Source organism: Streptomyces sp. NPDC002788 (genome assembly GCF_053592115.1).
The window spans coordinates 55,515-163,784 of the sequence record NZ_JBSFVB010000010.1 but is presented as its reverse complement, the minus strand read 5'-3'; the positions used below and the strand labels follow the sequence as shown (position 1 = coordinate 163,784).

General features: G+C 70.5%; 117 protein-coding genes, 2 tRNA genes, 5 pseudogenes and 1 riboswitch (1 of these 125 cut by a window edge). Of the genes and pseudogenes, 64 read left to right on the top strand and 60 right to left on the bottom strand.

What is annotated here, in order from left to right; genetic code table 11:
- Positions 1-1,722: the 3' portion of a HelD family protein gene (locus tag ACWD1U_RS20295; protein ID WP_451109245.1), read on the top strand. It extends 321 nt beyond the left edge of the window; only the last 1,722 of its 2,043 coding nucleotides appear in the window; its start codon lies off the left edge, out of view; its stop codon occupies positions 1,720-1,722.
- A gap of 144 nt (positions 1,723-1,866) precedes the next feature.
- Here ACWD1U_RS20295 and ACWD1U_RS20290 read toward each other — a convergent pair whose 3' ends face one another.
- Complete coding sequence (locus ACWD1U_RS20290) at positions 1,867-2,559, bottom strand: copper homeostasis protein CutC (protein WP_451109243.1); 693 nt, start codon at positions 2,557-2,559, stop codon at positions 1,867-1,869.
- Positions 2,560-2,658: 99 nt separating this feature from the next.
- Positions 2,659-3,339: a maleylpyruvate isomerase family mycothiol-dependent enzyme gene (locus ACWD1U_RS20285; protein WP_451109241.1), complete on the bottom strand. Its 681-nt coding sequence runs from the start codon at positions 3,337-3,339 to the stop codon at positions 2,659-2,661.
- 45 nt (positions 3,340-3,384) lie between these two features.
- Between ACWD1U_RS20285 and ACWD1U_RS20280 the strand changes: the two genes are divergently transcribed.
- Both ACWD1U_RS20280 and ACWD1U_RS20275 read left to right on the top strand, forming a co-directional pair.
- Positions 3,385-4,047 carry an HD domain-containing protein gene (locus ACWD1U_RS20280; protein WP_451109240.1) on the top strand — a complete coding sequence of 221 codons (663 nt, stop codon included), beginning with the start codon at positions 3,385-3,387 and terminating at the stop codon, positions 4,045-4,047.
- A gap of 34 nt (positions 4,048-4,081) precedes the next feature.
- Positions 4,082-5,137, top strand: a complete 1,056-nt coding sequence (locus ACWD1U_RS20275) for a GNAT family N-acetyltransferase (RefSeq protein WP_451109422.1) — start codon at positions 4,082-4,084, stop codon at positions 5,135-5,137.
- Here the strand turns inward: ACWD1U_RS20275 and ACWD1U_RS20270 are convergent.
- Complete coding sequence (locus tag ACWD1U_RS20270; protein WP_451109238.1) at positions 5,107-5,394, bottom strand: DUF4031 domain-containing protein; 288 nt, start codon at positions 5,392-5,394, stop codon at positions 5,107-5,109. The two genes, ACWD1U_RS20275 and ACWD1U_RS20270, sit on opposite strands and share 31 nt — an antisense overlap.
- A gap of 7 nt (positions 5,395-5,401) precedes the next feature.
- The gene (locus ACWD1U_RS20265; RefSeq protein WP_451109237.1) at positions 5,402-5,785 is read right to left on the bottom strand and encodes a hypothetical protein; all 384 of its coding nucleotides are present in this window, start codon (positions 5,783-5,785) and stop codon (positions 5,402-5,404) included.
- A 55-nt stretch (positions 5,786-5,840) separates the two neighbouring features.
- On the opposite strand from ACWD1U_RS20265, the gene ACWD1U_RS20260 reads away from it, so the two are divergent.
- Both ACWD1U_RS20260 and murQ read left to right on the top strand, forming a co-directional pair.
- Positions 5,841-6,776, top strand: coding sequence for a MurR/RpiR family transcriptional regulator (locus ACWD1U_RS20260; RefSeq protein ID WP_451109235.1), 936 nt, complete (start codon positions 5,841-5,843; stop codon positions 6,774-6,776).
- 46 nt (positions 6,777-6,822) lie between these two features.
- Positions 6,823-7,758, top strand: coding sequence for an N-acetylmuramic acid 6-phosphate etherase (gene murQ, locus ACWD1U_RS20255; RefSeq protein ID WP_451109233.1), 936 nt, complete (start codon positions 6,823-6,825; stop codon positions 7,756-7,758).
- Between the two features lie 40 nt (positions 7,759-7,798).
- On the opposite strand, the gene ACWD1U_RS20250 is transcribed toward murQ, so the two are convergent.
- Positions 7,799-8,047, bottom strand: coding sequence for a hypothetical protein (locus tag ACWD1U_RS20250; RefSeq protein ID WP_451109434.1), 249 nt, complete (start codon positions 8,045-8,047; stop codon positions 7,799-7,801).
- Between the two features lie 114 nt (positions 8,048-8,161).
- Between ACWD1U_RS20250 and ACWD1U_RS20245 the strand changes: the two genes are divergently transcribed.
- From ACWD1U_RS20245 to ACWD1U_RS20225, 5 genes are all read left to right on the top strand, one after another.
- Entirely contained in the window at positions 8,162-9,001 is an 840-nt protein-coding gene (locus ACWD1U_RS20245) for a helix-turn-helix domain-containing protein (protein WP_451109232.1), read from the top strand.
- Complete coding sequence (locus tag ACWD1U_RS20240) at positions 8,985-9,197, top strand: DUF397 domain-containing protein (RefSeq protein WP_451109231.1); 213 nt, start codon at positions 8,985-8,987, stop codon at positions 9,195-9,197. Before ACWD1U_RS20245 ends, ACWD1U_RS20240 begins: the two co-directional genes overlap by 17 nt.
- Positions 9,198-9,406: 209 nt before the next feature.
- The gene (locus ACWD1U_RS20235; protein ID WP_451109229.1) at positions 9,407-10,258 is read left to right on the top strand and encodes a hypothetical protein; all 852 of its coding nucleotides are present in this window, start codon (positions 9,407-9,409) and stop codon (positions 10,256-10,258) included.
- Between the two features lie 60 nt (positions 10,259-10,318).
- Positions 10,319-10,492 (top strand): hypothetical protein, encoded by a 174-nt coding sequence (locus tag ACWD1U_RS20230; RefSeq protein WP_451109228.1) that lies wholly within the window; start codon positions 10,319-10,321, stop codon positions 10,490-10,492.
- A 14-nt stretch (positions 10,493-10,506) separates the two neighbouring features.
- Entirely contained in the window at positions 10,507-11,079 is a 573-nt protein-coding gene (locus ACWD1U_RS20225; protein ID WP_451109227.1) for a hypothetical protein, read from the top strand.
- A 10-nt stretch (positions 11,080-11,089) separates the two neighbouring features.
- Here ACWD1U_RS20225 and ACWD1U_RS20220 read toward each other — a convergent pair whose 3' ends face one another.
- The 6 genes from ACWD1U_RS20220 to thrC form a co-directional block, all read right to left on the bottom strand.
- A complete protein-coding gene (locus ACWD1U_RS20220) occupies positions 11,090-12,643 on the bottom strand; it encodes a carboxylesterase/lipase family protein (RefSeq protein ID WP_451109226.1) in 1,554 nt (517 codons plus the stop codon).
- 88 nt (positions 12,644-12,731) lie between these two features.
- Positions 12,732-13,859 carry an NADH:flavin oxidoreductase gene (locus tag ACWD1U_RS20215; RefSeq protein WP_451109224.1) on the bottom strand — a complete coding sequence of 376 codons (1,128 nt, stop codon included), beginning with the start codon at positions 13,857-13,859 and terminating at the stop codon, positions 12,732-12,734.
- 179 nt (positions 13,860-14,038) lie between these two features.
- A complete protein-coding gene (groL, locus tag ACWD1U_RS20210) occupies positions 14,039-15,661 on the bottom strand; it encodes a chaperonin GroEL (protein ID WP_451109223.1) in 1,623 nt (540 codons plus the stop codon).
- A gap of 393 nt (positions 15,662-16,054) precedes the next feature.
- The gene (locus tag ACWD1U_RS20205) at positions 16,055-16,258 is read right to left on the bottom strand and encodes a cold-shock protein (RefSeq protein ID WP_010035953.1); all 204 of its coding nucleotides are present in this window, start codon (positions 16,256-16,258) and stop codon (positions 16,055-16,057) included.
- Between the two features lie 445 nt (positions 16,259-16,703).
- Complete coding sequence (locus ACWD1U_RS20200; protein ID WP_037670105.1) at positions 16,704-16,979, bottom strand: ubiquitin-like small modifier protein 1; 276 nt, start codon at positions 16,977-16,979, stop codon at positions 16,704-16,706.
- A gap of 127 nt (positions 16,980-17,106) precedes the next feature.
- On the bottom strand, positions 17,107-18,393 hold the full coding sequence (gene thrC / locus ACWD1U_RS20195) for a threonine synthase (protein ID WP_451109220.1): 1,287 nt from the start codon (positions 18,391-18,393) through the stop codon (positions 17,107-17,109).
- Between the two features lie 18 nt (positions 18,394-18,411).
- Positions 18,412-18,567, bottom strand: a riboswitch (SAM riboswitch).
- A gap of 155 nt (positions 18,568-18,722) precedes the next feature.
- On the opposite strand from thrC, the gene ACWD1U_RS20190 reads away from it, so the two are divergent.
- The 3 genes from ACWD1U_RS20190 to otsB all read left to right on the top strand — a co-directional run bounded on the left by ACWD1U_RS20190 (position 18,723) and on the right by otsB (position 21,976).
- The gene (locus ACWD1U_RS20190) at positions 18,723-19,667 is read left to right on the top strand and encodes a glucosyl-3-phosphoglycerate synthase (RefSeq protein WP_451109218.1); all 945 of its coding nucleotides are present in this window, start codon (positions 18,723-18,725) and stop codon (positions 19,665-19,667) included.
- Between the two features lie 73 nt (positions 19,668-19,740).
- Complete coding sequence (locus tag ACWD1U_RS20185; protein WP_451109216.1) at positions 19,741-21,129, top strand: alpha,alpha-trehalose-phosphate synthase (UDP-forming); 1,389 nt, start codon at positions 19,741-19,743, stop codon at positions 21,127-21,129.
- Positions 21,130-21,136: 7 nt separating this feature from the next.
- Positions 21,137-21,976 (top strand): trehalose-phosphatase, encoded by an 840-nt coding sequence (gene otsB, locus ACWD1U_RS20180; RefSeq protein ID WP_451109215.1) that lies wholly within the window; start codon positions 21,137-21,139, stop codon positions 21,974-21,976.
- A 55-nt stretch (positions 21,977-22,031) separates the two neighbouring features.
- Here otsB and ACWD1U_RS20175 read toward each other — a convergent pair whose 3' ends face one another.
- Both ACWD1U_RS20175 and ACWD1U_RS20170 read right to left on the bottom strand, forming a co-directional pair.
- A complete protein-coding gene (locus ACWD1U_RS20175) occupies positions 22,032-22,277 on the bottom strand; it encodes a DUF3263 domain-containing protein (protein ID WP_451109213.1) in 246 nt (81 codons plus the stop codon).
- A 35-nt stretch (positions 22,278-22,312) separates the two neighbouring features.
- A complete protein-coding gene (locus ACWD1U_RS20170) occupies positions 22,313-23,566 on the bottom strand; it encodes an ABC transporter substrate-binding protein (RefSeq protein WP_451109211.1) in 1,254 nt (417 codons plus the stop codon).
- Between the two features lie 132 nt (positions 23,567-23,698).
- Here ACWD1U_RS20170 and ACWD1U_RS20165 point away from each other — a divergent pair, with 132 nt between their 5' ends.
- The 3 genes from ACWD1U_RS20165 to ACWD1U_RS20155 all read left to right on the top strand — a co-directional run bounded on the left by ACWD1U_RS20165 (position 23,699) and on the right by ACWD1U_RS20155 (position 26,898).
- Positions 23,699-24,640: an ROK family protein gene (locus ACWD1U_RS20165; protein ID WP_451109210.1), complete on the top strand. Its 942-nt coding sequence runs from the start codon at positions 23,699-23,701 to the stop codon at positions 24,638-24,640.
- Complete coding sequence (gene nagA / locus ACWD1U_RS20160) at positions 24,640-25,845, top strand: N-acetylglucosamine-6-phosphate deacetylase (protein ID WP_451109208.1); 1,206 nt, start codon at positions 24,640-24,642, stop codon at positions 25,843-25,845. The genes ACWD1U_RS20165 and nagA overlap by 1 nt, the downstream gene beginning before the upstream one ends.
- 123 nt (positions 25,846-25,968) lie before the next feature.
- A complete protein-coding gene (locus ACWD1U_RS20155) occupies positions 25,969-26,898 on the top strand; it encodes a 1-phosphofructokinase family hexose kinase (RefSeq protein ID WP_451109206.1) in 930 nt (309 codons plus the stop codon).
- Between the two features lie 10 nt (positions 26,899-26,908).
- Here ACWD1U_RS20155 and ACWD1U_RS20150 read toward each other — a convergent pair whose 3' ends face one another.
- Together ACWD1U_RS20150 and cdgB are read right to left on the bottom strand one after the other, a co-directional pair.
- Positions 26,909-27,859 (bottom strand): carbohydrate-binding protein, encoded by a 951-nt coding sequence (locus ACWD1U_RS20150; RefSeq protein WP_451109205.1) that lies wholly within the window; start codon positions 27,857-27,859, stop codon positions 26,909-26,911.
- A gap of 117 nt (positions 27,860-27,976) precedes the next feature.
- Positions 27,977-29,638, bottom strand: coding sequence for a diguanylate cyclase CdgB (cdgB, locus tag ACWD1U_RS20145; RefSeq protein WP_451109203.1), 1,662 nt, complete (start codon positions 29,636-29,638; stop codon positions 27,977-27,979).
- A gap of 352 nt (positions 29,639-29,990) precedes the next feature.
- Between cdgB and ACWD1U_RS20140 the strand changes: the two genes are divergently transcribed.
- Together ACWD1U_RS20140 and ACWD1U_RS20135 are read left to right on the top strand one after the other, a co-directional pair.
- Positions 29,991-30,575, top strand: a complete 585-nt coding sequence (locus ACWD1U_RS20140; RefSeq protein WP_451109202.1) for a flavin reductase family protein — start codon at positions 29,991-29,993, stop codon at positions 30,573-30,575.
- Between the two features lie 48 nt (positions 30,576-30,623).
- Positions 30,624-31,091: a GNAT family N-acetyltransferase gene (locus ACWD1U_RS20135; RefSeq protein ID WP_451109200.1), complete on the top strand. Its 468-nt coding sequence runs from the start codon at positions 30,624-30,626 to the stop codon at positions 31,089-31,091.
- Here the strand turns inward: ACWD1U_RS20135 and arfB are convergent.
- Entirely contained in the window at positions 31,088-31,525 is a 438-nt protein-coding gene (gene arfB / locus ACWD1U_RS20130; RefSeq protein ID WP_451109198.1) for an alternative ribosome rescue aminoacyl-tRNA hydrolase ArfB, read from the bottom strand. The genes ACWD1U_RS20135 and arfB overlap by 4 nt on opposite strands.
- 145 nt (positions 31,526-31,670) lie before the next feature.
- Here arfB and ACWD1U_RS20125 point away from each other — a divergent pair, with 145 nt between their 5' ends.
- Positions 31,671-32,246, top strand: coding sequence for a TerD family protein (locus ACWD1U_RS20125; RefSeq protein WP_451109196.1), 576 nt, complete (start codon positions 31,671-31,673; stop codon positions 32,244-32,246).
- A 147-nt stretch (positions 32,247-32,393) separates the two neighbouring features.
- Positions 32,394-32,918 (top strand): GNAT family N-acetyltransferase, encoded by a 525-nt coding sequence (locus tag ACWD1U_RS20120; protein WP_451109194.1) that lies wholly within the window; start codon positions 32,394-32,396, stop codon positions 32,916-32,918.
- A 183-nt stretch (positions 32,919-33,101) separates the two neighbouring features.
- Here the strand turns inward: ACWD1U_RS20120 and ACWD1U_RS20115 are convergent, their stop codons facing one another.
- Positions 33,102-34,553 (bottom strand): M1 family metallopeptidase, encoded by a 1,452-nt coding sequence (locus ACWD1U_RS20115; protein ID WP_451109193.1) that lies wholly within the window; start codon positions 34,551-34,553, stop codon positions 33,102-33,104.
- Between ACWD1U_RS20115 and ACWD1U_RS20110 the strand changes: the two genes are divergently transcribed.
- Both ACWD1U_RS20110 and ACWD1U_RS20105 read left to right on the top strand, forming a co-directional pair.
- Entirely contained in the window at positions 34,543-35,043 is a 501-nt protein-coding gene (locus ACWD1U_RS20110; RefSeq protein WP_451109191.1) for a hypothetical protein, read from the top strand. The two genes, ACWD1U_RS20115 and ACWD1U_RS20110, sit on opposite strands and share 11 nt — an antisense overlap.
- 249 nt (positions 35,044-35,292) lie before the next feature.
- Positions 35,293-35,418 (top strand): hypothetical protein, encoded by a 126-nt coding sequence (locus ACWD1U_RS20105; protein ID WP_451109190.1) that lies wholly within the window; start codon positions 35,293-35,295, stop codon positions 35,416-35,418.
- A gap of 12 nt (positions 35,419-35,430) precedes the next feature.
- On the opposite strand, the gene ACWD1U_RS20100 is transcribed toward ACWD1U_RS20105, so the two are convergent.
- On the bottom strand, positions 35,431-36,108 hold the full coding sequence (locus ACWD1U_RS20100) for a pentapeptide repeat-containing protein (protein ID WP_451109188.1): 678 nt from the start codon (positions 36,106-36,108) through the stop codon (positions 35,431-35,433).
- Positions 36,109-36,179: 71 nt separating this feature from the next.
- On the opposite strand from ACWD1U_RS20100, the pseudogene ACWD1U_RS20095 reads away from it, so the two are divergent.
- The 3 genes and pseudogenes from ACWD1U_RS20095 to ACWD1U_RS20085 form a co-directional block, all read left to right on the top strand.
- Positions 36,180-36,426: pseudogene (locus ACWD1U_RS20095) on the top strand (FAD-dependent oxidoreductase); the annotation flags it as partial.
- 45 nt (positions 36,427-36,471) lie between these two features.
- Positions 36,472-37,455: a zinc-binding dehydrogenase gene (locus ACWD1U_RS20090; protein WP_451109186.1), complete on the top strand. Its 984-nt coding sequence runs from the start codon at positions 36,472-36,474 to the stop codon at positions 37,453-37,455.
- Positions 37,456-37,507: 52 nt separating this feature from the next.
- A complete protein-coding gene (locus ACWD1U_RS20085; protein ID WP_451109185.1) occupies positions 37,508-38,431 on the top strand; it encodes an aminoglycoside phosphotransferase family protein in 924 nt (307 codons plus the stop codon).
- Between the two features lie 60 nt (positions 38,432-38,491).
- On the opposite strand, the gene ACWD1U_RS20080 is transcribed toward ACWD1U_RS20085, so the two are convergent.
- Together ACWD1U_RS20080 and ACWD1U_RS20075 are read right to left on the bottom strand one after the other, a co-directional pair.
- The gene (locus ACWD1U_RS20080; protein WP_451109183.1) at positions 38,492-39,022 is read right to left on the bottom strand and encodes a hypothetical protein; all 531 of its coding nucleotides are present in this window, start codon (positions 39,020-39,022) and stop codon (positions 38,492-38,494) included.
- 53 nt (positions 39,023-39,075) lie between these two features.
- On the bottom strand, positions 39,076-39,210 hold the full coding sequence (locus ACWD1U_RS20075; RefSeq protein WP_451109181.1) for a hypothetical protein: 135 nt from the start codon (positions 39,208-39,210) through the stop codon (positions 39,076-39,078).
- 658 nt (positions 39,211-39,868) lie between these two features.
- Here ACWD1U_RS20075 and ACWD1U_RS20070 point away from each other — a divergent pair.
- Positions 39,869-40,045, top strand: a pseudogene (locus ACWD1U_RS20070) (tyrosine-type recombinase/integrase); the annotation flags it as partial.
- A 96-nt stretch (positions 40,046-40,141) separates the two neighbouring features.
- Here ACWD1U_RS20070 and ACWD1U_RS20065 read toward each other — a convergent pair.
- Positions 40,142-40,209: transfer RNA gene (locus ACWD1U_RS20065), tRNA-Thr, on the bottom strand.
- Between the two features lie 634 nt (positions 40,210-40,843).
- On the opposite strand from ACWD1U_RS20065, the gene ACWD1U_RS20060 reads away from it, so the two are divergent.
- From ACWD1U_RS20060 to ACWD1U_RS20045, 4 genes are all read left to right on the top strand, one after another.
- Entirely contained in the window at positions 40,844-41,863 is a 1,020-nt protein-coding gene (locus tag ACWD1U_RS20060) for an LPO_1073/Vpar_1526 family protein (RefSeq protein ID WP_451109179.1), read from the top strand.
- A gap of 47 nt (positions 41,864-41,910) precedes the next feature.
- On the top strand, positions 41,911-42,993 hold the full coding sequence (locus ACWD1U_RS20055) for an LPO_1073/Vpar_1526 family protein (protein WP_451109178.1): 1,083 nt from the start codon (positions 41,911-41,913) through the stop codon (positions 42,991-42,993).
- A gap of 249 nt (positions 42,994-43,242) precedes the next feature.
- A complete protein-coding gene (locus ACWD1U_RS20050; RefSeq protein WP_451109176.1) occupies positions 43,243-43,704 on the top strand; it encodes a GntR family transcriptional regulator in 462 nt (153 codons plus the stop codon).
- A gap of 1 nt (position 43,705) precedes the next feature.
- On the top strand, positions 43,706-44,272 hold the full coding sequence (locus ACWD1U_RS20045) for an HD domain-containing protein (protein WP_451109174.1): 567 nt from the start codon (positions 43,706-43,708) through the stop codon (positions 44,270-44,272).
- Here ACWD1U_RS20045 and ACWD1U_RS20040 read toward each other — a convergent pair.
- Both ACWD1U_RS20040 and ACWD1U_RS20035 read right to left on the bottom strand, forming a co-directional pair.
- A complete protein-coding gene (locus ACWD1U_RS20040; RefSeq protein WP_451109172.1) occupies positions 44,260-44,733 on the bottom strand; it encodes an NUDIX domain-containing protein in 474 nt (157 codons plus the stop codon). The genes ACWD1U_RS20045 and ACWD1U_RS20040 overlap by 13 nt on opposite strands.
- A gap of 2 nt (positions 44,734-44,735) precedes the next feature.
- Complete coding sequence (locus tag ACWD1U_RS20035; protein WP_451109170.1) at positions 44,736-45,494, bottom strand: XRE family transcriptional regulator; 759 nt, start codon at positions 45,492-45,494, stop codon at positions 44,736-44,738.
- A gap of 706 nt (positions 45,495-46,200) precedes the next feature.
- On the opposite strand from ACWD1U_RS20035, the gene ACWD1U_RS20030 reads away from it, so the two are divergent.
- The 13 genes from ACWD1U_RS20030 to ACWD1U_RS19970 all read left to right on the top strand — a co-directional run bounded on the left by ACWD1U_RS20030 (position 46,201) and on the right by ACWD1U_RS19970 (position 56,482).
- A complete protein-coding gene (locus tag ACWD1U_RS20030) occupies positions 46,201-46,470 on the top strand; it encodes a DUF6284 family protein (RefSeq protein WP_451109168.1) in 270 nt (89 codons plus the stop codon).
- A gap of 5 nt (positions 46,471-46,475) precedes the next feature.
- A complete protein-coding gene (locus ACWD1U_RS20025; RefSeq protein ID WP_451109420.1) occupies positions 46,476-46,913 on the top strand; it encodes a Pycsar system effector family protein in 438 nt (145 codons plus the stop codon).
- Positions 46,910-47,188, top strand: a complete 279-nt coding sequence (locus ACWD1U_RS20020) for a DUF6303 family protein (RefSeq protein ID WP_451109166.1) — start codon at positions 46,910-46,912, stop codon at positions 47,186-47,188. Before ACWD1U_RS20025 ends, ACWD1U_RS20020 begins: the two co-directional genes overlap by 4 nt.
- On the top strand, positions 47,185-48,045 hold the full coding sequence (locus ACWD1U_RS20015) for a protein spdB (protein WP_451109165.1): 861 nt from the start codon (positions 47,185-47,187) through the stop codon (positions 48,043-48,045). Before ACWD1U_RS20020 ends, ACWD1U_RS20015 begins: the two co-directional genes overlap by 4 nt.
- Complete coding sequence (locus ACWD1U_RS20010; RefSeq protein WP_451109163.1) at positions 48,045-48,392, top strand: RRQRL motif-containing zinc-binding protein; 348 nt, start codon at positions 48,045-48,047, stop codon at positions 48,390-48,392. The genes ACWD1U_RS20015 and ACWD1U_RS20010 overlap by 1 nt, the downstream gene beginning before the upstream one ends.
- Before the next feature lie 2 nt (positions 48,393-48,394).
- The gene (locus ACWD1U_RS20005; protein WP_398797804.1) at positions 48,395-48,712 is read left to right on the top strand and encodes a hypothetical protein; all 318 of its coding nucleotides are present in this window, start codon (positions 48,395-48,397) and stop codon (positions 48,710-48,712) included.
- A gap of 101 nt (positions 48,713-48,813) precedes the next feature.
- Positions 48,814-50,931 (top strand): FtsK/SpoIIIE domain-containing protein, encoded by a 2,118-nt coding sequence (locus tag ACWD1U_RS20000; RefSeq protein WP_451109160.1) that lies wholly within the window; start codon positions 48,814-48,816, stop codon positions 50,929-50,931.
- Between the two features lie 204 nt (positions 50,932-51,135).
- Positions 51,136-51,600 carry a hypothetical protein gene (locus ACWD1U_RS19995; protein ID WP_451109159.1) on the top strand — a complete coding sequence of 155 codons (465 nt, stop codon included), beginning with the start codon at positions 51,136-51,138 and terminating at the stop codon, positions 51,598-51,600.
- A 17-nt stretch (positions 51,601-51,617) separates the two neighbouring features.
- Positions 51,618-51,908: a hypothetical protein gene (locus tag ACWD1U_RS19990; protein WP_451109157.1), complete on the top strand. Its 291-nt coding sequence runs from the start codon at positions 51,618-51,620 to the stop codon at positions 51,906-51,908.
- A gap of 85 nt (positions 51,909-51,993) precedes the next feature.
- Positions 51,994-52,878, top strand: coding sequence for a bifunctional DNA primase/polymerase (locus ACWD1U_RS19985; RefSeq protein ID WP_451109155.1), 885 nt, complete (start codon positions 51,994-51,996; stop codon positions 52,876-52,878).
- Between the two features lie 2 nt (positions 52,879-52,880).
- Complete coding sequence (locus ACWD1U_RS19980) at positions 52,881-54,359, top strand: ATP-binding protein (protein WP_451109419.1); 1,479 nt, start codon at positions 52,881-52,883, stop codon at positions 54,357-54,359.
- Positions 54,360-54,815: 456 nt separating this feature from the next.
- Positions 54,816-55,019, top strand: a complete 204-nt coding sequence (locus ACWD1U_RS19975; RefSeq protein ID WP_451109154.1) for a helix-turn-helix domain-containing protein — start codon at positions 54,816-54,818, stop codon at positions 55,017-55,019.
- Positions 55,020-55,084: 65 nt separating this feature from the next.
- Positions 55,085-56,482, top strand: coding sequence for a tyrosine-type recombinase/integrase (locus tag ACWD1U_RS19970; protein ID WP_451109152.1), 1,398 nt, complete (start codon positions 55,085-55,087; stop codon positions 56,480-56,482).
- A gap of 43 nt (positions 56,483-56,525) precedes the next feature.
- On the opposite strand, the gene ACWD1U_RS19965 is transcribed toward ACWD1U_RS19970, so the two are convergent.
- Positions 56,526-56,602 (bottom strand) — tRNA-Thr (locus ACWD1U_RS19965).
- An 87-nt stretch (positions 56,603-56,689) separates the two neighbouring features.
- Positions 56,690-57,109 carry a DUF3224 domain-containing protein gene (locus ACWD1U_RS19960; protein ID WP_451109150.1) on the bottom strand — a complete coding sequence of 140 codons (420 nt, stop codon included), beginning with the start codon at positions 57,107-57,109 and terminating at the stop codon, positions 56,690-56,692.
- Positions 57,110-57,230: 121 nt separating this feature from the next.
- Between ACWD1U_RS19960 and ACWD1U_RS19955 the strand changes: the two genes are divergently transcribed.
- From ACWD1U_RS19955 to ACWD1U_RS19940, 4 genes are all read left to right on the top strand, one after another.
- Positions 57,231-58,199, top strand: coding sequence for a helix-turn-helix transcriptional regulator (locus ACWD1U_RS19955; protein ID WP_451109148.1), 969 nt, complete (start codon positions 57,231-57,233; stop codon positions 58,197-58,199).
- A 229-nt stretch (positions 58,200-58,428) separates the two neighbouring features.
- Positions 58,429-59,517 carry an ABC transporter ATP-binding protein gene (locus ACWD1U_RS19950; RefSeq protein ID WP_451109147.1) on the top strand — a complete coding sequence of 363 codons (1,089 nt, stop codon included), beginning with the start codon at positions 58,429-58,431 and terminating at the stop codon, positions 59,515-59,517.
- A gap of 218 nt (positions 59,518-59,735) precedes the next feature.
- A complete protein-coding gene (locus ACWD1U_RS19945) occupies positions 59,736-60,185 on the top strand; it encodes a hypothetical protein (RefSeq protein WP_451109146.1) in 450 nt (149 codons plus the stop codon).
- A 67-nt stretch (positions 60,186-60,252) separates the two neighbouring features.
- Positions 60,253-60,984, top strand: coding sequence for a nucleotidyltransferase family protein (locus tag ACWD1U_RS19940; RefSeq protein ID WP_451109144.1), 732 nt, complete (start codon positions 60,253-60,255; stop codon positions 60,982-60,984).
- A 161-nt stretch (positions 60,985-61,145) separates the two neighbouring features.
- Here ACWD1U_RS19940 and ACWD1U_RS19935 read toward each other — a convergent pair whose 3' ends face one another.
- The 6 genes from ACWD1U_RS19935 to ACWD1U_RS19910 form a co-directional block, all read right to left on the bottom strand.
- Positions 61,146-62,852: a DoxX family protein gene (locus ACWD1U_RS19935; RefSeq protein ID WP_451109143.1), complete on the bottom strand. Its 1,707-nt coding sequence runs from the start codon at positions 62,850-62,852 to the stop codon at positions 61,146-61,148.
- Between the two features lie 128 nt (positions 62,853-62,980).
- The gene (gene rlmB, locus ACWD1U_RS19930; RefSeq protein ID WP_451109141.1) at positions 62,981-63,919 is read right to left on the bottom strand and encodes a 23S rRNA (guanosine(2251)-2'-O)-methyltransferase RlmB; all 939 of its coding nucleotides are present in this window, start codon (positions 63,917-63,919) and stop codon (positions 62,981-62,983) included.
- Between the two features lie 115 nt (positions 63,920-64,034).
- Positions 64,035-65,432 carry a cysteine--tRNA ligase gene (gene cysS / locus ACWD1U_RS19925; protein WP_451109139.1) on the bottom strand — a complete coding sequence of 466 codons (1,398 nt, stop codon included), beginning with the start codon at positions 65,430-65,432 and terminating at the stop codon, positions 64,035-64,037.
- An 86-nt stretch (positions 65,433-65,518) separates the two neighbouring features.
- The gene (gene ispF, locus ACWD1U_RS19920; protein ID WP_451109137.1) at positions 65,519-66,040 is read right to left on the bottom strand and encodes a 2-C-methyl-D-erythritol 2,4-cyclodiphosphate synthase; all 522 of its coding nucleotides are present in this window, start codon (positions 66,038-66,040) and stop codon (positions 65,519-65,521) included.
- Entirely contained in the window at positions 66,030-66,794 is a 765-nt protein-coding gene (gene ispD, locus ACWD1U_RS19915) for a 2-C-methyl-D-erythritol 4-phosphate cytidylyltransferase (RefSeq protein ID WP_451109136.1), read from the bottom strand. The genes ispF and ispD overlap by 11 nt, the downstream gene beginning before the upstream one ends.
- Positions 66,795-67,079: 285 nt before the next feature.
- On the bottom strand, positions 67,080-67,562 hold the full coding sequence (locus tag ACWD1U_RS19910) for a CarD family transcriptional regulator (protein ID WP_003953493.1): 483 nt from the start codon (positions 67,560-67,562) through the stop codon (positions 67,080-67,082).
- Between the two features lie 600 nt (positions 67,563-68,162).
- On the opposite strand from ACWD1U_RS19910, the gene ACWD1U_RS19905 reads away from it, so the two are divergent.
- Entirely contained in the window at positions 68,163-68,813 is a 651-nt protein-coding gene (locus tag ACWD1U_RS19905; protein ID WP_451109134.1) for a DUF461 domain-containing protein, read from the top strand.
- A gap of 74 nt (positions 68,814-68,887) precedes the next feature.
- Here ACWD1U_RS19905 and ACWD1U_RS19900 read toward each other — a convergent pair whose 3' ends face one another.
- Together ACWD1U_RS19900 and ACWD1U_RS19895 are read right to left on the bottom strand one after the other, a co-directional pair.
- Complete coding sequence (locus ACWD1U_RS19900) at positions 68,888-69,568, bottom strand: response regulator transcription factor (RefSeq protein ID WP_030243122.1); 681 nt, start codon at positions 69,566-69,568, stop codon at positions 68,888-68,890.
- Positions 69,565-70,857, bottom strand: a complete 1,293-nt coding sequence (locus tag ACWD1U_RS19895; RefSeq protein WP_451109133.1) for a sensor histidine kinase — start codon at positions 70,855-70,857, stop codon at positions 69,565-69,567. Before ACWD1U_RS19895 ends, ACWD1U_RS19900 begins: the two co-directional genes overlap by 4 nt.
- 245 nt (positions 70,858-71,102) lie before the next feature.
- Here ACWD1U_RS19895 and phoU point away from each other — a divergent pair, with 245 nt between their 5' ends.
- The 3 genes from phoU (at position 71,103) to ACWD1U_RS19880 (ending at position 72,517) form a co-directional block, all read left to right on the top strand.
- On the top strand, positions 71,103-71,804 hold the full coding sequence (phoU, locus tag ACWD1U_RS19890; protein ID WP_451109131.1) for a phosphate signaling complex protein PhoU: 702 nt from the start codon (positions 71,103-71,105) through the stop codon (positions 71,802-71,804).
- Between the two features lie 162 nt (positions 71,805-71,966).
- Complete coding sequence (locus tag ACWD1U_RS19885) at positions 71,967-72,122, top strand: hypothetical protein (RefSeq protein ID WP_451109129.1); 156 nt, start codon at positions 71,967-71,969, stop codon at positions 72,120-72,122.
- Positions 72,123-72,268: 146 nt separating this feature from the next.
- Positions 72,269-72,517 (top strand): SCO4226 family nickel-binding protein, encoded by a 249-nt coding sequence (locus tag ACWD1U_RS19880; RefSeq protein ID WP_451109127.1) that lies wholly within the window; start codon positions 72,269-72,271, stop codon positions 72,515-72,517.
- Between the two features lie 365 nt (positions 72,518-72,882).
- Here ACWD1U_RS19880 and ACWD1U_RS19875 read toward each other — a convergent pair whose 3' ends face one another.
- From ACWD1U_RS19875 to ACWD1U_RS19865, 3 genes are all read right to left on the bottom strand, one after another.
- The gene (locus ACWD1U_RS19875) at positions 72,883-73,317 is read right to left on the bottom strand and encodes a hypothetical protein (RefSeq protein ID WP_451109125.1); all 435 of its coding nucleotides are present in this window, start codon (positions 73,315-73,317) and stop codon (positions 72,883-72,885) included.
- 739 nt (positions 73,318-74,056) lie between these two features.
- Positions 74,057-75,247, bottom strand: a complete 1,191-nt coding sequence (locus ACWD1U_RS19870; RefSeq protein WP_451109123.1) for a serine hydrolase domain-containing protein — start codon at positions 75,245-75,247, stop codon at positions 74,057-74,059.
- A 283-nt stretch (positions 75,248-75,530) separates the two neighbouring features.
- The gene (locus tag ACWD1U_RS19865) at positions 75,531-76,292 is read right to left on the bottom strand and encodes a phosphoglyceromutase (protein WP_451109122.1); all 762 of its coding nucleotides are present in this window, start codon (positions 76,290-76,292) and stop codon (positions 75,531-75,533) included.
- Between the two features lie 148 nt (positions 76,293-76,440).
- Between ACWD1U_RS19865 and ACWD1U_RS19860 the strand changes: the two genes are divergently transcribed.
- On the top strand, positions 76,441-77,718 hold the full coding sequence (locus ACWD1U_RS19860) for an MDR family MFS transporter (protein WP_451109120.1): 1,278 nt from the start codon (positions 76,441-76,443) through the stop codon (positions 77,716-77,718).
- Positions 77,719-77,764: 46 nt separating this feature from the next.
- On the opposite strand, the gene ACWD1U_RS19855 is transcribed toward ACWD1U_RS19860, so the two are convergent.
- Positions 77,765-77,974 carry a hypothetical protein gene (locus tag ACWD1U_RS19855; protein WP_451109118.1) on the bottom strand — a complete coding sequence of 70 codons (210 nt, stop codon included), beginning with the start codon at positions 77,972-77,974 and terminating at the stop codon, positions 77,765-77,767.
- A 115-nt stretch (positions 77,975-78,089) separates the two neighbouring features.
- Here ACWD1U_RS19855 and ACWD1U_RS19850 point away from each other — a divergent pair, with 115 nt between their 5' ends.
- On the top strand, positions 78,090-78,509 hold the full coding sequence (locus ACWD1U_RS19850) for a nuclear transport factor 2 family protein (RefSeq protein ID WP_451109116.1): 420 nt from the start codon (positions 78,090-78,092) through the stop codon (positions 78,507-78,509).
- Positions 78,510-78,590: 81 nt separating this feature from the next.
- Here ACWD1U_RS19850 and ACWD1U_RS19845 read toward each other — a convergent pair whose 3' ends face one another.
- Together ACWD1U_RS19845 and ACWD1U_RS19840 are read right to left on the bottom strand one after the other, a co-directional pair.
- The gene (locus tag ACWD1U_RS19845) at positions 78,591-79,307 is read right to left on the bottom strand and encodes a YqeB family protein (protein ID WP_451109115.1); all 717 of its coding nucleotides are present in this window, start codon (positions 79,305-79,307) and stop codon (positions 78,591-78,593) included.
- 92 nt (positions 79,308-79,399) lie between these two features.
- Positions 79,400-79,837 (bottom strand): DUF2000 family protein, encoded by a 438-nt coding sequence (locus ACWD1U_RS19840; RefSeq protein ID WP_451109113.1) that lies wholly within the window; start codon positions 79,835-79,837, stop codon positions 79,400-79,402.
- Positions 79,838-79,886: 49 nt separating this feature from the next.
- Here ACWD1U_RS19840 and ACWD1U_RS19835 point away from each other — a divergent pair, with 49 nt between their 5' ends.
- Positions 79,887-80,732, top strand: a complete 846-nt coding sequence (locus tag ACWD1U_RS19835; RefSeq protein WP_451109112.1) for an AraC family transcriptional regulator — start codon at positions 79,887-79,889, stop codon at positions 80,730-80,732.
- A gap of 1 nt (position 80,733) precedes the next feature.
- Here the strand turns inward: ACWD1U_RS19835 and ACWD1U_RS19830 are convergent, their stop codons facing one another.
- Both ACWD1U_RS19830 and mshA read right to left on the bottom strand, forming a co-directional pair.
- Positions 80,734-81,243 carry a YbjN domain-containing protein gene (locus ACWD1U_RS19830; RefSeq protein WP_451109110.1) on the bottom strand — a complete coding sequence of 170 codons (510 nt, stop codon included), beginning with the start codon at positions 81,241-81,243 and terminating at the stop codon, positions 80,734-80,736.
- Positions 81,236-82,573, bottom strand: a complete 1,338-nt coding sequence (mshA, locus tag ACWD1U_RS19825) for a D-inositol-3-phosphate glycosyltransferase (RefSeq protein WP_451109108.1) — start codon at positions 82,571-82,573, stop codon at positions 81,236-81,238. Before mshA ends, ACWD1U_RS19830 begins: the two co-directional genes overlap by 8 nt.
- Positions 82,574-82,939: 366 nt before the next feature.
- Between mshA and ACWD1U_RS19820 the strand changes: the two genes are divergently transcribed.
- The 3 genes from ACWD1U_RS19820 (at position 82,940) to ACWD1U_RS19810 (ending at position 86,675) form a co-directional block, all read left to right on the top strand.
- Positions 82,940-83,731 carry a class I SAM-dependent methyltransferase gene (locus ACWD1U_RS19820; protein ID WP_451109418.1) on the top strand — a complete coding sequence of 264 codons (792 nt, stop codon included), beginning with the start codon at positions 82,940-82,942 and terminating at the stop codon, positions 83,729-83,731.
- Positions 83,732-83,959: 228 nt separating this feature from the next.
- Complete coding sequence (locus tag ACWD1U_RS19815) at positions 83,960-85,042, top strand: NlpC/P60 family protein (protein ID WP_451109106.1); 1,083 nt, start codon at positions 83,960-83,962, stop codon at positions 85,040-85,042.
- 289 nt (positions 85,043-85,331) lie between these two features.
- Positions 85,332-86,675 (top strand): SpoIIE family protein phosphatase, encoded by a 1,344-nt coding sequence (locus tag ACWD1U_RS19810; protein WP_451109104.1) that lies wholly within the window; start codon positions 85,332-85,334, stop codon positions 86,673-86,675.
- 19 nt (positions 86,676-86,694) lie between these two features.
- Here ACWD1U_RS19810 and ACWD1U_RS19805 read toward each other — a convergent pair whose 3' ends face one another.
- The 3 genes from ACWD1U_RS19805 to ACWD1U_RS19795 form a co-directional block, all read right to left on the bottom strand.
- Positions 86,695-87,027: a DUF2516 family protein gene (locus tag ACWD1U_RS19805; protein ID WP_451109416.1), complete on the bottom strand. Its 333-nt coding sequence runs from the start codon at positions 87,025-87,027 to the stop codon at positions 86,695-86,697.
- A gap of 106 nt (positions 87,028-87,133) precedes the next feature.
- Complete coding sequence (locus ACWD1U_RS19800; RefSeq protein ID WP_451109103.1) at positions 87,134-87,754, bottom strand: hypothetical protein; 621 nt, start codon at positions 87,752-87,754, stop codon at positions 87,134-87,136.
- Positions 87,755-87,843: 89 nt separating this feature from the next.
- The gene (locus tag ACWD1U_RS19795) at positions 87,844-88,509 is read right to left on the bottom strand and encodes a helix-turn-helix domain-containing protein (RefSeq protein WP_451109101.1); all 666 of its coding nucleotides are present in this window, start codon (positions 88,507-88,509) and stop codon (positions 87,844-87,846) included.
- Between the two features lie 138 nt (positions 88,510-88,647).
- Between ACWD1U_RS19795 and ACWD1U_RS19790 the strand changes: the two are divergent.
- A pseudogene (locus ACWD1U_RS19790) lies at positions 88,648-89,543 on the top strand (aminoglycoside phosphotransferase family protein).
- Positions 89,544-89,994: 451 nt separating this feature from the next.
- Here the strand turns inward: ACWD1U_RS19790 and ACWD1U_RS19785 are convergent.
- Positions 89,995-90,300, bottom strand: a pseudogene (locus tag ACWD1U_RS19785) (SAM-dependent methyltransferase); the annotation flags it as partial.
- A gap of 2 nt (positions 90,301-90,302) precedes the next feature.
- Between ACWD1U_RS19785 and ACWD1U_RS19780 the strand changes: the two are divergent.
- The 3 genes and pseudogenes from ACWD1U_RS19780 to ACWD1U_RS19770 form a co-directional block, all read left to right on the top strand.
- Positions 90,303-90,451 (top strand): annotated as a pseudogene (locus ACWD1U_RS19780) (DUF2269 domain-containing protein); the annotation flags it as partial.
- A 120-nt stretch (positions 90,452-90,571) separates the two neighbouring features.
- Positions 90,572-91,159, top strand: coding sequence for a TetR/AcrR family transcriptional regulator (locus tag ACWD1U_RS19775; protein ID WP_451109099.1), 588 nt, complete (start codon positions 90,572-90,574; stop codon positions 91,157-91,159).
- A 4-nt stretch (positions 91,160-91,163) separates the two neighbouring features.
- On the top strand, positions 91,164-92,351 hold the full coding sequence (locus ACWD1U_RS19770; protein ID WP_451109097.1) for a GDSL-type esterase/lipase family protein: 1,188 nt from the start codon (positions 91,164-91,166) through the stop codon (positions 92,349-92,351).
- Positions 92,352-92,493: 142 nt separating this feature from the next.
- On the opposite strand, the gene ACWD1U_RS19765 is transcribed toward ACWD1U_RS19770, so the two are convergent.
- The 5 genes from ACWD1U_RS19765 to ACWD1U_RS19745 all read right to left on the bottom strand — a co-directional run bounded on the left by ACWD1U_RS19765 (position 92,494) and on the right by ACWD1U_RS19745 (position 99,386).
- The gene (locus ACWD1U_RS19765) at positions 92,494-94,509 is read right to left on the bottom strand and encodes a HelD family protein (protein ID WP_451109096.1); all 2,016 of its coding nucleotides are present in this window, start codon (positions 94,507-94,509) and stop codon (positions 92,494-92,496) included.
- 41 nt (positions 94,510-94,550) lie between these two features.
- The gene (locus ACWD1U_RS19760; RefSeq protein WP_451109095.1) at positions 94,551-95,201 is read right to left on the bottom strand and encodes a TetR family transcriptional regulator; all 651 of its coding nucleotides are present in this window, start codon (positions 95,199-95,201) and stop codon (positions 94,551-94,553) included.
- A 9-nt stretch (positions 95,202-95,210) separates the two neighbouring features.
- A complete protein-coding gene (locus tag ACWD1U_RS19755) occupies positions 95,211-97,436 on the bottom strand; it encodes a phosphotransferase (RefSeq protein ID WP_451109094.1) in 2,226 nt (741 codons plus the stop codon).
- A gap of 325 nt (positions 97,437-97,761) precedes the next feature.
- Positions 97,762-98,505 carry an HAD family hydrolase gene (locus ACWD1U_RS19750; RefSeq protein WP_451109092.1) on the bottom strand — a complete coding sequence of 248 codons (744 nt, stop codon included), beginning with the start codon at positions 98,503-98,505 and terminating at the stop codon, positions 97,762-97,764.
- The gene (locus ACWD1U_RS19745) at positions 98,505-99,386 is read right to left on the bottom strand and encodes a winged helix-turn-helix domain-containing protein (RefSeq protein ID WP_451109091.1); all 882 of its coding nucleotides are present in this window, start codon (positions 99,384-99,386) and stop codon (positions 98,505-98,507) included. The genes ACWD1U_RS19750 and ACWD1U_RS19745 overlap by 1 nt, the downstream gene beginning before the upstream one ends.
- 174 nt (positions 99,387-99,560) lie before the next feature.
- Between ACWD1U_RS19745 and ACWD1U_RS19740 the strand changes: the two genes are divergently transcribed.
- Entirely contained in the window at positions 99,561-99,749 is a 189-nt protein-coding gene (locus tag ACWD1U_RS19740) for a hypothetical protein (protein WP_451109089.1), read from the top strand.
- A gap of 38 nt (positions 99,750-99,787) precedes the next feature.
- Here the strand turns inward: ACWD1U_RS19740 and ACWD1U_RS19735 are convergent, their stop codons facing one another.
- The 3 genes from ACWD1U_RS19735 to ACWD1U_RS19725 all read right to left on the bottom strand — a co-directional run bounded on the left by ACWD1U_RS19735 (position 99,788) and on the right by ACWD1U_RS19725 (position 102,936).
- Positions 99,788-100,690: a FadR/GntR family transcriptional regulator gene (locus ACWD1U_RS19735; protein WP_451109087.1), complete on the bottom strand. Its 903-nt coding sequence runs from the start codon at positions 100,688-100,690 to the stop codon at positions 99,788-99,790.
- A gap of 273 nt (positions 100,691-100,963) precedes the next feature.
- Complete coding sequence (locus ACWD1U_RS19730; protein WP_451109085.1) at positions 100,964-102,226, bottom strand: GNAT family N-acetyltransferase; 1,263 nt, start codon at positions 102,224-102,226, stop codon at positions 100,964-100,966.
- Positions 102,227-102,303: 77 nt separating this feature from the next.
- Positions 102,304-102,936, bottom strand: coding sequence for an RsiG family protein (locus tag ACWD1U_RS19725; protein ID WP_451109083.1), 633 nt, complete (start codon positions 102,934-102,936; stop codon positions 102,304-102,306).
- A gap of 211 nt (positions 102,937-103,147) precedes the next feature.
- On the opposite strand from ACWD1U_RS19725, the gene dtd reads away from it, so the two are divergent.
- A complete protein-coding gene (dtd, locus tag ACWD1U_RS19720; protein ID WP_388059990.1) occupies positions 103,148-103,573 on the top strand; it encodes a D-aminoacyl-tRNA deacylase in 426 nt (141 codons plus the stop codon).
- Between the two features lie 19 nt (positions 103,574-103,592).
- Here dtd and ygfZ read toward each other — a convergent pair whose 3' ends face one another.
- Genes ygfZ through ACWD1U_RS19705 form a run of 3 tightly spaced genes read right to left on the bottom strand, consistent with a single transcriptional unit; the run spans position 103,593 to position 105,633 of the window.
- Entirely contained in the window at positions 103,593-104,558 is a 966-nt protein-coding gene (gene ygfZ, locus ACWD1U_RS19715) for a CAF17-like 4Fe-4S cluster assembly/insertion protein YgfZ (RefSeq protein ID WP_451109082.1), read from the bottom strand.
- A gap of 10 nt (positions 104,559-104,568) precedes the next feature.
- Positions 104,569-105,006 (bottom strand): Fur family transcriptional regulator, encoded by a 438-nt coding sequence (locus ACWD1U_RS19710; RefSeq protein ID WP_010036186.1) that lies wholly within the window; start codon positions 105,004-105,006, stop codon positions 104,569-104,571.
- A gap of 51 nt (positions 105,007-105,057) precedes the next feature.
- Positions 105,058-105,633, bottom strand: coding sequence for an FABP family protein (locus ACWD1U_RS19705; RefSeq protein ID WP_451109080.1), 576 nt, complete (start codon positions 105,631-105,633; stop codon positions 105,058-105,060).
- 203 nt (positions 105,634-105,836) lie between these two features.
- Between ACWD1U_RS19705 and ACWD1U_RS19700 the strand changes: the two genes are divergently transcribed.
- On the top strand, positions 105,837-106,199 hold the full coding sequence (locus tag ACWD1U_RS19700; RefSeq protein WP_451109078.1) for a DsrE family protein: 363 nt from the start codon (positions 105,837-105,839) through the stop codon (positions 106,197-106,199).
- On the opposite strand, the gene ACWD1U_RS19695 is transcribed toward ACWD1U_RS19700, so the two are convergent.
- From ACWD1U_RS19695 to ACWD1U_RS19680, 4 genes are all read right to left on the bottom strand, one after another.
- Positions 106,193-106,570, bottom strand: a complete 378-nt coding sequence (locus tag ACWD1U_RS19695) for a VOC family protein (protein ID WP_451109076.1) — start codon at positions 106,568-106,570, stop codon at positions 106,193-106,195. The genes ACWD1U_RS19700 and ACWD1U_RS19695 overlap by 7 nt on opposite strands.
- A gap of 37 nt (positions 106,571-106,607) precedes the next feature.
- On the bottom strand, positions 106,608-106,868 hold the full coding sequence (locus ACWD1U_RS19690) for a DUF3099 domain-containing protein (protein ID WP_451109074.1): 261 nt from the start codon (positions 106,866-106,868) through the stop codon (positions 106,608-106,610).
- Between the two features lie 87 nt (positions 106,869-106,955).
- Positions 106,956-107,243, bottom strand: coding sequence for a DUF1416 domain-containing protein (locus tag ACWD1U_RS19685; RefSeq protein ID WP_358640276.1), 288 nt, complete (start codon positions 107,241-107,243; stop codon positions 106,956-106,958).
- A 42-nt stretch (positions 107,244-107,285) separates the two neighbouring features.
- A complete protein-coding gene (locus ACWD1U_RS19680) occupies positions 107,286-108,131 on the bottom strand; it encodes a sulfurtransferase (RefSeq protein WP_451109072.1) in 846 nt (281 codons plus the stop codon).
- Between the last annotated feature and the right edge of the window lie 139 nt (positions 108,132-108,270).

Below are 108,270 nucleotides of genomic sequence, written 5' to 3'. Positions count from 1 at the left end.
ATCGACTGGCGGGCACCGGTCTCGCAGCCGTTCTACCGGGCGTCCAAGAAGACACCGATGGACATCGCGCTGCGCCGCCGCTTCGGCTACACCGGCGGGGACCTCACCGCGTACGAGGACGAGCACCTGTCGGACCCGGCCGAGGCGGCGCGGACCAGCAAACTCCTCCAGCAGGAGATCGAGCGGCCGCGTGTCGGCCCGATGCGCGACATCGTCGCGACGATCCAGCCCGAGCAGGACGAGATCGTGCGGTCCGGCCTCTCCGGCACCGTGTGCGTGCAGGGCGGCCCGGGCACCGGGAAGACCGCCGTCGGCCTGCACCGGGTCGCCTACCTCCTCTACGCCCACCGCGAGCGCCTCGCCCGCACCGGCACGCTGGTCATCGGGCCGAACCGGTCCTTCCTGCACTACATCGAGCAAGTGCTGCCCGCCCTCGGCGAGCTGACGGTCCAGCAGGCCACCGTCGAGGACCTGGTCGCGCACGTCGAGATCAACGGCGCGGACGAGGCGACGGCCGCGGTCGTCAAGGGCGACGCCCGCATGGCGCAGGTGCTGCGCCGAGCCCTCTACTCCCACGTCACGACGCCCACCGAACCGGTCGTGGTCGTGCGCGGCTCCCGCCGCTGGCGCGTCCCGGCGTACGAACTCGAGGACATCGTGCGCGAGTTGCTCGACCGGGACATCCGCTACGGCGCCGCCCGCGAGGCCCTGCCGCAGCGCATCGCGCACGCCGTGCTGGTGCAGATGGAGCGGTCGGGGGAGGCGCCGGACGACAGGGTGCAGGACGCGGTGGCCCGCAACAGCGCGGTGAAGGCGGCGGTGAAGGTGATCTGGCCGGCCGTCGACCCGGCGAAACTGGTGCTGCGGCTGCTGTCGGACGCGGAGTTCCTCGCCGAGCACGCGGAGGGGATCCTCGAGGAGGACGAGCGGAAGGCGATCCTCTGGGCGAAGCCGGCGCGCAGCATCAAGTCGGCCAAGTGGTCGGCCGCCGACGCCGTCCTGATCGACGAGGCCACCGACCTGATCCAGCGTACGCACTCCCTCGGCCACGTCGTCCTCGACGAGGCGCAGGACCTCTCCCCGATGCAGTACCGGGCGGTCGGCCGCCGCTGCACCACCGGCAGTGCGACGGTCCTCGGCGACCTGGCGCAGGGCACCACGCCGTGGGCGACCCGCAGCTGGCAGGAGGCGCTGACCCACCTGGGCAAGCGGGACGCGGTGATCGAGGAGCTCACGGCCGGTTTCCGCGTGCCGACGGACGTCATCACGTACGCCTCCCGGCTGCTCCCGCACATCGCCCCCGGCCTCACCCCGGTCGTGTCGATCCGCGAGAACCCGGGCCACTTCGAGGTCCGGCCGGTCTCCGGGGCGATGGACGTGGTCGACGCCTGCCGCGAGTCCCTGCGCCACGAGGGCTCGACGGGCCTGATCGCGGCGGACGCCCGCGTCCCGGAACTGGCCAAGGCCCTGACGGAGGCCGGGATCCCGTACCTCGGCCCCGGCGAGGAGACCACCCAGGAGACCCGCCTGACCCTGGTCCCGGCGTCCCTGGCGAAGGGCCTGGAGTACGACTACGTCGTCCTGGACGAGCCCCGGGCGGTGGTCGACGGCGAACCCGACGAACGGACCGGGTTGCGGCGCCTGTACGTGGCGCTGACGCGAGCGGTGTCGGGGTTGACGGTGACGCACGCGGCACCGCTGCCGCCGCAGCTGGGCTCCTAGTAGTTCCTCGGCAGGCAACGTTTGCCCATTGAGGAGAAGGCGTCGGGCGATCGTGCCGCTGAGGGCGGCACGGGTGGGCGCACCGGCACCTCGTCGCGCCGAGCTGCGCCCTCACCCGGCCTCAGCGACGACGCAGCGCACCGATCAGGAACCGTCCACCGCGGCCCGCCACTCCGAAACCGCCTCCGCCGACACCGGCTCGGCCCATCCCCCGGGCCGAGCCGCCCCACCGATGTGGAAACCGTCGACCCCGGCCGTCACCAACGCCGGCACATGCTCCAGCCGCAACCCGCCCCCCACCAGCAGCCGCTGCTCGTACCCCGGCTCGCCCGACCGCCCCGCCTCGGCGAGCAGCACGGGCAGCCCCTCGGCGACGCCGCCTGCCGACCCGGCCGTCAGGTACGTGTCCAGCCCCGGCATCCCGTCCAGCCGCTTGCGCAGGGCGTACCGGTCGGCGGCCCGGTCGATCGCGCGGTGGAACGTCCAGGGGCAGCCGTCCAGCACCCCCACGACTCGTTCGACCGCCGCCAGGTCCACCTCACCGTCCGCGGTGAGGAAGCCGAGCACGAACTCCTCGGCCCCTGCCGCCCGCAGCGCCGCCGCCGCCCGCACCAGCCGGTCCACGTCCCCGGCCGCGAAACCGTCCGCCAACCGGAGCATGACCCGCAGCGAGATGTCGACCGCACGGCGGATCCCGGCGAAGGTCGCGGCCGACGGGGTGAGCCCGTCGGCCGCCATGTCGGTGACCAGCTCCAGGCGGTCCGCGCCTCCCGCCTGGGCGGCTACCGCGTCCTCGGCCCCGAGGGCGATCACCTCGAGGACTGCACGCTTGCTCATGGGGCCCCTTCATCGGCACGGCGTCGGCGTTGGACGACAGGTCTAGTCCAATCAAGACTACGCTGCCTTTCGCGCCGAATCCGAAGCCCCCCGGTGGGCTCAGCCGAAGATGTTCAGCTCCTTCGCCTCCACCCCGGCCAGCTCGAACGCCGGCGCCTCGTCGACCGGCCGCCCCGTGTACAGCCGTACGAGGGTCGGCCCGTCCCCGATGAACCGGCCCGGGGGCCGCTCCCCGCCGCTCTCCCCCAGCCGCAGCGGCTCGTCCAGGTCGTCGAGGTCGGCGTGCAGCGGCACGTGCCCCCGCTCGCGGGTGAGGCGGGCGAGCAGCGCGAGCGCGTCCGCCAGCCCGGCCCCGCCGTACGCCCCCGGCTCCCCGAAGGCCTCGCGCACGTCTCCGGCGTGCACCCACTCCCCCAGGGCGAGACCGTCCAGCTTCCCGCCCGCCCCGGCGATCACCGGCCCGGCCTCGGTCATGCCGCGCTCCAGTTCGTCCACGACCTGCGCGTCGCTCCAGCCGGCCCGTTCGGCGATGTCCCGGTCGTTCGACCCGGGCGAGAACACGCCCGGCTCGAACCTGCCCTCCGCCACCCGGGTCAGCGCGGCCGAGCAGTGCGCCAGCACATCCCGCACCGTCCAGCCCGGACACGCGGCGACGGGCCGCGCGAAGTCCTCCCCGGTCCTGCCCCGCAGCAGCGGAATCAGCGCGTCACGCTCGATCGTGAGCAGCCGCCCGGGCTGTTCGGGGTCCCGTACATCGTGCACATCAGCAGGAGTCGTCATGCCCCCACGCTAGGTGCCGCACCCGCCGAGCGGGAGAATGCCCCCATGGCCGATCTCGACACCCTGCGCACCCGCTTCGTCCACACCGTGGAAGCGGCCCGGGGCCCGGCCGGCGGCCCGGACCCGGTGCCGTACGCCGACAACCTGCTCACCCGCTGGCAGGAGCCCCAGCGCCGGTACCACACGGTCGAGCACCTCACGGCGGTCCTCGACCGCGTCGACGAACTGGAGCGGTACGCGCACGGCCCGGACGTGGTGCGGCTGGCCGCCTGGTTCCACGACGCGGTGTACCTCCCCGACCGCTCCGAGAACGAGGAACGCTCCGCCCGACTGGCCGAACGCGCCCTCCCGGAAGCCGGCCTTCCGGACGCCACGACGGCCGAAGTGGCCCGCCTGGTCCGCCTCACCGTCACCCACGACCCCGCCGACGACGACCCCGACGGTCAGGTCCTGTGCGATGCCGACCTGGCGGTCCTCGCCTCTCCGCCGTCGGCGTACGCCGCGTACACCGCCGCGGTCCGCGAGGAGTACCACTTCGTCCCGAACGACGCCTTCCGCACGGGCCGCGCCACGGTCCTGCGTCAACTCCTCGCCCTCCCCCGGCTGTTCAGGACGCCGCACGGAGCAGAACGGTGGGAGGCCACGGCCCGCTACAACCTCACCGCCGAGCTGGAAATGCTGTCGCTCCCGCCCCACGATCCCTCGTAGCCTGCCCACCATGTGGACAACGGGTGCGGAACAGGTGGAGCAGGCCGTCGCCGAGTGCGTGGGCCTGCTGGGGGCGGTCACCGACAGGGACTGGGAAAGCGTGCGGGCCGGGCGGCTGGAGTGGAGCTGCCGGGAGACGGCCGTGCACATCGCCGAGGATCTGATCGCGTACGCGGGGCAGTTGGCGGGGCGGGAGCAGGAGGCGTACACGCCGTTCGAGATCTCGCTGGAGGAGGGGACCGACAACGCGGGTGCGCTGCGGGTGATCAGCACGGCGGGTGCGCTGTTCGCCGCCGCGATCCGTACGACGCCGCGCGAGGTGCGGGCCTTCCATCCGTATCCGTTCCGCAGCGCGAACCGCGAGGGCTTCGCCGCGATGGGTGTGGCCGAGGTGCTGCTGCACACCCACGACATCGCCGAGGGGCTGGGGACGGCCTACGAACCTGCCCCCGAGCTGTGCGACTTCGTGCTGACCCGGCTCTTCCCGCACGTCCAGCCCGGCCCGACACCCCGGCAGACCCTGCTGTGGGCCACCGGACGCGGTGAGCTGCCCGGCCGGGCTCCCGTCACCGAGTGGCGCTGGAGCAACAACCTCGTCCTCGGGACCGAGCGGCTCACCCTCCAGGGCGTCACCCCCGCGGCGGCCACCGACCTGTCCGCGGTCGGCGACGGCGGCTTCGAGTGGATCGAGGGCGGGCCGATGGAGGGCACCCGGGTGGGCGCCGGGCTGGTGTACAAGCAGTACGAGGACGGGGTCCACCGGCCGGAGTGGGGCATGTACGCGCTCGTCCGGCGCGAGGACGGCCGCACGCTCGGCGCCATGGGGTTCCACGGCGTCCCGGACGAGGCCGGGCGGGTGGAGATCGGCTACGACCTGGTCGAGGGGGCCCGCGGGCAGGGGTACGCCACCGAGGCGCTGCGCGCGCTGTCGGCGTGGGCGCTGGGCCGGGAGGACGTGCGGACCGTGGTCGCGATCGTCGAGCGGGACAACGTGCCGTCGCAGAACGTGCTCACGCGGGCCGGGTTCACCCAGGTCGCCGAGGACCCCGAGCACCTGACCTACGAACTGCGCGAACCCGGCGACGGGTGACGCCCCTTGGGCCGCCGCAGCCCCGCCCCGTGCAGCAGCCGCACCACCTCGCGGCTGCTGACCTCCACGGCACCGGCCTCCACCGCGTCCGCGTACCGCTGGGCGGGGATGTCGTAGTGGTCGCGCTCGAAGGCCCGGCGGGGCACGCCGAGACGTTCGGCGAAGGTGTGCAGTTCCTCGTAGGAGACATCGCTGACCAGGTGGGACCACAGGCGGCCGTGGCCCGGCCAGGTCGGCGGGTCGATGTAGATCGTCACCGGGGCCTCACGGGGACGCGGTCCCGCCGAGCGCCTCGCTCAGCGATCCCACCGCCGCCACCTTCACGCCCGCCTCGGTGCACACCCAGTGCGGGTCGGGCCCCAACTCCGGTTCCACGTCCAGCGCGTGCGGCTCGCCGGTGCCGCACACCGGGCACAGCGGCCAGCGGCCGTACCGATCCAGCAGGGCGTCCTGGACGTCCTGCGCGACCAGCCCGGCAACGTACCGCGCCCCCTCCGGCCACTGCTCGACCCACCACCGCCGCTGCACGACGGCCTGCTCGACCAGCGACACGACATCCGCCTCGGCGACGCGTCCCGCGACGAGGTCGGCCAGCACGAGGGCGCGTGCGGCGTGCAGCGCCTGCTCCAGGGGGCTGATGGGGTCCATGCCCCCATTGTGCGCACTCTTGACCGCGACGCCGAGCCGAAAATATCTTTCAGAGGTGACCCGTGACGTGAAGGAAATTTTCGCGAGCGACCGCGGCGGCCCGGGTGGCACGGGCGGCACCCCGCCCGCCCCCGCCGCCCTCGCGGCCAAGGTCCGCACGCTGGCCCCCTCGATGACGCGCTCCATGCAGCGCGTCGCCGAGGCCGTCGCGGGCGACCCGGCCGGCTGCGCGGCCCTCACGGTCACCGGCCTCGCGGAACTCACCGCCACCAGCGAGGCGACCGTCGTACGCACCGCCCGGCTGCTGGGCTATCCGGGTTACCGGGACCTGCGTCTGGCCCTCGCCGGGCTCGCCGCCCAGCAGCAGTCCGGCCGGGCCCCGGCCATCACGACCGACATCGCGGTGGACGACCCGATCGCCGACGTCGTCGCCAAGCTCGCCTACGACGAGCAGCAGACCCTCGCCGACACCGCCGCCGGGCTCGACACCGTCCAACTGGGCGCGGCCGTCACCGCGCTGGCCGGCGCGGCCCGTACCGACGTGTACGGCGTCGGCGCGTCCGGGCTGGTCGCCCAGGACCTCACGCAGAAGCTGCTGCGCATAGGGCTGATGGCCCACGCCCACAGCGACCCGCACCTCGCCGTCACCAACGCCGTGCAACTGCGCGCGGGCGATGTCGCGATCGCCATCACGCACTCCGGGTCGACGGGGGACGTCATCGAGCCGCTGCGGGTCGCCTTCGAACGCGGGGCGACGACCGTGGCGATCACCGGCCGCCCTTCCGGCCCGGTCACGCAGTACGCCGACCACGTCCTCACCACGTCCACCGCGCGGGAGAGCGAGCTGCGTCCCGCGGCGATGTCGTCCCGGACCGGACAGCTTCTCGTGGTGGACTGCCTGTTCGTGGGGGTGGCGCAGCGGACGTACGAGGCGGCGGCGCCGGCGCTCTCGGCGTCGTACGAGGCGCTGGCCCACCGGCATCGTTCCTGACGCAGCCGCCCCGCCCAGCACCGGATAGACACGGAAAGAGCCGTCCATGACCTCCACCTCCGACCCCCGTGATCTGAGAACCGAGTTGGAGTCCCTGACCACCGAGGCCTTCCGGCCGGAACTCGCCGAGATCGACCGGCTGCCCACGCGCGACATCGCGCGGCTGATGAACGGGGAGGACGCGACCGTGGCCGGGGCGGTCGCGGCCCGGCTGCCGGAGATCGCCGCCGCGATCGACGCCGTGGCGGAGCACATGGCCCGGGGCGGCCGCCTCGTCTACGCGGGCGCGGGCACGGCGGGCCGGCTGGGCGTCCTGGACGCCTCGGAGTGCCCGCCGACCTTCAACACCGACCCGTCCCGGGTCGTCGGCCTGATCGCGGGCGGCCCGCAGGCCGTGGTCACCTCGGTCGAAGGCGCGGAGGACTCGCGCGAACTGGCGCGGGCCGACCTGGAGCCGCTCGGCCTGACCCCCGACGACACGGTGGTCGGCATCTCGGCCTCCGGCCGCACCCCGTACGCCATCGGCGCGGTCGAACACGCCCGCGCCCGCCGCTCCCTCACCATCGGCCTCTCGTGCAACGCCGGCAGCCCCCTCGCGGCCGCCGCCGACCACGGCATCGAGATCGTCGTCGGCCCCGAACTCCTCACGGGCTCCACCCGCCTGAAGGCCGGCACGGCACAGAAGCTCGTCCTCAACATGCTCTCGACGATCACGATGATCCGCCTGGGCAAGACCTTCGGGAACCTGATGGTCGACGTCCGCGCCTCCAATGACAAACTCCGCGCCCGTTCCCACCGCATCGTCGCCCTCGCCACCGGCGCCGACGACGAGGACGTCGAGCGGGCCCTGACCGCCACGGACGGCGAGGTGAAGAACGCGATCCTCGCGATCCTGGCCGACGTGGACGGGCCGACGGCGGCGCGACTGCTGGAGCAGTCCGACGGGCACCTGCGGGCGGCCCTGGCAGCGGCGACCGGCTGACCCGTCAGGGCAGCGCGACCGCCACGACTCCGCGCGAAGCTCAGGGCCTGTCCCGCCCTTCCCGGTTCAACTGCCGCACCCGCGCCCGCAGCTCCTCCCGCACCGGCAGCGAGCGGAGCACGTCGGTCAGGTGCTCGGCCGTCCGTACGTTGCACCGCCCCAGATCGACCAGGGCGAGCGGCTCCTCGCTCGCGGCCGTGACCGGATCGACGCACAGGGACGGCAGCACGACACCGACTCCCCCGAGGGCTTCCCGCAGCGACTCCACGATCTCTTCGGTCGAGCGCACCTGTTCCTACCTCCACGCTGAGTTTGTGATTCAGCACACAGCGTGCCCGACACGCCTCTAGCCTGGCCAGATACGGCGGCCCAACAACCCGATCTGTACGACAGGGAGTTGCCCATGCCCGGATCCAGGGATCTCGACCCGTCCTCCTCCCCGCGGGCTCTCCTGGGTGCCGAACTCCGCCACGCCCGCGAGAAGGCCGGCCTCAGCCAGGAGGACCTGGGCCAGCGGCTGTTCGTGAGCGGGTCGTTCATCGGGCAGCTTGAGGCGGGCACGCGCAGGATGCAGCGGGAGTACGCGCGGTTGCTGGACGAGGTGCTGGGGACGGGGGATTTCTTTCAGAGGAACTGCGGGGCTGCGGCGAAGTCGAAGTACCCGGAGCATTTCGCGGAGGCAGTTGAGGCGGAGGCAGAGGCCACGGAGATCCGGCAGTACGCACCGCTCCTGATCCCCGGCCTGCTGCAAACGCCCGCGTACGCACGAGCCGTGTTCCGCGCGTACCGGCCTACGGCACCCGAGGAGGTGATCGAGGAGTTGGTGGCAGCCCGGATGGACAGGGCCCGCATCGTCGACGATCCAACAGGCCCGTTGTTGTGGGCGGTGCTTGACGAGGCCGCGCTGCGTCGGCAGACCGGTGGGCCCGATGCGATGGCAGAGGCGCTACGCCACATCGCCGCCCTGATGCGCCAGAACCGGGTCATCGTGCAGGTACTGCCCCTTGACGCGGGCGCCCACGCCTCGATGGAGGGCTCCATGAAACTGATGGACTTCCAGGACGCCCCTCCGCTGCTGTACCTGGAGGGAGTCGGCACGGGACGGCTGGAGGACGACCCCGCAACCGTCCGGTATCAGCGGCGCACGTTCCAGTTCCTTACAGCATGTGCCCTCTCCCCGGAGAAGTCCCTGGTCCTCCTTGAGGACATCGCGCAGGATTACGCCCATGAGGAGCATTCCTGAGTACGACCTGGACGCGGCGACCTGGCACAAGTCCAGCTACAGCGGTGGCAGCGGTGGCGACTGCCTTGAAATAGGCGCCGCCCACCTCACCTTGGTCCCAATCCGCGACTCCAAAAACCCCACCGGCCCGAAGCTCGTGTTCCGGACCACGGCCTGGGCCGCGTTCGTCGCGAACCTCAAGGACGGCACGGTCTGAGCTTCGGGATCCGGGCTTCGAGCCCTCTTTTCAAGGAACGGGTAGAGGGCCTCAACCCGCCCTCCCACCCCGCGTGTTGACTTGACGCGTTCGGCTTGCCACGGACGGTGACAGGCCTCTGACGTTCGTGCACAAGCAACAGCCCCCGCCAGGTGCTACCAACACCTGCGGGGGCTTGACCAACGAGATCGAAGGAACAGTTCGATCCCATGGCTGAAGCCAACTTTAGTGCGCCCGCGCTGCCCGCGCACCCGATGGCCAACCCCGGCTACGGAAAGCGCTCCGCCCCCGACCAACTTCCCCGCACCAACCACGACTTCGCACACCTTCCACCCCGCGAAGCCGCCATCGCCGCCTACCTCGACCGCCTCCCCGACGGCGCCGACATCTCGGTGAAGACGCTGGCCAAGCAACTGCCGTACGGACAGTGCGCCCTCGGCACCGCCCTCAACCGCATCCAGCAGGCGGGCCACCTGCGCCGGGGCCGGGAGTGCGTGACGGCCGGCGACGGCAGCTCCCGCTGGATCACCCGAACGTGGTTCACCCGTACCGCCCGGGATGACGACTGGTGGGCCGCCTTCACCCGCGGCGACGTACCGAAGCAGGCAGCGCGCCCCACCCGCTCCCGCGCCCACATCCTCCTGGCCGCCCTCGGCCGCACGGCGCCCGTCCTGTCCCTCTCCCAGGCCGACTGCGCGAGGCTCGCCCCGCTGGTCACGGAGTGGTTCGAGCGGGGCGCCTCTGAGGAGGACGTACTGCGCGCACTCACGGCCGGCCTGCCGATCCCCGTCCACCACGCCGCCGCCCTGGTCCGCAACCGCCTGACCAGCAAACTTCCGCCGCCACCCGCCCCGCGTCCGCCCCTGAGGGTCCTGGAATGCGCGAACTGCGGCGCTCCGGGGCGCCCGGAGGCCCTACCGGGTGGGCGATGCAGCGCGTGCCGGGGCGAACGCGCCCCCGCCCACCTCAGTGCGCCCCTCCCTGCCCCCACGGTCCACGCCCGTGCGGCCGAAGTCCGCGCCGCGATGTCCCCACGACGCCGAGAGAAGGCACGCACATGACGGCACCTACGGTCCGACGTCACCAGCCCGGGGCACGATGGAGGGTAAGGAGGCGACGCCATGACCCCAGAGACCGCTGACCGCCCGCAGATGGACGTCGAGGACTTCGACGAACTCGTTCGCAGGGCTCCGAGGGAGATCCGGAACAGGCTGGAGTTCCTGGGCGGGCGGCTGTGCATCCGGCACGTGAACATCACCCTGGACACAGAGAAGCTGAAGGACTACGCCGACTGAGGACAATGGGCACCATGAACCACGCCCAGCTCACCGCCCTAGGCCGTGCCCTCCGTCTCCTCGGTGAGCACGGGGAAGCCCTCACCTCCGACACCCCGGACGCCAAACTGCACGAGGTCAAGGCGGATCTGCGGCGGGCCCTGGACCTGCTGGAGGAGAGCGTCTCGAACGCCGCGCCCAGCACGCGCTGCCCCGAGCATCCGAACGGCCCCGTCGACAAGGCCGCCCCCGACCTGTGCCTCCTGTGCGAGACCCGGCGCAGGGCGGCCCGCCGGAACGAGTTCAACGGGCCCGCCCCGCAGCATCCGCAGACCACCGACCCCGTCCAGTCCCGCTACGGCGTACGCGGCGACCGTCCCCAGCCTCAGCAGCGCTGGCTGGCGGAGCTGTGGAACGGCCAGGCCTGGCAGCTGTGCGGCACCCCCCGCCGGGACCGCCGCGAGGCCGAGCTGTTCATCGCCGCCCAGCGCCGCGCCCCCCGGGCCGCCATGGCGTACCGGCTGGTGCACGAGTTCACCGACTACGAGGTGCTGCGCGTGTGGGGGACGCCGGTGAAGGTGGACATCGAGCCCATGGGCAACCTCTGACCGGCCCCGCTCACAGCAGCGGCAGCGGGCTGAAGTCGTACCCCTCCCACAGGCGCCGGGTCGTCTCCTCCGGGTAGGCCCTGACGGCCGGCTCCGCGTCCAGCACCTGCACCAGCCGCCGCTCCTCGTCGTACGCCGGCCAGCCCGGATCGCCCGTCCGCGCGAACGCCGTCCAGGAGGAGCGGAAGCGGGACGACAGGGCAAGGGCCTCGGCCGACGGTTCCGCGCCCGCGAACAGCAGGGCGCCCAGGTCGGCCCCGTACGTGCCGAAGAGCAGGGGGATGTCCAGGCCGTGGCAGGCGCCGAGCGCGCCGCCGTCGGCCGGGGCCGTCCAGGTCAGTTCGTAGACGTGGGCGCTGCCGCCGCCCGCGCGGTGGGCCCGCGCCAGGTGCAGGGAGGGCATGGCGAACAGCCAGTCCGTCTGGACGCGTTCGTAGAGCTCGCTCGGGGAGGCGTCGGGGAAGGCGGTGCGGTAGGCCTGTTCGCCGTCGGGGCCGGGGGCGAACATGCGGAGGGCCGAGGTCGCCCTCTCGTCGGTGATCTGCCCCAGTCGGCCGGCCATGGCGAGGAAGAGGCGGTACTCCTCGCGGTTGTGGCCGACGAGCAGGCCGATGTCCCGGGCCGCTCCGGACGCCAGCGCCCGCCAGGGGGACGTCGGCAGGATCTCGCCGTCGACCACCGGGGCGTAGGGCGTGACCGTGGGGGCCGCCTGGCCCCAGCGGTCGAGGTACTGGAGCATCTTGGTGCTCAGCGTCTCGCCCGCCGACGTCAGCCGGTGCGGGGACAGCGTCGCGAGGTCGGCGACCGTGGGGCGCAGGCCGACTTCAGCGGCGAGGGCGACGCCGATGTCCCGGGCGAGTGCGCCGGAGAAGAACGTGCCGGGCACGCTTTGTGCGATCGCCCGGTGGAAGAGGCCTGCCGCACGCGGCATGGCCAGCAGCGAGGCGATCGAACCCCCGCCCGCGGACTCACCGAAGACGGTGACCTGCCCGGGGTCGCCGCCGAACGCCGCGATGTTGTCCCGCACCCATTCCAGGGCCGCCACCTGGTCGAGCAGGCCGCGGTTGGCGGGTGCTCCCTCGATGGACGCGAACCCCTCCATGCCGACGCGGTAGTTGAGGGTGACGACCACGACATCCCCGTCGGCCGCGATGTGCCGGGCGTCGTAGCCGGGGCTGCCGGCGTGGCCGAGCTTGTAGGCGCCGCCGTAGATCCACACCATCACCGGGCGCCGGGCGGCCGGATCGGCCTCGGGGGTCCAGACGTTGACCGTGAGCCACTCGTCGCCCTCGGGCACGTCGATCAGGCCCGGACCGCCCATCAGGCCGAGGTCCTGCGGGGGCGGCGGGCCGAAGGCGTACGCCTCCCGTATGCCGTCCCAGGGGCGGGCTGGACGCGGGGCCATGAAGCGGGCCTCGCCGACCGGGGGTGCGGCGAAGGGGATACCGCGGAAGACAGCGAGCCCCTCCTCCCGCCGGCCCCGCACCGCGCCGGCGGTGGTGCGCACCACCGGCGCGGACCCGGACGGGCCGTCCGTGGGTGGGCGGGACTCGGTCGTCGTCATCTGGATCTCCTCGCGGATGCCGGTGAACGGGCGTTCAGGCCAGTGTCCTTGACTGCCGCAAGCAGTTCCAGAGCCTCGGGTTCCGGCCTCAGCTGAGCGACTTCAGCGCCGCCGGGTCGTACGGCGCCAGGTCCTCGAAGCGGCCGTCGAGCACCTTGCGGGCCCACTCCGGGTCCTGGAGCAGGGCGCGGCCCACGGCGACCATGTCGAACTCGTCGCGCTCGAGGCGGTCCAGGAGGTTGTCGAGGTCGCCGACCTCGGCGCCCTGACCCTGGAAGGACTTGAGGAAGTCGACGCCGTTCAGGCCGACCGAGCCGACGGTGATAGCGGGCTTGCCGGTGAGCTTCTTGGTCCAGCCGGCGAGGTTGAGGTCGGAGTCGTCGAACTCGGGCACCCAGTAGCGGCGGGTGGAGGCGTGGAAGGCGTCGGCGCCGGCCGCGGCGAGCGGGGTGAGGATGGCCTCCAGCTCCTCGGGCGTCTCGGCGAGGCGGGCGTCGTAGGCCTCCTGCTTCCACTGGGAGTAGCGGAAGATGACGGGGAAGTCTGGGGAGACGGTCTCGCGGACGGCCGCGACGATCTCCGCCGAGAGCTTGGTGCGGGCGACCCGGTCGCCGCCGTAGGCGTCGGTGCGGCGGTTGGTGCCCTCCCACAGGAACTGGTCGAGCAGGTAGCCGTGGGCTCCGTGGATCTCCACGCCGTCGAAGCCGATGCGCTCGGCGGCGGCGGCGGCCTCGGCGAACGCGCCGATGACGGCGTCGATGTCGGCCTGGGTCATGGCCTTGCCGGTGGGCTCGGTGGCGCCGATGCGCAGGCCGGAGGGGCCGACGGCCGGGGCGTCGGCGACCGGCGGCTCGCCCTGGTTGCGGACCATGCCGATGTGCCACAGCTGCGGCACGATCGTGCCGCCCGCGGCGTGCACCGCCTCGGCGACCTTCGCCCAGCCCGCGAGCTGCTCCTCGCCGTGGAACCGCGGCACGCGGTCGCTCTGCCCGGCCGACTCGTGCCCGACGTAGGTGCCCTCGGTGACGATGAGGCCGACCCCGGCGGCGGCGCGTCGCGCGTAGTACGAGACGACGTCCTCGCCGGGGACGCCGCCCGGGGAGAACATGCGGGTCATCGGCGCCATCGCGATCCGGTTCGGAACGGTCAGGCCGCCCAGCGATACGGGCCGGGAGAGGATTTCGGCGGCGCGGGAAGCGGCGGCGGCGACAGTCACGTGGGGCTCACTTTCGGATACCGGAAGGTATGTGCAAACGCATATGCCGTGCGTTTCAACCAACCGGCCCCGCCCCGGCCATCCCGTCCCCGCTGTGATCCCGCACACGCCCGAGGGCGGCACCCCCTGTCGGAACAGGAAGTGCCGCCCTCGGCAAGGACGTTGATCGACCAGGTCGATCAGAAGTCCATGTCACCGCCCGGCATGCCGCCACCGGCGGGCGCGGCGGCCTTCTCCGGCTTGTCGGCGATGACGGCCTCGGTGGTGAGGAACAGCGCGGCGATGGAGGCGGCGTTCTGCAGAGCGGAACGGGTCACCTTCGCCGGGTCGATGATGCCCTCGGCGATCATGTCGACGTACTCACCGGTCGCGGCGTTCAGGCCGTGGCCGACGGGCAGGTTGCGCACCTTCTCGACGATGACGCCGCCCTCGAGGCCACCGTTGACGGCGATCTGCTTGAGCGGGGCCTCCAGCGCGAGCTTCACGGCGTTGGCGCCGGTCGCCTCGTCACCCTCGAGGTCCAGCTTCTCGAAGACCGTGGAGGCCTGGAGCAGGGCCACGCCACCACCGGCGACGATGCCCTCCTCGACGGCAGCCTTGGCGTTGCGGACGGCGTCCTCGATGCGGTGCTTGCGCTCCTTGAGCTCCACCTCGGTGGCGGCACCGGCCTTGATGACGGCCACGCCGCCGGCCAGCTTCGCCAGACGCTCCTGGAGCTTCTCGCGGTCGTAGTCCGAGTCGCTGTTCTCGATCTCGGCGCGGATCTGGTTGACCCGGCCCTGGACCTGGTCGGCGGAGCCGGCACCGTCGACGATGGTGGTCTCGTCCTTGGTGATGACGACCTTGCGGGCCTTGCCCAGGAGGTCGATCGTGGCGTTCTCCAGCTTGAGGCCGACCTCCTCGGAGATCACCTCGCCGCCGGTGAGGATGCCGATGTCCTGGAGCATCGCCTTGCGACGGTCACCGAAGCCCGGGGCCTTGACGGCGACGGACTTGAAGGTGCCGCGGATCTTGTTGACGACCAGGGTCGACAGGGCCTCGCCCTCGACGTCCTCGGCGATGATCAGCAGCGGCTTGCCCGACTGCATGACCTTCTCCAGGAGCGGGAGCAGGTCCTTGACGTTGGAGATCTTGGAGTTCGCGATCAGGATGTACGGGTCGTCGAGGACGGCCTCCATACGCTCCATGTCGGTCGCGAAGTACGCCGAGATGTAGCCCTTGTCGAAGCGCATACCCTCGGTGAGCTCCAGCTCCAGACCGAAGGTCTGGGACTCCTCGACGGTGATGACGCCTTCCTTGCCGACCTTGTCCATCGCCTCGGCGATGAGCTCGCCGATCTGGGTGTCGGCGGCGGAGATGGAGGCCGTGGAGGCGATCTGCTCCTTGGTCTCGACGTCCTTCGCCTGCTCCAGCAGGGCGGCGGAGACGGCCTCGACGGCCTTCTCGATACCGCGCTTGAGGGCCATCGGGTTGGCGCCGGCGGCTACGTTGCGCAGGCCCTCCTTGACCAGGGCCTGGGCGAGAACGGTCGCCGTGGTCGTACCGTCACCGGCGACGTCGTCCGTCTTCTTGGCGACTTCCTTGACCAGCTCGGCGCCGATCTTCTCGTACGGGTCCTCGAGCTCGATCTCCTTGGCGATGGACACACCATCGTTGGTGATCGTGGGCGCGCCCCACTTCTTCTCGAGGACGACGTTGCGGCCCTTGGGGCCGAGCGTCACCTTGACGGCGTCCGCGAGCTGGTTCATGCCGCGCTCGAGGCCGCGCCGCGCCTCCTCGTCGAACGCGATGATCTTGGCCATGTGAAGTGGTCCCTCCAGGACTGGGGGTGATTACTTCGGACCGCGCCCGCGCCCGCGACGGACGGCCCCCGACCGGGGTGGTTCCTTGCCCCACCCGGCCCGTGGGCCTCACCGACCCGGTCCTTACGTTGTCACTCTCACCTTCAGAGTGCTAACGCAATGATTAGCACTCGACCCCACAGAGTGCAAGGCGCTCCGGCGCAGCGGGTGCTCATTGAGGGGTGGCGGTCGGGTGACGGGCGGGGGCGAGCGCCTCCGGGGGATCGGCCGGGGCGCTCAGCCACCCGCGAACACCGTCGACGGGGCCTTCGAACAGGCCGAAGGGCCCGCACCCCGGGGGGTACGGGCCCTTCTGAGAAGACCGGTCGCTTGAGCTTTGGTCGTGGTGCGCGTTCAGGCAGAGACGCGAACCATGTCGGCCTGCGGCCCCTTCTGGCCCTGCGAGATCTCGAACTCGACCCGCTGACCCTCTTCAAGGGTGCGGTAGCCGTCCATCTGGATCGCGCTGTAGTGGACGAAAACATCCGCACCACCGTCGACCGCGATGAAGCCGTACCCCTTCTCCGCGTTGAACCACTTGACGGTGCCCTGAGCCATGCCTAACTCCCCTATTACTGGCCCTTGCACAGATCCACACTTCGCGGATCCGGGTCAGACCTCACCCCCCACGGTTGGGGGCGTGCGCCGGAACGCGTCGACCGCGGCTGAATGTATCTGTCCAACTGCCGTCTGCAACAGGTCAATCGGACGAGAATTCTGGACGCGCAGGGTCCGGAATAAAGGGAGAATTCACCCGAATTCAGGGCAAGTCGGGCCACACAAAAAGAGCAAAAGCCGCGAAAGGTGCGCACACTTTGGCTACATCTTGTCGGGCTCGCGGCAGGAATTCAGGGTTCCGATCAAGGGATCGGGAACGCGTTCCCCAACTGTACCGCGCTCAATCACACAGAATTGCCCCCTCCGCTTCTCTCACGGAGGGGGCAATTCGATGAACTCTCAGTGACCGGCATTACTCAAGGTAACAACAAGCCGGTCGACCGGTTCAGCCGCCGGCGACGGCCGGGATGATCGACACGCCGGCGCCGTCCGGCGTCGCCGTCTCCAGTCCCTGTTCGAACCGCACGTCGTCGTCGTTGACGTACACGTTGACGAACCGGCGCAGCTTGCCCTGGTCGTCCAGCACGCGGGCGGCGATGCCGGTGTGGTTCTTCTCCAGATCGGCGATGACCTCGCCGAGGGTCGCCCCGTCGGCGGCGACCTCGGCCTGCCCGCCGGTGTAGGTGCGCAGGATGGTGGGGATGCGAACGGTGACACTCATCGGGGTACGACCTCCGGTTCGATTGCAGCTACGGCTGGGTGGCGCGCCTGAGGGGCGCGGGGTGGTGTCGATGTGCGGCTCCGCCGCGCGGGCGCGACCAGCCCCCACCGGCCGCGGCGAACAACGGTCAGGCGAGTCCGGCGTCCCGGAACGAGTCCAGGTTGGGTCGGATCGTCGCGGTGAGCCCGGTCCCCGCCACCGCGTCCAGCGTCTTGAGGCCGTCCCCGGTGTTCAGCACCACGGTCGTCGACGACGGGTCCAGTGCCCCGTTCTCGATGAGCTTCTTCGTCACGCCCACCGTCACACCACCGGCGGTCTCCGCGAAGATGCCCTCGGTCCGGGCGAGGATCTTGATCGCCTCGACGACCTGCTCGTCGTTCACGTCCTCCACCGCACCGCCCGTGCGCCGCGCGATGTCGAGCACGTACGGCCCGTCCGCCGGGTTGCCGATCGCCAGCGACTTGGCGATGGTGTCCGGCTTCTGGGGGCGCACGACGTCGTGGCCGGCCTTGTACGCCGCGGACACCGGCGAGCAGCCCTCGGCCTGCGCGCCGAAGATCTTGTACGGCTTGTCCTCGACCAGCCCGAGCTTGATCAGCTCCTGCAGGCCCTTGTCGATCTTGGTGAGCTGGGAGCCGGAGGCGATCGGCACCACGATCTGGTCCGGCAGCCGCCAGCCGAGCTGCTCGCAGATCTCGTACGCGAGGGTCTTGGAGCCCTCCGCGTAGTACGGCCGCAGGTTGACGTTGACGAAGCCCCAGCCCTCGCCGGCCGGGTCGCCGATCAGCTCGGAGCAGAAGCGGTTCACGTCGTCGTAGTTGCCCTCGATGCCGACGAGCTCGCCGCCGTAGACCGCGGCCATGACGACCTTGCCCTGCTCCAGGTCGTGCGGGATGAACACGCAGGAGCGGAAGCCGGCCCGGGCCGCGGCGGCGCCCACCGCGCCGGCGAGGTTGCCGGTGGAGGAGCAGGAGAGCGTCGTGAAGCCGAAGGCGCGGGCGGCCTCCAGGGCCTGGGCGACGACACGGTCCTTGAAGGAGTGCGTCGGGTTGCCGGAGTCGTCCTTGACGAAGAGCTTGCCGGCGTCGACACCCAGCTCGCGCGCGAGGTTGTCGGCCTTGACCAGCTTGGTCCAGCCCGGGTTGATGTTCGGCTTGTCCGCCACGTCGGCCGGGACCGGCAGCAGCGGGGCGTAGCGCCAGATGTTCGCGGGGCCCGCCTCGATCTTCTTCCGCAGCTCCTCGACGTCGTAGGCCGAGAAGTCGTAGGCGATCTCCAGCGGACCGAAACACTCCTCGCAGGCGAAGACCGGGCCGAGGGGCACGCGGTGACCGCACTCGCGGCAGCTCAGAGCGGCGGCCGGGCCGAGGTCTACGGTGGAGTTCGTGGTGCTTGCAACAGTCTGCACAGCCATGTGAGGCGAGGCCCTTTCTCCTCATCTTCCTCACGACGCATCTCGCCGTGAGACGGATTTGGCACCTTCCCTAGCCGGGAGCCTCGCGCTGTGGTCGCCAGTGACCTACGAGAACCGACTGGAGGGTTGCCGGGGCTTCATCGGGCCGTTTCCCTCTGCCCCTCTGGATGAGCTGTATGTGGTTGTAGGCGGCGGGCGACCCCGGACATGCGATGGTCATCCGCGTTGTTCAAGACTGTAACCGACGACCAGGACAGTTGAGGGAGTCGTCCGAACCGCGAGACGCGTCACATTCCGTCCCGCCGAGAGAACGCTAAGGAGCCGCCACGGTGCTGGAAGAAGTCGAGCGCTGGCTGAGCACCCGTTCCTGGTCCGCGAACGAACGCCCGCTCCACCGGATCCTGGCCGCCAAGCAGCGCACGGGCCGGACGGTGAGCGTGGTGCTGCCCGCCCTGAACGAGGAGGAGACGGTCGGCGACATCGCCTCCGTCATCCGGCACGACCTGATGCTGCAGGTCCCGCTCGTGGACGAACTCGTCGTCGTGGACTCGGGCTCCACCGACCGTACGTCCGAGGTGGCCGCCGCCGCGGGCGCGACGGTGGTGCACCGGGACGCGATACTCCCGCGCCTGCCCACCGTGCCCGGCAAGGGCGAGGTGCTGTGGCGCTCGCTGCTCGTCACACGCGGCGACATCGTCTGCTTCGTCGACGCGGACCTGCGGGACTTCTCGTCCGACTTCGTCTCCGGGATCGTCGGCCCGCTGCTGACCGACCCGGACGTGGCCCTGGTCAAGGGCATGTACGACCGTCCGCTGGGCGGCGCCGCCGGGCAGGGCGGCCGGGTCACCGAGCTGATGGCGCGCCCACTGCTCAACATGCACTGGCCGCAGCTGGCCGGGTTCGTGCAGCCGCTGGGCGGCGAGTACGCGGCCCGCCGCTCGCTGCTGGAGCGGCTGCCGTTCCCCGTCGGCTACGGCGTCGAGCTGGGCATGCTGGTGGACGCCCTGCACCTGGTGGGCCTGGACGCCCTCGCCCAGGTGGACGTCGGGGTGCGCAAGCACCGGCACCAGGACGGGCAGGCACTGGGCCGGATGGCCGCCGAGATCTACCGCACAGGCCAGCTGCGGCTGGCCCGGGGGCATCTGATCCGGCCGTCCCTGACCCAGTTCGAGCGCGGCGGGGAGGGCTTCGAAGCGCGCACCTACTCGGTGGACACCGAGGAGCGTCCGCCGATGGTGGAGATCGCCGAGTACCGGGCACGGCGGGCGGCCTGACCCTGGCTGTTTTCGGCCGGATGCGGCAGGTCCGTACGTTTGAGCGTTTACCGGCCGGGCTAGGTTGAGGCCTATGGGTTCGACGTACGGTGCTGCACAGGTACTGGTTGCCTCCAACCGCGGTCCGGTCTCCTACGCGGTGGGTGAGGACGGTTCGCTGAACGCCAAACGGGGCGGTGGCGGGCTGGTCTCGGGGCTGTCGGCGATCGGAGCGGACGCGGACGCGCTGTGGGTGTGCTCGGCGCTGTCCGACGGTGACCGGGAGGCGGTCCGGCGCGGAGTCGGCGAGGACGGCGTGCGGATGCTGGACATCCCCGCCGACGTACACGCGGACGCGTACAACGGCATCGCCAACTCGGTGCTGTGGTTCGTGCACCACATGCTGTACCAGACACCGCTGGAGCCGGTCTTCGACGCGGAGTTCCGGCGGCAGTGGGCGTCGTACGAGACGTACAACCGGGCGTTCGCCGAGGCGCTGGCCGAGGAGGCGGCGCAGGGCGCGGCGGTCGTGGTGCAGGACTACCACCTGACGCTGGTGCCGGGCATGCTGCGCGAACTGCGCCCCGACCTGCGCATCGGGCATTTCTCGCACACGCCGTGGGCGCCGCCGGAGTACTTTCGGATGCTGCCGGACGACGTGGCCGCACAGGTGCTGCGCGGCATGCTGGGCGCGGACCGGCTGGGCTTCCTCACTCAGCGATGGGCGGACGCGTTCGTCGCGTGCGCCGAGCGGTTCGCGGGCGGGCTCGGGGGCACGCGCATCGGCGTGCACGGACTGGGCGCCGACGCGGACTTCCTGCGCAAGCGGGCGCACGAGAGGGACGTCGAGGAGCGGATGGCCGCGCTGCGCGAGGAGATCGGCGAGGGCCGCCGCACCATCGTCCGGGTCGACCGCACGGAGCTGTCGAAGAACATCGTGCGCGGGCTGCTGGCGTACCGGCGGCTGCTGGAGACGCACGCCGAGTGGCGCGAGCGCGTGGTACACGTCGCCTTCGCCTACCCCTCGCGGCAGGACCTCACGGTGTACCGGGACTACACGGCCGCGGTGCAGCGCCTGGCCGACGAGATCAACGCCGAGTACGGCACGCCGGGCTGGACGCCGGTCGTGCTGCACGTCCAGGACGACTTCGCGCGCTCCCTGGCCGCGTACCGGCTCGCCGACGTGGCGCTCGTCAATCCCATCCGCGACGGCATGAACCTCGTGGCCAAGGAGGTCCCGCTCCTCTCCGACGCGGGCTGCGCGCTGGTGCTGTCGCGGGAGGCCGGGGCACACGAGGAGCTGGGCGAGGACGCGATCACGGTGAACCCCTACGACATCACGGGCACGGCCGCGGCCCTGCACGAGGCCCTGTCGATGCGCCCGGAGGAGCGGGCCGAGCGCTGCAAGCGCCTCGCCGCGGCGGCCACGGCGCTGCCGCCGGCGCGGTGGTTCGTGGACCAGCTCGACGCGCTGAGGGGCTGAGCGGCGGATGAGCACGATGCCCGCGCCGCAGCCGCTGCCGACTCCCGCCACGAAGGCCGGCCAGGAGGGCCTGGAAGCTCTCCTCGCCCGCCCGGGCAAGGCGTTGATCGGGCTCGACTTCGACGGCACGCTCGCGCCGATCGTGGCCGACCCGGAGCGGGCCCGGGCCCATCCCGAGGCGCTGTCCGCGCTGGCCGCGCTGGCGCCGAAGGTGGCCGCCGTGGCCGTGATCACCGGTCGGCCCGCCGAGGTCGCCGTGCGGAACGGCGCCTTCGCGAACGCCCCGGGCCTGGAGCACCTCGTCGTCCTGGGTCACTACGGCGCCGAGCGCTGGGACGCCCGCACCGGCGAGGTCACCGCCCCCGACCCGCATCCCGGCGTCGAAGCCGTCCGCGCCGAGCTGCCCGGGCTGCTCGATGGGAGCGGCACCTGGGTCGAGGACAAGGGCCGGGCCGTCGCCGTGCACACCCGCCGGGCCGCCGACCCGCAGGCCGCCTTCGACGTCCTGCGCGAGCCGCTCACCGACCTGGCGAGCCGGCACGGCCTGATCGTCGAGCCCGGCCGCATGGTCCTCGAACTCCGGCCGCCCGGCATGGACAAGGGCGTCGCCCTGACCGGCTTCGCCCGGGAGATCGGCGCCGAGTGCGTCCTCTACGCCGGCGACGACCTGGGCGACCTCCCGGCCTACGCCGCCGTCGACACGCTCCGCTCGGACGACACCCCGGGCCTTCTGGTGTGCAGCGGCAGCGACGAGGTGACCGAGCTGCGCGAGCGGGCGGACCTGGTGGTGAACGGCCCGGAGGGGGTCGTGCGCCTGCTGCGCGACCTTGCGGACCGGCTCGGCTGAGTCCTGAGGGGCCCTTGCACTGTGCCCGCCCGGGTCACACGGCCTGGCACCGCGCCTAACGCTCCGCCCGGCGCCTCTCCCGTATCCGCCGCAGCCGGTTCACCGTCAGCGGGTCGTGGGACAGGGCCCGGGGGTCGTCCAGCAGGGCGTTGAGGAGCTGGTAGTAGCGGACGGGGGCGAGGCCCAGTTCCTCTCGTATCGCGCGTTCCTTCGCGCCGGGGCCGGAGAAGCCGCGGCGTTCGAGTGCGAGGATGTCCCGCTCCCCGCGCCCGAGCTGCGTCTCACTGGTCTCCTCGTCCATGCCCGGCACCGTAACGCCTGCCACCGACAGCGGGGCTACTCCGCGCTCTCCGCCCGGTTCGCCGCCGCCTGGAGATGGCCCAGGACGCCCGAGGGGCTGCCGCCGGGGGCGACCGCCTTGCCGATCTGCTGCTTGATCTGGGAGCTGACCTCGGCCCAGGAGGTCTTGCCGACCGGGTAGAGCTCGGAGGCCAGCAGCTCCTCCAGGAACGGCCTCAGATGCTTGTCCTGGTCGGAGGCGGCCATGGTCGCGGACGCGGAGGCCGTCACCGGCAGCAGGTCGTACTCGCGGGAGAAGGCCAGCACGTTCTTCTTGCTGTAGACGAAGTCGAGGAAGTCACCGACCTGGTCGCGGTGGCCGTTCTTGCGGAAGGCCGTCATCCAGTCGGTGACACCGAGCGTGGACCGGCGCGCGCCGTCCTTGCCCGGCGTCGGCACCATGCCGTACTTGACGCCCTGCTTCTCGGCGATCCTCATCAGGGAGGGGTGCCCGTTGAGCATGCCGACCTGGCCGTTGGCGAACGCGGCGAACGCCGCGGCCCGGTTCAGGTTGCCCGGCGCGACCGGCCCGGTCAGGTCCTTGCCGACCAGTTCGTTCTTCAGCCAGGAGAAGGTGTCGATGTTCTGCGGGGAGTCGATGGCGTAGCTGTCGACGGTGTCGGTGTAGCCGCCTCCGCCGCTGAGCATCCACTGCATCGTCTCGGCCTGCGCCTCCTCCGGCCCGAGGGGCAGCGCGTAGGGGTACTTCACGCCCTCGGCCTTGAGTTTCTCCGCGTCCGCCGCCAGGTCGTCCCAGGTCTCGGGCGGGGTGATGCCGGCCTCGGCGAAGAGGGACTTGTTGTAGAAGAGCACCCGCGTGGAGGAGGCGAACGGCATGCCGTACTGCACGCCCTTCACCTGCCCGGCCGAGGCCAGCTGCCCGACGAAGTCGGCCTGCACGGGTATGGAGAGCAGGTCGTCGGCCTTGTAGAGCTGGTTGCGCGCCGCGTAGTCGGCGTACGAGCCGATCTGCGCCAGGTCCGGCGGGTCACCGGCGGCGACCATCTCCCTGACCTTGCGGTCGACGTCGTTCCAGGAGTACACGCTGACGTCGATGTCGACGTCGGGGTGGTCGGCCTCGTACTCCTCGGCGAGCTTGTCCCAGTACTTCTGGGAGCTGTTGGCGGCGCTGTCGCCGTAGTCGGCGGCGACCAGCTTCAGGGTCACGTCGGCCGAGCCGCCCGTGACGCCGCAGCCGCCGAGGACCGCCGTCATGCCCAGTGCGGACAACACCGCGATCGTTCCTGCCATTCGCCGCCGCTGCACCGCTGCTCTTCCCCAACCCTGGCGTCGCCGCCGCCGAAACTTTTCGATATGCGGAACAAGGTCTACACCACATGAGTGGACTAGACCTCTTGTGGGTCCCCGGGTCACACTGGTCCCGTGAGACATGTCATCGCCCTCGACGTGGGCGGCACCGGGATGAAGGCCGCCCTGGCCGGGCCGGAGGGCGAGGTACTGCACCGGGCCCGCCGGACCACCGGGCGCGAGCAGGGGCCGGACGCCGTCGTCGCGGGCATCCTCGACTTCGCCGCCGAGCTGCGCGCGTACGGCGCCGAGCACTTCGGCACGCCCCCGTCCGCCGCCGGCGTGGCCGTCCCCGGCATCGTCGACGAGGCGCGCGGCATCGCCGTCTACGCGGCGAACCTCGGCTGGCGCGACGTCCCCCTGCGCGACCTCCTGGCGGAGCGGCTGGGCATCCCGGTCGCCCTCGGCCACGACGTGCGCACCGGCGGCCTCGCCGAGGGCCGGGTCGGGGCGGGCCGGGGCGCGGACCGGTTCCTGTTCGTGGCGCTGGGCACCGGCGTCGCGGGTGCCATCGGCGTCGACGGCCGGGTCGAGGCGGGCGCGCACGGCTTCGCGGGTGAGATCGGCCACATCGTCGTACGCCCCGGCGGCGCCCTCTGCCCGTGCGGCCGGCGCGGCTGCCTGGAGCGCTTCGCGTCGGCGGCGGCCGTGAGCGAGGCCTGGGCGGCTGCCTCCCGCACCCCGGGCGCGGACGCGGCGGACTGCGCGAAAGCCGTCGACGCCGGCGACCCGCAGGCCCGGGCGGTCTGGCAGGAGGCGATCGACGCCCTGGCCGACGGCCTGGTCACGGCCCTGACCCTGCTGGACCCCGGCACCCTGATCGTCGGTGGCGGCCTCGCCGAAGCGGGGGAAACCCTGTTCACACCGCTGAGGGAAGCCATCCGGCGGCGCATCACCTTCCAGAAGCAGCCGTCGCTCGTCCCCGCCGCTCTGGGGGACAGCGCGGGTTGCCTGGGGGCGGGACTGCTCGCCTGGGATCTTCTGGCATCGACCGACCGCATGGAGGTAACGCCCTGATGGCAGCCCACCCGGGGGCGCGGGGAACTGCGCGACCAGCCACGACTCACCCCGCGACGTCGCCGGCCCCCACGGTCCTCACCGGTGCGACCGTCGTCCTGCCGACCGGAGCCGTCCACAGCGGCCGGCTGGTGATCGACGGCCCGCGCATCGCCGCCACAGCCCCCGAAAACGCCCAGGTCATCGACGTAACCGGCCACTACGTCGTCCCCGGCTTCGTCGACCTCCACAACCACGGCGGAGGCGGAGCCTCCTTCACCTCCGAGTCGGCCGAGGACATCCTCAAGGGCATCCACACCCACCGGCTGCACGGCACCACCACCCTGGTCGCCTCCACGGTCACCGGCGACATGGACTTCCTCACCCGGCGCGCGGGCCTGCTGAGCGAACTCGCCGAGCAGGGCGAGATCGCCGGCATCCACTTCGAGGGCCCGTTCATCTCCCCCTGCCGCAAGGGCGCCCACTCCGAGGCCCTCCTGCGCCACCCACACCCCGCGGACGTCCGCAAACTGATCGACGCGGCCCGGGGCCGGGCGAAGATGCTCACCCTGGCCACGGAACTGCCCGGCGGCCTGGACTCCGTACGCCTCCTGGCCGAACACGGCGTGATCGCGGCGATCGGCCACACGGACGCGACGTACGAACAGACCGTCGAGGCGATCGACGCGGGCGCGACGGTCGCCACGCACCTCTTCAACGCGATGCCGCCGCTCGGCCACCGCTCCCCCGGCCCGATCACGGCGCTCCTGGAGGACGACCGGATCACGGTCGAGCTGATCAACGACGGCACGCACCTCCACCCCGCCGCGCTGCAACTGGCCTTCCACCACGCGGGCGCCCGCCGGGTCGCCTTCATCACGGACGCGATGGACGCGGCCGGTTTCGGCGACGGACGCTACTGGCTGGGCCCGCTGGAGGTGGAGGTCGCGGACGGCATGGCCCGCCTGCTGGCGGACGGCACGATCGCCGGCTCGACCCTCACCCTGGACCGTGCGTTCAAGCGGGCGGTCACCGTCGACGGACTGTCCGTCGAGGACGCGGTGACGGCGCTCTCCTCCACCCCGGCCCGCCTGCTCGGCATGGACGACACGATCGGCTCACTGGAGCCCGGGAAATTCGCCGACCTGGTGCTGTTGGACTCCGCGTACGACCTCAAGGGCGTCATGCGCCGGGGCGCATGGGTGGTCGGTCCCCAACTGAACTGATGCCTGCCGCAGTCGGGAGACGGGGACCGACTCCAGGACTGGGCCGACCGCCGCCTCTTTGGCATGATCGGGTTACCTGAACGTTCACGGCAGCAAGCGCTTCATCGGGGGAGGTCGGCCCAGGTGATCCTCACGGTCACGCTGAACACCGCTCTCGACATCACCTACCGCGTACGGTCCCTCCGGCCGCACGCCTCCCACCGCGTCTCCGAGGTGACGGAACGCCCCGGCGGCAAGGGCGTCAACGCGGCCCGGGCCCTCGCGGCGCTCGGGCACGAGGTGACGGTGACGGGTTTCACGGGCGGGGCGACGGGACGGGTCGTGCAGGAGCGGCTGGCGTCGGTGCCGGGCGTGGTGGACGCGCTGGTCCCGGTCTCGGGCGCGACGCGCCGCACGATCGCCGTGGTCGACGAGCAGACCGGCGACACGACGCAGCTCAACGAACCGGGCCCGTTGGTCACGCCCGCCGAGTGGTCGGCCTTCCAGGAGGCCTACGAGGATCTGCTCCCCGGCGTCTCGGCGGTGGCCCTGTGCGGCAGCCTGCCGCCGGGCGTGCCGGTCGGGGCGTACGCGGGCCTGGTCCGTACGGCCCGTGCCGCGGGCGTCCCGGTCCTCCTGGACACGAGCGGCGAAGCCTTGCGCCGGGGCGTGGCGGCCCGCCCCGACATCATCAAGCCGAACGCCGACGAACTGGCGGAACTCACCGGCTCCCACGAGCCCCTGCGGGCCACCCAGGACGCACGCCGCCGGGGCGCGGGCGCGGTGGTCACGTCCCTCGGTCCCGCGGGCCTCCTCGCGGTCACCCGGGAGCGCCGCTGGCGCGCCACCCCGCCCACCACGCTCCGAGGCAACCCGACGGGCGCCGGCGACTCGGTGGTCGCGGGCCTGCTGTCGGGCCTGATCGAACACCTGCCCTGGCCGGACCGCCTGGCCCGAGCGACGGCGTTGTCCGCGGCCACGGTGGCGGCGCCGGTGGCCGGGGAGTTCGTCCGGGGAGTGTACGAGGAACTGCTGGGGAGGGTGGCGGTGTCGGGGGAGGTCAGCGCGGCCTAGTTCGGTCGGCTCAGCGCTTGACCTGGCCCGCCTTCAGCCACAGCTGGTCCAGCAGGACGTTGCACTTGTCGCCGTCCTCGCAGGAGACCGAGATCGTGTTGGTGCCCTTGTTGAGGGTCGGCCACGCGTAGGTCTCCGTCCAGCCCTTGGCGAAGTCACCGTCCGAGGTGTGGGTGAAGTTGCCCATGTTCAGCTTGTTGCCGAACGGCTTGCCGTTGACGGTGAGCGTCATGTCCTGGTCCTCGTCCACCGTGCTGTAGCGGGCGAAGACGGTGTAGGCGCCCTCCTTGGGCACGCCGTTGACCGTCCAGGTGACCGAGGAACCGACCTGGTTGAGGTTCCCCACGTAGATGCCGCCCTCGGACTGGGCGCCCTTGACGTCCTGAGCGAGCGTCGCGCCACCACCGAGCCGCAGCGACTTGGCGTCGATCTTCGGGAGCTCCTCCTGGGCCGCCCCGCTCTCGCTGCTCGAAGGACTCGGCTTCGACTCCTGCGACTGCGCCGGCGCGGCGCCGGCCCCGCTGGCCGAGTCGTTCTTGTCCTTGTCGCCGCCCAGCATGGCCACGCCGATGCCGATCACGACCGCGGCGACCACCGCGATCGCGCCGATCAGCAGGCCCTTGGTGTTGGGGCCGCGGCCCCCACGCCCGCCACCGACGCCCGGCAACTGCTGCTGCGCGGTGGGAGCGCCGCCCGGCAGCGTCTCCGGCGCCGCGTAGTGCGCGTTCGGCCGGCCATGCGCGCCCTGCTGCTGGACCTGGCCGTAGGGCGCGGCCTGACCGGCGTGCGTCTGCTGCTGGCCGTACGGTCGGGTGCCGACCGCCCGCACCCGGTTGACCGAGTTCGGGTAGCCGTAGCCCCCGGACGGCGGCTGGGCTCCGTTGGCCTGCCCGTCGGCGTAGAGATAGCCGAACGGGTCGTCGTCCTCGGGCGTGCTCGCGCCGTTGTTGCCGGGCGTCATCCCTTGGTCTCCTCAGTCAGGTGCGGTGCATGCGGTACATGGGGCAGAGAGCGAGCCTACCCGCTCCGCGTGACCCAAACGGGTGACCCAGACCGCATCAACTCGCTGACCTGGGGTTCACCCCGCCCGTCTGTGTTGTTTGGGACGAGATCGTTTCTCGACGTACATCCGCTCGTCAGCGGATTTCAACACTTCGTCCGCCGTCATTCCACAGTGTGCCCATCCGATGCCGAAGCTGGCGCCCACCCGGACGGCCCGCCCCTCGGCCCGGATGGGCTGGATGATCTCGTTGCGCAGACGGACCGCGAGGTCCTGGGCGTCGGCGCGGCCGAGCCCGTCGGCGAGGATGACGAATTCGTCACCACCGAGCCGGGCGACCGTGTCGCCGTCGCGTACGCCGTTGCTCAGCCGGCGGGCGACTTCGATGAGCACCGCGTCACCCGCGTTGTGCCCGAACCGGTCGTTGATCGACTTGAAGCCGTCGAGGTCGCAGAAGAGGACGGCGAGGCCCTTCGTGCCGTCGTCGTGGTCGCCGTCCGGGGCGACGGTGTGCTCATGGTGGTCGTAGGCGTCGTACGGCTCGGTGCCCGGCCGGAAGTCGAAGCCGTCCCCGACCGCGTCGAAGGCGGGGTGCCCGAAGGCGGCGTCGTGGGACTCGGCGACGACGGAGTGCGGGGGCGTGGCCCGCCGGCAGAGCCGCGCCGACAGCCGGGAGCGCAGCTCGGCGGAGTTCGGCAGGCCGGTGAGCGAGTCGTGGGAGGCGCGGTGGGCGAGCTGGAGCTCGCGGCGCTTGCGCTCCTCGATGTCCTCGACGTGGGTGAGGAGGAAGCGCGGGCCGTCGGCGGCGTCCGCGACCACGCTGTTGCGCAGGCTGACCCAGACGTAGGTGCCGTCCCGACGGCCGAGGCGGAGCTCTGCGCGGCCGCCCTCCGCGGAGGTCCGCAGCAGGGTGCCTATGTCCTCGGGGTGGACCAGATCGGAGAAAGAGTAGCGGCGCATCGCGGAGGCGGGGCGGCCCAGCAGCCGGCACAGGGCGTCGTTCGTGCGCAGGATCCGGCCGTGCTGGTCGCCGCCCATTTCGGCGATGGCCATGCCGGACGGGGCGTACTCGAAGGCCTGCCTGAAGCTTTCCTCGCTCGCCCGCAGCGCCTGCTGCTCGCGTTCGAGCCGGACGAGGGCGCGCTGCATGTTGGCGCGCAGCCGGGCGTTGCTGATCGCGATGGCGGCCTGGAAGGCGTACATCTGGAGCGCCTCGCGGCCCCAGGCGCCGGGCCTGCGGCCGTTGCGCGGCCGGTCCACGGAGAGCACGCCGATCAGTTCGCCGCAGGCGGCGCTGCCCTGCGGGCCGGGTGCGTACATCGGCGCGAAGAGCCGGTCGGCCGGGTGCCACTCGTCCTCGAAGCGGGGGGCGGGGCCGTCGGTGTACCACTGCGGGACGTCGTCGTCGTCGAGGACCCAGCCCTCGGTGTGCGGTATGAACACCAGGTCGCCCCAGTGCTCACCCATGACGAGGCGCCGCTCCCAGGAGTCGCGCGAGCCGACGCGGCCGGTGATGAGGGCCTCGGCGGCGGGGTTCCCGGCGAAGGCGGCGACGACGAGGTCGCCGTCGGGCCGTACGAGGTTCACGCACGCCAGCTCGTACCCGAGGGCGGCGACGACACCCTCCGCGACGGTCTGCAGTGTGTCCGCCAGGCTGCGGGCCGTGTTCATGTCGGCCATGACCTGGTGCAGTTGCCGCAGGGAGGCAAGACGGACGTAGGGCTCCGACTCGGTCTCCATGCTCGCCCTCCCCCCGAGTACCTCGCAGCGAATCAAGGGTTCTCATCGGCGTATCGTCCTGGCAGCTTCCCCGCCACTGAATCACAGCGCGCTGCCCACTCGGTACACAGGGTCAACAATTACTTCCCCTTGTGACTCAAGTCACAGGCAAACCTGAACAATTGAGTGGAGTTTCTGCGTTCTTCACGTGCGGATACCGAACGCAAACTTTGTCAGGTTGCGCACATCTATTTCCCGGGCCGTCCGACAGATGCCCATTGGCGGTACTCCGGACGTCGGTCGGGAGTCCTAAGACCGTGATCGGGCGGGAGCCCGATGCGGGGCGCGGGGGGCGGAGATTAGCGTTCCCGGTGTGCCGAACACTCCCGCTGCCACGTCCCCGATCATGCCGTCGCCCGCCTCCGGGCATCCTGAGGGGGTGAGCAACGACGAGTTCCGCGCCGCCATGTCCCGGCTGGCCTCGGGCGTGGTCCTGGTGACCGCGCAGGAGCCGCCGCTCGACCCGGACGACCCCTCGGCGCCGGGCAGCGAGGACGTGGGCATGACGGCCACGGCCTTCATGTCGGTGTCCCTGGACCCGCCCCTGGTGCTGGTGAGCCTGCGCGAGGGCTCCCGCATGGACGAGCTGCTCGAGGAGCAGCCCCTGTGGGCGGTCTCGGTCCTGTCCGAGAGCCAGCGGCACGTCGCGGGCCGCTTCGCCATGAAGGGCCGGGTCAGCGACCGCCTGCTCTTCGCGGACATCCCGTACACGCGAGGCGAGTACACGAGGTCGCCCCTGGTGGGCGGCGCCCTGGCGGTCCTGGAGTGCCGCACCGAACGGCGCGTGCCGTCCGGCGACCACACCCTGGTCATCGGTCGCGTCCTGACGGCCGGTGTTCCGAGCGCGGAGGGCGGGCCACTGACGTACTTCCGGGGGCGGTACCGGCACTTGGGGTGAGACGGAAACCGGTGGCCCGGGCGTGATCGGTGCGCCTATGGTGCGCGCATGACAGCGACGGGCCCTCGCCTCGAAGAGATCACCCCGGGAAACCTCGACGCCGCGCTCGGCATCCGCGTCCGCCCCGACCAGGAACACGCGGTCGCCCCGGTCGTGAAGTCCCTCGCCGAGGCGTATGTGCATCCCGGCGTCGCCTGGCCTCGCCTGATCGTCGACGGCGACCGCCCGGTCGGCTTCCTCATGGCCTTCCTCGACAGCGACTGGTACGAGGACGGCAGCGTGCTGCGCTCGGGCCTGTGGCGGCTGAACATCGCGGCCGGGGAGCAGGGCCGGGGTTACGGCCGTTTCGCCGTCGAGTCCGTCGCAAAGGAGCTCCGCCGGCGCGGCACCAAGCAGTTCTACGTCACCTGGCATCCCGGCCCCGACGGCCCGGAGGGCTTCTACCTGGGGCTCGGCTTCCGCCTCAACGGGGAGACCAGCGGAGGCCAGACGGTCGGCGTCCTGGATCTGGTCTAGCTCCAGTTCTGCCCGGAGCGGCCCCGCTTGGTGTCCGACCGCTGCTTCTTCTCGCGCAGCCGCCGCTCGTTGATACCCCGGGGGATCCGGGTCGGTTTGCGGGGCCTGGGCGGGGGTGCGGTGGCCTCGGCCAGGAGCGCGGCGAGGCGTACGGCGGCGGCCTCGCGGTTGCGCCACTGGGACCGGTGCTCGGAGGACCGTACGGTGACGACTCCGTCGACCAGGCGCCCGGCCAGCCGCTCCAGCGCCCGCCGCTTCCACACCTCGGGCAGCGCCTCGGTCCTGGCCAGGTCGAAGCTGAGCTCGACCTTCGAGTCACTGGTGTTGACGTGCTGTCCGCCCGGCCCCGACGACCGCGAGAAACGCCACATGAGCTCGGCCTCGGGCAGGGAGACGGAGCCGCGGATGACGTGGGGACCGGACATGCCGTCCATGTTCCCGCTCCTGTCCGGTCCACGTCACCCGAATATCGCGGGTAAAGAAAGTAAAGGACCTGGAACCTCGCGTACCCCTCTCCACGTTCATGGGGGTAGCTGTAGCTTCTTTGCCGTACGCAAACGAGGGAAGGGACTCCCAACAATGGCTGTAAGCCTGTCCAAGGGTGGCAACGTCTCGCTCACCAAGGAGGCTCCGGGCCTGACCGCTGTCACCGTGGGCCTCGGCTGGGACGTCCGCACCACCACCGGCACGGACTTCGACCTCGACGCGTCCGCGATCGCGGTCAACACGCAGGGCAAGGTCTACTCGGACGCCCACTTCGTCTTCTTCAACAACAAGCAGACCCCGGACCAGACGATCGTCCACACCGGTGACAACCGCACCGGCGAGGGCGCGGGCGACGACGAGGCGATCAACGTCAACCTGGCCGGCCTCCCCGCCGACGTCGACAAGATCGTCTTCCCGGTCTCGATCTACGACGCGGAGAACCGCTCGCAGAACTTCGGCCAGGTCCGCAACGCCTACATCCGGATCGTCAACCAGGCCGGCGGCTCCGAGATCGCCCGCTACGACCTCTCCGAGGACGCCGCCACCGAGACGGCGATGGTCTTCGGCGAGCTGTACCGCAACGGCGCCGAGTGGAAGTTCCGCGCGGTCGGCCAGGGCTACGCCTCGGGCCTGGTCGGCATCGCCCAGGACTTCGGCGTGAACGTCTGACGGACGCCCTCAGGTGTCACAGGAGCCCCCGGGCCGGGTAACCGGCCCGGGGGCTCCCTCGTCCTCCGGGGAGCGTCCCCAGGGGTGCGCACCCCCGGGCGCGGGGAACTGCGCGAGCCGGCCACCCACCCTCGATATGTTCTCGACGTGATCCTCGAACCCCTGCTCCCACCACCCCCCGGCCACCCCCTCCCCGAACCCCTCCTGGCGGAACTCGCGGCCCTCTACGCCTCCAACCACGAGTTCCACACGCTCAGCGGTGACTTCCCCGACCCGCACGACATCCGCCCGGAGCAGGTGGCGGCCACGCTGTCCGAGGAATGGGCTCAGCCCGGCACCGAAGTCCTGCTCGCCCGCAGCTTCGGCCGCCTGATCGGTCTCGCCGTCACCCTCGCCCAGCACCCCGACCCCACCGACCCGGACCCCTGGATCGGCCTGCTGCTGGTGGACGCGAGCCTGCACGGGCAGGGCCACGGCCGCCACTTGGCCGCCCTCGTGGAGGACCGCTTCCGCAGGGCCGGCCGAACCGCCGTACGCCTCGCCGTCCTCGACGACAACTCCAAGGCCCTGGCCTTCTGGACCGCCCTCGGCTACGAGATCGTCGACCACCGCGAGGACCGGCAACTGGGGCGCCCCTGCGCGGTGTTGCGCAAGGTGTTCCGGACCGCCTGAACGGGGGCACGATGTGCCCGTGGAGCGACGGCCGCCGCCGGGGCGCCGCCCCTCGACTCGGGCGCGTCCCGGGAACACCGTCTCCGGTACGGCCGGGCAGCGTGGGCGGCCCGGGCCGCGATGCGGCAGGTCCTCGAGCGGCTGAGACACCGGCGCCCCCCATCCCGGCAGAGCCGCCCGCGGTCACGGCCGGTCCGGCTTCCCCTCCCCGTACAGCCAGTCGTCCCAGATCCCGTCGAAATCCTGCCCGGGCGCCTGCTTCTCGACGAACGCCGTGAAATCCGCCGTGTCGGCGTTCCCGTACCGGTACTCGGCCGCCCACCCCCGCAGGATGCGCCAGAACCTGTCGTCGCCGACGGCCTGACGGATCTTCTGCAGCACCATCGCTCCCCGCCAGTACACCGGCGGGTCGGAGATCCGCGCGGCATCGGGCGGCTCCGCCGGCGGGAACGCCCAGATGGCCTCACCGTCCGCCTCCGTGTCGAAGTACGCGCCGGAGTACAGCGCGTCGAACGTCTTCTGCGCGCTCTCCCCGCCGTGGTCCTCCTCCCACAGCCACTCCGCGTACGTCGCGAACCCCTCGTTGAGCCACATGTCCCGCCAGCTCTTCGGTGAGACGGAGTCGCCGTACCACTGGTGGGCGAGCTCGTGGACGAGGAGCGTCATGTCGGGGGCGCCGGGGAAGACCGGCCGGCTCTGCGTCTCCAGGGCGTAGCCGACCCCGGGCGCGCGGTCGACGATCGCGCCGGTGGCGGAGAAGGGGTACGGGCCGAACCTCCGCTCCGCCCAGCGCAGCACCTCGGGGATCCGCCCGAGCACCGGCCGGCTCGCCTCCGCCTCCCCCGGGTCGACGGCCGTGTACACGGGCAGACCGCCGCCGGCCTCGGAGCGGCTGATGTCGAAGCGGCCGATCGCGAGGGTGGCGAGGTAGCTCGCCATCGGCTCGGCGGTGTGCCATACGAACGTCGTACGGCCCCGCGCGGTCGTCTCGCTCCGCAACTCCCCGTTGGAGACGGCCCGCAGGCCCTCCGGCACGGTCACCGCCAGGTCGTAGGGCGCCTTGTCGGAAGGGTGGTGATTGCCGGGGAACCACGCCATGGACCCCGTCGGCTCGCCGAGCGCGAGCACCCCGTCCGCCGTGCGCAGCCAGCCCTCCTCGGAGCCGTCCGGGTCGGTGACCGTCTCCGGCGCCCCGGAGTAGCGGACGGTCACGCGGAACGTCTCGTCCCGTTCGATGTCCTCGCGCGGCCGGACGGTGAGCTCCTGCCCGGCGCGGTTCCAGCGGGCGATGCCGTCGCCGACGGTGACCTTCCCGACCTCCATGCCGAGCAGGTCGAGGTTGAAGGCGGAGAGGTCCTCGGTCGCGCGGGCGGTGAGGGTCGCCGTGCCGGTGAGGTGGTGTGCGTCCGGGTCGTAGGCGAGGCGCAGGGCGTAGTGGGTGACGTCGTAGCCGCCGTTGCCGGCCTTCGGGAAGTACGTGTCGTGTACGCCGGAGCCACCCGGGGTGCCGTGAACTCCACCGCCACACGCGGTGAGGGCGAGCACGGAGGCGAACAGGGCGGGGACAAGACGTACAGATCGGGCCACGCTCGGGATCCTACGGTCGCGTGACACCATCACCTCCGTGCTCGACATCGGCTACGCCCTCTCCAACCGCTTCCCGGACCCGCCGCAGACCGACTACCGCCGTGCGGACGTCCGGGCGCTGCGGCACGACCTGTTCTGCGGTGACGTCTACCTGGCGGACACCAAGACGGACCACGAGGTGTCCACGGCCTGGGGGTGGGTGCCGGTGCTCGACTTCGCGTGGGCGCTGTGCGACATCGTGGAGCGCATCGACCGGGACCCGGCGGGTTCCCGGGCGTCCCGGCCGCAGCGGGCGGAGCTGGACTTCACCGAGTCGACCGACCGGATGCTCTTCGAGCGTCGCTTCGGGTGGGTGGACATCGAGGCCGACTGGATGCGCGCGGAGGAGCCCCCGCTCACCGTCTCCCACAGCGAACTGCGCCGCGAGGCCCGGGACTTCCTGCACGACCTGCTCGCCGACCTCACCGACCTGCACGACGACCTCGCCGAGAACCCGGCGGTCTGGACCCTCCAGGCCCGCTTCCCCAGGGTCCGCTGACGGGCGCCGCCGACCGCGGTGACACCATCACCCGTGATCGGCACCTGGCACGGGAAACCGGGGGCATGGGCGCGGGGGCGTGTGCCCCTACGGGCTGAACCACAAGATGACCCCACCGGCCGTGGTGGGCGGAGAGGGACCGGGGCAGGGCACGTCCGTCCGGCTCCACCGTGCCCCGACAGCCCCGCCCCGGACCGGCTCCGCTCGCTGCGCGCCTTCCCTCCGCGCGCCCGTCTCGTCTTCCGCGCGGTGGCCGAGGACCACCGACTGCTGGGCCGGGACGTGGACCCGCGTCTGGTCGACGCCCTCATCGCACTGCACGAGTCCTACGCCCACCCGAAGGCGGCGGGGGCGGGGGGCTGGTACGGGATGTGAGGACGAGCGCGATCAGCCCTCCACCCGGATCCCCCACTGAACGGCCAGCACCGGCGCCAGGTCCAGCAGCTGAGCCGGGCTGATCACCGCCCCCGACAGCCGGTCCAGTCCTCTGCTGATCTCCAGGGCCGCGGCCCCGCGCAGGTCGACGTCCGTGAGGGTCGCCGCATGGAGGTCGGCCCCCTTCAACGCGCAGTCGACGAACTCGACACGCTCCAGGCGGGCCCCACCGAAGTCCGGCTCGACGAGGACGCAGCCCTCGAAGACGACGTCTCTGAGGCGGGCCGTGCGCAGGTTCAAATAGTCGATCTTGCCGCCGCGGATCAGCACCCGCTCCAGCACCGCCCCGTGCAACTGTGGTCCGCCGAGGCGGGCGTCGGTCAGCTCCACGTCCCGCAGGGTCGCCTCGGCGAAATCGGTGCCGACACCCCGGACACCGGTGAGCACCGAGTCCAGGACACGGGCGTGCCGCAGCCGCGTCTCGTCCAGCGCGCACCCCGTCAGCGCACAGTCCATGAAGCGCGCGCCAGAGCCGTCCTGCCCGCCGAGGTCGGCCTCCCGGAACTCCAGCCCGTCGTAGTCCCCGTCCGGCTCCAGCCCACCGCCCTCGGACGGCTCCAGCACGGGCAGCCGCACCTCCGGTCGCCGCGCGCCCTTCACACCGGTACCGCCCGCCGCTCTCCTCGCCATGCCCCCCATGCTGCACCCCGCCACTGACAGCCCGGCCTGACCTGCGCGGACACCGGCCGTGCCACACGTTTTTCCCGGGCCGGCGCGAGCGTGTCACCTGGCGGCGCGAGGCCGTCGCCGACAGCCGCACGGCCGCGGTCGATCCACCGGGCAACAGCCGGCCGGACCGGTCGGCCGTGGACCGGGGCGACGGCGTCCACCTCGCCGGCGACCAGGGCGCGGCCCCCGGTGTGCTGTCGGAGGTCTCCTTCAACAGCGCCTTGACGGCGGTGCCCCTGTTCCCTCGGGCGCAGGGAGCTTGACCTCGAGCAAGCTTGAGGTTGAAGGCTGGGGCGCAGACCACGACACCACGAGGAGCCCCGTATGCACGCCATACGCCTGCACGCCTTCGGCCCGGCCGAGAACCTCACCTACGAGCAGGTCGAGGACCCCCGGACGGGCCCCGGCCAGGTCCGTGTCGCCGTACGCGCGGCGGGCGTCCACCTCCTGGACGCCGCCCTGCGCGAGGGCATGCGGGGCGGACCGGCGAACGAGCGGACGCCCCTGCCCACCATTCCCGGACGCGAGGTCGCCGGCGTCGTCGACTCCCTGGGCGAGGGGGTCGCCGGGATGTGGCTGGGCAAGCGGGTCGTCGCCCACCTCGGTTTCGTCCCCGGCGGCTACGCCGAACTCGCCGTCACCGAAGCCGAGCGCCTGCACGAGATCCCCGGGAACCTGGACTTCGCCGAGGCCGTCGCCATGATCGGCACGGGCCGTACGGCGATGGGGATCCTGCAGTTCGCCGACCTGAGGTCCGACTCGGTGGTCGTCGTCCCCGCCGCCGCCGGAGGCATCGGCACCCTCCTCGTGCAGTACGCCAAGAACGCCGGCGCCACCGTCGTCGGGCTCGCGGGCGGACCGGAGAAGGCCGCCCGGGTGCAGGCGGGCGGCGCCGATCTCGCCGTCGACTACAAGGACCCCGCCTGGCCGGCGAAGGTCCGCGCCCATCTCGGCGGCCGGACCGCGACCGTCGTCTTCGACGGCGTCGGCGGCGACGTGGCCCGCGAGGCCGTCGCCCTGCTCGGCCCCGGCGGCAAGCACATCGTCTTCGGCTGGTCCGGCGAGGGCATCCAGGACGGCCGGCCCTACCTCGTCGACGGCGTCTCCGAGGAGGTCCTCGGCCCTGTGATGCTGCAGAAGGCGGGCGGCCCGGACCCGGTCCGCACCCTCGAACTGCGCGCCCTCGCCGAGGCCGTACACGGCCGGCTGGCTCCGGCCGTGCAGCGCTTCCCGCTCGCCGAGGCCGCCGCCGCGCACCGCGCGCTGGAGACCCGCGGCACGACCGGGAAGGTCGTTCTGGAGCCGTGACCGTTCGAGCGGCCCGGAGAGGCCCGCGGCCCTCACGGCCCGGGAAATTCACATGACCCGCCCGGCACACCCCACTACCGTGCCGAGGGTGATCGAGATTCCCCGGGGACTGGCGGTGTCACAGGAGAAGTTCAACGGCGAGGCGGGCCGCGCCTTCATCGCCGCACTGCCGGAGCTGACCGCCCGCTTCCTCGACCACTGGGAGCTGAAGCCCGACGGACCGCCCATGCACGGCGTCTCCGCCCTGGTACTGCCGGTCCTGCGCCGCGACGGCACCCCCGCGGTCCTCAAGCTCCAGATCCTCGACGAGGAGAGCGAGGGCGAGCCCGTGGCCCTCCGCGTCTGGGACGGCGACGGGGCGGTCCGTCTCCTCGACCACGACGAACCCACCGGCACCATGCTGCTGGAGCGTCTCGACGAGACCCGGATGCTGTCCCACGAGCCGGACACCCACCAGGCCGTCGTCACCATCGCCGAACTCCTGGCCCACCTCACCTCCTTCCCGGCCCCGCCCGGCCTGCGCCGCCTCGGCGACATCGCCCGCGCGATGCTCGACCGGACCCCGTGGGCACTCGACCGCGTCCCCGACCCCGAGGCCCGCCGCCTCGTCGCCGACTGCGCCGCCGCCGTGCGCGAGGTCGTCGACGAACCGGGCGACCGCCTCCTCCACTGGGACCTGCACGACGAGAACGTCCTCGCCTCCGGCCGCGCCCCCTGGCTGGCGATCGACCCCAAGCCCCTCGCGGGCGACCCCGGCTTCGAGCTGTGGCCCGCCATCGACAACCGCTACGACCCCGGCGACATCCTCTGGCGCTTCGACGCCATGACCGACGTCCTCACCCTGGACCGCCCCCGCGCCCGCGCCTGGACCCTCGGCCGCCTCCTGCAGAACGCCCTGTGGGACATCGAGGACGGCCGCCCGCTGGACGACGGCCAACTGGAGATCGCCCGCCGCCTGCGCACCCACGGGAGCTGACCGAGCCGTCGTTCCCTCCGCAGCAGAGTGCCTGATGCGGAGCGCCGTCGTTCCTGATGCCTACTTGGCTAGTTCATCGATCCGCCAACCAACGATTCCGGATGATCCCGCAAGCCCCTCGACATCGATCTCGATCTGCGCCGGGGCATCCGTAATACGTTGACGGACTAGGACACTGTCGCATGCCACGGTCTGCCGCTCTGGGCGTTTCATGGTCACAGCGAGACGGACCTCCCCCGCCCCTGAGCAGACAACAGCAAGCGTGTAGGACTTGCCGCTCGACAGGACCGGGCGGTGGTGGATTCCGTCGCTTACGCGCTCCAGTCCCGACTGTACGAACAGGTCGCCAAGTTCGTCGATCTCTCCGATCCCTAGCGCTTCTTCCGCCCGCTTCTCGAGAACCTTCCTCTGGTCACTTGTCACAGAGGGGGAAGCGCTCGGTTTGGGATTCTTTGACGGCCCGCCCTTATCCTCAGACTCGCCACTGCATCCAACGAGGAAAGCAGCAGACAGGATCGGGGCCAGGAGCGTAGCACCGCGACGCGTGAACCATTTTCCGTAGATCATGTCCGAGTTTCCCAGTAACGCCATCCGACCTCCTTGGTCGGCATCTTCACACCACCGGACCCAATCTTCTTCTCGCCTCAGGCGCCGTACTGCATGTGCTTGGCGCCGAACTCCGCCTCGGCCTTCGCGAGGAGGAAAACGCCGGTCTCGGCCGAGATGTTCCCGCTCACCCCAAGCCCGATCTTGCCGGATTTCAGGACCTCGACGCTCACCGTCCCGCCCGGTCCATCCTTGTATGAGGTGTCGTTCCGCCAGGACGGGATGCGATAGTGCTTCTTACGGCCCGTGAGCGCGTACCGCTTTCTTGTAGGGATTGTCGCAACGCTGCGCCCCTATATCACCCTCGCCCGCCACTTCTGGCAGAGCGTTGAGCTCCCTCTCGGCGGCCATCTCTTGGGCCGACATCACGGGCCCTTCGACCACAGAGCGGTCATTACTGCTCCGAGGGTCAACACTATGGCCGAAACGAGTTAGCGCCGCACCGGTGCTCTACGCAAGTGGATTCCCCTCCCTTGCCGCCTGGGTTTGCGGGTTGAGGGGAATATATAGCGTGACTGATGTGACAGTCCGCCAATAATAGATCTACTGAGGGAAACTTGAGGCTGGCGAAGCAGTTCATTCACAGCCTCAGCGGCCCGCGCTGCCACGCGTCGACCGGCACCCCCGATCAGGCAGTCGGAGCCGGATCGACTCATCCCCTAGTGTCAGGGACCTGGCAGCCGCACGGCGGACGGATCCTCGCCCTGCGCATCACCCTCGACGAGCGCCTGATCCGCCGAGTACGACCTGACGGTGTGGCCGAACCGGCGCCGGGCGAACGGTGGCGCGTCGTGCGTTCGGGCACTCGAATCGACCGGCGTCCGCTCGATCAGGCGCCGGATCATCGTCGAGAATGTGGCCACCCTCGTGGACCCGCCGACCGTCGACGAGATGGAAGCGAACCCGTTCTCGATCGAGGAAGCGAAAGCCTTCTTGAAGGCCGCCGCCGAGCGGCCCACGTTCATGCGGTGGGTGGTCGGTGTCGGCATGGACTTCCGCCAGGGTCAACTGAGGACCGACGACCGCCGCGCGGCCCGCGCCCGGCGCCGCCGCATCCGCTGACGACAAAACCCCAGGTCAGATACGCCTGACCTGGGGTCCCACTGGAGCCCCCTGTCGGATTCGAACCGACGACCTACGCATTACAAGTTGTCCGATCTTGGTCCGGGGGCGTCCGCGGGTGTCCGCGAATGGTGCTCCGTGCCTGTTCAGAAGGGCTGGCGGACCTCATCGGACGATGACGGATGGTTGCGGAGCTAGTGGCTACTGAGACCAAAACCGAGACCACGGCCGTCCACTCAGATCCGCACACGCCATGTTGCCCTGACCAGCGAGATGGCTAGTCGACCTAGCTCGGTCGCACCTGGCTCACCGGCCCACGTCGAGAGCCCGACTGCTGGAACTATCTGAACTGGCCCACATCGAAGCTCCGATGGCTCAAAATACTGGGGTGACCGGAATACAGCGAACCATCTTGGTGTGTACCACGGCAGCCATGGGGCTGGCGTGTATCGCCGCCAGCGTCTATCTGGGCCTGGAGCGAGCAGACAAGGTTGCCAGCATCGTGAGCGCTGTCGCTGGACTCGGATCACTGGCTGTAGCCCTGTACCAGTTGACCCAGTCCGCGGGGAGCCCGGCAGACGGATCTGCGCCCCGGCAAGTGCAGAGGGCTGGAGACAACTCCACGAACATCCAGAGTGGTGGAAGCATCACGTTCGGAGACAGTAACGACGTGGGGGGCAGCCGTTGATTTGGCGACAGAAGCAGCGGGGCGGGGACGGGTCGACAAACATTCAAGCCCAAGTAGTGCAGTATGGCGTTAGCTACGATGACGCTAAAGCTATCGCGATGGATGTTTTCAAGGAGAATTTCACCAAGCTATCCCAGAACGCCCACCGACTGGCGATCGAGCGAGCAGACGAGTTCACCGCGAACTACTTGGCCGAACTCCACGAAAGAGAACCGCAAGCAGTTGGACAGATCGAGGATCCAGGAGTTCAGTCTGACATCCTAGAAGCGCAAGCCGGCTTTGCGAAAAGTGGCGATAAAGATCTTGGTGAGGTACTTGTTGACATCCTAGTCGACAGAACGGCGCGGACAGAGAGAACTACGGCCACACTCGCACTAAGCGCCGCAATTACAACTGCGCAAAAACTCACGGCCAGTCAATTTGCAGCCTTGAGCGCCTTGTTCGTGTTCAAGCAGCTCAGATTTTTCAGAGTTGCCCACCATGAGCAGCTATACGAACGGATTAGCCTCTGCCTGACCCGGCTAAGAGAGGACATGGTGCGCCTTTCAGACTCAGATGTTCAGTACTTGGCGGCACTAGGATGCATCACCATCTCAATGGGTTCGACTCCGATTCATCAGACCTTGCAGACAACCTACCCTGGACTGTTCTCTGAAGGAATCGATGTCGATTCAGCACCCAAAGAGCTGAGTGGGAGCGCCGAAACTGGCCCTGAATCCGTTATCGCTAAACTGAAGGACACACCGGCAGTAATAAGAAGCCTCAGAGACCCTACAAAATTTCAAATTGCCGCTGCCGATAGCGATGCACTGGGTCAGATCATAGCCAATTCCGGACTTCAGGAGTACGAGTCCGTCTTGCGACAGACACTCACCGCAAGACCTGTAAGCGGTGACACGATCATAGCGGAGCTGCGCGCATTCGATCCAACCCTAGGAGAGATCATAGACGTATATGAGGCCAGATCGCTACCGAATTGCAGCAACACTGCTATCGGTACCGCAATTGCTCACGCCAATATCCGCAAAGCAACCGAAGGAAATTTTAAGGTCGCTCTGGATGTCTGGCTGTCCTAGTAACATCAGCCACCAGCCAAGTATAACAACAAGACAGGGCGTGACGGATGACCCAGCGACAAACTCAACGTGGTGGAGATGGGTCCACGAACATTCAAGGCGGGAATGTAAATTACATAGAAAGAGCTCAGTACGGAATCAGCTATGATGACGCCAAGTCGATAGCAATGGATGTCTACGAGGGGAACATAACGAGGTTTACCGAAATAGCCCGCGAAGTCGCACTGGAGCGAGTCAAAGAATTTACGAGTAGACTCCTTGGTGACATTCCGCCAGAATCCCTCGAAGCATTGAAGGACCCGGACATTCAACGGGGGCTGTTTTTCGCCCAACAAGAGTTCGCATGCTCGGGGGATGAAGAACTCGGCGACACTTTGATTGAGTTGCTCACCGAGAGGATGACCAACTCTCGGCAGGGCATGCGCCGACTGGTTCTTAATGAAGCCTTGAGGCTTGCAGTCAAGCTAACTTCGGATCATGTCTCCTTGCTAACCTGCAACTTCTTCCTGAAGTACGTTTCATTCGGAAATGTCAAAACTGTACAAGATGTGGCCGCGGAGCTGGGCAAGGCACTTAAGCCTTACCTCAATGACATATTCAACCTCGGACAGCCAGACATCGACTATCTGCTAGGCACTGGCTGCTTGACCGTCAGTTCGGGATTTATTCAAGAGACCATGCCCCCCGGCCGCTACATGAGGTTGAATTACCCAGGGATCTTTTCCCGAGGCTTCACGCTAGACGAGTTCCCCGACGGATACCACCTATTGGACACCCCACTGCTTGAAGAACATCCCGCTGCGGAGGGGAACCGATACAGAATGTGTGCCGTCTCAGAAATAGAACTTAATGCGCTGATCCGCAAGCACAACCTCGAAGAGGTGCGAGGGATCGCAGAGAATGCACTTAAATTCAGCATTCAGCCCGAGCATGTAATCCTCGATGCAATCCTGGAGTGCGATCCACATCTAAAACCATTCTTCAAGCGATGGCAGAGCATGGGAATGGATAGATACATGAGTTCCGCCAGTGCAATGACTATCGCTCACGCCAACGTGCGACGTGTCAGCGAGGGTAAGTTCTCCGTTCCACTCGACAATTGGCTGAGCCCTAGTGGTGAATTCGACTAACTAGCACCCTCCCAGTAGTGACACGCGGTATCGCACGGCCCCATTAAGGTCCTTACAGTCAGCCCGTCTAGTCGCGATCACCAGGGACGGTGGCCACGTACTGATGCCACCGGACCGGCAGAGACGGATGCAGACCGGGGCCACAACTGACACCGGGCATTATCTGGCCGTGGCCTCGGAGCTCTCTCCGCAGCGGTCATAAGACGTGGGAGTCTTGGGGTGGCATGGGCGAGCAGAGAGGGAGAACGAGTGTCGCAGCAGGCCAACCCTCGGGGAACCTTCCTTAAGATTGCCGACTCACTGAACAGGCAGATCGAGGACGACCCGACCATGACGGAGCTTCCGTCCGTAGCTGAGGTCATGCGCGACCACAAGGTCTCGCGGGGGGTCGCCCTCCGCGCGTTCGGCGTGCTGCGGCAGGAAGGTGTGGCCGAACCGGCACCGGGAGAACGGTGGCGCGTCGTGCGCTCGGGTAATCGAATCGACCGGCGTCCGCTCGATCAGCGCATCGCCGACATCATCACGGCTGAAGGGCTCGAAGTGGGGGAAGCCTTCCCGAGCGCTTCCGCGCTTGCCGAACGGTTCGGGGTCTCGCGTCCCACCGTGACCAAGGCACTGGAGAGGTTGGAGGCCGCCGGCCTGTTGGCGGGCGGCGGACAGGGCAAGGTGCGGACGGTCCGCGCTGTGCCGACGCGAGAGGAGCGTTCGTAGGTTGCCGAAGTTGACAGAGTGGGCCTATCCCCTGGCCGAGTCACTGCTCGCCGAGCCGTTGCCGCGGCGGTGGAAGCACTGCCTCGGAGTCGCCGAGAGGGCCCGCACGATCGCGCTCGTACTCGACCAGGACGCCGATCTGCTCGAGGCCGCGGCTGTCCTGCACGACATCGGCTACGCGCCGGACCTGGCCAAGACGGGTTTCCACCCGCTGGACGGGGCCCGCTACCTCCGGGACGTGGCCGGCGCCGACAACCGCGTCATCAACCTGGTCGCCCACCACTCATGTGCGTGGATGGAGGCGGAGGCGCGCGGCATGCGCGAGGAGCTGGAAAGCGAGTTCCCTCGCGAGAGCGCACACCTGAACGACGCGCTCTGCTTCTGCGACATGAACACCACGCCGGACGGTACGCCCACGAACCCGATCGACCGGATCAACGAGATTGCCGGACGGTACGGGCCGGACAGCTTGATTGGGCAGTTCATCCGCCGGGCCGAACCGGAGATCCTGGCCTGCACCTCCCGCGTCCTCGAACGGGTCGCCGCCGCCAAGCGTCAGCCGATGTAGGGAGTCGTGCGCGCCCGGTCCATGGCGTGCTCAATCCGGACTCGCATCGTGGGGTGCACGTCCAACGTCGTCAGGTCCGCTGGGTCGACCCAGCGGACCTGAGTCGTCTCGTTGCTCGTACGGAGTTCACCGCCGACCGGCCGCGCGCGGAAGCAGATGCTGAACTGCTGGCGAATCTCGCCGTCGTCGTACTGCATCACATGCCCGGGGTCCGTGTAGATCCCGGACATGTCGACGACTTCCGCCTTGATCCCGGTCTCTTCCCAGACTTCGCGCACAACGGTGTCGCTGATCGACTCCCCCACGTCGTGACCACCACCAGGCAGTGCCCAGCGCCCGTTGTCGGAACGCTGAATCATCAGCACCTGTCCGTCGTCGTTCTGCACGAACGCGACGACGGATGGCACGACCGAGTTGGCCGGCGGGGCGTCCGGGTCGTGCAAGTAGTCGATGCGTCCCATGCTCAAGCTCCCGTGATGTCGCGTTCGGTTACTGGCCTGGCACCTTCCCAGGTCTGCTGAACGCTATTGGCGAAGGTGTCGAACAGACCAGCTCCGGGGAGCCGCCGCATGTGAAAGACCGGTGCCATGTACGCGCCGATGCCGTAGACGTGCGTGTTGGCCAACATTTCGTCATCAGCACGGTAAATCGAGTTGTAGAGCACCGTGTCGTGCAGGCGGAAGGCAATCTCGGGGTGGCTGGTGAACAGCGGGCGGTAGTTGACCAGCGCATTACGGATCTTGCCATCCATGATGCGATGCCCCTCGTCGATGCCGCGTCGGATGACAGCTTCGCACTCTGGATCACCCATGAGCACTCGGATGCGGACACCGCTCTCAGCCTTCTCCTTCAGTGTCGAGAAGAAGAGAGGGTCCTCCGCCAGGTAGATGCCGGCGTACACGAGGATGTCGATGCGCTTCGTGGCGCGCTCGCACATCTGGCGCCAGAGGGCTGACGGCACGACGTGCCGGTGGGGGTAGACAGCCACGATCTCGGCCTTGGTCAGATCCGCTGCACTTTCGACAGCACGGCTGTCGTCCCACAGCGTCGTCACGTCGACGTTCAGCGCAGCCGCCGTTGCGTACTGGTGACGCCGGTACGGGACTTTGCCCTGCGTGATCCAGCGTTCGACCGTCTTCGGGATGACGCCGATCTCTTCGGCGAGGCTCTGCACGGTCATGCCACGGGCCAGGAGGGCGGACCGTAAACGCTCGTTCGACATCTGCACCCCCGTAGGGACTTCTAGGGACTTCTTGACCGTAGCTAGAAGACCGACAGCTGTCTACATGCGGGGTAACCAACTCCCCTGACCAGCAGCGACTCTGAATGTGCGCCAAGAAGTTCCGGCGCGAAAAACCGAAGGTTCCGTCTATGTACTTGACGGAACCTCATGCAGTACCCGTAAAACAGGTACTGCACCGACCAACGCCTCGGTCGGAAGGCGGCTTCATGCCGCATGCGCAGAAGGCGGGGACGCTGCAATCCCGCTGAAGGCCAGGCAGAACAGGGTTTCGGCCCGTACTGGCGAGGTGGCCCGGCGACCGCGAGCAACGGCCGGAGGGTGGGGACGTGGTCCCCCTTGCAGTGCTTCACCCCTGTTGACCTCAACAGAGAGGCATTCCAGTGCATCGACGAAGACTTTGGGCGCCGCCGTAGTGGATCGGCCGGCAGGCGCCAGTACGTCATCCAGGTCCGCGAGCGTCACGCGCGCTCGCGGCCGATCCGGTCCGCTCTCTTCCTGCCATCGCAGCGGCTAGCGCTGCGGCCGGTTGCCTCCCTCGCCCGTCCGGGCCCGCGTACTGCGCGGAGTCCGTACGGGCGGGGCGTGGGGAGCCGAGACGTTCCCGGCTTCAACGGCAAACGGCTCCCGGGGTGCCACCCGGGAGCCGCTGTTCGGGCCGTTCCACCTGTGAGAGGAACCACGACCCATGGACCACATCGTTACTGTTCAGGACGCTGTTACCGCGTTCGCCGACTTCATGGAACCGACGGCCGCTGAGCTGGACGCGATCGAGCGGGAGATGCCCGTCATCCTGGCGGACGTCGACCTGCTCGACGCGCAGATCATCACCCTGGACCGCACGCCGACCGAGCTGGACAACCGGCGCATCCGTCGGGCCCGCCGCCGCGCGCTCGCCGCGCGGGTCGCGCTGGTCAACCGCGCGGCCGGTGCGAGCCTTCCCGGGGGTGCCGCGTGAGCACCATGGACCAGAACCTGACTGCCGCTCACGCGGAGGTGAAGGCGGAGATCACGCGGACCGACACCAAGACCGGTCTGCTGCTGGCGTTCGTCGGCGCGGTCCTGGCCGGTGCCTGGACGGTCGGCCGTGACCTGCCCCTGACACGCCCCGCCTATGTGGTGGGCGGTCTGGGGATGGTGCTGCTGGTCGTGGCGGCTGGTCTGCTGCTGCGCTCGACGAGGCCGAACCTGCGCGGGCGGCACGGGTTCCCGCTGTGGGCAACGCTCACCGCTGAGGAGATCACCGCCGCCATGGCGCGGGACCTGGCCACCGACATTGCCGGGCTGTCCCGCCTCGCGGTCGCGAAGTTCACGTGCCTGCGCCGCGCGGTCGACCTCACCCTGACCGGCGGGGCGCTGCTCATCCTCGCCGCGCTGATCACGGCGGGAGGTGCGCTGTGAGCACGCTGACCGCGCAGATGGCGAGCGACGGCGGGCCGTGGCGCCTATACGTCGTCGTGTACGGCGAGAGCGAGTGGCCCACCGTCCGGTTCGAGTCCGGCCCGGTGCCCACCGGGGCGGACCGCCGGGAGGCACTGGCGGCCCTCGGTTACGAGGTGGCGCCTGGCGCGGAGTGGGCGTGGATCGAGGACAGCCAGGAGCCCGGCGACGACAGCACGCCGGTCGTGCTGATCGCGGCCGTGGACGTGCGCGAGCAGGAAGAGGGCGCCGCATGAGCGCCAAGACTGTTCTTCCGGCCGTTGCGATGACGGCCGTGTCCATGGTGCTGACCCTGGCCGTGGTCGTGATGTGGCTGGGCACGGCCGTGCCGTGGCCGGTGGCCGTGGTCGTCGGTCTCGGCATCGACGGCGGATGGCTGGCCACCCTCGCCTACGAACGCCGCCTCGCCGCACAGGGCGACCACGACCGCACCGTGACCGCTGTCGGCTGGTTCTTCGGCGCGGTGGCAACCGGCGTCCTGGTCGCCCACGCCCTCACCGCCGAGGACTCCGCCGGCGCGTGGCTGGCCGTGGCCTGGCTCCCGATCGCGGCGAAGGCACTGTGGCTGGTCCACTCGATGTGGGAGCGCACCGCGCTCACCCCGAACGCGCTGGACGCCATCCGCGGTATCCAGCAGGAAGCGCGCGATGAGGCGGCCGTGGCCCGCGCCCGGCTGCGTGCTGAAGCGGCAACCGAGGAGACCCGGCTGACGGCCGTGACGGCTGCCGGTGCCCGCGTCGCCCACGTCCAGGCCAAGACCGCGCAGACGCTCACTTCCGCGTGGTCGACGCTGGAGACGGCCCGGCAGGGCGAGGAGACCGGCAGGGCGCTGACCAGCGTGACGAGCCCCGTCACACCCGGCGTCACGGCCCGCTGGGAACTGCCGGTGTGGGGCCCGAGCGAGCCGACCGGATCGCCCGCTCTGGAAACCTCACCCGCCCTCACCGACGGCGCGCTTGACGTCCTGGTCGACGAGATCCGTCACAGCCAGACCCCGCCCCTGTCCTACCGCGAGATGGCCGCCCGCTTCCGCGCCGCCGGCCACTCCGCATCCGAAGTCCGCCTGAGGGCCGCCTGGAAGCGCGTCGCCTGATGGGCGCGCTGCCGGTCTACCGGTGGCGCCTGGCCCCCGACGGCTACGCCACCCGCCGCCAACTCCGCGCGCAGGGCTTACGGCCCGGTGGTCAGGACGTGGCCGCCCAGCTCGAACGGCCGCGCCGTCGCCGGGGACCACTGGTCGCCTACCTCTACCGCATCGACCTGGCCAAGCCGGTCCGGCCGATGACGCCGGACAGGTGGGCGGCGCTGGCCAAGGCCAACGCCGCCCGCCGCATCTGCCCCGCGTGCCGGGCCGATGCGGGTTACGTCATCCCCGCCTCACTCGGCATGTGCGTGCCGTGCGCCTTTCCCGATCCCGCCGACTCCCTGAGGAGTGCCTGACCATGCGCAACGCCGACATTCGCCGCCTGGACCGCGAGATCCAGGCGACGACGAAGAAGCTGGAAGCTGTCCGCCGGGGCGAGTGGTGGCCGCTGAACGGCAGTGAGCGCCGGGCGATGGCCCGCGCGCTGGCCGGTGGCGCCTACAAGGTGGCCCGGGGCCGTAGCGCGGGCCGTGCCGAGGAGCGGATGGACGCCACCGGCAGCGCGGCCGAGATGCGGCTGAACGCGGAGCTGACCGCCCTGCACGGTGAGCGGCAGAGGCTCATCACCGAGGCCGCCCGCGCGAAGGCCGCCAAGAAGTCGTCCGGCTGGTTCTGACCAGCCATCACACCGGGGTGGCCGCTCTTTCCACGGACCCGACCACCCCGGCTCTCTCCCTCACTCCCGCCCCTATGGGGGCAGTCAGGAGAACTTCCAGCATGTCTGAGAACGTCGTCCACCTCCACAAGCCCACCGACCCCCCAACCTCCGACACGGCCCCCACCGTGCTCACGGTCGTACCTGACGCGCCCCCGGCCCGGCCGGTGCCGCTGTGGGTCCGCTCCGGACGCGCCGTCAAGACCGCCGTCACGCACGAGCGCACGCGGTCGACTGGACGGGCGGTGGCCCGGCACGCGTCCTACACGTTCAACGGTGGCCGGATCGTGGCCCGCCGGACCTGGGACGGCCGCACCGGGTCCCGCTATGAGCGGATGATCCGCGCGGCGGAAGCCGCGGGGAACCTGGAAGCGGCTGAAGAGTGGGAGGAGCGGTTGCAGCGCTTCCGCGCCGCCCGTCATCACCGCCGCATGGACCTGCTGCACTCGCCCGTGGAGGCCGCCAAGGGCATTGCCGTCGGTGCCGGGATGAGCATCGGCACCCTGGTCGCCCTCGGCATCGTGATGGCCATCAACACCGGCCACGTCGGCGACGTCATCACCCCCCTGTCGGCGACCATCGACTTCATCGCCCTGCTCATCCGGATCGTTCAGATCGTGTGGGGTCCGGCGCTCACCATCGGCCCGTTCCTCGCCCTGCTCGCCCTGTGGTCAGTTGGCCGCAAGCAGCAGGCCGCCCCGAACTGGGCACTCCCCGCGAACGTCCGCAACGGCGAGGGTGAGCCGATCACGCCGTCCATCGTGGTCAAGGCCCTGCGCGACCTCGGCGTGCCCGCCCTGCGCAACGCCATCAAGGAGATGGGCGACGCCGGCGCATCCATGCTCGGGCCCATCACCATCGCCGGATGCGGAGTGGAAGTCGACGTGACCCTTCCCTCCGGGGTGTCGACCAACGAGGTACAGAACAAGCGCCGCAAGCTCGCCGAGAACCTCACCCGGCACGAACACGAAGTCTTCATCACCATCCCCCAGGCGGCGCGGACGGTACGGCTGTGGATCGCCGACTCGGGGGCGCTGGATGAGCCGATCGGCCCGTCGCCGCTGGTCACCGACGAGACGATGACCGCCGACTACACCAAGGGCCGCGCCCCGTGGGGGCAGGACCTGCGCGGGGACGCTGCGAGCTTGAGCCTGTATCAGCGCCACCTGCTCATCACCGGGTTGTCGAACCAGGGCAAGACCGTGGCCCTGCGCTCCCTGGCCCTGTGGCTCTCGCTGGACAAGTCGGTGCAGTTCCTCATGGGCGACCTCAAGGGCGTGGGCGACTGGGCCATGTTCGACGGGCTCGCCACCACCCTGATCCAGGGGCCGACGGATGAGCACGTGATCCAGGTGACCGAGATGGTCGAGGGCGCGGTGGATGAGATGAACCGCCGCATTCAGGCGCCGCCCGGAACGACCTTCCCGCCGCTGATCGTGCTGGTCGACGAGGCGCAGGTGGCGTTCATGTGCCCGGCCAAGGACGAGGACAAGCGCCCCTACGGCGGGTCGAAGGCCAACTCCCGGTACTTCATGGCCGTCCGGAAGATCCACAACCAGGGCCGTGCGGTGAACGTGCTGATGTGGCAGGGCACCCAGGACCCGACCAACGAGAACCTTCCCAAGCTCGTGCGCGAGGGCGCCCACACTCGCGCCTCCCTCGCCCTGGGCACCGAATCACAAGCCCGCATGGCCCTGGGAGACAAGGCGGTCGACGGCGGGGCGGCGCCGAACCTGCTGCGTCCGGGCCTGGACCGGGGAACTCTGGTCGTCGCCTCCGACGGCATCACCATCCCGGCCGGGCAGTCGTCCATCACGGTGCGTACGCACTACATCGACGACGACGCCGCCGAAGCCATCACCGACCGGGCCAAGGCCCTGCGCGACGGCGTCACCACCCTGCACGCCATCGAGCGCAGCGCAGAACACGACTCGCTCGTCGACATCGCCGCCGTCATCGGCGACGCGCCCCGGGTGCGCACGAAGGATGTGCTGGCGCGGCTCGCCACACGGAACGCGGACGCCTACGGCGGCTGGTCATTCATCGATCTCAAGCGCGTCCTGGACGACGCCGGCGCGGAGCCCTACAAGTCCGACGGCGTCATGGTCGTCGCCCGCGACCGGGTCGCCCGCGCCCTCGTCAACCGCGACTCCGATGGTTCCGCTTCCGCCGACGGATGACAGGGAGCCGACCCCCAAACGGTCAGGGAGACAGGGAGAACTCCCTGACCGCCTCCCTGACCCGCCTCCCTGACTCTGACCTGCGCAAATGATCGTTCAGGGAGTCAGGGAGGCACGCAGGTCAGACCCCCCGAATACCCCTCCACACGGCACCCCGAAGGGGGTGCCTCAGACTCCCTGATCAACGTTCGGAAGGGATTCCGCATGTACCCCGATAACACCCCGCACGTGCCCGTACAGCGAGCCGTGGAAGTCCACCAGCCCACCCCGCTCCCGCCCGCCGTCACCGTGTCGGCGCCGGTCGTGCCGGTGCAGCCGGGCACCGTTCCGACGGTGGCGAGCATCGTCCTGCCCGACGGCCGCGTCGTCACCGGGTACGCCATCGAGCCGACGCGCCCGGAGCCGGTAGCGGTCAAGCCGGCCGTGTCCCGCACGGCCGTGAACGCCGCCCTCGGGGGCGTCGGGTTCCTCGCGGTGTGCGGCGGGCTGCTGCTGCTCACCTCGTTCATCGCCGCGCTCACCGCGTTCATCACCCAACTCGTCATCCTCGCCGCCGTCATCTTCGGCGGATGGATCGCCGTGCAGCTCTTCAACACGAGCGACCACCAGGGCGGAACGACCGTGAACATCCGCAAGGCCACGTTCAAGCGCAACCACTTCCACGGCTGACCGAAGGAGACCCGACCGTGCGACTGCGTATCCAGCGCACCGCGCTTCCCCGTAACGCGCTGATCCTGACCGACACACCCCGCCCCGACTGCCCCAACTGCGACGGATGGGGCAGCATCGAGCACGACTACGGCGACTACGACACCGGCGACTACGCGGGCACCGATTGGGAGCCCTGCGAGTGCTGGCACGAGTCCCGCCGCTGGCTGCTGCTGCCCCTCCCGGGCCTGCCCCGCTGGCTGCGCCGCCGTCGCCGCGACGCCGACCCATGGGCGCCCGGCGGCTACAGCGACGAACCGCCCTTCTAGCTACGCCAAGGGCGGCCCCCTCTCGCCAAAGACCGGGGCCGCCCTTGTCCACCTGCCATCAACAGACCTGTGGAGGTCACCCAGCATGACGCAACCGACCCTGATCCGGCGAGGGCGCGACGGCATGAGCGCGCTGCCCGAAGCCCTGCGGACCGCGCTGACGCTGGCCGCTGCCGGTGTGCCGGTGCTGCCCCTACGCGCGGGCAAGGCGCCGTTCGGCAACTGCCCCGACTGCACCGGCAACGCGTGCGGTGGCCGGCCGAACATGAAAAGCCCGGGCCCCTGCCGCTGCCCTGGCGTCTGCCACGCGTGGGCTGCAGCCACCACCGATCCGGCCGTGCTCACCTCCCCGGCCTGGACGGCCGCATGGCGGCGGGCCGTCTGCGTCGCCTACCACCCAGGCGCCGCCGGGCTGACCGTGGTCGACCTCGACGACGCGGCGGCCGTCGCATGGGCCCGTGAGACCCTGCCCGCCACGCGGACCGTTCCGACGACGCGGGGTGAGCACTGGATCTACCGGGGCGCCATGTCGTCGCACAATGCGGTCCGGCCCGGCGTCGACATCAAGTCGACCATGGCCTACGCCCGGTATCTCGGGCCCGGAATCGGGACCATGATCGCCCTGCCCGAGGCCGTTCGCGCGCTGGCCGTGAAGGAACCGCCCGCCGTCCGGTCGGCGCCCGGTTCCATCTCCGTGCCCGCACGGTCCGGCGGGGAGTGCCCGCACCGCACGCCCGTCTTCCTGGAACGCGGCATCGCCATGGCGGAGCAGCGCATCACCAAGGCCTCCAATGCAGTCCACGCGACCGTGTACCGGACCTTCCTCGCCGTGCTGTCCACCCACGGCCGGTGCGGTTGCCTCACCGATGCCCACGTCGCCCGGCTGTTCACCGCCGCGCAGACCAAGGGCGAGACTCTGCGGCACTGCACCGACGCGTGGACCAACGCCCGCACCACGTTGGGACTGTGACCATGTCCGACGACGACAAGAACCCCGCCCGCGAAGTCATCACCGACTACGCGCAATCGCACTTCCGGTACTTCCGCACCGCCGACGGCACCGTGTACGCGCAGAGGAACGGCCACCCCGTGGCCCGCCCGATCCGCTCCCAGGGCACCACCGGAAGCCACCGGCAGGAACTCATGGTCGGCCTCTTCCGCGACGGCATCGGCGTGTTCAACGGCACCGCCATGAAAGAGGCGCTGGACCTGATCGAGGCACTCGCGCTGACCGAGGACGTCCAGCCCGTGCACATTCGCGTCGCCCCCGGATTCGACGGAGCCACGTGGCTCGACCTCGGGCGCAGCGACGGACAGTCCGTGCGTATCCACCCCACCGGCTGGGACATCCGCACCCCGGACCCGCGTGAGGTGTGCTGGCGGCGTACCCAGCTCACCGGGGAACTGCCCCTGCCGGCAAAGGACACCAACGGCAAGGGCATCGATCTGCTGATGCGGCTGTGCAACTTCGCCACCGCGGAGACCGAGTGCCTGGCCATCGCCTGGCTCATCGGCTGCCTCGCTCCGACGGTTCCCGTCCCGGCCCCGTTCCTCACCGGGCCGCAGGGGGCGGGCAAGTCCACCGGTGGCCGGATGCTCGTGCGGATCATCGAGGGCATGACCGGGGACCTGCGCCGGGCCCCCAAGGATGAGGAGAACCTGACCACAGCCGTCGCGGCCGGTTGGGTCACCGCCCTGGACAACCTCTCCCACATGACCCCGGACCTGTCCGACGCAATGTGCCGCATCGTCACCGGAGCCGAAGACGTCAAGCGAGCGCTGTTCACCGACGGGGACGTTTTTCGAATCAGCTACCGCCGCCCCCTGCTGCTGACCGGTATCGATGTGGGCGTCATCCGCCCCGACCTTGCCGAACGGCTGTTGCCCCTGCGGCTGGAGCGCCCCCGCGTCCGGCGCACTGAGGCGGAACTGTGGTCGGACTTCGCGCAGGTGCTGCCCGTCGTCCTCGGCTCGCTCCTGGACCTCACCGTGCAGGTGCGCGCGGCTGAGGCGGACATCCCGACGGACCTGCGCATGGCCGACTTCGCGCACCTGTGCGCGCAGCTCGACGCGGCCACCGGCCTGGGGGCGCTCGCCGCCTACCGGGCCAGCCTGGACGACCTCAACGACGACGTCATCGAGGGCGACCTGTTGGCGCAGACCGTGCTCAAGCACGCCGCGGGCATCGACCCGGGCACCGAGCAGCGGATGACGTCGGCTGAGTGGCTGCACTGCCTCACAGGCCTCTATACGGGCGAGGACTTCCGTCCTCTGCCTAAAGGGTGGCCGACCACCGGCAAGGTGCTCTCAGACCGTCTCAAGCGCCTTCAGCCCACCCTCGCAGCCCGGGGCGTCCGCATCGACTGGGGACGCACCAAGACGTCCCGCTACATCGAGATCGCGCGGCCGGACACCGCACCGCCCCCGCCCGAACAGGAACCGGCGTTCTGACCGCGTGCCACCACGACCGCACAAGCAAGAGGAGCACCCGGCGCCGCGTGCTCTTTTTGTTGTTCGGCGGCGGCGCCGCCCTGCGAGGGTCGCGCCGCGAAGCGGCCCGTTCTTCACTCTCTGAGCCGCGCACCACAACAGACACCACCCCCTCTCTTGTCCGAAGTAGAGAGACCCTGCGTCACCTGCGTCACCCACACCCCGTAAATGGGCTGTGACCTGCTGAAAGAGGGGTGACGCAGACGGCCCATTTCTGCGTCACCCCGCGTCACCTGCGTCACCCGATGACAGAGGTCTGTGTCACCGGTGACACACCCCAAAGTTCCTGCGTCACCCCAAAAGAGCAGGTCAGCGGCGTGAATGACGCAGATGACGCGGGTGACGCAGAAATCCGCACCTCGGACAGACACGAGCCCTGAGAAGCACCCAAGACCCTCCGCTCAAGGAGACACCCGGATGAGCACCACGACTGCTGCCCCCGTCGACCGACTCCTGTACAAGCCCGAGGAGGCTGCCGAAGCGCTCTCCATCGGCCGTTCCACCGTTTACGAGCTGATGGCCGAAGGGGCACTGAGGTACGTCATGCGTGGCCGCTCACGCCGCATCCGCCGCCGCGACCTGGAGGCATACGTGGACAATCTCGAACCCCTCACTCACTGACCCACACCACCCAAAGGCGCCCCCGGACTCCGAGTCCGGGGGCGCCTTTCGCATGGAGGAGATCGTTGAGCCCCCGCAAACCGAACATGGAATCGTCCATCTACTTCGGCGGCGACGGCTGGTGGCACGGCCGCGTCACCATGGGCGTCAAGGACGACGGCTCGCCGGACCGGCGCCACCGGCGGGCCAAGACCGAGTCCGAGATCAAGCGCAAGGTCCGCGAACTGGAAGATCTGCGGGACAAGGGCCGCGCCCCCAAGGCCGGTCGCAAGCCAACCGTGGCTCAGTGGATGACCACCTATCTGACCGACATCGCGAGCCTGAAGCTCAAGCCCCGATCCCTGGATGACTACTGGTCCAAGACCCGTAACGACATCATCCCTGGCATCGGTCAACACCGAATCGACAAGCTCCAGCCGGAACATCTGGAACGGATGTACCGCAGGATGCTCGACGCCGGGCACGCGGAATCCCACGTCCTCAAGGTGCACCGCATCCTCTCCCGCGCCCTAAAGATCGCCCACCGGCGCCGGATCATCGTCGAGAATGTGGCCACCCTCGTGGATCCGCCGACCGTCGATGAGACGGAGGCGAACCCCTTCTCGATCGAGGAAGCGAAAGCCTTCCTGAAGGCCGCCGCCAAGCGGCCCACGTTCATGCGGTGGGTGGTCGGTGTCGGCATGGGCTTCCGGCAGGGTGAGGCCCTGGGATTCCGGTGGAAGTACGTCGACCTCGACAACGAGCTGTTCCACCCCCAGTGGCAGCTCCAACGGCTCACCTGGCGCCACGGCTGCAAGGACGCTCACGCGTGCGGCGAACGACTGCACCGATTCGACCCCTGCCCGCCTGAATGCACGACGCACAAAAGCTACAAGCGCGGTTGCCCCAAGCCGTGCCCGAGGGACTGCACGAAGCACGCCAGTGTCTGCCCCGACCGCAAGGGCGGCGGCCTCGTCTTCACCCGTCCCAAGACCAAGAAGAGCCGGAACGCGGTCCCTATCCCGCCCCCGTTCATCCCGTACCTGCTGGAACACAAGGCACAGCAGGAGGAAATGCGCGCCGCAGCGGGTGACGGGTGGCAGGAGCACGACGCGCTGTTCACCCGGCCGGACGGCCGACCGATCGATCCCCGCGACGACTGGGAGGAATTCAAGGAGCTGCTCGAAGAAGCGGGCATCGACGATCGGCGCCAGCACGACGGCAGCCGCCATACCGCCGGCACGATCCTGAACGAGCTGGGCGTGGATCTCCCCACGATCATGGAGATCCTCCGCCACTCCCAGATCGGTCAGACCCGCCGGTACGTCAAGGGCAGGTCCCACCTCGCGAAGGCCGCCATGCTCCGCATGGGAGACACGTTCATGCCGGGGCCCGTAGGGGCCCCGGAGCCCGCCTCTGAGACCACAACTGAGACCGCCGACCGCCGCGCGGCCCGCGCACGGCGCCGCCGTCGCATCCGCTGACGACGAAACCCCAGGTCAGACAACGTCTGACCTGGGGTCCCAGTGGAGCCCCCTGTCGGATTCGAACCGACGACCTACGCATTACAAGTGCGTTGCTCTGGCCAGCTGAGCTAAGGAGGCACCGCGCACTACAACGCCGTACGCGAGGGCGGCACCACTGTACACAGAGCTCGCTACCCCGAGCCACGAAGTTCCGCTCGGCCCTGCTCACTCCACCTCGTACTCGAACCGGTACGCCACAGTGGTCTCCCCGTGCCGGGCGGTGAACGCGCCCTTCCCGCGCAGCCCGACCAACTCCCCGCTCCCCGACCCCTTCGTCACCTCGAACGTGCAGTGGACCGTCCCGTCCTCGTCGAACCACCCCCGCTCCTCGACGGCGAAGCTCCCCTCGCGGCCGTCGAGCCGGCCGGTGATCAGTTCCATGCCGGCGAAGGAGCCGGTCTTCTGGGTGACGTAGACGATGGAGTACTCGCAAAGCGTCCCGGCCGCCTCGATGCCGCCGGTGAAGGCGTTCCGGACGGAGGCGTGGGCGAGGCGTGGGTTCGCGTCCTCCCCCGGGCCGATCACGCGCTCCTGCCAGTCGGCGAAGGTGAAGTGGCCGGTGGTGGTCCGGGTGGTGCCGGGCATGGTGGGTCCTCTCGGTCTGGGCGCGGGACGGGCCCCGCGGCGGCCGTGCGAGGACCACCTTGACCGTCGTACCTGACATCTCCTGTCAAGTACGACGCCGCACGCCGGAACAATGGACCCCATGCGCGCCGACCGGCTCCTCTCCCTGCTCCTGCTGCTCCAGAACCGCGGGCGGATGACCGCGCCCGAGCTCGCCGCCGGGCTGGAGGTGTCGGTGCGCACGGTCTACCGGGACATCGAGGCGCTGGGGGCGGCGGGCGTACCGGTGTGTGCGGATCGGGGGCCGCAGGGGGGCTACCGGTTGGTGGACGGGTACCGGACGCGGTTGACGGGGATGACGGGCGCCGAGGCCGGGTCACTGTTCCTCGCCGGGATGCCCGGGCCCGCGCGGGACCTGGGGCTGGGGGCGGTGCTGGCGAGCGCCCAGCTGAAGGTGCAGGCCGCGCTGCCGAACGAACTGGCCCGGCAGGCCCGGCGGGTGCAGGAGCGGTTCCATCTCGACGCGCCGGCGTGGTTTTGGGAGGCCGACCCGGTGCCATGTCTGGAGGCGGTGGCGGCGGCCGTGTGGGAGCGGCGGGTGCTGCGGGTGCACTACCGGCGCTGGCGTGGTGAGGTGCGCCGGGAGGCGCGGCCGCTGGGGCTCGTCCTGAAGGGTGGCATCTGGTACCTGGTGGCTCTGGCGGAGGAGGCCGTACGCACGTACCGGGTGTCGCGCGTGCTGGCCGTGCAGGAGACCGGGGAGATCTTCGACCGCCCGGCCGGATTCGATCTGGCCGCCTACTGGGAGGAGTCGTCCCGGCGGTTGGAGGCGGCGCTGCAGCAGGGTGTCGCCCGGCTGCGGATCTCGCCGCGGGGCCGGCGGCTGCTGCCGATGCAGTTCGGTGCGGCGGGTGCGCGGGCCCTGGAGAGCGCGGGTGCGGCGGACGAGGACGGCTGGGTGGAGGTGGAGCTGCCCGTCGAGGCGGAGGCGGTGGCCGTCGGTGATCTGCTCCGGCTGGGCCCGGAGGCGGAGGTGCTCGGTCCTCCCGAGCTGCGGCAGGCCGTGGCGCGGGCGGTGGCGGTGCTGGCCGACCGGTACGGGCAGTCGTGACGCGGCTCGGTCGGTAAGCCCTTGGTAAGCCCTTGTCCACAAACCCGTCCCTTCGAAAATTCCCGCGAAGTTCACAGGCCCCGAGGTACTGACAGACAGGTGAACGCCGGGTACCGTCCTGAGCCAGTTCACGAGCGTGGACTACACCACAACGGAACCACCGTCGTGGCACCGCCTTCCTACTCGGATCGTCCGGCACGTTCCTGCCGGTAGAAGGGGTTCACTCACCATGGCCACTGTCACGTTCGACAAGGCGACCCGGATCTACCCGGGTTCCACCAAGCCCGCCGTTGACGCGCTGGAGATCGACATCGAGGACGGCGAGTTCCTCGTCCTCGTCGGCCCGTCCGGCTGCGGCAAGTCCACCTCGCTCCGCATGCTCGCGGGGCTCGAGGACGTCAACGCCGGCGCCATCCGCATCGGCGACCGCGACGTCACCCACCTGCCGCCGAAGGACCGGGACATCGCCATGGTGTTCCAGAACTACGCGCTCTACCCGCACATGACGGTCGCCGACAACATGGGCTTCGCGCTCAAGATCGCCGGCGTCAACAAGGCGGACATCCGGCAGAAGGTCGAAGAGGCCGCGAAGATCCTCGACCTCACCGAGTACCTGGACCGCAAGCCCAAGGCGCTCTCCGGCGGTCAGCGCCAGCGTGTCGCCATGGGCCGCGCCATCGTGCGCGAGCCGCAGGTGTTCCTCATGGACGAGCCGCTGTCCAACCTGGACGCCAAGCTCCGTGTGTCGACGCGTACGCAGATCGCGTCCCTGCAGCGCCGCCTTGGCATCACCACCGTCTACGTCACCCACGACCAGGTCGAGGCCCTGACGATGGGCGACCGCGTGGCGGTCCTCAAGGACGGTCTGCTCCAGCAGGTCGACACCCCGCGCAACATGTACGACAGGCCCGCCAACCTCTTCGTGGCCGGCTTCATCGGCTCCCCGGCGATGAACCTCGTCGAGGTCCCGATCACCGACGGCGGCGTGAAGTTCGGCAACTCGGTCGTGCCGGTGCAGCGCGACGCGATCGCCGCCGCCACCGACAAGACCGTCACCGTGGGCGTCCGCCCCGAGCACTTCGACGTGGCCGGCGCCGACTCCGACCAGGGTGTCGCGGTCACCGTGAACGTGGTCGAGGAGCTCGGCTCCGACGCCTTCGTCTACGGCACCGCCCAGGTCGGCGGCGAGACCAAGGACATCGTGGTCCGCGTCGGCGGCCGTGACGTCCCGGAGAAGGGCAGCACGCTGCACGTCGTCCCGCGTGGCGGCGAGACCCACGTGTTCTCGACCTCCACGGGCGCACGCCTGTCCGACTGACCCACCGGCAAGCGCACAACCGGGGCGATTCACCCAGGTTGACGAAAGAGGGCCCCGCAGGCTGCTGCGGGGCCCTTCTCGTTGTCGACAAATACCCAGACAGAGCGGACGTTTCGAGCACTGTGCGTCAACGCCCTACCCAAATAGGGGCACTCTCTCATCCCCCGAACCGGTGACTAAATGTCTACAAACCATTACGGGGCGCTACCCTCACACGCGTGAAGCACTCCAACAACCCACAGACGCGACGCGGCCGGGGCCCCGCCCGCCGGATCGGCCGCACCCTCGCTTTCGTCCTGCCCGTCGTCCTGGTGCTCTCCGGGACCCTCGCGGTCACCCGAGTCAACTGGTCGGGGAACTCCACCGACCCGGTGCTCACCGCCGCGGACACCTCCGTCGGCACCCCACGTGCCGCCAAGCGCGCCCCGCAGGACGTCCTGCGGGACAAGCTGCTGACCGAGTTGCAGGAGGAGAACCCGGGCGTCGCCCTCACCCACCTCCAGCAGGCCGTCAACGGCCGCCCGTCCCTGGCGAAGCACTGCGCCTCCATCGCCCGCACCCTCGGCCAGGCCGCCGTCCGGGTGTACGGCCCGACCCGCGCCCAGTCCTACGCACGACCGGTCTGCGACACCGCCTTCGCCACGGGCGTCGCCGCCGCGCACAGCTGAGCGCACCGCCCTGCCACCGGGTGGGAAGTCCGTCAAGGGGGCGGGACGCCACGTACAGTTCGGTCCCATGAGCGATCCGAGCGCCGCGTCCCGCCCCGTTCAAGCCGTCGTTCTGGCCGGTGGCCAGGGCTCCCGGCTCCGTCCGTACACCGACGACCGGCCCAAGCCGATGGTCGAGATCCCCGGGACGGGGACTCCGATCATCGGCCATCAGTTGTCCTGGCTCGCCGACGAGGGCGTGACGGACGTGGTGGTCTCCTGCGGCCACCTCGCCGAGGTACTGCAGAAGTGGCTGGAGAAGGCCGATCTGCGCGTCTCCGTCACCACCGTCGTGGAGTCGGAGCCTCTCGGCCGTGGCGGCGGCCTCAAGTACGCCGCGGCGCACCTCCCCCACCCTGACCAGCCCTGGTATGCCACCAACGGGGACATCTGGACGCGGTTCTCGCTGCGGGACATGGCCGACTTCCACACCGAGCGGGACGCGGTGGCGACGCTGGCGCTGGCGCGGCCCCGGCTGCCGTGGGGGGCCGTGCGGACGGACGGGTTCGGCCGGATCACCGACTTCATCGAGGCACCGCCGTCCACCTTCGAGATCAACGCCGGTGTCTATGTCTTCTCGCCCGAGTTCGCGGGGTTGCTGCCGCATCGGGGGGACCATGAGCGGACGACGTTTCCGCATCTCGCCCGTGAGCGGCGGCTGGCCGGATTCACGATCCCCCAGGGGTCGTATTGGCGTGCCATCGACACGGCGAAGGATCTGACGGAGGCGGCGAAGGAACTGGCCGCGTTGGGGCGCTGAGCGCTCGGTCGGTCGCGGCCGCCCGGCGGCTGCGGGCTCGTTGCGGCCTGCCACGCCCGCGCGGCGGAGCCGCATATGAAGCAGAGCCCCGCTGCTTCGAGGCGCCTCGAAGGGCCCCGCACCTCGAAGGTGCGGGGCCCTTCGTCGTCCGGGTCCGGCGGCTATCCGAGGAGGCCGCCCACCAGGCCCGGGCGGCGGGTGGAGGAGCCGCCGCCGTCGCCCGGGCCGCCGGTCGAACCCGTGCCGCCCGTCGCCGTCCCGCCGGAAGTGGGGCCGGACGTGGTGCTCGGGGCCTGCCCCTCCGGGGAGGACTGCTGGGGCGGGGCCTGGCCCACGGTGCCCTGGGTCTGGCTCGGGGAGCCGCCCGTGACCGCGCCGGCGTCGCTGGTGGCGCCCGGCGTGGTCGTGGTGCCCGCGCTGGGGCCGGCCGAGCCGGCCGGGGCGCCCTGGGTGGGCGAGGAGGACGCCGACGGGGTCCGCTTCTCCGGCCGCTTGCCGGGCTCACCCGGGAGCGGGGAGCCGGGCAGCTCGTTGCGCGGGGCCTCGCCGGGGCCCGGGACGACGATCCGGTCGGCGTCGCGGACGGCGCCGCCGAGGAGCGAGCCGACGAGCAGGGTGAGGCCGGTGGCGACGGCGGTGACGAGGACGCCGCGGCGCAGCACGTAGCGGCGCAGGTCCCAGATGTCGGCACGGGGGCCGAGACGCCGCCAGGCCCTGCCGGCCAGGCGGCCGTCGACGGAGTAGACGGGGGCGCCGGCGATGATCAGCGGGGACCAGGCGGCGAGGTAGATGATGTCGGGCGTCTCGTAGGCGGGGACGCTCTTCCAGCTGACGGTGACCAGCAGCGCGGCCGAGAGTAGGGCGCCCAGACAGGCGGCGACGCGCTGCCAGCAGCCCAGGACCGTCAGGACGCCGACGATGACCTGCGCGAAGGCGATGACCAGTCCGGAGCCCACCGGGTGCTCGAGGGCGAACTGGCGCAGCGGTTCGGCGGCTTCCCAGGGGTGCAGGGTGTTGAGCCACTTGACCATGGAGCCGCGCTTGCCGCCGTCGAAGTAGACGGGGTCGCACAGCTTGCCCATGCCGGCGTAGATGGAGATGAAGCCGAGGAAGACCCGCAGCGGGAGCAGGACGACGCCGAGGTTCATCCGGCGGCCCGGGTAGTAGGCGTGCCGGGCCGGGTCGTCGTCGTGGCGTTTGGCGTGCCGGTCGGCCTCGTCGGCCTCGGCGGGATCCTCGAACTCCCCGTCCGCGTAGGCCGGTTCGTCGTACGCGCTGCCGACGGTGCGCATGGCGGGCAGCAGCCGGGTGGCGTCGGTGGTCTGGTCGTGGGTGCGCTGGGGGCCGACGACGGGGGTCTCGACGGTCTGGTTGAGGTCGTCCTCGTAGCCGTCGCCCCGGTACCCGGCGCCGCTGTAGCCGGCATCCTGGTATCCGGGTTTGTCGTGGCCCGGCCCCACGCGGTCGATGACCTGGGTGGCGCCGGTGTCGGCGGCGGGCTCGTCGGCGTGGCGGACGCTCTCGTGCCGCACGGCCTGCAGGAGCCGGTGGGCGCCGGTGTCGTCGGGAGCGGATCTCCCGCTCCAGACGACCGGTCGGCGGCGGGCGGTGGCCCCGTCCGCCTCGCCCCCGGCGGTGACGACGGGGATGCGGGCGGTGTCCTCGGTGGTGGCGTTCAAATGCCGTGCGACCCGTGGGGACTGGACGCGACGCGTCGATACGCCCAACTGCACGCGGAAACTCGCATGGTTGACGATGACCTGCGCCGGGTCGCTCGGCACCTTCACCATGCTCAGCGCGGGAGCGTCGTCGAGTCCCGACGAGCGGTCCCCCGTGGGAGTGCGGGGTGTTCTGGTGTCCACACTCATCTAACCGAGTGACGTCGGGTTAGGACACTGCTTTGACCCGCCGGATCTGTCCGGACCCCGTCAAGCTTGCCCTCGTCGCCCCGATGACCCCGGAATGACCCCGCACCGGTGAATTGGCGGACGTCTGTTCAGGCGCGTCGGCGGGCCACCTCGTAGAGCACGATCCCCGCCGCGACACCGGCGTTGAGCGACTCGCCGCCGCCCGGCATCGGGATCCGCACCCGGAAGTCGCAGGTCTCCCCGACCAGCCGGGACAGGCCCTTGCCCTCGCTGCCGACGACGATCGCGACGGGCCCCTCCAGGGCGCCCAGTTCACCGACTTCGACGTCCCCGTCGGCGGCGAGACCGACGACGACGATCCCGGCCTTCTTGTACGCCTCCAGCGCACGCGTCAGGTTGGTGGCGCGGGCGACGGGCGTACGGGCGGCAGCACCGGCGGACGTCTTCCAGGCGCCGGCCGTCATCCCGGCGGCACGCCGCTCGGGCACGACGACGCCGTGCCCGCCGAAGGCGGCGACGGACCGGACGACCGCGCCGAGGTTGCGCGGGTCGGTCACCCCGTCGAGCGCGACGATCAGCGGGTCCTCACCCGCGTCGGCGGCGGCCTCGGCGAGGTCCTCGGGGTGGGCGTACTCGTACGGTGGGACCTGGAGCACGAGGCCCTGGTGGTTGAGCCCGTTCGTCATCCGGTCGAGCTCGGGGCGCGGCGCCTCCATGAGGTTGATGCCCCCGCGCTCGGCGGCGAGTTGCAGGGCCTCGCGGACCCGCTCGTCGCTGTCGATGAACTGCTGCACGTACAGCGTCGAGGCCGGCACCCCCCCGCGCAGCGCCTCGACGACGGGGTTGCGCCCGACGACGAGCTCGGAGGTGCCCTTGCCGCGGGGACCCTTGGCACGACCGCCCTGGGCGCGGCGCGCCTTGGCCTGGGCGGCGCGCTGCTTGACGTGCCCCTTGCGCATCTCGGCGGGCGGCGTCGGCCCCTTGCCCTCCAGGCTCCGGCGCCGCTTGCCGCCGCTGCCGACCTGCGCGCCCTTCTTGCCGGACATGCGGCGGTTGTTCGCGGCCATGAGCTACCCGTCTCCGTGAAGTGGTTCGTACGTACGTCTGCGTACGTCTGTTACGTCTTTGCAGTGTGCCGCCCGGAGGCCCGGGCGGCACAGTCGATCAGCCGTGGGACTTGTCTCAGCGCGGGCCGAGGCTCCAGCGCGGACCCTGCGGACTGTCCTCGATGACCAGGCCGGACTGGCCCAGCTGGTCGCGGATGGCGTCGGCGGTGGGCCAGTCCTTGCGGGCCCGGGCGGCCTCGCGCTGGTCGAGGACCATCCGGACGAGTGTGTCGACCACGCCGTGCAGGTCCTCCCCGCGGTCACCCTCCCCCGCCCAGTGCGGGTCGAGCGGGTCGAGGCCGAGGACGCCGAGCATGGCACGGACCTCTGCGAGCCGGGCCACGGCGGCTTCCTTGTCGTCGGCGGCCAGCGCGCTGTTGCCCTGCCGGACGGTGGTGTGCACCACGGCGAGCGCCTGCGGCACGCCCAGGTCGTCGTCCATGGCCTCGGCGAAGGACAGCGGCACCTCGGCGGCGGGCTCGACGGCCCCGGCCTTCTCCACCACGCGCTGCACGAAGCCCTCGATCCGCGCGAACGCCGACTCGGCCTCGCGCAGCGCCTCCTCGCTGTACTCGATCATCGAGCGGTAGTGCGGGGTGCCGAGGTAGTAGCGCAGCACGATCGGGCGCCAGCGCTTGACCATCTCGCTGACCAGGACCGAGTTGCCGAGCGACTTGGACATCTTCTCGCCGCTCATGGTGACCCAGGCGTTGTGCACCCAGTACCGGGCGAAGTCGTCGCCGTAGGCCTTGGCCTGGGCGATCTCGTTCTCGTGGTGCGGGAAGACCAGGTCGAGGCCGCCGCCGTGGATGTCGAAGGCGGTCCCGAGGTACTTGTGCGCCATCGTCGAGCACTCCAGGTGCCAGCCGGGGCGGCCGCGGCCCCAGGGCGTCTCCCAGCTGGGCTCCCCGGGCTTCGCCGCCTTCCACATGGCGAAGTCCCGCGGGTCGCGCTTGCCGGTCTCGCCGGTACCGGACGGCTGCTGGAGGTTGTCCAGCTCCTGGTTGGACAGCTCCAGGTACCCCGGGAAGGAGCGCACGTCGAAGTAGACGTTGCCGTCGGCCTCGTAGGCGTGCCCGCGCTCGATGAGGCCGCGCATCATCTCGACCATCTCGGTGATGTGGCCGGTGGCACGCGGCTCGTAGGTGGGCGGCAGGCAGCCGAGGGCGCGGTAACCGTCGTTGAACGCGCGCTCGTTCTCGTAGCCGATGGCCCACCAGGGGCGGTTCTGGTCGGCCGACTTGGCGATGATCTTGTCGTCGATGTCCGTCACGTTCCGCACGAACGTGACCTCGTAGCCGCGGTACTCGAACCAGCGGCGCATGATGTCGAAGTTCAGTCCCGACCGGATGTGTCCGATGTGGGGCGCGGCCTGCACGGTGGCACCGCACAGGTAGATCGAGACGCAACCCGGGTCGAGCGGGGAGAAGTCACGGATCTGCCGGGCGCTGGTGTCGTACAGGCGAATAGTCACGACACCAGGGTAGTAGGCCCACGGGTGTGCCTCACGACCTTGTGTTCACGGCGCCCGCATTCGTGACATTCGCAAGGAGCCCGCGCTCAGCCGACCCGGACCACCAGCGCCGTCGCCACCGCCATCAGGCCCTCGTCGCGGCCCGGGAAACCCAAGCCGTCCGTCGTCGCGCCCGAGACGGAAACCGGTGCTCCGGCCGCTTCCGACAGGAGCTGCTGCGCCTCGTCCCTGCGCTTGCCGATCTTCGGCCTCGGGCCCACCACCTGTACGGCGATGTTGCCGATGCGGAAGCCGGCCTCGCGGACGATCCGGGCCGCCTCCGTCAGCAGGGTCACACCCGAGGCGCCCGACCACTCGGGCCGGCCCGTGCCGAAGTGCTGGCCCAGGTCGCCGAGGCCGGCGGCGGAGAAGAGGGCGTTGCAGGCCGCGTGGGCCACGACGTCCGCGTCGGAGTGGCCGGCCAGGCCCGGACCCGCGTCCTCCCACTTCAGGCCGGCGCACCACAGCTCGCGGCCCTCCTCGAAGGCGTGGATGTCGGTGCCGATGCCGACCTGGGGCAGCGGGAACCCATCCGGCGGCAGCCGGGAACCAGATGCCTCAGAAGCCATCGTTCAGCCTCCTGCGGGCCAGGACCGCCTCGGCGAGGACCAGGTCCAGGGGACGGGTGACCTTGAAGGCCTCCTCGTGCCCGGGGACGGCCACGACCGTGAGGCCGAGCTGCTCGACCATCCCGGCGTCGTCGGTGACCTCGCCGGTCACCGTCTCGTGCGCCCGGACCAGGGTCGCCCGGTCGAAGCCCTGCGGGGTCTGCACCGCCCGCAGCCGTGCGCGCTCGGGTGTCGCGACGACCGGCTCCGGCTCGCCGGGCGTCCCGGCGGGCTCGACCTGCTTGACCGTGTCGGCGAGCGGCAGCGCCGGGACCACGGCCGGGGCGCCGTCACGTACGGCCTCGATCACGGCGTCGACCGTGTCCACCGGCACCAGCGGCCGGGCCGCGTCGTGCACCAGCACGATGTCGTGGCCGGGGGGCAGCGCGTCCAGGCCGAGCTTCACGGACTCCTGGCGGGTCTGCCCGCCCGGGACGACGAGGAAGTCCGTCCGCTCGGGCAGCGCGTACGCGTCCAGCAGCGACCTGACTTCGGCGGCGCCGTCGGGCGGGGCCACGACGACGACCAGGGAGACGGCACGGGAGGCGGCCATCGCACGGACCGCGTGGATGAGCATGGGGGTGCCGCCCAGCGCGCGGAGCGCCTTGGGGGCGCCCGGGCCGAGCCGTACACCACGGCCGGCGGCGGGAATCACGGCCGCGGTGCGGGCCGTCGCGGGGGCGGCCGACGGCGAGGGGCGCGAATCGTCAGACATCGGTTCCTGTCAGGTTTGTGTGCTGGCCTGGCGTGGGTATGGCCTGGAGGAGTGCCGGGCGCGACGCGCTCGACCGGACCCTTCCGTGACGCCGGTCGAGCCGGCTGCCCGGGCCCGGCACGCCAGGTACCGGGTCGTGAGTGATAACACATCCCGGAGTGACGGCGCATCGGTGCCGGAGTACGAACATGCCGCAGCGCCCGGCGACGGAAGATTCGTCATCGGGCACCGCGGCATTTCGATGTGCAGCCTTGATCAGCGCAGTGCTGAGCGACAGGCTTCGCCTCAGGAGGCGAGCACCTCGTCGAGCAGGGCCTCGGCCTTGTCCTCGTTGGTGTTCTCCGCCAGGGCGAGCTCGCTCACCAGAATCTGGCGGGCCTTGGCGAGCATGCGCTTCTCACCGGCGGAGAGTCCACGCTCGCGCTCACGACGCCACAGGTCACGCACCACTTCCGCGACCTTGATGACATCGCCCGAGGCGAGCTTCTCCAGGTTTGCCTTGTATCGACGGGACCAGTTCGTGGGCTCCTCGGCGTACGGCGCGCGCAGCACCTCGAAGACCCGGTCCAGCCCGTCCTGACCGACCACATCACGCACGCCGACGAACTCCGCATTGTCCGCTGGCACACGTACCGTCAGGTCACCCTGGGCGACCTTCAGCACCAAGTAGGTCTTGTCCACGCCTTTGATCTGGCGAGTTTCGATAGCCTCGATCAGCGCGGCCCCGTGATGGGGATAGACCACGGTGTCGCCAACCTTGAACGTCATGTGACAGGTACCCCTTCCGTGGCTATCCAGGGTAACACGGAAACTGCGGGTTCTGAATGGCGTTTTCGCAGGTCAGGGCATATCTCGGGGCTTGACAACTCCGACAGGAACGTGCTTCGGACAGGGACTGGAAGAAGGTATTCGCAGGTGAGAGCGGCTCTCCGGGGTGAGCGAAACGCGTACGTTACACGCATCCGGAGCACCCTCCGAACGGCTGAACATCCCCATATGTCCGGTTCCGTATGATCGACTTCCGCTACTCCGTTCGGCGGCCCCGGCCGGGTTCCGGTCGTTTCCTGAATTGATCACGAGCCGGCCCGACGCGCCCGAGGTGATCAATTCTGAGGTGGACCCGACATTCCTTCACGGAAAATTTGCGGGGCCGTCCGAGGCTCTTATGTGAATGCCGGACGAGCACTCCACCAATGTGACCCCCGAGTCACTTGTGACGCACGAGACACGTGTGACACAGGTGGGATCAGAGGTGCCGGGGGGTCGGGTGCGACCGGGCGGGAACGGCTCGGTAACCTAAGGCCCGCTGACAGACACTTAGGGCGGCTTTATCGGCCGCTCCGCTCAAGTCAAGGAGTTGCCGCCGCCGTGAGCAGCAGCCTTCGACGCGGCGCCCTCGCCGCTGCCGCCATCGCGTTCTCGATCGCCTCGCTCGCCGCGTGTGGAGCCGGCAACAACGCCCAGACCCTGGAGATCCAGCCGGACAACGCGGCCACGAGCGTGGGTGACATCAAGATCCAGAACGCGATCGTGATCACGCAGCCCGACCGCGAGTCGACCGGACCGGCCGCGATCTCCGCGACCTTCTTCAACTCCGGCCGGACCGCCGAGACGCTGGAGTCCATCACCCTCCCCGGCACCGGCAAGACGGCCGAGCTCAAGCCGGCCAAGGGCGGCAGCCTCAGCGTCCCGGCCGGTGGCTCGCTGGTCCTGGGCGGCAAGAACAACGCCACCGCCCTGCTGCCGAGCAGCCGGGAGGCCGTGCAGGACGGCAACGCCCAGAAGGTCACCTTCACCTTCAGCAAGACGGGTGAGGTGAGCCTGCGCGCCTTCGTCGTCCCCGCAGAGCACTACTTCGCCGAGTGGGGCCCGACCGAGGTTCCGGCCGCGCCGGGCGCCTCGGCGTCCCCGTCCGCTTCGCCGTCCGAGAGCGCCTCGGGTTCGCCGGGCGGCCACGCGTCGCCGGGCACGCCGTCCGACGCGGCCTCCGCGAGCGCGACGGCCGGCGCCGGGCACTGAGCCCGTAGGACGGTCGTAACGAAAGGGCGGGACCTCTGGGGAGAGGTCCCGCCCTTCATCGTGCTGCCGCCGGTTTACGGCTCGAACTTGTAGCCCAGGCCCCGGACCGTCACCAGGTAGCGCGGGGCGCCCGGGTCCGGCTCGATCTTGGCGCGCAGGCGCTTGACGTGGACGTCGAGGGTCTTGGTGTCACCGACGTAGTCGGCGCCCCAGACGCGGTCGATGAGCTGCATGCGCGTGAGGACGCGGCCGGCGTTGCGCAGCAGCATCTCCAGCAGGTCGAACTCCTTCAGCGGCAGGTCGATCTTGGTGCCGCCGACGGTGACCACGTGCCGGTCGACGTCCATGCGGACCGGGCCCGCCTCCAGCGCGGCGGGGGTCACCTCCTCGGGCTCGCCGCGGCGGCGCAGCACGGCCCGGATACGGGCGACCAGCTCGCGGGAGGAGAACGGCTTGGTGACGTAGTCGTCGGCTCCTATCTCCAGCCCGACGACCTTGTCGATCTCGCTGTCCTTGGCGGTCACCATGATGACGGGGACGTTGGAGCGGCCGCGCAGCTGGCGGCAGACCTCGGTGCCCGGCAGGCCGGGCAGCATCAGGTCGAGGAGGACGAGGTCGGCGCCGTTGCGCTCGAACTCGTCGAGTCCGTCGGGCCCCGTGGTCGCGACGGCGACCTCGAAGCCCTCCTTGCGGAGCATGTACGACAGGGCGTCGGAGAAGGACTCCTCGTCCTCGACGACGAGCACACGGGTCACGGAAGGACCTCCGGGGCGGGAAGCGTTTCGTACGCGGTTGATTCGGGGGACGTGGAAGTGGACCGCCCGGCCTCTTCGTCGAGGCCCGCGCCTCCTGCGCGTATCTCTCGGGCGGGCTGCTGATGTGCGCGGTCGCGGGCCACACCGGCCTCCGGCAGCCGCAGGGTGAAGGTGGAGCCCTGGCCTTCGGCGCTCCACACCGTGACCTCCCCGCCGTGCGAGGCGGCGACGTGCTTCACGATCGCCAGCCCCAGTCCCGTACCACCCGTGGCGCGGGAGCGGGCGGGGTCGACGCGGTAGAAGCGCTCGAAGATGCGCTCCTTGTCCTTGTCGGAGATGCCGATGCCCTGATCGGTGACGGCGATCTCGATGTGGTCGCCGCCGGGGGCGCTCACCCTGCGGGCCGCTATGCCGACGCGGGTGCGGGCGGGCGAGTAGTTGACCGCGTTCTCGACGAGGTTGCCGAGGGCGGCGGCGAGCTGGCCGCGGTTGCCCCACACGTGCAGGTCGGCGGTGCCGCCCGCGGCCATGGTGATCTGCTTGGTGCCGGCCTGGTGCCGGCAGCGGTCGATGGCCTCGGCGACGAGCTCGCCGACGCGGACCGGCTCGGCGTCCTCCAGCGGGTCGTCGTTCTGCACCCGCGACAGATCGATGAGCTCCTGCACCAGGCTGGTCAGCCGAGTCGCCTCGATCTGCATGCGCCCGGCGAACCGCTGGACGGCCTCGGGGTCGTCGGAGGCGTCCATGACGGCCTCGGAGAGCAGGGAGAGGGCGCCCACGGGCGTCTTCAGCTCGTGGCTCACATTGGCGACGAAGTCGCGCCGGACCGCCTCGATGCGGCGGGCCTCGGTCAGGTCCTCCACGAGCAGCAGCACCAGCCGGGAGCCGAGCGGCGCGACCCGCGCGGAGACGGCCAGGGCCTCTCCGCGTCCGGTGCCGCGCCGTGGCAGGTCCAGTTCGACCTGGCGTATCTCCCCGTCGCGCCGCGTGTCCCGGGCCATCTGCAGCATCGGCTCGACGGCGAGCTTGCCGCCGCGGACCAGGCCGAGGGCGTACGCCGCCGAGCTGGCCTTGACGACGGTGTCCGCCTCGTCGAGTACGACGGCCGAGGACCGGAGGACGGACAGGACCGTGTCCACGCCCGGCGGAAGTACCGCGTCCGTGTGCAGGGAGCTACGGGTGGGGCGCTTCTGTTCGCGCTCACTCCAGCGGAACGCCAGCATGGCGATCACGCCGGTGAGCACCCCGGCGATCGCTGCCGCTGCGGCGACCGCCGCGTTCACGTCCATGCACCCAGGTTAGGCATGGGTCGGGCGCCGACCACAGTCGTCGGGCTACGAGCTCGAACACTCGTCGCTCAGAGTTCACCTTGGAGCCAGTATTGGTTCATTTGGGATGACGGAAACGGACGCGTACGGGCCGGAACGTGGGAGCGTGGGGTCCGGACCTTCGGTAATACGACGGTCGTACCGTCGGTCGTCCGGCGGGCCCCGGCCCCCGGACCTCCGACACAGACGCACGAGAGGGAACCCTGATGCGGGACGCGTACCACGAGGAACTGGACTCGATAAGCGACAGTCTGGTGGAGATGGCCCGGCTGGTCGGGTCGGCGATCGGGCGCGCCACGACCGCCATGCTCGACTCCGACCTGAAGCTGGCCGAGAACGTCATCGAGGCCGACCAGAAGGTCGACGAACTCCAGCACGACCTGGAGGCCCGGGCCATCGCCCTGCTGGCGCGGCAGCAGCCGGTCGCGACGGACCTGCGGATCGTCGTCACGTCACTGCGGATGTCGGCCGACCTGGAGCGCTCGGGCGACCTCGCCCAGCACGTGGCGAAGCTCGCGCGGCTGCGCTACCCGGACCGCGCGGTCCCCAGCGACCTGCACGCCACGATCCTGGAGATGGGCCAGCTCGCGCAGCGCCTGATGGCGAAGGCCGCCGAGGTCATCATCACCAAGGACGTCGACCTGGCGCTGCAGCTGGAGCAGGACGACGACGCGATGGACCTGCTGCACCGCACGCTCTTCCAGCACCTGATGGACGACCGCTGGAAGCACGGCATCGAGACGGCCGTGGACGTCACGCTGCTCGGCCGCTACTACGAGCGGTTCGCCGACCACGCGGTGTCGGTCGCCAAGCGGGTCGTGTACCTGGTGACCGGCGAGCACGCCGACGAGCTCCAGACGGATGTGCAGCCGGAGATCCAGGCGGTCCCGGGGGCGGAGAGCGCCTGAGCCCGGGCCGGCTCGGGCCTGCTGTGCGTACCGATGTGCGCATCGGCGTGAAGGGGCCGGGCGGGGATCGGCCTGGGTCCGCGGGCGCCTCTGTGCGCCGTTGATGCGCCCAGCGGAACGGGCATCCAATGGGCACAGGCACCAGTCCTCGAGGAGAGACCCATGGCCGAATCCCCCAGCACCACGCCCGACCCCACGCAGCAGCGCGAGACCGAGCAGCCCGCCGAGATCAGGAACCTGCCCCTGATCGCCGCGTGCGGCTGCGGCTCGGGCTGCGGCTGCGGGTGCCAGTCGGGCAGCCCCTGCCAGTGCGGCTGACGCCGGCGGCTTGTACGCAGAACCCTGTCGCAGGGCTCCGGCTGACCGCCGGGGCCCTGCGGCTTCGCGGGTCGCCTTCGGGAGCGTACGGGCGGAGCATGGAACCGGAGGGTTCGTACGGCAGCGAGTGAAGGAGGCTGAGGGCCATGGCCAAGTTCATGGACGTCCACCACAGCATGAAGGGCATCACGGCTGAGCAGCTGCGCGAGGCCCACGACGCCGACCTCGCCATAGAGGGGGACGAGCAGGTCCACTTCGAGAGGGCCTGGGCGGACCCGGAGTCCGGGCTCGTCTACTGCCTCTCGGAAGCCCCGTCGGCGGAAGCGGTCCAGCGCATCCACGAGCGGGCCGGGCACAAGGCGGACGAGATCCATCCGGTGCCGCTGACGGTGTGAGCGCAGGGCTGCGGCGCACGGTCGTTGTCTCGTGGGCCCGTCGTCAGTGCCGGCGGTCATGTTCTCCCCGCGCGGCCGGCTTCCGGGGGTTCCAGCTCTGCGGGGACTTTCGTCCGAGGGCGGCCCGGAGAAGGCGTCCGGGACCCCCCGACGGCCGGGCTTCGTCGGTGGGCAGTGGGTGACCTGCCTGCGTCTGCCGCGCACGGAACGTCACGGCGGCTGGAGCGGTATGCCTCGCTCACGAGCGACTTGACAGGCGGAAGTGCCGCTCCTCCTCCTCAGGTGCCGCACGGCCGAGCAGGAACATCGGCGGCTGTTCCGTCGCCTCCGTACGCCCTGGGCGGCCGGAGGCGGTCCGACGCACCTCAGAACTTGTGGTTGGTGATCATCGCGTTGCCGAAGACGTCATAGACCGACGCATACCCCTGATTCGAGTCCTTCCAGTCGGCGAAGGCCTCGACGATCGCGGCCGCAGCCGCCTGGGGGTCTTCCACCTGGGTCTTCCCGCCATTGATGTCGGTGGAGATGTAGGCGTTGCCCGTCTTTTCGTTCCACTCGCCGATGATGCGCTGCACACGTCCGACCGCGTCCTTCTCCTGCGCGGTTCCAAGCGCGTTGACCCAGGAGCGGAACTGCTGGGCGTTCTCCTTCGACTTCGCCTTGTCCGGATCTGTGGGAAGTTTTTCCACGACTCCGATCTCGTCGGCTTTCGCGGAGCTCTCGGTGCTGCAGGCGGCAGTTCCGGTGATCAGGACAGCGCCGAGCGCGAGTACTGCAGCGGTGTGGGGGGTGCGCTTCACAGGAATCTCCCTCGCATGCTTGCGGCAGATGCGAGATGTCAGAGTACCGGCGCCCCACGTCAGAGGAGCCGGTACTGGTCAGATGGGAAATCAGAACTTGATGGCGTCAGCCCTGTCGTTCCAGCTGCCGCCGAGGGTGTGAGCGGTAGGGAGGACACGCGGGAGTGCCGGTCGCGGACCGGTGGTCGAGCAGCAATCAATACGCGTCGTTGAGTGGCTGACGCGAAAGCGGAATCCCGAACTCATCGCGCCGAGTGGCGAGCCACGGATTTACAGTCGCAGCCGGCCCGGAAAAGGCGAAATGGCCCCACGGCGGCATTGCTGCTCCAGACACTGCCCCCACTCTTCATTTCCGATCGACACTGGGTTACTGGTCGGAAATACCCAGTCCGCTTCTTCTTGTCATGTCCTCAATGGAGCAGCGAAGCGTGACTGATCGAAACCGGAGGGAATGTAACACACTGATTGACAGCAGCCCACAGATACTTTTCGGTCATCAAGCGAACCGGCATCCCCGTAGGCCACTTCGAATCGCATGCGAAGACGCAGGGGCCGGCGGAGCGATTTCGGGCTGAAGTACGACGTCGGGGCCATGAGCAGCTCGTGAGCAGCGCATCGTCACCGAGACCATGAGGGAGCCTGGCGGGGCCGATCCGCCAGGGGAGCGTCACCGACTCCGCCTCTTGAGCGGGGCCCCAGGACCGCGGTGTCTCACCCCCCTGCCCTGCCCCCGAGGCCGCTAGCGGTTGATCACCGAACCGTCGTAGACGTGGTCCGGGGTGGCGACGAACGTGACCGCCCGGGCGAGCAGCGTGGACGGCTCCTGCCCCTCGGCCACGACATCCGAGTTGATCACGATGACCAGGGTGGCCCGCCGCGGCGGCAGATACACCGTCACGGTCTCGTAGCCCGGGATCGAGCCGTTGTGCCCGATCCACCCGTTGGTCTCGAAGATGCCGAGTCCGTACGTCGTACCGGGATAGCCCGTCGGCAGCGTCCTGAGCCGCTGCGCCTGGGTCTCGGGGCTGAGCAGCCGGCCCGTGGCGAGGATCGGGGCCCAGCGGCGCAGGTCGTGCAGGTTGGAGATCATCGCCCCGGCCGCCCACGCCCAGCTGGGGTTCCAGTCGGTGACGTCCTCGACCTCGCCGCTCAGCGTCTGGTCGGTGTAGCCGCGCGGATGCGGCTCGGGGAACTCGCCGCCCTTCGGGAACAGGGTGTGGTGCAGTCCGGCCGGGCGGAGCACGCACTCGTGGAGGAAGTCGGCGAGCCGCCGTCCGCTGACCTTCTCGATCACCAGCCCCAGCAGGACGAGGTTGGTGTTGGAGTACTGGAACTCCTGCCCCGGCGCGAAGGTGTTCGCGTGCCGGAAGCCGTACGCGAGGACTTGGCGCGGGGTGAAGGAGCGCTGCGGGTGGCTCAGCAGCTCATGGATGAAGTCGGGGTCGGCGGTGTACGGGAACAGCCCGCTGCGCATCCCGGCGAGGTGCCGCAGCGTGATCCGGTGCCCATTGGGCACACCCTTGACGTACCGGGAGATCGGGTCGTCAAGCCCGATCCGGCCGTCGTCAACGAGCATGAGCAGCGCGGTGACGGTGAAGGTCTTGGTCTCGCTGCCGATCCGGACGTACGAGTCCACCGCCATGGGCTCACCCGTCCCGGTGTCGGCCACCCCGAACGAACGGACGTAGCTGCCCCGGCCCGGCATCCACAGCCCGACGACGGCACCGGGGATGCCCGCCTGCCGCCGGGTGTCCTCGATGGTCCTGTCCAGCCGGGCGGTGAGCTCACGCCCGAGGCCGTGCGGCGGACAGTCGTCGGCGTCGTGCCGGGCGAGACCCGCGGCGTGCCCGGCAGCGGCGGGCGTGGCGGCCAGGGCGACCAGCCCCGCGGCGAACATCCGGCGGGAAGAAGTACGTCCAGTACGTCGCATGGGAGGCGCCTCTCGGGGGATGGCGGACACGAGGATCATCACCACCCGCCCCACCCCCGGCACCCCCTCACGACCGGCCCGGACCGGAGTCCACTCGTTCGGAGGCAGCGGTGAGCCCCCTCCGCAGCGGAGGGGGCTCGGCCTGGGTCTCCCGTCAGTGCGCGTGCCCGCTCGGGGTCGGTGAAGTCCCCTTGCCGCTGCCGCGCGCCGGACCGAGGCCTCGGCGCAGTGAAGGACGAGCACGCCATGCCGCCGTCCCTGCTCGCCGAGACCGCACTCCGTCCTACTTCTTCTTGCCCTGGTTCTTGACCGCCTCGATGGCCGCCGCAGCCGCCTCGGGGTCCAGGTACGTGCCGCCCGGGTTCAGCGGCTTGAAGTCGGCGTCGAGCTCGTAGGAGAGCGGGATGCCCGTCGGGATGTTCAGGCCCGCGATGTCCGCGTCGGAGATGCCGTCCAGGTGCTTGACCAGGGCGCGCAGGCTGTTGCCGTGGGCGGCGACCAGGACCGTGCGGCCGGTCAGCAGGTCGGGGACGATCGCGTCGAACCAGTACGGGAGCATGCGGACGACGACGTCCTTCAGGCACTCCGTGCGCGGGCGCAGCTCCGGCGGGAGGGTCGCGTAGCGCGGGTCGGTGAACTGGGAGTACTCGGCGTCGATGTCCAGCGGCGGCGGCGGGGTGTCGTAGGAACGGCGCCACAGCATGAACTGCTCCTCGCCGAACTCGGCGAGTGTCTGCGCCTTGTCCTTGCCCTGGAGGGCGCCGTAGTGGCGCTCGTTCAGGCGCCACGAGCGGTGGACCGGGATCCAGTGGCGGTCCGCGGCCTCGAGGGCCAGCTGGGCCGTGCGGATCGCGCGCTTCTGGAGGGACGTGTGGACCACGTCGGGCAGCAGGCCGGCGTCCTTCAGCAGCTCACCGCCGCGGACCGCCTCCTTCTCGCCCTTCTCGTTGAGATTGACGTCCACCCAGCCGGTGAACAGGTTCTTCGCGTTCCACTCGCTCTCGCCGTGGCGGAGGAGGATCAGCTTGTACGGTGCGTCGGCCATGCATCAGAGCGTAATCCACGCATTCGCCCGTTCGCGTGGCTGCCCGGCAGGCGGACGTTTGACGGGATCTGTAAATCGAGTGGCCGTCGGCGATCATCCGCTTGTAACTTGCGGTTGCCACAAGCACCGCTTACACCCGGGGGAGTCCATGCCGTACGCCATGCGTGCCCGACGTGCCGTACAGGAGACGGTCTCGGGGCTGCCCCGCGAGTTCTGGTGGCTGTGGACCAGCACGCTCGTCAATCGGCTCGGTGCGTTCGTCGCCACCTTCATGGCGCTGTACCTGACCCTCGACCGGGGCTACTCCGCCATGTATGCGGGTCTGGTCGCCGCCCTGCACGGGCTCGGCGGGGTGATCTCCTCGCTGGGCGGCGGCGTGATGACCGACCGGCTGGGCCGGCGGCCGACACTGCTGATCGCGCAGGCCTCGACCGCCGTTTCCGTGGCGATGCTGGGGTTCGTGCGCGATCCGCTGGCGATCGCCGGTGTCGCGTTCCTCGTCGGCATGGCGAGCAACGCCTCCCGGCCCGCCGTGCAGGCGATGATGGCCGACATCGTCCGGCCCGAGGACCGGATCCGCGCCTTCTCCCTCAACTACTGGGCCATCAACCTCGGCTTCGCCGTCTCCTCCATGGCCGCCGGATTCATCGCCGAGGTCAGCTATCTCGCCGGGTTCCTGATCGAGGCGGGCATGACGATGGTCTGCGCGATCCTCGTCTTCCTGCGGCTGCCGGAGTCAAAGCCGACCGAGCCGGTGAGCAGGGCCGCCGCCGGCTCGGACAGCTCCGTCAGCCTGGGGACCGTACTGCGCGACGGGCGCTTCATGAGCGTCGTCGGGCTGTCGTTCCTGGTCGCGCTGATCTTCCAGCAGGCGTCGGTCGGGCTGCCCGTGGCGATGGGCGAAGCGGGCTTCACCCCGGCCGAATACGGCATGGCCATCGCCGTCAACGGCGTACTGATCGTCGTCCTGCAGATCCCGGTCACCCGCTTCATCGAACACCGGGACCCACGCCGGCTGCTCGTGGTCTCGTCCGTCCTCGCGGGCTACGGCTTCGGGCTCACGGCCTTCGCGGGATCGGTCGGAGTCATCGCGCTCACGGTGTGCGTGTGGACGCTGGCCGAGATCGTCAACGCGCCGACGCAGACAGGTCTCGTCGTACGGCTGTCCCCGACGCACGGACGGGGCCGCTACCAGGGCATGTACACGATGTCCTGGTCCGTCGCGGCCCTCGTCGCCCCGCTGATGTCCGGGTTCATCATCGACCGGCTCGGGGCGGAGTGGTTGTGGGGCCTGTGCGCGGTGGTGGGGACGGTGGCCGGGCTGGGGTACGGCGTGCTCATGCGGCGGGTGCCGGAGGAGAAGACGGCGGCGGTGGTCGAACCCGAGGCGGGAGTCCGGCCGCAGCCGGAGGTCGGTGCGGGGTGATCCAGCCGGAGTCCGACCGGCCGTGCTGAAGGCACGCGGCGCGCCGTCATGAGTGGAACCCGGCCCAGTACTCGTCGTGACCGCACGCGAAGTCGTCCTGCCGCTCGGTCCTCGGCACCGCGTACCGCGCGGAGAAGACCTCCAGGGCCTCGTGGAGCGAACAACCGAGGTGGGCACGGAGTTCGATGAGGCCGAGGAGGATCTGGTTGCCCAGGATGTGGTCGTCTGCGACATCGACTGCGGCGCCCTCGGTCATGGTGTGATCGAAGCAGGTCGGCATCTAGTCGGCGACGAGGTTTGCCGCCGTGGCCGACCGAGGCTTACTTCCGGCGTAATCGACACCCCTGCCGCCCCCCGGCAAGCTGTCCGACATGACGACGACCACCACCGCAGACATCACCCGCGCCACCGTTCAGAAGTTCCTGGAGCTCCGGCTCGCCGGGGACACCGAAGGGCTCAGCGCGCTCTTCGCCGACGAAGTCGACTGGATGCTGGCCGAGAACCCTGTGGTCCCCTGGATCCGGCCCCGGTCCACCGCCTTGGAATGTGCCGCTCAGGCCGATGAGTTGGCCCGGTACACCGTGCCCGAGGACGCCCGTGCCTCCGTCGACACGTTTCTCGTCGACGGTGCCGACGCCGTGCTGATGGGGCAGTTGTCCGGGACCGTGCGGGCGACGGGCAAGTCCTTCTCGGGGCCGTTCGCGTTGCGGCTCACCGTCGAGGGCGGGCGGATCACGCGGCACCACCTGTACGAGAACAGCGTCTCGGTCGCCGCCGCGTGCACGCCTTAGGGGTCCTTGCACTGTGCCCGCCCGGGTCGCGCGCTCATAGTGCAAGGACCCCTCGGACGACGGACGGCGGCGGTGGCGCGTTCACCCGCCGGCCACCCGCCAGTACTGCCGCTTCTCCTCGTCCCGTACGACCACGCCCAGCCGCAGCAACTCCCCCCGCAGCTCCCGCGCCTCCCCGGCACTGTCGTCCTTTCGTGCCTGCGCCCGGGCCCTCAGCAGCGCGTCCGCTCCCTCCGGCAGCCCCGGTATGCCCGGAACCCAGCGGCGGAACTCGGCGCGGTGCGGGTCCTCCTCCGTCCACGCGTAGCCGTGCTCCACGAGCGCCTCCGTGAGGCGTGGCCAGGCCAGGCCGGAGTCTTCCCGGGCCAGTTCCAGGGTGTCCGGGGCCAGGAGGACGAGCTGTCTGCCGTCCCGGAAGAGTGCGGAGACGTCGTCGCGGGGGAACTGCCGCGAGGTGCCCCGGATCCTCAGCGTCACGTGGGTGTCGGTGACGGTGACCGACAGCGAGTCGTGTGCGGCCGAGAAGCCGAGGAGCAGGCCGCCGAGGACGCCCACCGCGACCGTGCCGAGGGTGAGGGCGGGCTCCGGGATCGACGTCAGCAGTTCGGCCGGGCCTTCGAGCGGTGCCCACGGCAGGGACAGCGACAGGCGGGCGAGGAGGGGGAGCAGCGCGCCGGCGCCCGCGCCGCACGCCACGCAGAAGAGCACGATGCCCCATGCCGACTCCGCGAGTTCCGTGACCGGACCGGGTGGTGAACCGGGCCTCTTCCCCATGTGGATCTTCCTGACTTCCCGCATGGGACGAGTTTCCGCTTGGGCGTCCCGCCTGTCGTCAGCCCTTGGTCTACGTGCTCGCGACTTTGGTCGGCGCCGCGGGCACCCCCGCCGGCTCACGGGTGCATCCGCGCCCCCTTCAGCACCTTGTCCACCGCGTTCTTGGGGCCGTAGACCGCGAGACCGACCAGGTCCAGTTCCGCCGTCGGGACCGCCCGGACGGCCGCGCGGTTGTCGCGGTCGTTGCCCGTGGTGAAGAGGTCGGAGGTGAAGACCGCGCGGGGCAGCGCGCGGGAGAGGGCTCGGCCGTGTGCCGCGGTCAGGGTTTCCTTCGCGGCCTCGAAGACCAGGACCGGCTGGCGGAACATCGGCAGGTAGGGCACCTGGTCCGCGTCCTCGTAGGGTTCGCCGATCACCTCGGGCAGTTGCGTTCCCACCCCGCTGACCAGGAACGCGGTCACGTTCAGGCGTTGCCAGGGCTCCAGGTCGTCGCGCAGCAGTACGGCGATCTTCGTGTCGAAGCGGATCGGCTCCAGGGTCGATTCGGTGTTCATGATCCGAGCGTGCCCGGCGGTTGCCGTCACGGTCTTGTACGTTCTTTGCATGGCCTCACAGCCCGCTCGCACGAACCGGCCGACCGGGCCGGAACGACCGACCGGGCCGGACCGGCAGCGGATCGTGTCCGCCTGGCGGCCCGCCGTGCCCGGTGTCGTCGAGGTCTTCCACGCCCGGTTCACCGAGTACGCGTACCCGATGCACGTCCACGACGCCTGGACGCTGCTGATCGTCGACACCGGCGCCGTGCGGTACGACCTCGACCGGCACGAGCACGGCACCCCGCACGACACCGTGTCGCTGCTGCCGCCGCACGTGCCGCACAACGGCTCCCCGGTCACCCCGGACGGCTTCCGCAAGCGGGTGCTGTACCTCGACGGGACGTATCTCGGGGACGAGTTGATCGGCGCCGCCGTCGACCGGCCCGATCTGCGCGACCCGCTGCTGCGGCGGCGGGTGGGGCAGGTGCACGGCGCGTTGCTGCGGCCCGGTGAGGAACTGGAGGCCGAGAGCAGGCTGATGTTCGTCGGGGAGCGGCTGCGGGGCCATCTGAAGGGGGATCCCGTATCCCCTCGGCCCGCCGATCCCGTCCTCGCGCGCCGGCTGCGCGAGCTGCTGGACGAGCGGGTCGTCGAAGGCATCGGGCTGCGCGAGGCAGCCGAGCTCGTGGGTGGCCACCCGGCTCATCTCGTCCGGGCGTTCAGCACCGCCTACGGCATCGCACCGCACCAGTACCTGACGTCGCTGCGCGTGGGGCGCGCCCGGCGGCTGCTCCTCGAAGGGCACTCGCCGGGTGTCGTGGCGGCGGCGACCGGGTTCTACGACCAGTCGCATCTCACCCGGCACTTCCGGAAGATGGTGGGGGTGCCGCCCGGGCGTTACCGCGCGGGATGAATCAGCGCTCCGGGCGCCGCGTCAGGTGGGCGAACGCGTCCAGGTTGCGCGTCGGCTCGCCCCGGGACACCCGCCAGTCGTACTCCTTGCGGATCGCCGAGGCGAAGCCCAGTTCCAGAAGGGTGTTGAAGCTGCCGTCGGCGGCCTCCAGGACCTGGCCGAGCAGACGGTCGATCTCGTCGGGGGTGACGGCGGACAGGGACAGACGGCCGGTGACGTAGACGTCGCCGTGCCGGTCGACGGCGTAACCCACGCCGTAGAGCTTGAGGTTGCGCTCCAGGAGCCAGCGGTGGACGCCCTGCTCGTTCTCGTCGGGGTGGCGGATGACGAAGGCGTTCAGCGACAGGGAGTGGCGGCCGACGATCAGGGAGACCGTCGTCTTCAGTTTCCGGGTGCCGGGGAGCTGCGCGACGTAGGAGCCGGGCTGGGGGCTCTCCCACTCCAGGTCGGCGTCCTTCAGCGCTCCCTCGACGACCTGTGCCGCACGCTGTTCCAGATCGGTTTCACCCATGCAGCGAGCGTACGCGACGGCGGTGTTCCTGCATCGCCGCCGTGTAGACGTCCGCCGTGGCGGCGGCCGCGGTGTCCCAGCCGAAGGACTGGGCGTGGCGGGCGGCCTGGTCGCCCAACCGGGGCGCCAGGTGCGGGTCGTCGGCGAAGTCGCGCAGCACGCGCGCGTAGTCGGCCGGGTCGTGGCCGCGGACGAGGAAGCCGGTGTGGCCGTCGCGCACGGCGACCGGCAGGCCGCCGACCGAGGCCGCGAGCACGGGGGTGCCGGTCGCCTGGGCCTCTATGGCGACCAGGCCGAAGGACTCGCTGTAGGAGGGCATGACCAGCACGGAAGCGGCGCGGAACCAGTCCGCCAGCTGCTCCTGGCCGACCGGCGGGTGGAACCGTACGACGTCCGCGATGCCGAGGCGTGCGGCCAGCTTCTGCAGGCCCTCGGGCTTGGCGAGGCCGCTGCCGCTGGGGCCGCCGACGACGGGCACGAGGAGGCGCGAGCGCAGCTCGGGGCGCTCGTCGAGGAGGACGGCGACGGCGCGCAGCAGCACGTCCGGGGCCTTCAACGGCTGGATACGGCCCGCGAAGAGCGGGATCAGGGCGTCCTGCGGCAGGCCCAGGCGGGCCCGGGCGGCGGCGCGGCCGTCGGCGGGCGAGAAGCGGGTCAGGTTCACACCGGGGTGGACGACGGCGACCTTGTCGAGGTCGGCGGCGTAGTGCCGGACGAGTTCGTCGGCCTCTTCGGTGGTGTTGGCGATGAGGCGGTCGGCGGCGGCGACGATCTGGGTCTCGCCGATGACGCGGGCGGCCGGTTCGGGGGTGTCGCCTGCGGCCATGTTGGCGTTCTTGACCTTGGCCATGGTGTGCATGGCGTGCACGAGGGGGACGCCCCAGCGCTGGGCGGCGAGCCAGCCGACGTGCCCGGAGAGCCAGTAGTGGGAGTGGACCAGGTCGTAGTGGCCGGGGCGGTGGCCGGCCCAGGCGTGCATCACGCCGTGGGTGAAGGCGCACAGCTGGGCGGGGAGGTCCTCCTTGTTGAGGCCCTCGTAGGGGCCCGCGTCGACGTGCCGGACGAGGACGCCGGGGGCCAGGTCGACGGCGGGCGGGAGGGTGGCGGAGGTCGCGCGCGTGAAGATCTCGACCTCGATGCCCAGGGCGGCGAGGCGCTGCGCGAGTTCCACGATGTAGACGTTCATGCCGCCGGCGTCGCCGGTGCCGGGCTGGTGGAGCGGGGAGGTGTGCACGGAGAGCATGGCGATCCGGCGGGGCCTGCGGTGCAGCCGCAGGCGCGCGGGCGAGGACGCCGAGCGCCGCCCGAGCCTGCCGATGTACTGGCTCACGTGGCGGACCTCCTTGGCTGCGGGCATACCGGCCGGAGGGTGCGCTGTGCCCTCCAAGCGGGTGCAACGCCGGAGGGAGGGATTCCCATTCCTGCCGGGGCGGTTTTTGCCGAGCCATTACCAACGTCGCTCAACCGTTCGAGAGTGGGGTGCGTCACCCGCGACGGGAGGGGCGAGCCGGACGCGGCCGGGTGACGGTCTCCCGCCGGGACCGCTCCCGGGCCCCGACCACGGGGTGAGCCTGACCGGCGCCGGCACCGCGCGGGCCCTGACGCCGGCCGGAGGCCACATACCCTCATAGGCATGACAGCCCGCACCGTCGCCCTCCCCCACCCTCGGCTTCGCTCGAGCGGGGGAACCCCCGTCGTGGGCACGGTGACGCGCGGGACGACCAACCCCAACCGGCTGCGCCGTATGGACCGCTGGATCGCGGCCACGCACGGTGCGGAGCTGCGGCGGGCCGCCGATCCGGTGGCGGTCGACCTCGGGTACGGCGCCGCCCCCTGGACGGCCGTCGAGCTGCTGCACCGCCTGCGTACGGCCGCGCCGCGCGCGCGGGTCGTGGGCGTCGAGATCGAGCCGGCCCGGGTCGCGGCGGCGCTGCCGTACGAACGGGCGGGCCTGGTCTTCCGGCACGGCGGGTTCGAGATCCCGATCCCGCAGCGGCCCCTGCTCGTCCGCGCGGCGAACGTGCTGCGGCAGTACGAGGAGGGCGAGGTCGCGGCCGTGTGGGAGCGGCTGTGCGGGCGGCTCGCCCCGGCCGATCCGGGATCCGGCTCGCGCGGCGGACTGCTGGTCGAGGGGACCTGCGACGAGATCGGACGCCGGCACGTGTGGGTCGCGCTCGGCCCGGAGGGACCGCGCACGGTCACCTTCGCCACCCGGCTGGGCTCCCTGGAACGCCCCTCCGACCTGGCGGAACGCCTGCCGAAGGCGCTCATCCACCGCAACGTCCCGGGCGAGCCGGTGCACGCCTTCCTGCGCGACTTCGACCGGGCCTGGGCGGCCGCCGCGCCCTACGCCTCCTACGGTGCCCGCCAGCGCTGGATCCGGGCGGTACGGGACCTGAGTGCGGACTGGCCGGTCGCGGACGGCCCGGTGCGGTGGCGGCAGGGGGAAGTGACAGTGCGGTGGCAGGCGTTGGCCCCGACCGCCTGACCCTGCCGGACGGGGCATCCCCCTGCGGCACCTCACATCTCCGACCCGGGCCGGCCGATGGAACGATCCCTCTGAGGCGTTCGTCACACTGACGGGGGATCGGCATGCCGGAGGCATACCGCCGAGGGGGTGGCGGGAAGTACTGCCTCTGTCGTTTCGCGGCCGGACATGGCAGCATCCCCAGGCGAACCGGACGTTACTGACGGTCAATCAGTTTGGGGCTGAGGTATGGGTACGGGCAAGCGTGGCCTGATCGCGACGGCCGTGGCCGTGGTCTGCGCGGTCACCGTGCTGGCGGCACCGGGCACGGCGTTCGCGACTCCCGGTCCCGGTCCCACACCCACCCCGAGCGCGGGTTCGACGCTCGCGCCCAGCAAGGACCTCGAGGCCGTACGCCAGAAGCTCGACAGGCTCTACCGCGCCGCGGCCCGCGCCACCGACGAGTACAACGCCGCCGAGGAGAAGGCCGACAAGCAGTCCGCCGAGGTCGCCGAGCTGGCCGAGAAGATCGTCGAGGGCAAGGAGAAGCTGAAGAAGCTCAAGGAGCGCGCGGGCGCCGCGGCCGCCGCCCAGTACCGCGGCGGCGCGCTGCCGCCCGAGGCCCGTCTGGTGCTGAGCGACGATCCGCGGGACTTCCTCGACGACGCGGGCCGGGTCCGCCAGGGCCACCACGCGACCAAGGGCCTGCTCGGCGAACTGACCCGCGCGCAGCAGGACTTGGAGCAGTACGCGAAGGACGCCGCCGCCCAGTGGAAGAAGCTGGAGGCGGGCCGTAAGGCCAAGGCCACCGCGCAGAAGAAGATCGAGAAGCAGATCGCGCAGGCGGAGAAGCTCGAGTCCGAGCTGCAGAAGGAGGAGCAGGAGCGCCTCGCCGAGCTGGAGAAGGAGGCCGCGCACAAGGCCCAGACCGCCTGGCTGGACTCCGGCATACTCGCCGAGATCAGCGGCAAGGCCTCCGCGCAGGGCAAGAAGGCCGTCGCCTACGCCACGGCCCAGATCGGCAAGCCGTACCAGTGGGGCGCCGAGGGCCCGAAGAGCTATGACTGCTCCGGGCTGACCTCACAGGCCTGGATGTCCGCCGGCCGCGGCATCCCGCGCACCTCGCAGGAGCAGTGGAGGCAGCTGCGGCACATCGACATCGAGGACATGCGGCCCGGCGACCTCATCATCTACTTCGACGACGCCAGCCATGTCGCGATGTACGTGGGGGACGGGGCGATCGTGCACGCGCCCCGGCCCGGGCGGGACATCACCGTCGCGGGGGCGGGCTCCATGCCCATCCTCGGGGTGGTACGGCCGGACGCCGGCTGAATCCCTCACGGCACACCGGATATCGGACACCTTCCGGTGACCTGGCCCACGTGACCCAATCCACCCGGACCCCCACCTGACACCGCGCTGACGTGACGTTCGTCATCCCCGCGACATCACAGGGCCGTCCAACTGCGGTACATATCGCGGCATATAGCACCGGCCGGTGGCACAGCGGCATGGCTCACACCATTCCTATGCGGCACCGACACCCGCTATGGTCCCCGTCGGTGGGTCGAGGTCCCTCGCCCCGGCCATGCCCTCGGGGGGAGGGAAGGAACCCAAGACGATGCCCGTACCCATACCGCGGCAGAGAGCGATCCCGGCCGCGGAGAGTGGTCAGGCGCAGGCCGCGTCCCCGTGCGGCGGACCCGCCGAGGAGTCCGTCACGGACACCTCGACCACGGCCCGCACGCCGGACACCGCCGGGAACACCACGAACAGGGCGGAGAACACCGCCCACACCAACCTGACGCTGCTGCTGATCGAGGACGACCCGGCCGGCTCGCCGATCGTGCCGGACATGCTCGACCAGGCGGGCAAGCCGATCCGCGTCCGCACGGCCCGCAATCTGACCGAGGCCGGGCGGCTGCTGACCGACGACGTCCACTGCATCCTGCTGGACCTCGCGCTGCCGGCGCCGGGCGGCAGGGACTCCGACGACGAGCTCGCCGTGCTCAAGCACGTGCTGGAACTCGCCCCCCGGCACGCCGTCCTGGCGCTGACCGCCTCGGGCGACGCCGAGCGCGGCGCGGAGGCGGTACGCGTGGGCGCCCAGGACTACCTCTTCCGCGACGAGCTGGACGGCCGGCTGCTGAGCCGCGCGATCCGCTACGCCGTGGAGCGCAAGCGTTCCGAGTCGGCCGAGCGCCGGCTCGCCGAGGGCCGGCTGCGCGCCCAGGAGAACCGCCGCCTGGAGCGCGGTCTGCTGCCGACGCCGCTGCTGGACGGCTCCCCGCTGCGGTTCGCCGCCCGCTACCGCCCGGGCCGCTCGCGGGCCCTGCTCGGCGGCGACTTCTACGACGTCGTGCGCACGCCGGACGGCACCGTGCACGCCATGATCGGTGACGTCTGCGGTCACGGCCCGGACGAGGCCGCCCTCGGGGTGGAGCTGCGGATCGCGTGGCGCGCGCTGACACTGGCGGGGCTGTGCGGCGACCAGCTGCTGGGCACGCTGCAGCAGGTGCTGGAGCACGAGCGGGCCGACGACGAGATCTTCGCGACCCTGTGCACGGTGGACATCGCGCCGGACGGCCGCCGCGCCGGCCTGTGTCTGGCGGGCCACCCCTCACCGCTGCTCGCCCGCCCGGGCAGGCCGGCCCGCCTGCTGCCGTACGACAGCAACGGTCCGGCCCTCGGGCTGCTGCCCGGGGCGCGATGGCCGCGGATGCAGGTGGAGCTGGGCGCCGAGTGGAGTCTGATGCTCTACACCGACGGTCTGATCGAGGGCCGCATCGGCGAGGGCCGGGAGCGGCTCGGCCAGGACGGCATGACGGAGATGGTGCGCCGGCAGTTGGCCGAGGGGCTGCGGGGCGAGCAGCTGCTACGGGCGGCGGTGAACGAGGTCCGCGACCTCAACGGTGGCGAGCTGACGGACGACGTGGCGGTGCTGCTGCTGGACCGGGTGCCGTAGCGGGTCCGCGCGGCGGCTGCTACCGGCCGCCGTTCCAGGGGCCGTAAGGGCCGTCACTGCTGGAGCCCCGCCGGCTGCGGCCACCGCCGGGGAGTGCGCGGATGGCGGGCCGGACGTCGACCATGTACACGATCGTCGCGATGAGCCCGATGATCGGCAGGAACGACAGGATGTCGAAGATCAGACTGACCACGAAGGCGAGCCCGAGGATGATCAGCCAGAAGGGCTTGGTCTTCTTGTCGGCCGCGCGGTAGGCGTCCTCCCGGCGTACGGCCGCGTCGATCAACGCGAAGCCGCTGAAAACGATCAGGGCCATGTTGAGAAGCGACATGAACCCCGTGAAGCCCTGCATCAGCACAACATCCACCACCTGACTCGGCTCGTCCCTACGCGGTCACCGTACCCGTACAACGGGCCGGGCACCCCCAGGGTGCCCGGCCCGCGTCGGCCTGCGCCGGTTACTTCGCCGGCGGCGTCGTCTTCTTGGCGGTGGTGGGGGTGGTCTTGCGTGCAGGGGCCTTCTTGGCGGCGGGCGCCTTCTTCGCCTGGGCGGCCTTGGCCTCGGCGGACCGGCCGGGCTCCTCCTTGACCTCGACCGGCTCGCGCTTCGGCTCGACCGCGATGGCGAGCTCCTCGACGCCCTCGGCGACGTCCTCGATGCTGTCGGCGGCCTCGCCGCGCCAGGTGCGGACGGCCTGCTCGCCGTGCTCGGCGACCTTCTCGTAGGTCTCGCGGGCCTTGACGGCGTACTCGGCGGCCACGCCGACGCCGCGCAGCGCGAAGTCCTGGGCGGTCTCGCCGACCTTCTTGATGTCGACGTCGAGGGAGCCGATGAACTCCGTGACCTTGTTCTGGAGGGTCTCCTGCGTCTCCTTGACGCGGGCGGAGGCCTTCTCCTGGACGGCCTTGGTGTCGGTGTTGCGTACGGCGTCGATCCGCGCGGGGGCCTCGGAGCGCAGCTGCTCCACCAGGGCCGGCACCTTCCTGGCCTGCTGAAGGGCGAGGTCGGCGGTGCCCGCGGCGAAGTAGAGCGGGGTCGGGTCGCTGAAGGTCTTGCGCAGGTCGTCGGTGATGGCCATGGTGATGGTCCTCCCGGATTCTGTCGTGCTCGAGGGTTCGGCTGAGGGTTGTGTGATCCGCGGTGGGACGGCCGGTGCCCTGGTCCGGTTCAGCCGGCCGTCTGCTGCGGGTCGGTGTCGTTGCCGCCGGTGCCCTTGCGGGTGCGGCGGACGGCGGACGTACCGCCGTCGGTCTTGCGGGGGCGGCGGCGGGCGGTGGAGCCGCCGTCGGTCGTGCGGGCGGAGGCACCGCCGTCCTGCTCACGGGCACGGCGCCGGGCGGGACGGTCGCCGTCGGCCGTGCCCGCCGCCGGTATCCCGGTGCCGCCGTCGGGAGCGTCCCCGTCCGCAGGCCCGCCACCGACCACGACACCGAGGACGGCGGAGCCGTCGGAGCCCGGGGCGCCCTCGGCACCGTCGCCGATCCCGAACCCGTTCTCCTTGCGGAAGGACTCGTAGATCTGCAGCAGCACCTGCTTCTGCCGCTCGTGCAGTGTCGGGTCGGCGAGGATGACGGCGCGCGTCTCCACCTCGTCCCGGTCCCGCTCGGCGTCGAGGATGCCGGCGCGGACGTACAGCGTCTCGGCGGAGATCCGCAGGGCCTTGGCGACCTGCTGCAGCACCTCCGCGCTCGGCTTGCGCAGCCCGCGCTCGATCTGGCTCAGGTACGGATTGGACACCCCGGCGGCGTCGGCGAGCTGCCGCAGCGACAGCTGCGCGTTGCGCCGCTGCTCGCGCAGGTAGTCACCGAGATTGCCGACGTTGAGCGATGCCATGACTCCACAGTGCAGCACCTCGCTAACTATTGCAAGCACCCGCTTGCAATAGTGCGCCATGCCACGCGACTGCCTGCGTGTGACTTCGCGCTCCAACTGGCGGATGGACCCGACAGTTGGCGAGTACGGTGACTCGGCATGATCGAATCCGAGACTGAGATCAGCGAGGATCTGGTCCGTGACCTGCTTCGGGAACAGCATCCGGACCTGGCCGAGCTGCCCATCCGCGAAGTGGCGGGCGGTTGGGGCAACCAAATGTGGCGCCTCGGTGACGAGTTGGCCGTCCGGATGCAGCGGATGGACACGAGCCCCGATCTCCAGCTCAAGGAGCGCCGATGGCTGCCGACTCTGGCCTCGCGCCTGCCGCTGCCGATTCCTGTCCCCCTACGGGACGGTGCGCCGTCCGAGCGCTTCCCCAAGATCTGGACCGTCATGACATGGGTCGAGGGCACGCCGCTGGACCACGGCTCGATCACTCGCGGCGCCCACGCGGCCGAGACGCTGTCGGGCTTCCTCAGGGCGCTGCACGTGGAGGCGCCCGCCGACGCACCGACCGCTTCGGACTTCGGCGCTCACCCCAAGGACTGCACGGGCGGCTTCGAGTACTTCTTCCAGGCCGTTGCCCCTGCCGACCTCGCCGACGAGATCCGTGAAGTCTGGGGTGAAGCGGTGGCGGCCCCGGGGTGGGGGGCCCACCGGTGTGGGTGCACGGCGACCTGCATCCCGCGAACGTCGTCGTCGCGGACGGGACACTGGCGGGTGTCGTCGACTTCGGCGCGCTGGTCGCCGGCGACCCGGCGTGGGACCTCGCGGCCGCTTGGCTGCTACTCCCCGCCGGCGGCGCCTCACGGTTTTTCGACAGCTACGCACAGGCGGACGAGGCATCGGTGCGACGGGCGCGTGGACTGGCCGCGATGAAGAGCCTGTTCCTGATGTTGATGGGCCAGAACGGGGACCGTGGCCTGCCCGGCGGCAAGCCGAACTGGGGGCCCGCAGGCCGGTCCGCACTTGATCGTGTCCTGAAGGGCCTTTGACGTCGGCATGGATCGACTGGGCCTCCCCGGCGGCCATGCCCTCGCTGAGAGGAATCGATGCAGCCCGGCCATTGGGACCGTGGTCTGAGAATCTCGGCGACGGTGTGGGCTGTCTCGAAGTGTTACCGGTGCCGGGGCGATGGAGAGGCGCAGCCATCGGAGGGCACGGGGGATAAGGTCGTGCACGTCGACGCTCCTTGCGCAGCGTTGGCCATGCCCCGGGAGGTCCAGCCACCTCGCCGGGGTCTTGTCAGCCGGCGACGCGCCCGAAAAAAGCGGATCGAACGCCTGACGGGGGCGCAGCCAACCGCCCCGTGGGCCGGCCACTGACCACCCCGCCTCGAGGCATGGGCCGCCGTGCGATCTGACGGTCGCCCTCCGGTACGGCTTCGAGACGGTCGGGCCGCTGCGGGTGTGGGTACCGGAGCGGTCCCGCTGATCCGCGCCCGGGTCAGTGCGGCTTGCGCGCCAGGAACGTGCCGGACCGCCTCTTCGCCCCACCTTCCGGTTCCTGCACCACCCGCTTCGTGACCACCAGCCCGGCCTGCCGGAGCAGTTCGGCGATGCGGTCCGGCGGCAGCAGGTACGACTCGTAGGTCACCGGGTGGTCGCCGTAGGCATGGGTCGGGCGCAGGTGCTCGCCGTCGCCCACGTGGCCGGCCAGCATCAGGCGCCCACCGGGTGCGAGGGTGCGGTGGAACTCGGCGAAGACGGCCGGCAGGTGGCGCGGCGGGGTGTGGTGGGTGGCGTAGTAGGCGGCCCGACGCCGGTGACGTGCTGTTCGGGCCGGTCGTGTCGCTGTCCGCTATGTCTTCATGACGGTGATATCCGTCCTGAAGCCATGGGGGCCGACGAGGTGGGGAAGGCGACTGCGGACGCCCGCGCGCCGCGCCCGACAGGAGGCCTGAGGCGATACGCCCAGCCGGCCCCCTGCCAATGACCATTCGTCCCTCCACACCATCATTTGCCATTTTACCTAAAAGAATTAGGCTGATGCGCTATCGCTTTTGGCATAAGGAAGGGTCCTCATGGCACGCGTGGGACTGACGCCGGAACGGCTGACCGAGGCCGGCGCGGAACTGGCCGACGAGGTCGGCTTCGAGCAGGTCACCGTCTCGGCGCTGGCCCGCCGGTTCGACGTCAAGGTCGCGAGCCTGTACTCGCACGTGAAGAACTCCCAGGACCTGAAGACCAGGATCGCCCTGCTCGCGCTCACGGAACTCGCCGACCGGGCCGCCGAGGCCCTGGCCGGCCGGGCCGGCAAGGACGCCCTGGCCGCCCTCGCGAACGTCTACCGCGACTACGCCCGGGAACACCCCGGACGCTACGCCGCCGCCCAGCTGCGGCTCGACCCGCAGACGGCGGCCGCGAGCGCCGGCGTCCGGCACGCGCGGATGACCCGGGCCCTGCTGCGCGGCTACGACCTGACGGAACCGGACCAGACCCACGCGGTCCGGCTGCTGGGCAGCGTCTTCCACGGGTACGTCAGCCTGGAGCTGGGCGGCGGGTTCAGCCACAGCGCCCCCGACACCGACGAGACGTGGGCCCGGATCCTCGACGCCCTCGACACGCTCCTGCGCAACTGGCCCGCTCCCCCTACGGACCCCCGAGGCTGACACGATGCACTCCGAGCACGACTGGATCACCACCCCCCTCACCGCGGACCTGCTGCGCGGCGCCCTCGACGTGGAGCGCACCGAACACGGCCTGCTCCCGCACCGGCTGCCCGCCCGGGCCCGCGCCCAGAACACCGACGCGCAGCTGGCGATGGCCGAGGCGCAGCCCTCCGGCGTCCGCCTGGCCTTCCGTACGGCCGCGACCGCCGTGGAACTGGACACGCTGCGCACCAAGCGCGACTACGTCGGTTTCCCGTCGCGCCCGGACGGCGTGTACGACCTGCTCGTCGACGGGCGCCCGGCCGGCCAGGCCTCGGTGACGGGCGGCAACGTCCTCACGGTCGACATGGCGACCGGGAAGAGCGAGATCGCGTCCGGCCCGGTCGGCACCGTCCTTTTCACCGGTCTGCCCGCGGCGGAGAAGGACGTCGAGATCTGGCTGCCGCACAACGAGACCACCGAGCTCGTCGCGCTGCGCACCGACGCCCCCGTCGAGCCGCTGCCGGACCGGGGCCGCCGGGTGTGGCTGCACCACGGCAGCTCGATCAGCCACGGCTCCGACGCCGCCGGCCCCACGGCCATCTGGCCCGCGATCGCCGCGTCCCTCGGCGGTGTGGAGCTGATCAACCTCGGCCTGGGCGGCAGCGCGCTGCTCGACCCGTTCACCGCACGCGCCATGCGGGACACCCCGGCCGACCTGATCAGCGTCAAGATCGGCATCAACATCGTCAACCACGACGCGATGCGGCTGCGTGCCTTCGGCCCCGCCGTGCACGGCTTCCTCGACACGATCCGCGACGGCCACCCGGACACCCCGCTGCTGCTCGTGTCCCCCATCCACTGCGCCATCCACGAGGACACCCCCGGCCCCACCGCCCCGGACCTCGACGGATTCGGCAAGGGCCGCCTCCTGTTCGCCGCGATGGGGGACCCGGCCGAGAAGGCCACCGGCAAACTCACCCTTGCCGTCATCCGCGAGGAGCTGTCCCGCATCGTGGCGCAACGCGCCGCCGACGACCCCCACCTCCACTACCTCGACGGCCTTGACCTCTACGGCGAGTCCGACGCGGCCGAACTCCCCCTCCCCGACCACGTCCACCCGGACGCCGCCACCCACCACCGCATCGGCGAACGCTTCGGCCGACTGGCCTTCGCCCCGGGAGGAGCCTTCGCGGAAGGGTCACAGGGCTGAGGGGTCCGTGCACCATGAGCGTCCGATCAGGTCGCGAGGCGCGGCACCAGGCCGCGCGACCCGGGCGGGCACAGGGCAAGGACCCCTGAGTGTCAGCACCCTCCGCCACGCTCACGTCTGTGACGTGGTCCGACGACCCGCCCTAGAACGGCAACGGCCTCCCCCGCACCACCTCCAGTCGCGACACCGCCCGTGTCAGCACCACGTACAGCCGGTGCAGTCCCCGTTCCTCCGCCTCGGCGATCGCCGCCGGCTCGACGGCCACGACATGGTCGTACTCGAGGCCCTTGACCACACTCGCCGGCACCAGGGAGACCCGCGCGCCGAGTTCCTCCGGGCCCGCCGCCGCGATACCGGCCGTGTCCAGTGCCGCCCGCACTCGGGGCACGTCCGCGTCCGCCGCGACGACCCCGACCGAGCCCTCCCGGCCGAGCGCGTCCCGTACGGCGTCCACGACCGCAGCGGGCACGCCGTCCACGGTGGTCTCCCGCATCCGCAACTCCCCGTCCCCGCGGAGGGAACGGGCCGCCGGGACCTCCACGTCCAGCCGTTCCAGCAGCCGGTTGGCGAGCTCCACCACCGCCTTCGGCACACGGAACCCGTTGGTCAGCTCGACCACGACCGCGTCCGGTCTCCCCAGGTGCGCGAGGACCGTACGCCACGACCGCGCCGCCCACGGCGTCGTCCCCTGCGCCAGATCGCCCAGCACCGTCAGCGAGCCGAAGGGGGCCCGGCGGGCGATGGCCCGGCACTCCATCGGGGACAGGTCCTGCGCCTCGTCGACGACGACATGCCCGTACCCCTCCGGATGCTCGATCAGCCCGGCCACCTCGTCGAGCAGCACCAGATCGGCGGCCGACCACCGGGCCGACTTCCACGACCGGGGCGGCTCGCGCCACAGCAGCGCCCGCTGCTCACCGGCATCGAGCAGTCCCTCGGCGGCGCTCGCCAACGCCCCCGGGTCGCCGAGCAGTCCCGCCACCACCTCCTCGGGCCGCACCCGTGGCCAGACGGCGTCGACGTACGCGGACACGGGTCGCGCCCGTTCGACCCGGCGCACCCAGGCGCTGGTGGGCGGACCGGCCCGCCGCTCGGCCTGCTCGCGCAGGCCGCGCACGATCCGCGCCCGTACCCGCTCCCGCCCCACCCCGTACGGCGGCTCCTCCTCCCGGACTCCGGCCACGATCCGCGCCAGTTCCGCCTCCGGCACGCGCCACCGGTACGACCCGTCGGGCACGGCCAGCGAGCCGGCCCCCTCGGGGCGCACGCGCGCGTACAGCGCCCGCCGCAGCACCTCGGCCATCCGGGCGTCGTGCTTGACGACGGCGGCCCGCTCGTCGTCGGCACCCCGGACCGGGCAGCGCGCGATCTCCTCCCCCAGCGTCGACTGCCGCACCCCGGTCTCGCCGAGGGCGGGCAGGACCTCGGCGATGTACGACAGGAAGGTGCGGTTGGGCCCGAGGATCAGCAGGCCGCCGCGCCGGATGCGCTGCGGGTGGGTGTAGAGCAGATACGCGGCCCGGTGCAGGCCGACGGCGGTCTTGCCGGTGCCGGGCGCGCCCTGCACGCACACCGACACCGCCAGGTCCCCGCGTACGAGGTCGTCCTGCTCGGGCTGGATGGTCGCGGCGATGTCCCGCATCGGCCCGACGCGGGGCCGTTCGATCTCCCGGGCGACGATCGCGCTGGTCCGGGTGTCCCCCTGCTCCAGGTGCTCGTCCTCCAGCCCGGTGAGGTCGCCGGAGTCGCCCCGGCTGCCGGGCGCCCAGCCGAACCTCCGGCGCACGGCGACGTCCCGCGGGTCACGGGCCGAGGCCTGGTAGAAGGCACGCGAGACGGGTGCCCGCCAGTCGACGACGAGGGGCGGTTCGGCCGGATGCTCGGAGATCCGCAGCCGCCCGATGTGCAACTGCCCGTCCACGCCCCGCAGGGCCCCGAAGAACAACGGCCCCTCGGGCAGCTCCCGCAGCGCCTTGTCCCGGCTGCGCAACCGGTACCCGAGGACTTCGGCATCGGCCCCGGACGCGGAGACGTCCTCCCCGATGACGACCTGCTCACCGGCGCCCTCGACCATGGCGGCGAGGGCGGCCCGGCAGCGCTCGTGATGGGCGCGTTCCTGGTCGAGGACGTGCTGGAGGGCGGGCTCGGTCGAGGTCATGCGACCGAGCGTACGCCAAAAAGGTAACCGAGTTAAATTTATTACCGAGTCACGCCAGGTCGACCGCTCCTGAGGTGCGGCGGCATTCCACCGGCCAGCCGTCCGAACGCCCGCTCCGCCGCGGCCACCGCGTCCGGCCGCACGTCCGCCACCCGCTGCCCGGCCGCGATCCGCCGCCAGTTCTCCAGCGCGAGCACCCGCAGCACGGCCATGATCTGCCCGGCGGCGAGCCGTGCGTCCAGGTCACCCCCGAGCACCTCGGCGAGCGCGGCCTCCGACCGCTGCTGATGCGTGTGGGCCCGGGCGACCAGGGCGGGCGTCCCGTAGAGCAGCGCGTGAAAGGCGAGCACGCCCGGGTGGTCGTTGAGCCCGGTCACCGGGTCCCCCCGCTCCAGACCCTCCAGGAAGTGCCGCCGCAACGCCTCCACGGGCGGTTCCTCCGCCTCCGCCACCACCCGCGCGGCCTCCCCCTCGTGGTCGGCGATCCGGTGCAGCACCAGATCCTCCTTGGCCGGGAAGTACCGGAACAGCGTCGGCTTGGAGATCTCCGCCGCAGCGGCCACCTCGGCGACGGACACCGCGTCGAACCCCTTCTCCATGAAGAGCCGGATGGCGATGTCCGACACCACTTGGTACATCCGCTGCTTCTTGCGCTCACGCAGGCCGGGCCCGTTCGTGTCCGTCTCCCTCATGCGGCGAGCCTACGCAGAGCGGGGGAGGACGGAAGCGGCCCGGGGCAGGGCCAGGGCCCGGGTGAGATGCGGATTCGCCGCGGAACGGACCGGGAGACCGAGCGAGCCCGTGGCGACCGCCAGCGTCACCGCGTAGGAGTCCACGGCCCGCCGGACGTTCGGGGCGTCCAGGCCGGCGCCGGTCACGATGCGGTCCAGGTCGACGTAGGCGGAGCGCACGATCTCCAGCCGGCGGTACACCCGCCAGTCCTGGTGCCAGTAGCGGGTGTACTCGGCGGGCAGCCGGCGCTCCCAGCGGCGGAACATACGGTCCCGGATCTCCGGCCGCGTGGGCGTGAGGTGCATGTGCCGGACGAGGTCGTAGAGGGGGTCGCCGACCACGGCCATCTCCCAGTCGATGATGGTCACGGCCAGGTGGTCGTCGCGGCGGACGAGGTTCCAGGGGTTCAGGTCGCCGTGCAGCAGGGCGGGCTTCCGGTGGCTCACCTCGTGCCGGTCGAGGATCAGCCGCAACCGGTCCGCGTCGGGCAGTCCCAGATGCCGGGCCAGTTGCTGCGACTCCCTCGGCAGGTCCCGTACGAGGGAGATGAGCTGGTCCCGCAGCCAGCGGTGGAACGCGCCCTCACCAGCGGTCGGGTCGACCTGCTCGTACCTGACGTCCGTCAGGGCGCACAGCTGGTCCACCAGAGCGTCCGCCTCGTGCGGCAGCAGGCCGTGGACGGGGTGCTCGGGGGGCCGGTCGACGTCCCGCGGTCCGACGTACGTGTGGATGGCGATGGTGTCGCTCTGGAAGGTCTCGCCCAGTGCGAGCACCCTCGGCGCCGCCACCTCGACGGACGATTCCTCGATCGCGCGCAGCACGGCGTGCTCGCTGAGGAAGCCGCGCTCCCGCCGGCACACCTCGGGCAGCTTCCGCCGTACGACCACGGGAGAGCCGGCGCCCGGCACCTGCACCACGGTGTTCAGGTGTGCGGTCCCCTTGAACACCCTGCCCGCCGGGGCGGCTCCCTCGGCCAGCAGGGCCTCCCGGATCGCGGCGGGCGGGAAGTCGGAGCGCTCCGGAACACGCCGGTCGGGCCGCCACTCGAAGGCGTCGGCGATCCAGGCCCGGCCGCTGATGTCACCGTTCATACGGGACACCAGCCACCGGAAGAGGGCCCGCCGGATCTCGCCCTCGCGCGGCACGCTGACGAGCCGCAGTGGTTCCGCCGCGGTGTCGAGGGCCCGCCGCACCTCGGCCGCCGCCTCGTCCAGGCTCGTCTGCGTGAACGATTCCTCCAGGGACCGGGCGGCCCGCATCACGTCCGGGAAGACCGACTGGGCCCGTTCGAAGGCCAGGTAGTACCGCAGATCCTTGGCCAGGCCGTTGACGGCGGCCGGACGGACCTCCTGCATGGCCTCGGCCCACGCGTCGACCACCTCGGCCCACTGGTGCGCCGGGTACCGCATGCGGACGAGGTGCGTCGCGAGGTCGTGCAACGGGTCGCCGTACGTCGCCAGCTCCCAGTCGACGCAGACGAGGGGCGGGTCGCCCGCGTACGGCACGATCACGTTGTCGCGGTGCAGGTCGGAGTGGAGCAGGCTGTACGGCCGCCGTGCCATGGCGGGGACCCGCCCGGCCAGTTCGGCGAGCGCGTCCTCGGGAATTCCCAGCGCGGCGAACAACCCGCCGAAAGAAACCCGGTTGGGCTGCCTGATCTGCTGGTCGGCCAGCCTGCCCAGCGTCCGCAGGAAGCCCCGGCTGTCCATGTCGTTGCGGGGCCAGCCGCGGGGCAGGGCGGGCAGGGCACCACGCCGCACCTGGGCCGTCCGGGCGAGCAGACCGGCCAGCGCCTTGATGAGCAGGGAGTCGACGGGCTTGCCGTTGTCGCAGACGCTGGAGAGGGGCACGCCCTCCACATGGCTGTGGATCGCGAAGTCGTCCCGCTCGACCAGACACTCCGGCGCGTGCGGCAGGACCCCTCGGACGGCGTCGAGGATCTCCCCCTCGTTCTGCCAGGTCCGGATGACCACGCGCAGCGCGTCCGGACGCCGGATCCGGACGGTCACGGGCGTCCCCGCCTCCCGGCCGAGCAGCCGTGCCATGCCCTCCGTCAGCGGAAGGACGTAGTTCCGGTTGTGGTGGCCGCTGGTCTCCTGACCCAGCTCGGCGGCCATTTTCACGAAGGCCCGGCAGGCGGCGTCGTGCGCGGCGCGTTCCCCGAGAAGTGGACGGGGAAGAGGGGGTGCGCCCACGGGCCGCTCCGGAAGTGCGAGAAGGGAGGACGGTATGGCAAACGGTAGGTTCGCGGCCGACACCGCGCATGGCGGAGTGAGCCATCACGGGTGGGTGACACCCATCTGCATGAGACTGCGCGAACTCGTTCGTCGGCCGGCCGGTTGACCTCTTGCCATACGGTCGAGGACGAGCGCGTGACTCATCGCTGCGCGGTGCCGGAATGCTACACCCGGACGTCCCGTGGTCCCCTCACGCCTCCCCGGCACGTTTTCGCTGCTCACGGCGGTCCGGGTCACCGTCCAGCAGCCCCTCGACCCTTTTGGTCGCAGACCGGGGGCTCGCTCACCCGCGCAGCAGCGCCAGCAGCGGCTCCAGGGACTCGATGACCGTGTCCGCCCCGGCCGCCTTCAGGAGCTTGGCCTTGTCCTCGTCACGCGCGTAGCCCAGGAACGGCACTCCCGCGTGCCTCGCCGCCTCGTGGTCGGAGGGCGTGTCGCCGATCATCAGGGCATCGGCCGGAGCGGCGCCCATCGCGCTCAGTGCCTTGGTCAGGCAGTACGGATCCGGCTTCAGGTGACGCAGTTCCCGGGTCCGGCCGTAGAGGTGGGGCGCGAAGCAGTCGACGAGGCCGCGGCCGGCGAGGTACTTGCGGGCCGCGCGGGGCGAGTTGTTCGTGGTGATCGCCGGTCGGGCCCCCACCGCCGTCCATGTGCGGATCAGCGGGTCCGCGTACGCGGTCGGCATGGCCGAGGACGCGGCCCGCAGTTCCTCCTGGGTGAGGCGTTCCTCCAGTTCGGCGGCGAGGTCGCTGCCGGGATGACGGCGATCCACGGCCCGCAGGACCACCTGCGGGTCGAGGGACTCGCGCTCGGTCTCCGTGAGCAGGCCGTGCAGGCCGCGGCCCTCCAGCCAGGACACCAGGTCGTCGGCGACTCGCTCGGCCGAGTGCCCGGCGAACAGGCGGCAGATGGGTCCGTCGAAGTCCCACAGCACGACACGGGCATGTCTGATCAGATTGCGGAGTCCGTGCGGATCATTCTCGGTCTCGACCGTCACGGAACCGGTCTGCGTCGTATCAGAAGTCACTAGGAGAGTGTCAGGTCCGTGGTGATGGTTTCCCAGAGGGCGTTGAACCACTTCTGGGATTCCTCCACGAACGCCGCGTCCCGCCGGCCCGCTCGCCGAACGAAGGAGAAGAGGAGGGACTTCGAACCGAGGACGTCGTACATGTCCAGGGTCCGGCTCTCCCACTCCTCCTCGCGTCTGGTCAGCATGTAGTAACCCATCAGCGCCTCCTCCTCGTTGAGGAGGTACAGCTTCACCGGCGGGGTGAAGGGCAGCGCGCGGAAGCGGACCCGGACGTCCATGCCGTGGGTGGAGCGCAGGGCCAGCAGGTTGTGCTGAAGGACCTGGCCCTGGGCGTTGCGCATGGTCAGCCAGCGCTGGTGGACCGGGTTGTCGTCGCCGTGGGCCTCGACCGGGACCGGGAAGGCCAGTTCGATGTCCCGCGAGGGGACCAGGATGCGGACGTCGATCGACTCGGGGCGGATACGGCCCTCGTGGATCAGCCGAAGCGGCTCGCCGAGGGCGACCATCAGCGTCTCCGCGGTGTGGCAGACGACATCGACGCGGACGGTCTTCGCCGAGAACGCATCGGTCAGCCGTGGCGCCAGTCCGACCATGGTCGGCTGGGGCTCGCCCCGGGCCGGAGCCGGTGCGGCGATCCTCGGCGGGCTGCCCTTGCTGACGTCGGTGAGAAGACCGTCCTCCTGGAGTGCCCGCAGGGCCTGGCGGACGGCGCCGCGTTCCACGCCGAACTCCTCGGCGAGTTCGGCCTGGGTGGGCAGGCGGTCGCCCGCCTTGAGCTCACCGGCACGGATGCGTTCCCGCAGGATGTCGGCGATTTCCTGGGGCGAGGCCCTTCTGCTGCTGCCGTTCACTGCCACGTTCTCCCGGGTCACGACCAAACGCTACAACTCTGCCTCATCTGGCGGGAGTTGTTTGAAAGTTGTTTATGAGTAGGGGCCAAGTGGGGACAACTTAATCGAAGTTGGTTGCCAACTTCATGGAGTTGGCGGAAGTTCTGCTTCCGAAGTTCGTCCCTCGCCCTCCCGCCCAGGTAGCCCGAAGGGGGAAAGACCATGCCTGCCCTCGCCCTTCTCTCCGCGTTCCTCGTCGTCGCCTTCGAGCAGTTCGTCCAGTGGAAGTACGGTCCGGCCGGCATCGTCGGCCTGCTCCTGCTCACCGTGGGGATCAAGGCCAAGAGCCCGGCGGTCAGCTCCGCGGGAGCCGTCGTGCTCGCGCTGCTGATGACGGCACCCGCCCGATGAGTCACAGCGGCGCCCCCGACAGACCACCGCGGGAGACGTCAGCTCGTGAGCACCAGCTCCGAACTGATCGTCTCCCACAGTGCGTTGAACCACAGGTGTGACTGCTCCACGAACGTCGTGTCGCGCAGGCCGGGGCCCTGCTGGAAGGAGAACAGCATCGACCGGGTGCCCTGCACGTCGTACATCTCCAGGTGCTCGTGGTCGATCTCGGCTTCCCGGCGCGCCAGCGTGTAGTACGCGAACAGCGCCTCCGTGCCGTTGAGCAGGTACAGCTTCACCGGCGGCGTGAAGGGCAGCGCGCGGAACCTGACGCGGACGTCGATGCCGTGGGTGGAGCGCAAGGCCAGCAGGTTGTGCTGAAGGACCTGCCCCTGGGCATTGCGCATGGCCAGCCACCGCTCGTGCACCCAGTCGTCACCGCGCACCTCGACCGGCACCGGGAAGGCGAGGTCGATGTCCCGGCTCGGCAGCAGCACCCGGACGTCGACCTTGGCCGGTTTCAGCCGCCCCGCGTGAATGTGCCGCAGCGGCTCACCGATGGCGAGCGTCAGGGAGACGGAGGTCAGGCAGACGGCGTCGATCTCGACGTGCTCGGCCGCGAAAGCCGCCGCGATCCGGGGCGCGAGGGCCACCGTCGTGGGCAGTGGCGGGGCTTCGGGGCCGGTCAGCGCCCTGACGGGGTCGGGGGCCACGGTCGCCGGGCTGCCCTTGGAAACGTTGGTGAGCAACTGCTCGGACTGCAGGGTGCGCAGCGCCTGGCGCACCGTACCGCGCTCGACCCCGAACTCCTGGGCCAGCTGGGCCTGGGTGGGCATGCGTTCACCCGGCCGCAGCGCCCCTGACCTGATCCGGGCGCGCAGTTCGTCGGCCACCTCGTGATGTGTCCTCTGTGGCCGTTGCGACCTCTTCCGTCCACTGACGGAGTCGTGTTCCGGGTCCACAACTGCACACTACAACTTCCCGCCATCTTGCGGCAGTTCAGGGAAAGGTGGTTATGAGCCGCTTCCAAGCGGAGATAAGTACAGTGAAGTTGGTCGCCAACTTCTGCGACATGGCCGTACCTTCAGGCGGTTGGCCGTCGCGACATCGCCACGGGACTCCCTTCCGGAGGGGAGCCGGGAGCCCCGCTCGGCCGGAGCAACACCGCACAACAACCACAACCGAACAGCTCGCTACGGATGCGCGTCCCTGTCCGCCGGCAGAAGGGAGCGGCTTCAGAACATGTCCGGGCACCAAGGCCGCCTGGACGTACGCAGCAGGGCGTCGGCCTTCCGGGCGGCGCCCACTCGTTCTTCCCGGACCCGCCCCAGCGCCGTCAGCCGCACCGCCGACTCGTCCCCGAGCCAGAGCGCCGCCAAGTCGCCGATTCCCAGGGTGAGTTCCGCGCTCCGAGTGGTCGGCCTGCAGGACGCCCCCTCGGGCGAGGTCTCCAGCCGGTACCGCCCGCCGGTCAGCCCGTCCACGCCGGTGACCTCCAGGACCAGCGACCCCTCCCCCTCGTACGTCCGCGCCTGCAGGGCCCGTTCGACGTCCAGGATCCGCACCCACAGCCAGTCCGACTGCGTGGTGATGCCGGCCGCCCGCGGATCGGGCAGGAAGAACGGCAGCAGGTCGTCGGGGGCCCGCCAGCCGCTCTTGACCCTCACGACCCAGTCGGTGGAGCAGAGGTAGCGCCACAGGGCACGCTCCGCGGCCGGCGTCACGCCGATCAGCCACCTCACCGTCGCCGTGTTCGACGGCTGCTTGGCATCGCCCCAGTTGTCGTCGACGTCGTAGGCCACCATGCCCTCGACCTCGCCGGACGCCGAGCGGTACACGGAGAAGAAGGGCTGCTTCCAGGAGGGGTCGGCCCGTCGGGCACCGGTGTTCCACTTCCACCACAGCTCGTCGCGGTCGATCGCGCCGGGCTGGACACGGCACAGCCGCGCGTGGAGGTCCGGACCGAGCTTGCGGACGTCCTCGCCGTCCACCAGATCGATCCGCCCGCCGTCCGCCGGGCCCGCCCAGCGCGCGTCCAGACCGGCGCGCGGCACGTCGACCGTCCACTCGGACATCCAGGTCGCGGGTCCGAAGCCGTACCGGCCGTAGATCGGGTACTCGGCGGCGATCAGCGTCGCGACGACGTCCCCGCGGTCGCTCGCGGCGGCCAGGTCCCGCGCCATCATCCGGCTGAGCAGTCCCCGGCGGCGGTGGGTGGGGTGGACGGTGACGCCCGAGACGGCGTCGGCCGCGACCCTCTCCCCGCCCACGACCGTCAGTTCCTGATCGAAGGACCGGAGGGTCGCCACGCACCGGCCGCCGTCGAAGGCGCCGAGGTAACGGCCCGGGACGAACCGCTCGCGGCGCTCCTCGACCTCCTCCTCGGACAGGGCGGGCACCCGCAGGAAGCCGGTGTTCACGGCACGCAGCCAGTCCGCGAACTCGCCTTCGGTGATGGGCCGTACGTCGATGCCGTCGGCACGTGGGGCGGAGGTCATGGGCTCACGCTAGGCGGAGGGCCGGTCGGTGTCGCGTCGATATCCGACCGGCCCCTCCCCGGGCCTCTCGGGGCGGCTCACACCAGCAGGTCGTCCACCTGCGCCTCGCCCTCGCGGTACCGGCGCGCGATCTCCGCGCTGCACTCGTCGGCCGTGCGCTGGAGCCGCCGGCGGCGCCGGGAGACCTGCTGCTCGTAGCGCACGAGCCGCCCGATCCCCGTGTTCAGCTCCAGGTCCGTGCGCGCACCCAGGTCGGAAAGCTCGACCTCGGCGAGCATCTCCGTGGCCAGCCGCCGGTACTCCTCTCCCTGCGGAATGCCCAGGGTCACGTGCCGGGCGGAGGAGCGGTGCCGGGCCGGGGCGTCCCGCAGGATCTCCGCGAGCCGCTCGACGACGGACGCGTCCGCGGGCGCTGCGACGGACGCCGGCCCCACCGGCGTACGCCGCGCCAGCTCCGCCCGCAGAATGTCGATCCGGCCCTGGAGCAGCCGCCGCAGGTAGCTGAGGTCGGCCTCGTCGCGCTGGGCCTCGCGGCGCAGCGTGCGCAGTTCGGGCATGTTCAGCGCGGTCAGATCGTGCTCGGGAGCGTCCGAGGGCAGCCGCGGGCTGTCCGTACGCTGTGTGGGCGGCCGGTGGTACTCCGACGTCCCGACCCCCATGTATGCCGGCCAAACGACCCCCGGGTGCTGCCCGGTGCCTGATGTGCTCATATGCCTCGACCGTCCCCTCGACCGGTGTGTGAATGCATGGTGCCACCCCAAGTAGCCGCTATGGGAACGAGTGCCCCCGATCGACCCCAGTTGGGCGGTTAAGCAGCAAAATACGGCCGTGCGCTGCCTGTTGGCGCCCGAGCAAACCACTCTTTCGGGCCATGCGCGGACCTCCTGCGGCGCGTATGTCACCGCCCTGCATGATGGACGTATGCGAGCTGTGGTGCAGAGGGTGGACGGCGCGAGCGTCGTCGTGGACGGCGAGACCGTGGGGGCGATCGAGGGCGAGGGGCTGTGCGTCCTCGTCGGCGTCACCCACGAGGACACCAAGGAGAAGGCGGCCCAGCTGGCCCGCAAGCTGTGGTCGGTCCGCATGCTGCACGACGAGAAGTCCTGCAGCGACATCGACGCCCCGCTGCTGGTGATCAGCCAGTTCACCCTCTACGGAGACGCCCGCAAGGGCCGCCGCCCCACCTGGAACGCCGCCGCTCCGGGCGATGTCGCCGAGCCCCTCGTGGACGAGGTGGTCGCCCGGTTGCGCTCGCTGGGCGCGACGGTGGCCACGGGCCGCTTCGGAGCGGCGATGCGTGTATCACTGACGAACGACGGCCCGTTCACCGTGCTGATCGAAATCTGACCCGAAAGGTCTACAAGTCTTACGGCTCGACGACGACTTCCTGGGCCGCGGCCGTGTCCCCCGCCACCAGCGGGGCGTCCACGGCCACGTTCCGCTTCACGAGGGCGAGGGCGACCGGGCCGAGTTCGTGGTGGCGCGCGGAGGTCGTGATGAAGCCGATCTTCCGGCCGTCGGGGCCGTCGTCCGCGAGCCGGATCTCGGTGCCGGCGGCGGGCAGGTGGACCTCGCTGCCGTCCAGGTGCAGGAAGACCAGCCGGCGCGGCGGCTTGCCCAGGTTGTGCACCCGGGCGACCGTCTCCTGGCCCCGGTAGCAGCCCTTCTGCAGATGCACCGCCGAGCCGATCCAGCCCAGCTCGTGCGGGATGGTGCGGTGGTCGGTCTCGAAACCGAGCCGGGGCCGGTGCTGCTCCACGCGCAGCGCCTCGTAGGCCAGGATCCCGGCGGGCGGCCCGGCCTGCTCGGCGTACGCCTCCAGCTCGGCGCGCGGCAGGAACAGGTCCCGGCCGTGCGGCGTCTCCCGTACGACGACGTTCTCGGGGACCTCGGCGATGGAGCCGGCCGGCAGGTGCACGACCGCGATGTCGGCCGTCCGGTCGGCGACCTCGACCCGGTAGAAGAACCTCATCGACTCCAGGTAGGCGATCAGCGCCTCCTGGGTGTCCGGCTCCACGTGCGCCCAGACCGTCTCGCCGTCGTCGACGAGGTACAGGGCGTGCTCGATGTGGCCGTTGGCGGAGAGGATCAGCGCCTCGGTGGCCCGGCCCGCCGGGAGGTCGCTGACGTGCTGGGTGAGGAGCAGGTGCAGCCACGCCAGCCGGTCGTCGCCGGTGACGGTGACGACCCCCCGGTGCGAGAGGTCCACGAATCCGGTGCCGGCGGCCAGGGCGCGCTGCTCACGGAACAGATCGCCGTAGTGGGCGGCGACGCCTTCGTCCACGCCCTCGGCGGGGACGGCGCCGGGCAGGGTCAGCAGGGGGCTCTTCATGTCCGTAAGCCTACGACTCGGTAGTTGAAGCCTTGAGCGTGCAGTCCTCGCACCGGCCGAAGATCGCGAAGTGCTTCATGTCGGTGTCGAACCCGAAGGTCTGCCGCAGCTTCGCGGTGAACTCGGCGGCCACGGACACATCCGCCTCGATCACGTTCTGGCAGTCCCGGCAGACCAGGTGGAGGTGGTGATGCCGGTCCGCGAGGTGGTACGTCGGCGCCCCGTGCCCCAGATGCGCGTGACTGACCAGGCCGAGCTCCTCCAGGAGCTCCAGCGTCCGGTACACCGTGGAAATGTTGACCCCCGACGCCGTCTTCCGCACTTCCACGAGGATGTCGTCGGGGGTCGCGTGCTCCAGGGTGTCCACGGCTTCGAGCACGAGTTGCCGCTGCGGGGTCAGCCGGTAGCCGCGCTGCCGCAGATCGCTCTTCCAGTCGGTGCTCACCACACCCAAGAGTCTAGGACGACTCGCCCCGGACCGGACGAGCAAGGCGTCCGGCTACTTGAAGAAGGCGATGCCGTCGTCCGGCATGTCGTCGGGCAGGGCCTTGGCCCAGCGCTCGACCTCCTCCGGCGTGACGACCTTCTTCAGGTGCGCCGACATGTAGGGGCGCAGCTCGACCTCGGGGGTCTGCTTCTCGCCGACCCACATCAGGTCGCTCTTGACGTAGCCGTACAGCCGCTTGCCGCCGGTGTAGGGCTGGGAGGCGGCCGTGCGGGCCACCGCGTCCGTCACGAGGTCGATCTGCGGCTTCTTGTCGGCCAGCTCGCCGTACCAGATCTCGATGACGCCGTCGTCGCGGGTCATCGTCACCTCGACCTTGCGGTCGGCGTCGACGCGCCAGTAGCCGTGCTCGGACTCCAGCGGACGGACCTTGTTGCCGTCCTTGTCCAGGACCCAGCTGTGGGACCGGTACTCCAGGAAGTCCCGGCCGTCGTGGGTGAAGGCGACCTCCTGACCGAAGTTGCACTTCTCGGAGCCGGGGAAGTCGTGCACACCGGCACCCGCCCAGTCACCGAGCAGGAAGGCGAGCGGGACGAGGTCCTTGTGGAGGTCGGACGGGATCTCGATCATCAGAACTTCCTAGACGGGGATCAGCGCTGGCCCTGGTACAGCTTCTTCACGGTCAGTCCGGCGAAGGCGAGGACGCCGACGGCGACCAGGACCAACAGGATTTCGAAGAAAAGCTCCACGGGGTGCTCCTTGAGCGGGGTGCGAATGGGTGCACAGGGCCGAGGCCAGCTTACGCGGGCGCCTTCGGCACTACGATTCCGGCTATGGCGAAGAAGCTGGTGATCAAGGTGACGGCGGGGGCGGACGCCCCCGAGCGGTGCTCCCAGGCGTTCACGGTGGCGGCGGTGGCCGTCGCGAGCGGCGTCGACGTCTCCCTGTGGCTGACCGGCGAGTCCGCCTGGTTCGCCCTCCCCGGCCGCGCCGCCGAGTTCGAGCTGCCGCACGCGGCGCCCCTTCCCGACCTGCTCGACTCGGTCCTGGCGGCCGGCCGCGTCACCCTGTGCACGCAGTGCGCGGCCCGCCGAGAGATCTCGGAGCAGGACGTCATCGAGGGCGTGCGGATCGCGGGCGCCCAGGTCTTCGTCCAGGAGGCGATGGCGGACGAGGCCCAGGCGCTCGTCTACTGAGACGGCTCCGTGTAGAGGCAGAACGGATGGCCCGCCGGGTCCAGGAGCACCCGGACACCGGCCTGCGGCTGGAACCCCGCCAGACGCGCCCCCTCGGCGATAGCCCTCGCGGTCTCCCGCTCCAGGTCGTCGACCTCGATGTCGAGGTGGACCATCATCTGCTGCCGGTCCGGGCCGCTCGGCCAGCGGGGCGGCACATAGGCGGGCTCGGTCTGGAAGGACAGCCCCGTACCGCCGTCGGGCGGCCGGATGTGCACCCAGTCCGGGCCGTCCTCGCCCCGCCAGACGCCCCAGCCGGGCAACAGCCGCAGATAGAAGCCCGCCAGCTCCCGGGCGTTCGGCGCGTCCAGAACCGCCGCTGTCAGTCTCATGGGACCGGGATACCCGGCGCGGGCGAGAAGACGCCCTTCATCGCGGCCGCTTCTTGCCGTCCAGCTCGTCCCACCACTCGTCGGACTGCGGGTCCCCGGACGGGTCGTCCCACCAGCGGTCGTCCGGCCCCCGCCGGTTCGCGACCATCGCGGCGACGGGCGGGATCACCATGGCCACCACACACATGCCCACGGCCACCGGCATCGACCACAGCCTCACGACACCCCAGGCCAGAACGAAGAGGGCGATGCAGCCGCCCATCATCGCGAAGTACGTCCGCCGCCGTCGTGCGTACATACACCCAGCGTAGATCCGGGTATGCCGAAGGGGCCGCACCCCAGGCGTCCAACCCGTGGGGTGCGGCCCCTCTTGGCGCTATCGCCGTCAGACGGCGATGGCGACCTCCGCCAGGCCGCCCTTCTGGGCGACGACCGTGCGGTCGGCGGTGGCGCCGGGCACGAGGGCGCGGACGGTCCAGGTGCCCTCGGCCGCGTAGAAGCGGAACTGTCCGGTCGCCGAGGTCGGCACCTCGGCCGTGAACTCGCCGGTCGAGTCCAGCAGACGGACGTAGCCGACCACGGGCTCGCCGTCCCTGGTCACCTGGCCCTGGATCGTGGTCTCACCGGGCTTGATCGTCGAGGCGTCGGGGCCGCCGGCCTTCGCACCGCACATGTCGTACTCCTGAAGAGGTCTGGAAAGGTCGGTCGGGGTTGCTTACTTGTTGGCGCCGAGCTCGATCGGCACGCCCACCAGGGAGCCGTACTCGGTCCAGGAGCCGTCGTAGTTCTTGACGTTCTCCACACCGAGCAGCTCGTGCAGCACGAACCAGGTCAGCGCGGAGCGCTCACCGATGCGGCAGTAGGCGATGGTGTCCTTGGCCAGGTCGACGCTCTCCTCCTCGTAGAGGGCCTTGAGCTCCTCGTCCGACTTGAAGGTGCCGTCGTCGTTGGCGTTCTTGGACCACGGGATGTTGCGGGCGCTCGGCACGTGGCCGGGGCGCTGGGACTGCTCCTGCGGCAGGTGGGCCGGGGCGAGCAGCTTGCCGGAGAACTCGTCGGGCGAGCGCACGTCGACCAGGTTCTGCGCACCGATGGCCGCGACGACGTCGTCCCGGAAGGCACGGATGGACGTGTCCTGGGCCTTGGCCTTGTAGTCCGTCTTCGGACGCTCGGGCACCTCGTCGCCGACGACCAGCTCGCGGGCGTCGAGCTCCCACTTCTTGCGGCCGCCGTCGAGAAGCTTGACGTTCTCGTGGCCGTACAGCTTGAAGTACCAGTACGCGTACGAGGCGAACCAGTTGTTGTTGCCGCCGTAGAGGACCACGGTGTGGTCGTTGCCGATCCCCTTGTCGGACAGGAGCTTCTCGAAGCCCTCCTGGTCGACGAAGTCACGGCGGACCGGGTCCTGCAGGTCCTTGGTCCAGTCGATCCGGATGGCGTTCTTGATGTGGTTCTTCTCGTAGGCGGACGTGTCCTCGTCCACCTCGACGATGGCGATGGTCGGGTCGTCCAGGTGCTCCTGGAGCCAATCGGCGTCGACCAGGACGTCGCTGCGGCTCATGCTCTTTCTCCTCCGGGGCAGTTGCGGCGGGGCGTGCGAGGTCTGCAGGGCGCGCGGCCCATGACGGGGGCGGCGCACGGGTGCCCTTGATGCAGGGCGGCGGGGATGCGCGCGCCGGCGCTGCGGGCCGACGCGGTCG

What these genes read in the sequence shown, in the direction of transcription:
- otsB (WP_451109215.1), top strand. Translation starts at nt 21,137, where the DNA reads ATGAGCACGATGCCCGCGCCGCAGCCGCTGCCGACTCCCGCCACGAAG.
- ACWD1U_RS20150 (WP_451109205.1), bottom strand. Translation starts at nt 27,859, where the DNA reads ATGACGCCCGGCAACAACGGCGCGAGCACGCCCGAGGACGACGACCCG.
- groL (WP_451109223.1), bottom strand. Translation starts at nt 15,661, where the DNA reads ATGGCCAAGATCATCGCGTTCGACGAGGAGGCGCGGCGCGGCCTCGAG.
- rlmB (WP_451109141.1), bottom strand. Translation starts at nt 63,919, where the DNA reads ATGGCCGCGAACAACCGCCGCATGTCCGGCAAGAAGGGCGCGCAGGTC.
- ACWD1U_RS19705 (WP_451109080.1), bottom strand. Translation starts at nt 105,633, where the DNA reads ATGATCGAGATCCCGTCCGACCTCCACAAGGACCTCGTCCCGCTCGCC.
- thrC (WP_451109220.1), bottom strand. Translation starts at nt 18,393, where the DNA reads ATGGCTGTGCAGACTGTTGCAAGCACCACGAACTCCACCGTAGACCTC.
- ACWD1U_RS19850 (WP_451109116.1), top strand. Translation starts at nt 78,090, where the DNA reads ATGACGACGACCACCACCGCAGACATCACCCGCGCCACCGTTCAGAAG.
- ACWD1U_RS19725 (WP_451109083.1), bottom strand. Translation starts at nt 102,936, where the DNA reads ATGAGCACATCAGGCACCGGGCAGCACCCGGGGGTCGTTTGGCCGGCA.
- ACWD1U_RS19760 (WP_451109095.1), bottom strand. Translation starts at nt 95,201, where the DNA reads ATGAGGGAGACGGACACGAACGGGCCCGGCCTGCGTGAGCGCAAGAAG.
- nagA (WP_451109208.1), top strand. Translation starts at nt 24,640, where the DNA reads ATGGCAGCCCACCCGGGGGCGCGGGGAACTGCGCGACCAGCCACGACT.
- ACWD1U_RS20040 (WP_451109172.1), bottom strand. Translation starts at nt 44,733, where the DNA reads ATGGGACGCATCGACTACTTGCACGACCCGGACGCCCCGCCGGCCAAC.
- ACWD1U_RS20280 (WP_451109240.1), top strand. Translation starts at nt 3,385, where the DNA reads ATGGCCGATCTCGACACCCTGCGCACCCGCTTCGTCCACACCGTGGAA.
- dtd (WP_388059990.1), top strand. Translation starts at nt 103,148, where the DNA reads ATGCGAGCTGTGGTGCAGAGGGTGGACGGCGCGAGCGTCGTCGTGGAC.
- ACWD1U_RS20265 (WP_451109237.1), bottom strand. Translation starts at nt 5,785, where the DNA reads ATGGACCCCATCAGCCCCCTGGAGCAGGCGCTGCACGCCGCACGCGCC.
- ACWD1U_RS19880 (WP_451109127.1), top strand. Translation starts at nt 72,269, where the DNA reads ATGGCCAAGTTCATGGACGTCCACCACAGCATGAAGGGCATCACGGCT.
- ACWD1U_RS19895 (WP_451109133.1), bottom strand. Translation starts at nt 70,857, where the DNA reads ATGGACGTGAACGCGGCGGTCGCCGCAGCGGCAGCGATCGCCGGGGTG.
- ACWD1U_RS19685 (WP_358640276.1), bottom strand. Translation starts at nt 107,243, where the DNA reads ATGTGCGGTGCGAAGGCCGGCGGCCCCGACGCCTCGACGATCAAGCCC.
- ACWD1U_RS19910 (WP_003953493.1), bottom strand. Translation starts at nt 67,562, where the DNA reads ATGACGTTCAAGGTTGGCGACACCGTGGTCTATCCCCATCACGGGGCC.
- ACWD1U_RS19805 (WP_451109416.1), bottom strand. Translation starts at nt 87,027, where the DNA reads ATGCAGGGCTTCACGGGGTTCATGTCGCTTCTCAACATGGCCCTGATC.
- ACWD1U_RS20245 (WP_451109232.1), top strand. Translation starts at nt 8,162, where the DNA reads ATGCCCGGATCCAGGGATCTCGACCCGTCCTCCTCCCCGCGGGCTCTC.
- ACWD1U_RS20185 (WP_451109216.1), top strand. Translation starts at nt 19,741, where the DNA reads ATGGGTTCGACGTACGGTGCTGCACAGGTACTGGTTGCCTCCAACCGC.
- ACWD1U_RS19940 (WP_451109144.1), top strand. Translation starts at nt 60,253, where the DNA reads ATGAGCGATCCGAGCGCCGCGTCCCGCCCCGTTCAAGCCGTCGTTCTG.
- ACWD1U_RS19960 (WP_451109150.1), bottom strand. Translation starts at nt 57,109, where the DNA reads ATGCCCGGCACCACCCGGACCACCACCGGCCACTTCACCTTCGCCGAC.
- ACWD1U_RS19795 (WP_451109101.1), bottom strand. Translation starts at nt 88,509, where the DNA reads ATGGCATCGCTCAACGTCGGCAATCTCGGTGACTACCTGCGCGAGCAG.
- ACWD1U_RS19775 (WP_451109099.1), top strand. Translation starts at nt 90,572, where the DNA reads ATGGCACGCGTGGGACTGACGCCGGAACGGCTGACCGAGGCCGGCGCG.
- ACWD1U_RS19680 (WP_451109072.1), bottom strand. Translation starts at nt 108,131, where the DNA reads ATGAGCCGCAGCGACGTCCTGGTCGACGCCGATTGGCTCCAGGAGCAC.
- ACWD1U_RS20205 (WP_010035953.1), bottom strand. Translation starts at nt 16,258, where the DNA reads ATGGCTCAGGGCACCGTCAAGTGGTTCAACGCGGAGAAGGGGTACGGC.
- ACWD1U_RS20035 (WP_451109170.1), bottom strand. Translation starts at nt 45,494, where the DNA reads ATGTCGAACGAGCGTTTACGGTCCGCCCTCCTGGCCCGTGGCATGACC.
- ACWD1U_RS20015 (WP_451109165.1), top strand. Translation starts at nt 47,185, where the DNA reads ATGAGCGCCAAGACTGTTCTTCCGGCCGTTGCGATGACGGCCGTGTCC.
- murQ (WP_451109233.1), top strand. Translation starts at nt 6,823, where the DNA reads ATGACCTCCACCTCCGACCCCCGTGATCTGAGAACCGAGTTGGAGTCC.
- ACWD1U_RS19935 (WP_451109143.1), bottom strand. Translation starts at nt 62,852, where the DNA reads ATGAGTGTGGACACCAGAACACCCCGCACTCCCACGGGGGACCGCTCG.
- ACWD1U_RS19765 (WP_451109096.1), bottom strand. Translation starts at nt 94,509, where the DNA reads ATGACCTCGACCGAGCCCGCCCTCCAGCACGTCCTCGACCAGGAACGC.
- ACWD1U_RS20225 (WP_451109227.1), top strand. Translation starts at nt 10,507, where the DNA reads ATGAACCACGCCCAGCTCACCGCCCTAGGCCGTGCCCTCCGTCTCCTC.
- ACWD1U_RS19975 (WP_451109154.1), top strand. Translation starts at nt 54,816, where the DNA reads ATGAGCACCACGACTGCTGCCCCCGTCGACCGACTCCTGTACAAGCCC.
- ACWD1U_RS20135 (WP_451109200.1), top strand. Translation starts at nt 30,624, where the DNA reads ATGACAGCGACGGGCCCTCGCCTCGAAGAGATCACCCCGGGAAACCTC.
- ACWD1U_RS19865 (WP_451109122.1), bottom strand. Translation starts at nt 76,292, where the DNA reads ATGGCCGACGCACCGTACAAGCTGATCCTCCTCCGCCACGGCGAGAGC.
- ACWD1U_RS19700 (WP_451109078.1), top strand. Translation starts at nt 105,837, where the DNA reads ATGGCGAAGAAGCTGGTGATCAAGGTGACGGCGGGGGCGGACGCCCCC.
- ACWD1U_RS20235 (WP_451109229.1), top strand. Translation starts at nt 9,407, where the DNA reads ATGGCTGAAGCCAACTTTAGTGCGCCCGCGCTGCCCGCGCACCCGATG.
- ACWD1U_RS19840 (WP_451109113.1), bottom strand. Translation starts at nt 79,837, where the DNA reads ATGAACACCGAATCGACCCTGGAGCCGATCCGCTTCGACACGAAGATC.
- ACWD1U_RS19695 (WP_451109076.1), bottom strand. Translation starts at nt 106,570, where the DNA reads ATGAGACTGACAGCGGCGGTTCTGGACGCGCCGAACGCCCGGGAGCTG.
- ACWD1U_RS20005 (WP_398797804.1), top strand. Translation starts at nt 48,395, where the DNA reads ATGCGCAACGCCGACATTCGCCGCCTGGACCGCGAGATCCAGGCGACG.
- ACWD1U_RS19770 (WP_451109097.1), top strand. Translation starts at nt 91,164, where the DNA reads ATGCACTCCGAGCACGACTGGATCACCACCCCCCTCACCGCGGACCTG.
- ACWD1U_RS19835 (WP_451109112.1), top strand. Translation starts at nt 79,887, where the DNA reads ATGGCCTCACAGCCCGCTCGCACGAACCGGCCGACCGGGCCGGAACGA.
- ygfZ (WP_451109082.1), bottom strand. Translation starts at nt 104,558, where the DNA reads ATGAAGAGCCCCCTGCTGACCCTGCCCGGCGCCGTCCCCGCCGAGGGC.
- ACWD1U_RS20080 (WP_451109183.1), bottom strand. Translation starts at nt 39,022, where the DNA reads ATGGCGTTACTGGGAAACTCGGACATGATCTACGGAAAATGGTTCACG.
- ACWD1U_RS19740 (WP_451109089.1), top strand. Translation starts at nt 99,561, where the DNA reads ATGCCTGCCCTCGCCCTTCTCTCCGCGTTCCTCGTCGTCGCCTTCGAG.
- ACWD1U_RS20085 (WP_451109185.1), top strand. Translation starts at nt 37,508, where the DNA reads ATGACCCGCCCGGCACACCCCACTACCGTGCCGAGGGTGATCGAGATT.
- ACWD1U_RS20100 (WP_451109188.1), bottom strand. Translation starts at nt 36,108, where the DNA reads ATGGCGAGGAGAGCGGCGGGCGGTACCGGTGTGAAGGGCGCGCGGCGA.
- ACWD1U_RS20010 (WP_451109163.1), top strand. Translation starts at nt 48,045, where the DNA reads ATGGGCGCGCTGCCGGTCTACCGGTGGCGCCTGGCCCCCGACGGCTAC.
- ispF (WP_451109137.1), bottom strand. Translation starts at nt 66,040, where the DNA reads ATGGCTTCTGAGGCATCTGGTTCCCGGCTGCCGCCGGATGGGTTCCCG.
- ACWD1U_RS19800 (WP_451109103.1), bottom strand. Translation starts at nt 87,754, where the DNA reads ATGGCCATCACCGACGACCTGCGCAAGACCTTCAGCGACCCGACCCCG.
- ACWD1U_RS19810 (WP_451109104.1), top strand. Translation starts at nt 85,332, where the DNA reads ATGCCCGTACCCATACCGCGGCAGAGAGCGATCCCGGCCGCGGAGAGT.
- ACWD1U_RS19845 (WP_451109115.1), bottom strand. Translation starts at nt 79,307, where the DNA reads ATGCGGGAAGTCAGGAAGATCCACATGGGGAAGAGGCCCGGTTCACCA.
- ACWD1U_RS19955 (WP_451109148.1), top strand. Translation starts at nt 57,231, where the DNA reads ATGCGCGCCGACCGGCTCCTCTCCCTGCTCCTGCTGCTCCAGAACCGC.
- ACWD1U_RS19885 (WP_451109129.1), top strand. Translation starts at nt 71,967, where the DNA reads ATGGCCGAATCCCCCAGCACCACGCCCGACCCCACGCAGCAGCGCGAG.
- ACWD1U_RS19690 (WP_451109074.1), bottom strand. Translation starts at nt 106,868, where the DNA reads ATGTACGCACGACGGCGGCGGACGTACTTCGCGATGATGGGCGGCTGC.
- ACWD1U_RS20230 (WP_451109228.1), top strand. Translation starts at nt 10,319, where the DNA reads ATGACCCCAGAGACCGCTGACCGCCCGCAGATGGACGTCGAGGACTTC.
- ACWD1U_RS20240 (WP_451109231.1), top strand. Translation starts at nt 8,985, where the DNA reads ATGAGGAGCATTCCTGAGTACGACCTGGACGCGGCGACCTGGCACAAG.
- ACWD1U_RS20170 (WP_451109211.1), bottom strand. Translation starts at nt 23,566, where the DNA reads ATGGCAGGAACGATCGCGGTGTTGTCCGCACTGGGCATGACGGCGGTC.
- ACWD1U_RS19980 (WP_451109419.1), top strand. Translation starts at nt 52,881, where the DNA reads ATGTCCGACGACGACAAGAACCCCGCCCGCGAAGTCATCACCGACTAC.
- ACWD1U_RS20055 (WP_451109178.1), top strand. Translation starts at nt 41,911, where the DNA reads ATGACCCAGCGACAAACTCAACGTGGTGGAGATGGGTCCACGAACATT.
- ACWD1U_RS20030 (WP_451109168.1), top strand. Translation starts at nt 46,201, where the DNA reads ATGGACCACATCGTTACTGTTCAGGACGCTGTTACCGCGTTCGCCGAC.
- ACWD1U_RS19830 (WP_451109110.1), bottom strand. Translation starts at nt 81,243, where the DNA reads ATGGGTGAAACCGATCTGGAACAGCGTGCGGCACAGGTCGTCGAGGGA.
- ACWD1U_RS20175 (WP_451109213.1), bottom strand. Translation starts at nt 22,277, where the DNA reads ATGGACGAGGAGACCAGTGAGACGCAGCTCGGGCGCGGGGAGCGGGAC.
- ACWD1U_RS20285 (WP_451109241.1), bottom strand. Translation starts at nt 3,339, where the DNA reads ATGACGACTCCTGCTGATGTGCACGATGTACGGGACCCCGAACAGCCC.
- ACWD1U_RS20125 (WP_451109196.1), top strand. Translation starts at nt 31,671, where the DNA reads ATGGCTGTAAGCCTGTCCAAGGGTGGCAACGTCTCGCTCACCAAGGAG.
- ACWD1U_RS20000 (WP_451109160.1), top strand. Translation starts at nt 48,814, where the DNA reads ATGTCTGAGAACGTCGTCCACCTCCACAAGCCCACCGACCCCCCAACC.
- arfB (WP_451109198.1), bottom strand. Translation starts at nt 31,525, where the DNA reads ATGGACGGCATGTCCGGTCCCCACGTCATCCGCGGCTCCGTCTCCCTG.
- ACWD1U_RS20090 (WP_451109186.1), top strand. Translation starts at nt 36,472, where the DNA reads ATGCACGCCATACGCCTGCACGCCTTCGGCCCGGCCGAGAACCTCACC.
- ACWD1U_RS20115 (WP_451109193.1), bottom strand. Translation starts at nt 34,553, where the DNA reads ATGTCGAGCACGGAGGTGATGGTGTCACGCGACCGTAGGATCCCGAGC.
- ACWD1U_RS20220 (WP_451109226.1), bottom strand. Translation starts at nt 12,643, where the DNA reads ATGACGACGACCGAGTCCCGCCCACCCACGGACGGCCCGTCCGGGTCC.
- ACWD1U_RS19855 (WP_451109118.1), bottom strand. Translation starts at nt 77,974, where the DNA reads ATGACCGAGGGCGCCGCAGTCGATGTCGCAGACGACCACATCCTGGGC.
- ACWD1U_RS20025 (WP_451109420.1), top strand. Translation starts at nt 46,476, where the DNA reads ATGGACCAGAACCTGACTGCCGCTCACGCGGAGGTGAAGGCGGAGATC.
- ACWD1U_RS19815 (WP_451109106.1), top strand. Translation starts at nt 83,960, where the DNA reads ATGGGTACGGGCAAGCGTGGCCTGATCGCGACGGCCGTGGCCGTGGTC.
- ACWD1U_RS19870 (WP_451109123.1), bottom strand. Translation starts at nt 75,247, where the DNA reads ATGCGACGTACTGGACGTACTTCTTCCCGCCGGATGTTCGCCGCGGGG.
- ACWD1U_RS19860 (WP_451109120.1), top strand. Translation starts at nt 76,441, where the DNA reads ATGCCGTACGCCATGCGTGCCCGACGTGCCGTACAGGAGACGGTCTCG.
- ACWD1U_RS19995 (WP_451109159.1), top strand. Translation starts at nt 51,136, where the DNA reads ATGTACCCCGATAACACCCCGCACGTGCCCGTACAGCGAGCCGTGGAA.
- cdgB (WP_451109203.1), bottom strand. Translation starts at nt 29,638, where the DNA reads ATGGAGACCGAGTCGGAGCCCTACGTCCGTCTTGCCTCCCTGCGGCAA.
- ACWD1U_RS20200 (WP_037670105.1), bottom strand. Translation starts at nt 16,979, where the DNA reads ATGAGTGTCACCGTTCGCATCCCCACCATCCTGCGCACCTACACCGGC.
- ispD (WP_451109136.1), bottom strand. Translation starts at nt 66,794, where the DNA reads ATGTCTGACGATTCGCGCCCCTCGCCGTCGGCCGCCCCCGCGACGGCC.
- phoU (WP_451109131.1), top strand. Translation starts at nt 71,103, where the DNA reads ATGCGGGACGCGTACCACGAGGAACTGGACTCGATAAGCGACAGTCTG.
- ACWD1U_RS20290 (WP_451109243.1), bottom strand. Translation starts at nt 2,559, where the DNA reads ATGAGCAAGCGTGCAGTCCTCGAGGTGATCGCCCTCGGGGCCGAGGAC.
- ACWD1U_RS19985 (WP_451109155.1), top strand. Translation starts at nt 51,994, where the DNA reads ATGACGCAACCGACCCTGATCCGGCGAGGGCGCGACGGCATGAGCGCG.
- ACWD1U_RS19730 (WP_451109085.1), bottom strand. Translation starts at nt 102,226, where the DNA reads ATGACCTCCGCCCCACGTGCCGACGGCATCGACGTACGGCCCATCACC.
- ACWD1U_RS19950 (WP_451109147.1), top strand. Translation starts at nt 58,429, where the DNA reads ATGGCCACTGTCACGTTCGACAAGGCGACCCGGATCTACCCGGGTTCC.